We start from the raw sequence: 114,267 nt of genomic DNA on the forward strand, positions 1-114,267 counted from the left end.
GGTGCCTCCCTCGACGACGCGCTGGCACCGCACGGTAGCGACATTCCGGCGTTCGTCCTCTCGGCCGCGAGCATCGGGGCCAGCGACGTCTCCGCTCTTTCCACGCCCTCGATACAAAAGGTTCCGCCCGCGGCGTCGCTGGACGAAATCATGGCCGCGCGGATCGCCGCCGAACTCGACAATGACAGCTTCGCCAGCGCAGGCGCAGTTTCCCCCCTGGCCAATGTCGCCTACCGGTTGGCCAAGGCAACGCACGCGCCCGACATGATCATCGCCACGCTGAGCTGCGGCCATCTCGACATCGCGCCAAGTCCGATGATCCTGTCGCTGATCGAGAGCCTCGACGCCGAAACGGCAGTGGCCCATGCGGGCGGCGACGACACATATTCGACCTACTACCAGGCAGGCGCGGTCACGCATGAGATCGTTGGCGCCGCGCAAGTCGACCGCCGCGGCCGGGTCAACACCATCGCGTTGCGGAAGCGCGACGGCGGCGTCATCCGCCTCCCCGGCCAGGGAGGCATGGCCGATGTCGCCAACATGCATCGCGACTATCTGCTTTACGTTCCACGACATTCGCCGCAGTCGGTCGTGGACAAGGTCGAGATCGCAAGTTCGGCGCGCGGGCTGCTGACGCCGATCGAGCGCGAAGCGCTGGGCTACAGGACCGGCAAGGCACTGGTCTTTACCGACCTCTGTATCTTCCGACTGGATGCATCGACACGCGAACTGGTTGTCACCGAAATCATGCCCGGTGTCACACCCGACAAAGTTCGCGATGCCACCGGATTTGCCGTGACGTTCGATCCGGACTGCCACGAGATCCGGTCGCCAGATGCCGTGACGCTCGACATCCTGCGCAATCGGATCGATCCACTGGGGCTGCGCCGGCTGGAGTTCATCAATGCCAAGGAGCGCGGCGCCCTGATCGCCGAGATTCTGGCGGCGGATCGCGACATGGTGAAGCGTTGTCTTGATGCGCGAAACCCGTCGGTTGCCAGCAGCGCAAGTGTGGCAAGAGGCGGAGTTTGATGGTGACGCCGCTGCTCGAAATGTCCGCCGCCCGCGTCTTTTTCGACGGTATCTTCACCAATCCGCGCGTTGCGCATCCCGAAGGTGTCGCGATCCATCGAGACGGATCGATCTGGTGCGGTACCGAGACGGGAGAGCTCCTTCGCCTGGCAGCCGATGGAAGCAGCGTCGAACGGATGGGCGGCACCGGCGGTTTCCTGCTCGGCATCGCCTTCGACGGCGCCGGTAACTGCTTCGCCTGCGACCTTAAACACGCAGCTGTCTTCCGCTGGGATGCCGCCACCCGCGAAATGGCCCGTTTCGCATCGTCCGGCATCCGGGTGCCGAATTACCCTGTCGTCGATGAGGACAAAGGGTGGCTCTATGTGTCCGACAGCGACGGCGCACGCAGCGGTGCCGGCATTTTCCGCTATGACGTCGGAAACGGCGACGGCGGTCCGTGGTGCCGCGACCCGATGTCCTTTGCCAACGGGATGGCGATGGCACCGGACGGAAAGGCCCTCTATGTCGTCGAAAGCGACGCGGCCCGTGTCAGTCGTGTGGGCATTCGCGAAGACGGCTCGGCGGGAGAGAAGAGCATTGCGATCGAAAATGTCGCAAACGTCCCCGACGGCCTCGCCTTCGCCCCGGACGGCTCCCTGTTTGTCTCCTGCTACGAGCCAAGCCGCATCTATCGCTGGCGCGCTGGCGCCGGTCTCGAACTTCTGATCGAAGACCCGGCGGCCACGACGCTTGCCCATCCGACCAACATCGCCTTCAAGGGCGACAAACTGTACACGGCCAACCTCGGCCGCTGGCACATCACTGAGATCGATCTGACGCTGCTGGCTCGTTGAGCGCCTGTTTTGCAACGGTGCGAGACCAGCCGCGGCGCCACGCCACAGCCGCTTTCGACTGTATTGGGCGGCAAGCCCGCAACCAGGCTGGACAACCTTAGGGATAGACCGGCTTGGCCACTATAACCAACTTGATTTCGCATATAAAATCTGTTTGCATTATTGAAAATAGCTGCCTTGCAAGATGGCAGCATGCAGGGAGGGCCCAGTGACCATCGTTCTTTCCGCCTATCGGGCACTCTTGATGGGCCTTGTCGCGGTGATCGTCGCGATTGTCGCGATCGCCGTCGTATTCCGCTACGTGCTCAACACTCCGCTGATCTTCAGCTTTGATCTGGCGACGGTCCTGTTTGTCTGGCTGGTCTTTCTTGGCCTCGCCCAGGCAGCGCACGAAGGCTCGCATATGGCGGTGGACATGTTCACCGCAATGCTTCCTGCCCCTGTCGCCAAGGCGCTCGGCATCGCCGTCAAGTTGCTGATGATCGCGATCATGATCTTTCTCATCCGCCACTCGTGGGATCTTGCCATGCGCACGCGCATGGAGATCGCCTCGATGCGGATTTCAATGATGTGGGTCTACCTGGCGATGCCTGCGGGCTTCACGGTTTTCGCCCTCTACGAAGCCTGGGCGCTTGCGATGAGCGTCATGGGCCGCCCTGCCCTCGGGAGGCAAAGCGCATGAGCCCCACCGCTCTCCTTGGTGTCTTTCTGACCTTGACCGTCATCGGCCTGCCGATCGCCTTCGTGTTGCTCGGCACCGGCATCGCCATGACGTTGGCCGATCCGGCAATCCTCGAAGTCGCGTTCGTCCAGAACATCATTGTCGGCACGCAGTCCTTCCCGCTGATAGCCATCCCGCTGTTCATCCTCGCAGGCGAGTTGATGAACATTTCGGGCATCACGCGCAGGCTGATGGATTTCGCTTCGGCACTGACAGCAGGCATGGTCGGCGGCCTTGCGCAGGTGAACATCGTCCTGTCGACGCTCAAGGCCGGCATGATGGGCTCTGCGAACGCCGATGCCGCGATGGATGCCAAGACCCTGGTGCCCGAAATGATCAAGCGCGGCTACAGCCCGGCCTATGCATCCGTGGTGACGGCAGCTTCGGCGCTGATCGCGCCGATGATCCCGCCGGGCATTGGTCTGATCCTCTACGGTTTCGTCACCGATACGTCGATCGGCCGCCTGTTCATGGGTGGCATCTTGCCCGGCTTCATCATGACCGCGGCGATGATGGCCATGTCTCATTTCATCGCCAAGCAGCGCGGATATGGGCGCGACAGCCTGCCGGTGAACAAGGCTGGAATGGGCCATGCTTTTCTCGGTGCAGTGCCCGCATTGCTGATGCCGGTCATCATCGTGCTCGGCATTCGCGGCGGCATCTTCACCGCCTCGGAAGCCGGGGCCGTGGCGGTGGTCTATTCGCTTATCTTTTGCGTTGTTTATCGCGAGTGCGAGTGGAAGGACTTGTTCAGCGCCCTCCTCTCCACTGCCAGCACCACCAGCGTCATCATGATCGTATTGGCTGCTTCCGCCGCGCTGAGCTGGACGCTTTCATTCGAGCAGTTGCCGCAGCAGGTAGCGGAGATGCTCGTCGGCGCGTCGAGCACCCGGTGGATGCTCTTCGCAATCGTCGGTGTGCTTCTTCTGATCGCCGGCATGTTCGTGGAAGGGACCGCGCTGATCCTCATCCTGGCGCCGATGTTCGCGCCTGCCGCCATGAAACTCGGTATCGACCCCGTCCATTTCGGCATCTTCTTCGTCTACATGATCCACCTCGGCGGTATCACGCCTCCGGTCGGAACGATCATGTTCACGACCTGCGCGATTACCAAAACGCCGCTGCAGGACTTCATCAGGGAATCGCTGCCCTGGCTGGCGATGCTGCTCGCCATCGCAGCCTTCATCGCGGCCGTGCCGGGCACCGCGACATGGCTTGGTTATCTCTGACGACAAATCATTCGGGAGGAATGGAATGAAATACAAAACGCTCGCGGTGGCAGCCTTGCTGGCCGGTCTTGTTTCGGCGGCAATGCCCGCGCAAGCCGACCAGACGGTGCTGCGCTTCAGTCATATGAATTCGCCGACCCATATCGTGAATCTGGGGGCGGAACGTCTCAAGACGGCGATGGAAAAGACCGCCGGCGGCCAGGTTCAGATCGAGCTCTTCCCCAGCGCGCAGCTTGGAGAGAGTTCGGCCGTTCTGGAACAGCTGACGCTCGGCGCCAACATCATCACCCATGTCGGTCCCGGCGCGATTGCGCAATATGTTCCGAACTACTCCGTGATGGTTCACCCGTTCCTGTTCAAGAACTGGGACGAGGTGCGCAAGGTTGCGAATTCGGATCTGGTCAAGGGGTGGGAAAAGGATCTCGCCCAGTACAATATCAAATCGCTCTGTTTCTTCAACTTCGGCACCCGTGACCTCTATACGCGGAACAAGGCAGTCAGATCCCCGGCGGATTCGGCGGGCCTGAAAATGCGCGTGCAACCGGCGGCGATTTACACCGAGCTTGTCAAATCGATGGGCGGGCAGCCGACGCCGTTGCCATGGGCCGAGGTCTACAGCGCACTGTCGCAAGGCGTGATCGATGCAGCGGAAGCACCGCCGAACGCCGTGATCGACCAGAAGCACTATGAGAGCGCGAAATACTTCATGAAGACCAACCACATTCTCGACGCGTCGATCGTCGTCATGAGCCTGAGTGCCTTCGACGCACTCAACGCCGACCAGCAGGCAGCGCTCCAGACCGAAGCCGAGAAGGCCTGCGATTGGATGACCGAGGAGACGTCCAAAGGGTACGACGCTGCCGTTGCGGATTTGAAGGAACATGGCATGATCGTTGTCGACGACGTGGATCGCCAGGCCTTCGAGAACGCCGCGAACTCGATCCAGAATGCGTTCCCGGAATGGTCGCCCAATCTGGTCGCCGATATCCGCAAGCAACTCGGTCGCTAGACGCATCTCGGACTTGACGGGAGCGCGCCGCCCTGAGATGCGCTCCCGTGGTGCTGGAGAACCCATATGACAGAGGACAATGACGCAGCCAGTCGTTACCGGGCGCCAGCGCTCGAAAAGGGTCTCGACATCATCGAGCTACTTGCGAGTTCCCCCTCCCCGCTGTCACTGACAGCGATCGCAAGCACGCTGGGACGTTCGATGGGAGAAATCTACCGGATCGCTCTCGCGCTCGAGGCACGCGGTTACATCCGTCGGGATCGGGACTCGGATTACTTCGTGCTTACCCTCAGACTGTTCGAGCTTGCCCACGAGAACCCACCGACCAATCGACTGCTCTCCGTCGCACTGCCGCTGATGGAAGAGCTCGCGACCCTCTCACAGCAATCCTGTCACCTGGCGGTTCTGAGCGGTGCGCGCGTGCTGATCGTGGCCCAGGTCGATGCGCCGAGGCCGATGCATTATGCGGTGCGTCTCGGCGCTCAGTTCCCACTCGCCGAGACCAGCTCAGGCGCTGTGATGCTTGCCTATCAGCCGGAACATCACCGGCAGGCCCTGATCGACGCCTGTATCGCTTCGACGCCGGAAATGGCGGATACCTTGCCGGAACGCATCAAGACGATATTGGTCGATGGCGGGGAGCGTCGGCCAAGCCTGGTCGTCTCTGGGGTAACCAACCTCACCAGGCCTGTTTTCGACCACCGCGGCGGCGTCGCCGCTGCGCTGACCGTTCCGTTTCTGGATCAGACAGGCTTGTCTGTCGATGCGGATCAAGCCGAAACAGCGGTGGCCGCTACCGCGCTGAAGATTTCCGCCGCATTGGGCTGGCGCGAAGAGCGGCAGTCGAACCACTTGGCCGTCTGACCTCATCGCACCGCCGCGTCGGCGCATCTCAGCCGACGCTGTAGCGCGGAACGACCCAGTCTTTTGCCAAGGTGCTCAGTCCAGCCCGATCGATCAGGCTGGCCGTTGCCTGCAATGCGTCCGCAAGCACCTTCTCTTGATCGACCTTTGTCGATCTTCCCTCCCGCACGACCAGATCGCCATTGACGACGACATCCCGAACCGGGGGTAACCCAGCCATGACGACCGAGGTTGCGAGGCGGGTCGCGGGCTGATGCGCTAGCCCTGTCATGTCCAGCGCAACGAAATCGGCAAGTGCCCCGGCGCGCAGCTGCCCGATATCGCGACGCAGAAGTCTGCCGCCACGACGCGTTGCAAGCTCCAGCATCAGTTCGGCGCTGGTTGCGAGCGGATCGAGTTCGCGAATCCGTTGCAGGAGCAAACCGGCCTTCATCGCCTCGAAAATGCTCAAGCCGCCAACCGCGGTGCCATCGCTGCCAAGCGTCACATTGGCGCCGGCCTCGAGCAGCGGCCCGAGGCGAATGATCCCCGAAGCGAGATACTGGTTGCAGATTGGATTGTGGACGACATTCGCGCGAGCCTGGCCGAGCACTTCGACCTCGGCATCGTCGTACCAGATGCCATGTGCAAAGGATGCTCGATCCGAAAGCACCCCTTCCCGCTCCATCCAGATCGCCGGTCGCATGCCGTGGATGGACTCGAAGATTTCGACCTCGAACCTGGATTCGCTGCAATGGGCCTGCCAGCCAATATCGTGCTTGCGCGCCAGATCCGAGCAGGCCACGATCAGCTCAGGATCAAGGTAGACGATGTTTTCCGGCATCGGCCAGATTTCGACCAAGCCGCCTGTCGGATGGGCGGCGAGGCAGTCACGCATGATCTCGATCTCTTCCTGCGAGGAATACCGAAAGAGGCGTGGATCGCAGTTCATCCGACGCCCGCCCTCGACCATCGGGCCGAAGATGCCGCGGGCGACCACGCCGCGCACGCCGGTTGCGGCCATCTCGGTCGCGAGCGCAACCACGGTTTCAGCATCGACAGGCGCGTAGTGGTTGTCGATGATGGACGTCGTGCCGTTCAGAAGCGAGTTCAGTGCAGCAAGGCGAATGATGGCCACGGCATCCTCCGGGCGCACATGGGCCGCCAGCGGAAGCATGAATTTTTCGAGCCAGGGCAGCAGCGAGAGGCCGTCGCCAAGCGTGCGGCCGAGGCTTTGGAAAAGATGGCTGTGGCCGTCGACCAGCCCCGGCATCACGACGCGGCCGGACCAGTCGACGCGGCGCGAGGCGACACCGTGGAAGGCGAGATCGGCACTGGACCCGACGGCCAGTATCCTGTCGCCGGCAACTGCAATCGTGCCGTTACGGATCAGTGGCTGCCGGGAATCCAACGTTAGGATATCTGCCCCTTCATAGAAGGTGATTTCTGCAAAATCCCGGGTTTTGCTTGTTGCTGTCATGAAATGCCTTTGCGGATGTCGAGTGCGATTTCCCGAGACACGGAATGTGAGCTGTCAACGGCTGTGAACGGCCGAAGCGCGGCTGGCGTCGGGCCCGATGCCATTGAAGACGACATTGAGGATCACTGCCGATACGGCTGTCAGGATGACGCCGCTGCCGAGAAAAGGCTCGAGCGAGGCCGGTAGCTGATGAAAGATCTTGGCCGACATGTTGGGCATCATGCCGAGACCGAGGCTGATCGCAGCGACAAAACCGTTGTTGCGATTTCCCTGCCAATCAACGCGCGACAATATGCGGATGCCCGAACACGCGATCAGCCCAAACATGACCAGGGCAGCGCCGCCAAGCACGAAATTCGGGACCGAGGCGACGACACTCGCGACCTTGGGGAAGAAAGCCAGCACGATAAGAATGCCTCCGCCAGCAACGCAGATGAAGCGGCTGCGGGCGCCTGTGATGCCGACAAGGCCGATATTCTGGGCGTAGGAAGTATAGGGGAACGCATTGAAGACGCCGCCGATGAGCGCTCCGAGCGCATCGGCGCGCAAGCCGCGACGAAACTGGTCGCGTGTCAGGTCGCGCTGAAGAATCTCGCCCATCGAGAAGAATAGGCCGATGGATTCCACTATCGCGATAAGGACGACCAAGGTCATGGTCAGGACAGGGATCAGATGAAAAGTCGGCAGACCAAAATGGAAGGGGCGGACGACGCCTACCATGGGTGCTTCACGCACGCCGGCGAAGTCCATCAAACCGAGAAAATAAGCGAGGGCCGATCCCAAGACGATTCCAACCAATACCGAGATATTGGCGAAGAAACCGCGAGCAAAGCGCGCGACCAGGAGAATTGAGAGGACGACGAGTGCGCCTATCAGCAGATAAAGCGGCCTGCCGAAATCGGGCCTGCCGAAGCCGCCCCCGATCCAGGTCGTTGCGATACCGAGAAGCCCAACGCCGAGACTGACGAGGGTAGTGCCAGTCACTACCGGCGGAAACAGCACCAGCGCCCGCACGATCAACGGCGTCGCCACGTAGCAGATGGCGCCTGCTGCAATGATCGAGCCGTAGAGTCCCGTCATGCCCACGTCCGGCGTCAGCCCGATCGCGATCATCGGCGCAAAGCCTGCATAGGAAACGCCCATCATGATGGGCAGCCGGATTCCGATGCTTCGCCCAACACCGAGTGACTGTATGATCGAGATGATGCCACAGCATAGAAGGTCGGCGTTGATCAGGGTCGAAATGTCCTGCTTGCTTAGGCCGAGAGCGCCACCGACGATCAATGGAACCGTGATTGCGCCAGCGTACATGACCAGGACGTGTTGGAGGCCAAGCGTGGCAAGCTGCGAGAGTGGGGGTATTTCGTCGACCGGATCTACCGTTCCGGTTCTTCCGGTATGGGACGTCGTTTCGATGGCGTTCTGCATGGGGCTCCTCCCTAGGACCTAGCTGCCGCTTTTCAGTGATTTTTTTCCAAAGGACGGGGCGCCCTTTCAGGCGACACCGATGAAATCCGCAATCTCCTTTGCAAGCTGGCGGGGTTGTTCCAGAGGCACCAGATGGCCACTCGATGCGATCTCGGAAAAGCTCCATCCCTCCTTCAGGCGAGCCATGCGCTGGCAGATTTCATGCCGCACGAAACTCTGGTCACCACGGATGATTTTCACATTTTGGCAGAGGCCGCTGAGCTCCTCCCAGAGATTGTCCTTGCGAAAAGGCCAGTGCGTGAGAAAGAACGGATCGTGCCGGCGTAGCCACTGACCTTCCCCATTTTCGACCAGGGAGGCACGCGTGAAGGCCGTCAAATCCGTCTCGACGGCATAGCGGTTCGCGGCGCGCTCCCAAGCCAGAGCCTCGTTCAAGGAGGCGAAACGGTAGGGGCGTGGAAGGACATCTGCTTCGCTCGCCTGGAACGAAGGCTCGACATCGACGATGATCAACTGGTCAGCAATGTCGGGCCTGATGGCCAGCAATTGGATGGCAACGAGCGCTCCCCATGACGAACCGACTATCACCGGAGGCCTACGCCCGAGGTCGACCTGATCCAGCACCAGAAGGAGATCGGTAACGTGGTGGGCCGTCTCATACGCGCGATCCCGCGACCAATCGCTTCGGCCGTGTCCTCGGAAGTCGAGCGCGACCACTCTCCCTCGCCCTTCCAGCTCTCGCGCTACGCCGGACCAGAGAAACCCGCCGCCGGTCACGCCATGCAGTGCAAGAATGATGGGGCCAGGCCCGCCATGGTCGGTCAAATGGAGCCGGACGCCGGCTCCCTTGACATAGAAAGATCTTGGCTCATCAGGCATTCGCTAGCTCGTTCGTCAGTTCGAGCAGCCAGCGGCGATATTCGACGCTGACGATATCCGCATGACGGACCGGCATTTCCTGCCGCGCGAGCTCACCCGCCAGGTCCATCTGGATCGGCGTCTGGGACTCGATGATCGGCTTGTCCTCGGCGAGGACTTCGTCCTCGAAATCCATGAAGAAAGCGTCATGCTCTTCCTCCGTCCCGAAGTCACGAGCCTGCCACCAGAAGCTTCGGGTGGTGGTTGCATCGACCGGCGAGGCGGCCATGAAGAGGATGTATCGCTTGCCGTTCGGGAATACCCGCTTGAGGTGTACCGTGTGCGGCATGGTGACGTGATAGACGTTCGTAGGCTCGATCCAATCATCCGTCAGGCCCAGCAGTTCCTTCTTCTTGCCCACGCCAGGTTCTTTCACCCCGCTGCGGTCGAACCGCATGACATTGTTCTCGCGCCAGACCTTTACCGCCTCGACACGAGGGTTCTCGCGGCTGCCGATGGTGCCGTCATGGACAAAGGAGAAGTGCGCGAAATCGACAAAATTCTCGAGGCGACGCGGTGTCGAGGTGTTCCAGTCATAAGGCCTGCCGCGCAAAACTCGATATTCCGCTCCCTTCAGTTCCGGAAAAACCGGCGCTGGATATTTGGGCACATCCGCAAGACAGACCCAAACCATGCCAGCGGATTCGGTGACATGGTATCTGCGCACCTTGCGGTTCATGACAGTTGCCATTTCCTCCCGCGCAGGGATCCGCACGCAATCGCCCTTCTCATCGAATTGCCAGCCATGGTAGGGGCATTCGAGCTTGCAATCGACGATCTGACCCAGCGACAACGCTGCCCCCTTGTGCGGACAACGGTCCTGCATGGCGGCCAGTTCACCGCCGAGCCGGGCGAGCACGACGTTTTCGCCCATCAGTCTGACGCCGTGCGGCTTGTCCGTGACCTCATCGGAATAGCAGACCGGATGCCAGAAATGGCGAAGTGCCAGATAGGTCGGACTCTCGTGTGGCGGTGGTGATTTAAGTTCCATAACGGACATTGCTGTCTCCTAGTTGAAATGAGCGCCACCGTTGACCAGAAGGCTCTGGCCGGTGATGAAACCAGCGAGGTCACTGAAGAGGAACGCGGCCGCACCGACCATGTCCTCGGGAAACTGGGTACGCTTGAGACATCGCCCGGCGATGGTTCGTTCGTCGGCGGCACTCCCCTGACGCGCCACGATATCGCCGTCGGGAATGAGGTCGGGGCACAGCGTGTTGACGAGGATTCCGTCGCCCCCTACCTCCCGGGCCAGGGATCGCGAAAGTCCGACGATCGCAGCCTTGGAAGACACATAGTGCAGAAAATTCGGCACACCTTTGTAGGGGGTGTTCGACGAAATGTTGACGATGCTTCCCTGACCTTGCCGCTTCATCTGCGCATGAACCGCCTTGATGCTCTGCCAGGTGCCGCGCACGTTCACCTGGTAGCAAAGGTCCCATTCTTCCGGCGGAATATCGAGGAAGGAGCCAAAGCTTGCGGACTTGAAGAAACCGGCGTTGTTCAGGAGGCCGTCGATGCGGTGAAATCGCCTGACAGTTTCCTCGGCCACGCGATCGCAATCCGGCTGGCTAAGGACATTCGCCGCTATCGTCATAAGCCGGTCGGCGTGCCCCCACTTCGCCGCCTCCGTGCCAATGTCGTTAAGGTCGGCGGCCACGACGTTCGCGCCCATTTCGAGGAACCCCCGACAATAAGCCTGGCCGATGTTGCCGCCGGCTCCCGTGACGATGATGGTCTTGTTTCGTAAGAGGCTCATGCAGGCTTTCCTTCAGATATCGAGAGTGAGCGAGCGACTTTTTGCGCGAGAGACGCAAATCATCATGCTGGTGTTGCTGGCGCGTTCGTCCGGAGTCAGGACGAGGTCGCGATGATCGGGCGTGCCTTCAAGAACAGCCGTCTCGCAGGTGCCACATATCCCCTCCCGGCAGGAGCAGAGCGGGGTCAGGCCCATTGTCTCGAGTGTTTCGAGGATCGAATGCCCCACCGGTATCTTCACGGCCAAGCCGGAACGGGCACAGATCAATTCGAATTCCGTGCCCTCATGCTGGGCCTCGTCATTGGAAAAATACTCCACGTGAACGCGATGGGGCGGCAGACCGGCAGTGGCGCTTTCGAAGGCGGTCATCAGAGGTTTTGGCCCGCAGCAATAGAAATGCGTATCAGCGGATGCAGCCTGAACGACCGCGGTTACATCGAGCGGGCGGATGCCCGGAACCCCGTCATGAACGTGGATCACCGCACCCTGAGAGCGAGTGGCTAGATCGCGCAGTTCGACAGCGAAGGGCGTGCGATCCGGCGTTCGGGTGCAATGGAAAAGCATCCAGGAACGACCAAGTTCAGCCAACCGCTCCACCATAGCGAAGATCGGCGTGACCCCTATGCCGCCTGCGATGAAGACCGAATGCGCCGCCGTCTCGTTCAATGGGAAATGATTGCGCGGCTGGCCGATCTCGATCCGGTCGCCTTGTCTCAGGTCCTTGTGCACGCAGATGGATCCGCCTCGGCTTTGCGGGTCCAGGTTGACCGCCACCTCCAGCGTCTCGCTCGCACGGGAATTGATCAGGGAATATTGCCGGACAAGTCCATTTGGCAGGTGCAAATCGATATGCGCGCCGGGCGTGACGGTGATCGGTCGATCCTTTGCCTCAGGCTTCAGGCTCAGTTGAACGATGCCGGTCGCGACCGGGACAACGGCTTGTATGACAACCTGCATCACTCCGCTCTCCTCCGTTCCTCTTTGGGTATTCGAGAAGTTGTGTGAGCAGGCTATTTCGTATTAATGCTTATTTCGAAATAGGATTTTTTTATAAATCAAGGTGCCATAGGTGAAGATCTCAACCCGGCAGATCCTGGCCTTCGTGACCATTGCGCGGCAACAGAGCTTCTCACAGGCGGCGAATGTGTTGCGGGTGACGCAGCCCTCGCTCAGCGTGCTGATCCGGGATCTGGAGCAGACGCTCTCGGTTTCAGTTTTCGACCGCAATACTCGAGGCGTCCGATTGTCCCAGGCCGGCATGCAGCTTTTGCCGACTGCCGAGCGCATCCTATCGGACCTTCAACGCCTGGAAGAAACGTCCGGCGATCTCTCTGGCCTTGCGGATGGCGAGGTCCGCGTCGCCTGTTCCTCGGTGCTGGCTTCCGGCGCCCTTCCAATCGCGATACGAAAGTTCGGAGAGGACTTTCCTGGCGTTCGCATCGTCATCCGCGATACCGCCGAGCAGAATCTGGTGGAGCTGGTGCGCAACGACCTGGTCGATTTCGCGATTGCGACACGGGTCGAAACCGATCCGAGAATCGTCCAGCAGATGGTCCAGACCGATCAGATGGCCGCCTATGTCGCACCGGACCACCCTTTCGCCGCGACAGAAACCATCGCCTGGCGGCAACTGGGGGATACGCCATTGGCACTGCTCGACCGAAACAGCCCGCTTCGTCATATCGTCGACAAGACGGCGGGCCAGCTCGGCATATGGCTCAACACGCGCTATGAGGTCACTTTCGGCACGACTGCACTCGCCTTAGCGGAACAAGGGCTCGCGGTTGCAATTCTGCCGGCGAACGCCATGCGAAACGACCATTCCTTCCGCTGCGTACGCCGCATCATGGTCAAGCCTCAGACACAGCGCGGCATCATGTTGATCCGGCTTGCAAATCGTAAACCTGTAGCTGCTGCCGAAAAATTCTGGGCCTACTGCAAGCATCAATTGAGCGAAGAAAGTGCTTTCGATCTGCGTGCCAAGACAAGGCCGCAGGATCGAGCGGCTCAATAAGGTCGAGCTAACGGCAAGGGCGCGCGTACGACAGAAGCCATCGTGGAACTTCGAAACAACCTAGCCCGCACTCAGCTTGCCGAGCAAAGCAACAAGGTCATCCAGCTCATCATCCGTGAGCGTATCCAGATCTGACGGCGGCCGATAATATTCCGCCATCAGGTCGTGCTTTGTCTTTGCGCCTTTTTTGGTCAGCCGCACCAGCTTCTTGCGCCTGTCCTCGGTGGAGGCAATGCGGTTGACGAGGCCGGCGCGTTCGAGGCGGTCGACGAGCCAGGTCGCCGTGGACGGGTCGCAGTTCCATTCCTCGGCAAGCGCTCCGATCGGCTTCTCATTCCCGTCCTGCAAGGTGAAAAGCGCCCGCGTGTCGTTCGGCGTCAGCTTGCGCTTCTCCAGACTTTCCAGGCGCTGCGGCGATGAACGCATCAGGAAGTCGAACATCAGCCGCCATGCTTGAGCGGCGCGAGGATTGGCGGACATGTCTACCGGCTTGTTCTCTCAAAAAGACAGGGTCCATGCAGCCTTAGCATGAGCGACTTCGTTTGCCAGCGTGACGTCGGTGAAGTTTATCGCCTTCTTCACCCTGCCTGCCCGATCGCCGACAGGATCATCGGGACCAGCCAGTCGCCGCGGCTGATCACCCCGAGATGGGTCGTGCCCGGCAGCACGGCAAGCTCGGCGCCTGGAATGAGCGTTTTCATTTCGGCGGCATGGTCGATTCGCGTGAAATCCTTGTCGCCAATCGCCAGCAATGTCGGAACACGGATCGAAGCCAGCTCCTGCGGCGTCCAGCGGTCCCAGCGGTCGCGCATCTGGTTGATGCGGTTTGCCAGGTCGAACATCCCTGCCGACTTGCCGCCACTGCGGTCGAAACTCGCCGCCCACCCGGCAAAATCCTGGGGAGTCGGGAGCAGCGGCGCCAGTTCCGCCGACGGCTTGTGCGTCGGATCGCGTTGCAGTGCGATCAACTCGGGTAGTTGCCCATCGACGCTATAGACACCGCTGAGCGACGTCACCGATTTGACGCGATCCGGCTGGCGGATCGCCATTTCGACTGCTGTCAGCGCGCCGAGGCTGTGGCCGACCAGATGCGCGGCAGGCACGTCGAGATGATCGAGCACGCCGATCACATCGGCCACCAGTTGGTCGAGCTGCATCGGGCCCGAACGGTCGGGCGTATGGCCATGGCCCTGCGATTCAATCGCGATGGTCGGCGCAATTGTGGAAAGCCTGGGCAGCAGGTCGGGTGCGAAGGCGGTCTCGATGGTCATCAAGCCGCCGTGCATCAGCACGAACGGTGTCTTGCCGGCCGCCAGCGGGCCGCCATGGACTTCATAGTAGATGCCGCCAACGGGCGTTGTACCCGATATGGCCGGCGATCGATCGTTTGCCGCCATGAGCGGTTGCGCAGCGACCGTATGTGCGGCGATCATGCAGCCAGCGGCCGCGCCGCTGATGACGAGAGCTCGGCGGCTGAGGGATTGCTTCGAGAGCAGGTGTTGGGTGGTCATGACAGATTCTCCTGTATCGATGGCGAGGTTCATCGTTCCCGCGCAGGATCGGCGCCGGCTGCGGTGAGTGTGGATTTTGGGATGGTTCCTGATTCCGGCCGGCACCCCGACCGGTCAGGTGTCTCAGGCTTCGCGCCGGTAGTTGTAGTTCATGACGACGATGCCGTTGGGCAGCGCCCGCGAACCTGCCAGCTCCAGCGACGTCCGCGGGCAGGCAAGGAAATGCGGCGTCCGTGGTCCGCTCCGGCCGAGGATGAACGGATGCACCCACAGCCGTAGTTCATCCACCAGCCCGGCTTCCATGAGCGCGAAGGAGACCTCGCCGAGCCCATACTGCACGATGTCCTTGCCGGGCTGGTTCTTCAGCGCCCGCATCGTCTCGACGAGATCGGTGCTGATGATCTCGGTGTTGTTCCAGGCGGGATTCTGAAGCGTGGTCGACACCGCCAGCTTGCGCATGGCGTTGATGTAGTCCGCCATGGTATCGCCGGCCATGGTCGGCCATACCTGGGCGAAGCTCTCATAGGTGCTGCGCCCCAGCAGAAGCGTGTCGCAGGCCTGCAGCAATTCCATCTGGATGTCGTAGCTGGCCGCCTTGCCTGACGTGCCGAGGCTTGGCCATTCGTGCGGGTCTCCGACCGCCCCGTCCAGCGTGATGTAGGTCGAATTGATGATCTTTCTCATGATTGTCTCCGTCAAACTGCGTGGTTGATGGAGGGAAGCTACAATTCGAGGGGATTTCGGGTCTTGAAAGAAAACGACAGCGTCAGGACCTGCTCAGGCTGCCCGGTGTCTTGCCGAGGAACCTGCGCAGCGATCGCGTCATATGCGCCTGATCGGAATAGCCGGCGATGTCGACCGCATCGAGAATGGAGGTGCCGGCCATCAACAGGGCGGCGGTACGCTCGGCGCGCTCGATCTGACGCACCATGCCGTAGGACAGTCCGGTGGCGCGCAGGAAACGGCGCTGGACGGAGCGTTCGGTGACCTCCACCGGCTTGCGCGACAGCGTCTGGTCGACGATCGGATCGCGGACCAGCACATCAGCCTTTGCCAAATGCCGTATGAAGTCGGCAGCGTTTTCAAAGTCCGGGATTTCCCAACTCGATCCGGCCAGGTGGACCCGGCTCGGCGATGTCGAGGCGAGTTCCTTGCCGATGTCGACGAGCGTATCGGGAGCCAGATCGGGGATGAATGTGCCGATCTTGAGTTCGATGCCCAGGAACTCGGCATCCCGCGGGATACCCACGATGCTGGCCGCAGTCTCAGGCCCGCGCACCAACATGCTTGCCGGCCGGTCGGCCTGCTTGACGACGACGATCTGCCAATGCGGGACGGCAACGGAGATCATGGAATCCGCCGCGACACTGTGTGTGCGCCAGATCCGTTCCACGAAGTCCGATGGCTCGACGCGGCTCTCGATCGGGAAAATGGTTGTCGCCCATTCCATCCGCGCACCCTCCTGCGGGACCACAGTTCATCGGCTTCGTGCTCGACCGCAAAACCAGTCGAGAAACACAGCCAGTTTCGCCGGTTGCTGCCGTCGCGATGGGTAGTATGCGAAAAACTGAACCGGTGAAGGTTCATATCGAGGCATGATCTCGATGAGCTCGCCGCTATCGATCGCGTCCTCTTCGGTCTGTCGGTATCGCTGGGCGATACCGAGGCCCTCGCGAACAGCGGTTGAGATGTGATTGTCGTCGTCGAGCACGAGAAACGGATTTGGATCGACGAGTTTCAATTGGTCGTCGGCGCCGAATTCCAGCGGCGCAAGTCGCTCGCTCCCGGGAAACCGGTAGCGGATGAAGCGGTGATTGGCGAAATCATCGACTGTCGACGGCACTCCGTGCCGGCTGGCATAGGCCTTCGAGGCCAGAAGACTGCGGCGCAGGGGTATTCCGATTGGCCGGGCGATCATGTCGTTTTCCAGCGTCTCGCGCATCCTGATGCCAACATCGAAACCACCGGCCACGATATCGACCAAGCGGTCGTCCGTGGAGAGTTCAAGGGTGACGCCCGGGTAGGTTTGGACGAATTCCGCCATCCTGCCCAAAATACAGATCTTCGCGGCGAGCCGGGACAAGGTGACACGAAGCACACCGGCCGGTAAACCGGCACGGTTCGACAACATGTCGATTGCGCTTTCGATCTGGTCCAGCGGTTGCCCGACCGATTGCAGAAACTCTTCACCGCTATCGGTCAGGCGAAGACTGCGGCTTGTTCGCTCGAAGAGGCGCACGCCGATCAACTCTTCCAGCTTCTTGATGGTCTGCGAAACCGCTGACGCAGAGACGCCAAGACGTCCCGACGCGGCCGTGAACCCGCCGCACTGGGCGACAACGCGGAATGTCGGGATCAGGTGCAGAACCGCCGGGTCGATCATGAAGCAAAGCTTACAGAATCTGTAAGGCATCGCCAAGTCGAGCTTAAGGAAGACCCCACCTATAGTCGTTCGGTGATCATCTCGCCGAGGGAGCATGGAATGTCTGCCCGATACATGGCCGCCGCCGAGCAATTTCAACCCGGCGATTTCACCGCAATCGATGAAGCGATTGACCTGGCGCTTCTGGAACGGCGCATTGTGGGCGCCGTGGTGCTGGTCGCCAAGGACGGCACGTTGATCTACCAGCGCGCCGCCGGGCTGGCCAATCGCGAAACTCGAAGGCTGATGACCGTCGAAACGCCGTTCAGATTTGCCTCGCTGTCGAAGCTGTTCACCACGATGGCGGCGCTCAAGCTGCTTGAAGCCGGCGCCCTCTCGGCCGACGACCTGGTTTCGCGGTGGCTCCCCTGCTTCGCGCCCAGGACCGAAGAGGGCAACCTGGCCGGGATCACGGTCGGCCATCTTATGAGCCATGTTGCCGGGCTCGACTACGCTTTTCAGCAACCGGCGGACGGGCCCTACCATGTGATGGGTATATCCGATGGATTGGACGAAGCGACGCTGTCGCTCGATCAGAATCTTCGAAGGATAGCGTCGGTTCCGCTGGATCGTGCACCGGGCGTCACATGGCGCTATTCCGTGGCGACCGATGTCCTCGGCGCGGTGGTTTCGGCTGCTGCCGGGGCGCCGCTCCCGCAGGCAATGGACAGGCTGGTTTTGCGCCCGCTGAAACTCCGTGCCTCTTTCCACTGGGGCGGCGACGACCTGGCTGTTCCGTATCGCGACGGCGAGCACGGACCTTTGCTGGTCGACACGATCGTGGATGTTCCGCTTCCGGGCATACCGGGGGCCGGCATGCGTTTCGATCCTCACCGCATCTACCGACGCGAAGCCTTTCCTTCGGGCGGGGCAGGCATGGCCGGCCTCGCCATGGATATGCTGCGATTGCTCGAAGCTTACCGTGACGGCATGTTCTTGAGTTCCGCACTTCGGCATGCAGCCCGCCAGGAAAGGGTCGGCCCAGAGGCCAAGACGCAAGGACCGGGCTGGGGGTTTGGCTGGATGGGATCCGTGTTGATCGATCCGGCTTCGGCTCAATCGCCTTTGTCCAAGGGCTCCGTCAGTTGGGGTGGTGTTTATGGACATATGTGGGCGATCGATTTCGAACGGTCTTTGTCGGTGATTGCACTGACCAACACAGCCTTTGAAGGAATGCTGGGGCAGTTTCCCAAACACATTATCGCCGCAGCCACACAGCTCGACCCGAGATGAGGCTTCTCCCGGCTCGCCAGCAGATTGGCAGCGAGAATTCCATGACGTGCAGGAGTCTAGCAAAATAGTTTGATGAGTCAAATATCTTGACTAATCAAACAAACAAACCAAGTAAAGCCAGAAAACGAGGTGACCATGATGGACCTTTATCCGCTGATCGCAACGCTCACGATCCATGTACTGGCGGGCGTGTTCTGGGCAGGGTCGACCTCTGCCATGGCCAATCTCGGTGATGCCTCCGCCGCCAGACTGTTTCCATTCCAGATGGGGTCGGCGGCCATGACCCTGGCCACCGGCGCCGGCATGTGGTGGTTTCAGCTTGGCGGCAGCTTCGGCCTCCACGAGCAGATTCTGCTTGTCGGGCTGGTGGCAGCGGTCCTGGCGGCTGCTGTCCAGATCTTGTTCGTCGGCCGCACCCGAGGCGCACTGGCGGCCGCATCGCCCGAGAGCCAGTTGGCGCTCGTCGGCAGCATGACCACGGGCAATCGCGCCGCCGCCGGGCTGCTCATGCTCACTGTGGCTTCGATGATGATCGCCCGCTTCTGCTGAACCCCGTTTGGAGACATCGATGGAAAACGATCACCCGGTCCTCATCGTCGGCGGAGGCTTGAACGGCCTGACCGCAGCCTGTCTGCTGGCCCATCACGGTGTTGCCTGCGTTCTCGTCGAGCGCCATCCCGGCACCTCTATCCAGTACAAGTTCGCCGGCATCTCGCCACGCAGCATGGAGATATTCCGCAGTCTTGGCCTGGAAGACGAGATCCGCGCAAATCGGACCGGCGACCAGCAAGGCGGCGGTCTGGCAAGAGGCCGAAACCTGTCCGATCCGGCCATTCAGTGGGGCGGTCCTGCCTGGCCGGATGCCAGCGACTTCAGCCCGACGCAGCCGGCGACCTGCGATCAGCATGTGCTGGAGCCCATTCTCCGGCGTCATGCGGAACAGCTCGGAGCCGACATCCGCTTCGCGACCGAATGCGCCGCCGTCGAACAAAGTGAAGGCGGAGTCCGCGCCCGTCTGAGAGATCGGACCACGGGGACCGAACGGGAGATCACCGCCGACTATCTCGTCATTGCCGATGGCGCCAACGGACGGCTGCGTGAGATGCTTGGCATCGGCAGGAGCGGTGTCGGCGCACTGCAGCACTGGATGAACATCATCTTCGATGACGGACCTGCTGCCCACCATCGACGGCAAGCGCCTGACGTCATTCTTCGTGACGGACCTCAACGCTTCCGTCATCCCGCGCGAGGGCGGCCGCTGGCTGCTGGCGCTGCAGTATTTTCCGGACAAGGGTGAAAGCCCGCAGGATTTCGACCGGGACCGCTGCCGCGATCTCGTGGTTCGAGCGGCGGGGCGTGCCGACATCGAGGCGGAGCTTGTCGATGCGCGCGCCTGGGAAGTTTCTGCCTATGTAGCCGACCGCTTCGGGCAGGGACGCTCATTCCTGATCGGTGACGCTGCCCACCTCATGCCACCGCCGGGTGCTTTCGGCGGCAATTCCGGTATCCACGATGCGCACAATCTGGCCTGGAAACTCGCCATGGTCATTCGTGGCGAGGCGCCGGCGGAGCTTCTCAACACTTATGATGTCGAGCGCTGCCCGGTTATCGAAGCGACCGTGGCGCAGGCGCTCGCCCGTCTTCAGAAATGGTTTGACGATCCAGCAAAGCGCCTGCCGCCACCGGTCGAAATCGTCAATGACTATGACGTCGTGTTCGGGCAGCGCTATGACAGCGGCGCCCTGCTGGCCGAAGGACCGCCACCGCAGACGCCGCCATTCGAGCCGTTTGCGGCATTGGCCGGAAAACCGGGCACGCGCGCCCCGCACATGATGGTCGAGCGCGACGATACTGAAAGCTCGATACTCGATCTTTTCGGCCGCGGTTTCGTGTTGCTGGCCGGTCCCCGGGGCGAGGCCTGGTGCAGGGCCGCGCGCGGGATCTCGGAAAGGAAAAGCAGCGGCATCTCCTGTTACCGGCTCGGACACGATGTGCGGGACGTCGAAGGGAAATGGGAGGAAAAGTATGGCGTCACCGATACAGGCGCTGTCTTGGTTCGGCCGGATGGCGTCGTCGCCTGGCGCGCGCGAACCACCGTTGACAAACCCGAGGTAACGTTGAAGCGCGTTTGGGCCTCTATACTTCATGCGGACCAAGCCCTTGCCGACAGCAGCCCGTTCGAAGAGGGCTAGCGAGGATTGTCACCAACGGCTCGCGGAAAAGGTGGCGCTTTGACCCCCTGGCATGGGCAGCAGCGGCAGGCCACGTAGCGCGGTCATTTCACGACTGCCCGCTCTCGGTCATGGTTTAGTTCCCGCTTGAGCATCGGCGCGAATGATGGTCTTTTCTCCTCGCGAGAAGTATGCGGCAACAAACGAGGCAGGGATGCAATTCCACCAGAGAGGTGTCGATCTGCTGGTCACGGTGATGGATGCAATCGATCATCAAGACAAACTGCAGCCGGACGATCTAGATTGGTTGCTGCGGGAAACGGCACACGTCCTTGGTGAGTTGTTGAAGCGCGACGTTCCGGTTGAGCGTCGTGACGATACGTCCATAGCCAACGACATTTAAGCACCTTGAGGCTTGCGCCGGTCCGTCCCGGCGCATCGCCATAAGCACTTCGCCTATATGCCGGTCGCCTTATTTACACTTTTGTTCATCACGAGGGCCTGCTGGCACAGATCGAGCATGGCTGCTTGCGGCTGGGTTTCATCCAGCCCCCGGCACATGCGCACATGAAGCAATGCATCCTCGAAAGCAGGGAAGCGCTCGGCTCGAAACAGGTGCAGATAGAGCGCGATGGTGCCGGCGGAGCGGCTGCGCCCGCCCCGGCAATGCGCCAGCACGTTACCGGCGCGATGAGGCGGATAATGCGCCTTGCCCGGGCTTTGCTGGTTGATGATCCCGTGCAGCACGAGCACGGCGCCCAGGAGATGCTGGGCAATATTGCCAGGTCCGTCGATCAGGCCGATATGCGTGCGCCTGATGACCGTGCCGTCGCTTAAGGACAGCGGCGGCATTTCGACATTCACCGCCAGGTTCATCGTCGAGGTGATGCCATTCCGCAAAAGCAGGTCGGCATCGTTTGCCGCGACCGCGTTGCCGATGAAGAGCGTCTTTCCGGTGTCGTCGATATCCGGAAGGACCGGCAGCAAGACCGGAAGGCGATCTTCCTCTTCCTCGGTCATCGGACGGCTGTCATGGTGGTTCACGTTCATGCTTGCAGCCCTATTCCGCGGCTTTCAATGATTGGTCTCGATCGACAGGCAAGGAGATAATTCTTTCCAGATAAAGACGCGCTCCAAGCCACTGCCTTAGCCGAAGCATCTCTTCGGGCCGCACGAACGCCGCCACGACCTTCTCTGCACCAGTGCGCGTCACGAGGTCCATCGTGTCCTGCAGCCGTGGATGGACATTCCAGCGCAGCCATCGCGCCTCGTCGCGTTGCAGCATCTCCCAGGCCGGCGTCTGCGTCGGGACATGACCGGAGAACAGAAAACGGAAACCCTCTGCCCGGCGACGCAGAAGCTGTGCCGCCAGTCCGGTTTCAGCATTGGCCTCCGTCGCCACGATCACCTGAGTGGGGGACCACTCATTCCGTGTAGGCATCGACTGCAGCAACGCGGCGATCCCCGCACGGCTTTCGGCGTCGATCATGCCGCTGTCGTCGCCGGCGAGACGTTCCATTTCCTGGCGCACAACAGGACAAGGGGTCGCTTTCAGACCCAACCCACTCAAGGCCAGCATCATTTCCGGCCCCCTGCCGCCAGCCGGCACGCACAACACCGCGCCTGCTGCGGCGAAGGCAGCGATAGTCTCGACCTGGGAGGATAGCGATTCCTCGAAATCGCCATAGGACGCGTCGGTGACAAGACAGCCCGCGGCGGGCGGCCAGTCGAACGGCAACAGCAGCGACTCAGCGCTCCAGTCTCCCATGTACAGAACGCCGCCATGACCGGCGAAATGGAGCCAGATGCCGCCGGGCGCATGGCCATTTCGACCGACGATCACCGGCAGTCCGGCGATTTCGGCTTCTCCGCTGACCGGCAGCTCCCGGCGCCGTTCCAGCGGAAGCACCGCTTCGGAGATCTGGCTGAACGTCCGGTCTGTCGCGTAGACCGGCGGATTGCCGAGTTGGCCCGCAAGGTCGAGCGAGCCGACATGATCGATATGGGCATGGGAGAGGCAGATCGCGTCGACCGGCCCAACGTCCGACAGGGCTGGCTTCACCCCAGGCTGTGGTCCCTCCCCGAGATCGAGGAGAATGCGCCGGCCATGCATTTCCAGCAGGAAGGCGGCTGGAAGCTTGCCGCCCTGCCCGCTGACAACCGTCAGTTTTGCCAAGGCAGCACCCCTTTCGGCAGGTAGCGCGAAAAGCATGTCGCCATCAGCATCAGAATCAGCACCGCCGCGATCATCAGGCAGCCGACGGCTGCGGCAAGCGTCGACGATCCGCCCTCTTCCAGGAAGACCACCATTGGGCCGATGGTGCGGGCATTGGACGACACCAGCAGGATCGAAACCTGGATCTCGTTCAGGGCGCTCATGAAGACCATGACGCCACCGGCGACCGCCGCGGGCGCGACGAGCGGGATGATGACGTCACGCATGCGCGCCAGGAAACCGGCACCGGCAACCTGCGCTGCCTCTTCCATGGCACGGTCGATCTGCGCGAAACCGCCCAGGACGGGACGCAGCGCGAGAGCCAGGAAGCTCGACAGATAAGCAGCCAGAATGATCCAGACAGTTCCGTAGATGCTGAAACCGAGAACAGGCAACGGCCTCAGGAAGAACAGGATCATCGCCACGGCGAGAATGATGCCAGGCAACGCATAGGCGAGTTCGCTGAACAGATGCAGCACACGCACCAGCGGGCCACGCTTCCAGACGATGAAATAGCCCATGAACAGCGACACGATCATCAACATGGCGACCGTGATCGATGTCAGAAGCAGGCTGGTGAGGAACGCGTTGCGGATCGAAGCCTGATGCACGAGGGCATTGGCGTAGTTCACCAGCGTCAGCGTCTTCCAGCTCAGCTCCTGGCCGAAGCCGGTGACCACGGAAGTGGCCACCAGCGCCGACAGTGGCAGCGCCATGGTGAGCACGATGAACAACCAGCTAGCTGCCTCGACGATAGGACGCCATCGCCCCAGCCGTATCTCGAGCGAGCGGCCGATGCCGTCGACGCGGACATCGCCGCGCTGGCCGAGCCAGCCGCTGATGGCGACCCCAACAATGGTCAATGTCGACAGAAGCAGGGCGAGCACCGCCATGTCGGCGAGCGCCGAGGGACCATAGCTGTTCATCTGCTGATAGATCAGCGTGATCAGGGTCGGGTATCGCGCCGGAATGCCCAGCATGGCCTGAATGCCGAAATTGCTGATCGACGAGACGAAGGCCAGCGCGGCGCCGGCAAACAGACCCGCCCGCGCCAGCGGCAGGATAATGGTGAAGATCAGCTGCCAACTGGTGGCGCCGGCGGCGCGTGCAGCCTCGACCAGTTCGGCAGGCAGGCGTCGCAGTGCTGCCCTCACGGTCAGGAACACCAGCGGCGCGTGATAGAAGCCCAAAAGCAGGATGATGCCGCCCGGTGAATAGAGTGGATGCCGTCCGCCGTCATGCAGGGAGAGACCGAGGAGGCCAAGAACCGGACTCGACGGCGAGAAAGCCTGAACCCAGGCAAGCGCCGTCACCTGCGGCGGGATCATTAGCGGCAGCACGAATGCGAAGACCCATGCCGTCTTGAAGCGCATGTCGGTGAGAACGGTCAGTGCGGCTGCTACGGTGCCGAGCACCATGGCGAGCACGGTGGACAGCAAGGCGACGACCAGCGTGTTTGTCGACGCCGTCAGGACTTTTTTCTTCCAGAGCAATTCGGCGATATGGCCGAGATCGATCACACCGGCGGGAGCGATCGCGGTTATGGCAAGGCGCAGCAGCGGCGCGAAAGACAGGCCGGCGACGAAGATCACCAGCAGCCCCAGCACCACCCATTCAGCTTTGGGAAAGAGCGCCGGCAACCGCCGGCGCTCCTCGACCCTTTCCATGGCAATCAACGCCATTTTCTATCTTTCTATCAGCCGCCGAAGATCTTGGTGAACTTCTCGCGGGTCTCCTTGTCGGTCGCCACGGCATTGTCCGCGTCCGTCGGCAGGAGCTTGATGTCGGACAGTTTCGGGAAGCCAGCTGGCGGCGCGATCGACGGATCGATCGGCAGGTTGCCCTGGCTCACGACGAGTTCCTGGCCCTCCTTGGACAGCAGGAAGTCGATGAACTTCTTCGCGCCGTTGGCGTTCTTGGCGGTCGACATGATGGCGGCCGGCTCGGTGATGAAGGAGACGCCATCCTTCGGGAAGATCAGATCGACGGGCGAACCCTTGGCCTTGGCGCGGATCACATCGGCATCGGCGATGATGCCGTATTTGGCAAGACCGCTGGCGACGGCCTTGAGCGCGGGACCATTACCGCCTTCCGGCGCGATGTCGAGCTTGGCGAGGCCTTCGTAGAATTCCCAGCCGATGCCCGGGACGTTGACGACGCTGTGCAGATGGTTGAGCGCAGCGCCCGAATAGAGCGGGCTCGGCACTGCGATCTGGCCCTTGTTGTCTTCCGTCAGCAAGGCGCTCCAGGTTTCGACCGGCTTGGCCTTCTCGGTGTTGTAGGCGATGCCCGTCGAGATGATCTTGGTGCCGAAGAACGTCATGTCCTTGTCGTAGGTGCTCTTGTCGTAAGAGCCGACGGGCGCCTGCGGGTAGGCCATCAGGCGGCCTTCCTTCTTCAACTGGCCGAGGTTGATGGTGTCGGCGACCAGGAGCACGTCCGGCTTGACCTCGCCGGCTTCGATTTCGGCGCGCAGCACGTTGAGCAACTGGCTGGTGCCGTTGCGGGTCCATTCCACCTTGATGTCGGGATATTTGGCTTGAAAGGCGTCGACCGTCTGCTGGGCGATTTCCGGCGACTGCGAGGTGTAGAGCGTCAAGGTTTCGGCGTTGACGGCCGTCCCGCTCAATAAGACGAGCATGAGGGTAGTGGTGAGGCGCATAAAGAACTCCTGTTACTGTGAGAATAAGAAACGTCAGGCAGCGGCTGGGATGACCCAACCGTCGCTGATGCAGACCTGGATGGTGTCGTCCGCTGGAATGGCGACGTCCGCCGGGGCGTGCAGCGTCAGCTGCAGCTCCGGCTCGGCGGTGGCGATGAAATCGACCTGGCTGTGGTTGCCGCGATAGATCACCCGCTCGACCTTGCCGGCGAAGCCATCTTCGCCCGGCTGCGCCAAACGCATCGCTGAAGTGTGAACGGAGAGCCTGGCCGAAGAGCGAACCTGTTCGGTGGTGCGGGCGCGAACACGGTGGTCCTTGCCGAAGAGGCTGACGATCGCCGCCTCGGCTTCGGGGCGCACGTCCTGGACAGGCAGAACCTGGCCGTTGCCGATGAAACGGGCAACCATTTCGCTTTGTGGCTCGCGATAGAGATCGCGCGGCCGGTCGAACTGAACCAGGCGGCCGCGATCGATCACCGCGATGCGGTCCGCCAACGCCATCGCCTCGGACTGGTCGTGGGTGATGTAGACCATGGTTGCGCCGGTATGGCGGTGGAAGCGCACGAACTCGTTTTCCATCGCCGCGCGCAGATGCACGTCGAGATTGGCCAGCGGCTCGTCCAGCAGCATGACGGATGGCTTGGCGGCGAGGCAGCGTGCCAGGGCGACACGCTGGCGTTGGCCACCGGATAGGTCGGAAGGCGCTCGCTCCGCCAGATTTTCCATGCCGACAACCGCCAGGGCATCGCGGCTGCGCTGCAGACGTTCCTGCGAACTCGCGCCAGCGATCTTCAGCGCATAGCCGACATTGTCGGCCACGCTCATATGCGGCCAGAGCGCATAGTTCTGGAAGACGATGCCGATATGGCGCTTCTCCGGGGGCACATTGGCCTCCCTGGAAGAAACGATGCGATCGCCCAGCCGGATCGTGCCTTCATCCGGCGTTTCGAAGCCGGCCAGCAAGCGCAGCAAGGTCGTCTTTCCGCAACCCGAGGGCCCAAGAACCGCAACGAACTCACCGTCGGCGATATGCATTGCGACACGATCGAGCACGCGCTTTCCGCCATACATTTTCGACAGGTCATTGATGACGATATCGGCCAAGGAAGACTCCTCAACAACTTGAAACTAAAAGTTTTTTTGTGATTTCTCACTCTGGACAATCGCATTGCAACTTCATATCAATGCTCTTGCACACGTGTGCAATTTAGCGAGTTTGTGCTTCAGTTTTGTGACGGCAAAGACAAAAGTTCAGACCACCATTCGCCCAGCCTGCGACTCGCGAACTCGATGGAGCATGGACAATGAAGAGCGGTTTCATCACTGCCGCAGACGTCGCAAGAGAAGCAGGCGTTTCGCGGTCCGCCGTCTCGCGCACCTTCACCCCCGGCGCCAGCGTCTCCCGGGACGTGCGGGAGCGGATCCTGCGCGCCGCCGAAAAGCTCGGCTACCGCGTCAACAGGCTGGCCCAGGGATTGCAGATGGCGCAGTCAAATCTCGTCGGCGTGGTCGCTGCCAATCTGAACTCGCCATTCAACACCGCTCTGCTCGATCGCATCAGCGCCGCCCTGTTCAAGCGCGATCTCCAATGCATGTTGTTGAATGCGGAAGCCGCACGCGACGATATCGGCACCCTGGTCAACCAGGTTCTGGAATATCGCGTGCGTGCGGTGATCATCCTTTCGGGCGCACCGCCCGAAGAGATCATCGAAGCGTGCCTGCGCAACGATGTGCGCCTGATCCTGATCAATCGCGGCACGCTGCCGGGCAACGCCGACAAGATCGATACGGATGACCTGACCGGCGGACGACTGGCGGCCGAACGCATGCTGCAGGACAGCCGTCGCCATGTCGTGGCTGTCCGCAGCGGCAACGGAAGCATGAGCCAGAAGCGGCGCACGGAGAGCTTCGTCGCCTGCATGCATCAGGCCGGAGCCAAGGTTACATCCTGGATGGATGGCCCGAACAGTTTCGAGACGGGGTGCGAGGCCGCCCGCAAGCTCCTGGCCGACGCATCGATCGACGGCGCCTTCTGCGCGACGGACCTGATTGCCCTAGGCTTCCTCGACACCGCCCGCTTTGAACTGGCAAAGGAAGTGCCACGGCGCTTCTCCATCATCGGCTTCGACAACATCCCGGAAACCGCCTGGCCATCGTATGGACTGACCACGGTGAGCCACCCGGTCGAAGCTTTCACAGAAGCCATCCTGAAATGCCTGGACGATGAACGACAGCTATCCGAAGGCGCATTGAACTTCACGATCCCGGTCGAACTGATCGAGCGTGCGACCACCGGTCTCCCGACCCCCTAGGCTCGCGGCCAAAATGGCTTGCCTGGCACCGGAACGCGAAGTTTTTCCTTGTGGGAGAAGGAAGCGATCAATAAACATGAGTTAAATACGCAGGTTTTTGCAGCGACTGCGCTGGCAACCGGTCACTCGGGGCACGGCATGCAAACCTTTCCACAGTTGGCATGTCTACATTTCATGGAAAACGCATGACGGGAACGCCGGCCCAGCAACGAACCGCGACATTGCGAAGTGAGCGCGTGACATTCACGGGGCCGGATCAAACGGACCAAGTCTGCCACCCTTGCCTCGAAGGTCTCTGATCTTGTCCGCGCTCAATCTTTGGTTGGGAGACCTCTTCCGCCTCCACCATGATGATTTCGTTCGCTATGCCTCCAGGCTTGTCGGGGGGCGCGACAATGGCGAGGAAGTGGTGCAAAATGCTTACCTGCGCATTGCCGGCCGTTCGTCCGAGGCCGCAGCGATCGACCACCCCAAAGCCTATCTGATCACCGCCACGCGCAACGCCGCAGTCGACTATATCGTTCGCCAGCAGGCGGAATGGTCCAGAAGGGTCGATATCGAAGACGTCGCCGCGGCCGGCATCGGCGAAGATCCTACAATCACGCTGGATCATCGCCACCGCATTGCGCGCCTGGCGGTTCTGCTGAACGAATTGCCTGCAGCCTGCCGCGAAGCCTTCATCATGAACAAGGTGGAAGGCCGCACGCATCGCGAAATCGCCAAGCACCTTGGCGTTTCGGTCAGCATGGTGGAAAAGCATATTATTCGCGCGCTGTTCCACTGCCGTGACCTGATGCGAGACGACCGCTGCGTCTGACAGGTTTCTGTTGAGGATTGCCCGGCCCAATCCCGTCTAATCTTCCAGAAAGACCGCGGAACGAACCGGTGATACACGGACCATCGAGACAAGATCCCACCAAGGCGCTTTCCGACGAAGCGCTGGTGAGAATTGTGCGCCTTCATTCGGGAGAGGCTGGCGAGAGGGACTGGGCCGAATTCAGGCGCTGGCGGTCCATCAGCGCGGAGCACGAAGCTGCGGCGACGGAAGCCGAGCTTCTCTGGAGCGATGCCTCGAACCTGCATCGCGACCCTCGCACGGGGCTCGTCAAACCGGGGCGACGCAAGTCCGTGTCCCGGCGCGCCGTTCTTGGCGGGATCGGGGCGACAGCGTTGGCATTGGGTGGTCTGCGCGTGACCGGCGGCTTCCAGGGCATCCTGTCCGATCACACGACCGGAACCGGCCAAACCAGCGTCATTGATCTTCCCGATGGATCACGCGCTCATCTCAACGCGGCATCGGCGCTCAACGTCGACTTTTCGCCTCAGCGTCGATTGGCCGAACTGGTCGAGGGACAGGCTTATTTCGAAGTCGCCAGCGATCCGCTGCGCCGCCCGTTCGACGTCAAGGCCGGCGACGTCTCCGTCTCGGCGCTGGGAACGGCGTTCGACGTCAACCGCAACCTTCCCGATGGGGCGACGGAAATAACGGTTGCCGAGCACATGGTGCGCATTACCTCAAACGGCGCCTCGCAAGAGATTGTACTCAACGCCGGCGAAACCGTCACCGTTTCACAGGACGGCCTGGCCGGGCCGGTCACCGACACCGGGAGGTCGGCTGCTGCCGCCTGGCGCACGGGCCTCTATGTCGCAGAATCGCGCCCATTGGCCCAGGTGGTAGCGGCACTTCAGGCTTATCACGAAGGGTGGCTTGTCATTGAAGACGGCAAAGCCGGGTCGCTCAGGGTAAATGCCGTGCTCGATCTGCGCACGCCGGACTCGTCACTCGACGCGCTGGCGTCTGGCCTGCCAATTCGCATCCGTCGCCTCTCAAGATTTTTAACAGTGATTTCAAGCGCATAGTCGGAAATCGTCTTTTTCCCGATCTTTTTGTTGAGGATTCCAATCATGTTTCTTGTCTGAGTCCATGAGGGGCAATGCAAAATGTCGCCCCTCGCCTATCAGGAACGGAGACAGGGTAAATGCCGAGGGCATCGGGGCGTCGTTATTTTGTTCGTATGGTGCTTGCCGCATCGGTGGCGGCCCTTGCGCCTGGTCAACCCGCACAGGCGCAACAAGCATCCAGCGCCAGTGGGAACGTGGCTTTCAATCTTCCTGCCCAACCGCTGGCATCGGCACTGGCAGCCTACGCACAGCAGACCGGCATCAAGATGGCCTATCCGACCCCTCTGACAGCGGGAAAATCGGCGCCGGCACTGCGCGGCGCCTATTCCCGAACCGACGCGCTAGGGCGCCTGCTTGCAGGAAGCGGATTGAACTATCGCTTCACCGGTGCCGCATCGGCAACGATCTTCAATGCAGCCGTCCCCACGACCACCGGCTCGGTGCCGGAGGACAGCAGTGCTCTGCTCGACAAGATCACGCTCCAGGCGCGTATGGAGGGCGCATGGGGCCCGGTTGACGGCTACGTCGCCAGTCGCAGCGCCTCCGGAACCAAGACCGACACGCCACTGATCGAAACGCCGCAATCGGTGTCGGTCGTCACGACGGACCAGATCCGCAACCAGAAGGCAGTCTCGCTCTCCGAGGCCCTCACCTACACGCCAGGCATCAGCACGCAGTCCCAGACCTTCAGCCGAATGGTGGATGATCTGATGGTACGTGGATTCAACGCCGCCGGCCCGTCGGGAAACTTCCTTCGCGACGGCATGAAATCCCAGGCTGCCGTTTATGACCTCGCCCAGGAGCCCTACGGTTTCGAACGGCTGGAGGTGCTGCGTGGCGCCTCGTCCATGCTTTATGGGCAGTTGGCGCCGGGCGGTGCGATCAATGCCATTTCGAAGCGACCGACCGAAACGCCCCTGCATGAAGTCAATGTCGAATATGGCAGCTACGACCGCAAGCAGGTGTCGGCCGATTTCGGCGGCCCACTCAACGCGGATGGCACGCTGCTCTATCGCCTGACCGGGCTGTTCCGTGATGCCGACAACTGGGTGGATGAAACGCCCGACGACAAGATCTATGTCGCGCCGGCCCTGACCTGGAAGCCTGACGAAGCCACGCAGCTCACGCTGCTTGCCAGCTACCAGCACGTCAGCACCCGCTTCATGACACCGCTTTTCCTGCAGGACGTTTCGACGGGACGCATTCCGCGTGACCGGTTCCTCGGGGAACCGGACTTCGACAAGTACAAAGGCGATTCTTACGCGTTGGGGTACATCTTCGACCATGAGTTCGACAGCGGGCTGAAGCTCCACCATCAGGCGCGCTATCTCGCTTCCGATGTCGATTGGGACTACATGATCGCCAATCTGGCTCCGGTCACGGATGGGCAGTTGGCACGCATTGCCAGCAAGCGTTTCGAGAATTCCTTCGGCTTCACCACCGATACTTCGGTTGAAAAGACCTTCGAGGCGGTAGGCGCCGAGCATACCGTGCTTGCCGGCTTCGACACGTACCGGCGTGGCTATGACACCCATCGCTACAGAGGAACCGGGCCAGTCCTTCTAGACATCGATAACCCGGTCTACTCCGGCGCACCGGCCATCAACTACCGGGTGGATCGCGGCTCCGATACGGCCAGCGACCAGTACGGCTTCTATCTGCAAGACCAGATCAAGATCCGCGACAAATGGGTCCTGCTGCTTGGCGGACGCTATGACTGGAGCGACAGCACGACCAAGAACTACCAGAACGGCAGCGTGACCGAACAAAGCGACGACGCGTTCACCGGCAGGGCCGGGCTGGTCTATCTGTTCGACAATGGCATCGCTCCCTATGTCAGCGTCAGCCAGTCCTTCTCCCCGCAGGCTGGTCTCGATTACCGTACCAATACCGCCCTGAAGCCCAACGAAGGCCTTCAATACGAAGCCGGCGTCCGCTATCAGCCGGATGGGTCGGACCTCCTGCTGAGCGCCGCGGTCTACGACCTTACCCAGACAAATCTGGTGACCTACGATTCGAACGGCTTTTCATACCAGTTGGGTAAAGTCCGTTCGCGCGGCTTCGAGCTTGAGGCACGCGCGCAAATCGACGATCTCGGCATCGTGGGCGCCTATACTTATACCGACGCTCGCATCCTGGAGAGTGCCAACCCGCTGGAGGTGGGACAGCAGCAAACGCTCGTGCCCCGCAACACGCTTTCGCTGTGGGCAGACTATAAGCTTGATACGCTTGGCATATCCGGGCTGACGATTGGTGGCGGCCTGCGTTATGTCGGCAAGACCAACCTCATCGACAACAAGCAGGACGTTCCCAACTATCTGCTTGCCGACGCGATGGTTAAGTATGACTTCGCGGCCATCGATCACAAATATGAAGGAACGTCCTTCACGCTCAATGCCCGCAACCTTTTCGACAAGAAATACTACACCTGCGTAAGCGCGGATGGCTGCCGCTACGGCGAGCCCCTTACCGTCACCGCCACGATCTCGAAGAAGTGGTAGGGCACGGCGTGCCGCAGGGCATTCTGAACAGAAGAACCCTGCTCGGGGCGGCGATAGCCGCCCCCTTTGTCTTGTCTGTCTCCAGGCGGGCTGTTGCGGCCTCCCCAGCCCGTGTCGTTGCGCTCGATCTATTGGCCACTGAGGTTCTGTTGACGCTCGGCATAACACCGCCGGCAATCGCAAACCGTGCCCTCTACCAAAGGCTGGTGGCGGCACCTGAACTGCCGGGCACCGTCGAGGATCTGGGCCCGTTGACTGAGCCCAACGCAGAATATCTGCAGCTGCTTCGGCCCGACCTGATCGTACTTTCGGCGTGGCAGGCCGGAGCCCTTGGCCGCTTGAGCGAGATTGCCCCATTGCATGTCCTGCGCTCCCCTGCGCGCGACGTGCCAGCGGTTTCATACGCGGCAGATGTGATGCGAGAGCTCGGCAACGCGACTGGGCGTTCGACGGAAGCCAGCCAATGGATCGAGCGGACCGCATTGGCACTGGCCGACGCCAGGAAGGCGCTGGCCGACCGATCAGCCACCCCGCTCTATATCTGTCGCTTCGCCGCCAACGGCCGCAACGTCGCTGTCTTCGGCGGCAACGGCATGATCGGCGATGTGTTGCGGCAGGCCGGCCTGACCAATGCATGGCGGGGTCGTGTGAATACTTCCGGTGTCGTTTCCGTCGGCATCGAACAGCTTGCCGGCGATCCAGGTGCCCGCATCGTGCATTTCGACCGTGGCGCCGAAACGGCACAGGCGCTGAGCAGGCTTGCGCAGAGCCCGTTGTGGAACAGCTTGCCGGCCGTACGGGCCGGCAAGGTGACGGCAATGCCGGTCATCTACCCAAGCGGCGGTGTTTTCAGCGCGATCCGCTTTGCCAGTCAGTTGGTCACTTTCCTGCCCACGGAGGAAAGCCATGGCTGACCTCTCGATCGGAACAGGAAAGCGGTCTGCCGGCCTCGCCTATCACTGGGGTGCCGGCCTGCTGCTTCTGGCGCTTGCCGTCTTCGCAATCAATCTGCATGCGTTGCTGACACCGCCGGGAGATGCGCTCCGACAGGTCATGGCGGAAAACATGCTGCTGCCGCGCCTTGTGGTGGGTCTGCTTTCCGGCGCCGGACTTGGATTGGCCGGCGTGCTTTTCCAGCAGGTGCTGCGCAACCCATTGGCGGAACCGGGAACTTTGGGCGTGTTCGCGGGCGCCAAATTCGCGGTGGTCATGGCCACTCTGTGGCTACCGGGTTCCCTCGTGCTCGGCTGGGATGTCATCGCACTTGCCGGTGGCGGTGCTGCGACCGCGATCGTCCTGCTGATTGCCTGGCGTGGCGACTTCTCGCCGCTCTCGCTGATCCTGGCAGGCCTGGTGGTTTCGCTTTGTCTCGGCGCGCTGGGCTCGACGCTGATGATGGTGAATTTCGACGCCGTCAACGACCTCTATATCTGGGAAGCCGGATCGCTGGTGCAGAACAACTGGCATGTGGCGATCAACCTGGGAGCTCGGCTCGCGGTCGTCTTTGCCCTGGCGGTTTTGCTGGCTAGGCGGCTCGAGCTTCTCGATCTGGAGGATGCAGGCGCACGCAGTCTGGGCGTATCGCTGATGACCACGCGGCTTTTTGCGATAATCCTGGCCGTGGCGATCAGCGCGACAATCGCCGGCTTGGTGGGGCTTATCGGCTTCATCGGGCTCGCCGGGCCGGCAATCGCCCGCCAGGCCGGTGCGCGCAGATTGCGGGACAGACTGTGGGCCGGTCCGCTGGTCGCGGCCGCTTTGCTGACACTCACCGATCAGACACTGTTCCTCGTATCCGGCGGAATGGAAGTTCCCGCCGGCGCGGTTTGCGCTTTCCTCGCAACACCGCTGCTTTTGTGGCTCATGAGAGGCTTCAAGGGAGACCGGCACGGCGCGGTCGCCCAGACCATGACCGAGAGAACGCCCCTGGCCGACGCTGCCGTCTTTTCGCGCCTGGTATTGTGTCTCGTCCTTTTGGTTGCAGTGGCTGCAGCCGCATTAACACTCGGACGAACGCCGGACGGGTGGCATGTTGCCGTCGGCACGGACTTCACTGAACTGCTTCACTGGCGCTTGCCGCGTGTCGGGGCTGCTGCCGCCGCAGGCCTGATGTTCGCATTGGCTGGCGTGATCATGCAAAAGCTCACCGGCAACGCATTGGCCAGTCCGGAACTCCTGGGCGTCTCGTCAGGTGCCGGCCTGCTGTTGGTGGTGGCTTCCTTCCTCCTGCCTGCGGTGGACAGGGGAACGATGATGCTCCTGTCCTGCCTGGGCGCATTTGCAGCCCTGGTCATCCTGCTGTGGCTGGGGCGCCGGTCATCCTTCAAATCCGAGCACTTGCTGCTGTCCGGTGTCGCACTTGGGTCCATCATGGCGGCGATGCTCACCTATCTGACGTCGCTTGGCGATCCACGTGTCTTGCGGGTTCTGGCCTGGCTTTCCGGCTCGACGTCGTCGGTGACTCCGCGGGAAACAGCACTGATGTCGCTCGGCGCACTGGCCGCCCTGTGCATCGTGCCTTTGACGGCACGCTGGCTCTCGATCCTTCCGCTGGGCGGCCCGGTAAGCGGAAGCCTGGGCGTACCCGAGCGGCGCAGCCGGATCGCGCTTCTGTCCCTGACCGCGGTCCTGACCGGGACAGCAACCATCATAGCGGGACCATTGAGCTTCGTCGGATTGATGGCGCCGCATCTTGCGCGAATATCGGGTTTCAGGACACCGGTCGTCCAGGCGTTCGCTGCCGGCATCCTCGGTGCCATTCTGATGGTAAGCGCCGACTGGATCGGCCGCATGGTCGCCTTTCCGTGGCAGGTGCCGGCCGGGCTCGTTTCCACCATTCTTGGAGGAGCGTTCTACGCGGCGCTGCTTGGGCGCAGATGATCCCGGCACTCGCCTCCCTGTTACCGGCGAAGCTGGCCGGCATCGTCGACCCGCTCGTATTGGCAGACGATCCGAGCCCCGCGATTTCCGGTCGCGAACTCTTCGACCAGAGGCGCATCAAGCAGTGCCTCACCGCTTTCGGGCGCAACTACAAGGAGCCCGATGCACAGGCAGTGGCGACGCAATGGTCGAAATGGCACTTTTCCATTGTTCTCACACCTGTGCTGGCCCTGAACATCGTCGCCGACCGGCAGCTTCCGATCGCCCTTGACGAGATTGGTGTGCTGCTCTCACCCGACAGCCGGACACAAGGCCTCCGCCTGCCTGATTCAGGCAGCACGGTGCACTTCGACAATGCTCACCAAAGATTTGCCCGGATTGTCGAGGGCCACCTGGCACCAGTCGTCTCTGCCTTGTCTCAAGCCAGCACCCTGCCGAGCAAGGTGTTGTGGAGCAATGCCGGCAACGTCGTCGAAAATGTCGTCGCCGAATGCGCGTCATGGCTCGGAGACGAGCACCGCGGCGTTCGAGATGCGCGCGCGTTCCTGGCTTCCAGGACATGGCCCGATGGGCGCAAAAACGAACTGTTCGAGCCCATACGCTACAGCGGAACCGGCACACGCCGTCGAAGGATCTGCTGTCTGCGGTATCGAATGGACTCGCTCCCTCTTTGCAAAAGCTGCCCGCTCGATCGCATCCCGCAACGAGCCGTGAACCGTTCGTCAAACCAGGCACCGCCGGAAGTCCTGTCATGAATGCCATTTTACTCCCATCGGAGGAAACGCTCTTCACATTGGAAAGCGTGTCGTTCCGTGTCCCTGGCCGTACCTTGCTTGCGCCACTGACGACCCATTTTCAGCCTCGCTGCATCACTGGTTTGATCGGCCATAATGGCTCCGGCAAGTCGACGCTGCTGAAGCTCCTGGCCAGGCAATTGGATGCTTCCGAGGGGACTGTTCGTTTCGATGGCAAATCACTGCCTCAATGGGACGATCGCGCCTTCGCCCGGAAAGTGGCCTATCTGCCGCAGAGCACCCCTCCCGCATCGGGCATGCTGGTGCGTGAATTGGTGGCACTCGGTCGCTATCCCTGGCACGGCACGCTCGGACGTTTTGGGGCCGTCGACCGGCAGAAAGTCGACGAGGCGATGGAGTTGACCGGCGTCACGCCGCTGGCCGATCGCCTCGTCGAGACGTTGTCGGGCGGAGAGCGGCAGCGTGCCTGGCTTGCCATGCTGGTCGCGCAAGACAGCCAATGCCTGCTGCTCGATGAGCCCATCTCGGCACTCGACATCGCCCATCAGGTCGAGGTGCTCTCCATGGTGCGCAAGCTTGCGCAGACGAAGGGGCTCGGCGTCGTGGTCGTGCTCCACGACATCAATCTTGCCGCCCGCTTTTGCCACGAAATCCTGGCTCTGCATTCCGGTCGACTGCTGGCGCGCGGTACGCCCGAGACGATCATGACGCCATCTCAGCTCGAGGCGATATACGGCGTTCCGATGGACGTCATCCGACACCCGCGAACCGGGCAATTGGTAAGCGTGGCGAGTTAGAGAGATGTCCTTGGGCTTGCCGAGCGAGCTTTAAATTCAAGGCACATGACTTTCTATTCAAGTCACTTGACAATTGCTCATCATAGTTGAATCCTTCACGTGCTAAGTTTCTGACTTTGCACAAATGGGGGGAGATATGAAAACGACCAGGCGTATGTTCCTGGCCGGCGCGACCGCGCTCGGCGCAGGCTCACTCATTATTGGACCGACAGGCAAATTGGGCCGCGCTTTCGCGCAGGACGGCAAGACCTTGTCCTTCGCTGCCGCCGGTACCGTCACCAGCAGCTGGGACCCGAGCTCCCACACAGTAGCACCGCAGATCACCGCAGAAGGTTTCCTATTCGGCCATCTGACCAAATGCCCGATGACGCCCGAAAATCCGGGCGAAATCCTTCCCGACCTCGCGGTGGAATGGAAAGTGATCGACCCTTTCACCCTGGAGTACAAGCTGCGCCAGGGCGTCACCTTCCACGACGGCAAGGAATTCAAGGCCGAGGACGTCAAGGCGACCTACGAATATGCCTCGCAGCCGAGCCGGCCGGCATCGGCCTGGTATCCGGGTCAGGTCGAAGTCGAAATCGTCGACGACTACACGGTACGGCTGAAGACCGAGAAGTTCGGCTATCCTGCCCTGAACTTCTGGTACGTCTCTGCCTTCCTGCCGATCCTGTCGGCCAAGGATGTCGCCAATCCGGACGTGCTCAAGCAGCGGCCGAACGGAACCGGGGCCTTCCGCTATGAAGCGACCAAGGGCGACCAGATCATCTTCAAGGCGTTCGACAAATTCCACGAAGGCAAACCGCAGATCGAGACCGTTCTGTGGAACTACGTGCCCGACGCCAACACGCGCGTGCTTGGCCTGCTGAACGGCCAGTACCACCTGACCGAGCGTCTGGAGCCCGAGCAATATGCCTCGCTCTCCAAGGAAGCCAACATCACGACGCAGCGCGGCCTCTCCAGCGAAAACAAATATCTGCACTTCCGCTGCAACAAGCCGCCCTTCGACGATGTTCGCGTGCGCCTGGCGGCGGTCCATGCCATCGACCGCGAGCAGGTCCTGGCGGTGGTCGGCGACGCGGGACAGGCCTCGAACTGCCACATCTCGCCGGTGAAATTCGGTTACACCGACGTTGCCACCTATCCGAAATTCGATCCCGAACTCAGCCAGAAGCTTCTTGCCGAGGCCGGTTTCCCGAAAGGCCAGGGCCTGCCGGAGATCGAATACATCACCTCGGTCGGCTTCTACCCGAAGACCCGCGAATATGGCGAACTGATCACCGCGATGCTGCAGGAACAGGGCTTCCCGGTGAAGCTGACGACGCTGGAGCCGGCAGCCTGGGAAGAACAGCTCTACCGGCGCGCCGACGGCCAGGGCCCGGGCCACATCGTCGATGTCGGCTGGATCACCGGTTCGCCGGAGCCGGATCTGGTGCTGCGCCCGAACTATCTGTCGAAATTCGCGCTGATCAACGGCATCTCCGACCCCGAGATCGATGCCTCCCTCGACAAGGAGCGCAATGCCGCCTCGACCGACGAGCGGCTGAATATCCTGCAGACGGAAACCCTGCCGCTGATCGCCGCCAAGGTACCGAGCGTCTCGCTGTTCTCGTCGGTTTTCCTGCGGGCAATGTCGAAGAACCTGCAGGGCGTCTACTTCTATCCGAACGGCCCGATCGATCTCAGCAAGGCGACGCTCGCCTGAACCGACAGATGCATGCGGCACCGATGGTGCCGCACATCATCTTTGCGCGGCGCCGGAGCAATCCGGCCGCCGCCCGAGCATGATCCCGAACTGAAGGGAACAGCAAAAGCTGAGACTTTCGGATCGAGATCATGCGGCGAAACAAAGAGATAGCCTGCAATCTGAGAAAGAGTTCATGGCATTCGCGATCGAATTTTTCCTGCGGCGGATCGGCCAGGGCCTGGTCATCGTTCTTCTCGTCGCCTTCGTGATCTTCACGCTGCTGCGCATCGTCCCGGGCGATCCGATCAGAATCATCCTTGGCCCGATGACGCCGGCGAGCGTGCTCGAGGAAACGGCAAAGAACCTTGGCTTGCGTGATCCGATCCTCGTCCAGTTCGGCCGCTTCGTGACGCAGGTTGCGAGCGGCGATCTTGGACGGTCGTTCATCCGCGGCGTCCAGGGCGGCAGCACCGGCGGGTCGCAGGATAGTGCGGGTTTCGATCCCGAGAGCCGGGCCTCAGTCGCCGAACTCATCGGCACGGCCCTGCCCTACAGCCTGCAGCTTGCCGCGCTCGGCATCGCCTTCACCTTGCTGGTCTCGGTGCCGATAGGGCTTGCCGCCGGCCTGCGCAGCGGGCGCTGGCCGGATCGACTCGGCCTCTATGTCAGTTCTTTCCTGGTATCGCTGCCCAACATCTGGGTCGGCGTGGTGCTGATCTTCCTGCTCTCAGCCAAGACCGGCCTGCTGCCGGCGATCGGCTACAAGGGGTTTGCCTACACCATCATTCCGGCAATGGTTCTGGCCATCGAGCTGTCGCCCGTGCTGATCCGCGCCATCTCGGTTTCCGTCGCGGCCAATCTCGGCGAGACCTATTTCGATGTCGGTCTGGTGCGTGGACTGTCCCGACGCGCCATGATCGCCAAGCATGTGCTGCGCAATGCCGCGGTGCCACTGCTCAACCTGTTCGGCGCCCAGATGATCGGCATGTTGCTCGGCGGGCTATTCGTCGTGGAATACATCTTCAGCTATCCCGGGCTCGGCATGCTGACGATCAACGCCGTCTTCCAGCGCGATTTCCCGATCATCCAGGCCGTCGCAATCCTGGCCAGCGGCGCGCTGGTCGCCATCAACATGCTCGTCGATTTCGCTTCGACGACCATCGACCGTCGCTTGAAGTTCTGAGGCCGGCAGATGAACAGCACCACCGCACAAGCCGCCTTGCCGAAAAACCAACCTACCAGGAGCCGGGGCGTCGCCGCCCGCATCTTGCGCCGCGCTTGGAGCTATACCGAGATGCGCGTTGCCGCATCGGTGTTCCTGGCGCTTGCGCTGCTCACCTTGCTGGGTCCCTTCATCATCGATGCCTCGGCCACTAAGATGAACGTGACCGACAAGTTCCTGCCGCCGATCTTCATGGAAGGCGGCAAGCTGCCGCATTTCCTCGGCACCGACCAGCTCGGGCGTGACCTTTTGCTGCGTTCCCTGATCGGGCTGCGCAACGCCTTCACCATCGGCGTGGTCAGCGTCGTCGGCATGTTCATCATCGGCTGTGCCATCGGTATCTATGCCGGCTATCGCGGCGGCTGGGTCGACGTGATCCTGATGCGGCTGACCGACGTGCAGATGTCGATCCCGGTGGTCATCCTGGCCATCACCATCCTCGGCATGTCACGCCCCTCACCGGCATCGGTCATCGCGGTGCTGATCCTGGCGAGCTGGCCGGTCTATGCCCGCGTGTCGCGTGGCGTGACGCTGTCCGAACGGCAGAAGGAATATGTACGCGCCGCCAAGATTCTCGGTGCCAGCGACCTGCGTATCATGGTGCGCCACATCGCGCCGAACATCCTGCCACCGATCGCTTTCGTGGCGGTGCTCGACATCGCGCGCATGATGATCTTCGAAGCGATCTTCGGCTTCATCGGCATCGGCATCCAGCCGCCGACCCCGACCTTCGGCACCATCATCTCGTCCGGCACGCAATATCTGCTCAATGCGTGGTGGATCACCATCGTGCCCGGCGTGCTGCTGGCTCTTGCGCTCAGCAGCCTGAACCTGATGGGCGGCGTGCTGGAACGGGCGCGCAACCAAATCCTGCAGGGAGGCGCGTGATGGGCAAGATCATAACGCTCCCCGCGGCGACGTCCGCTGAACCGCTGATGGCGGTACGCGGCCTCTCGGTCGCCATCGACAGCGCGGTCGGCGAACGGCAGTTGCTTTCCGACATAGACCTGACGGTGAATGCCCGCTCGGTGCTGGGCATCATCGGTGAAAGCGGTTCGGGCAAGACCACCCTGTCGCGCGCGCTGGTCAACTGGATACGGCAACCGCTCAAGGTCACGGGTGGAACCGTGCACTATGGCGGCCGCGATCTTCTCGCCCTGCCGGAAGCCGAGATGGCGCGGCTAAAAGGACGCGAGATCGCCTATATCGGAGCCAATCCGACCAGCGCGCTCGATCCCACCGTACCGGTCGGCCACCAGATCCTGGAGAAGTTGCGCACCGTCTCGCCGCAGCTTTCGCGCGAGGCGGCGCGCAAGCGCGTGATCGACACGCTCGATGCCGTGCGCATTCCCTCGCCGGCTCAGCGCTTCGACGAATACCCGTTCCAGTTCAGCGGTGGCATGATGCAGCGCGCGTTGATCGTCGATGCACTGGTTTCCGACCCCAAGCTGCTCATCGCCGACAACATCACCCAGCCGCTCGACGTCACGGTGGCGGCGCAGATACTGCGCCTGCTGCGTGACCTGCAGAAGGATTTCGACACGGCGGTCGTATTCATCTCCTCGTCGCTCGGCATCGTTTCCGAGATCGCCGACGACCTGATCGTGCTCGACCGCGGGCGCATCGTCGAGCACAGCCCAGTCTCCGAGCTGCTGCAGAAGCCGCAGCACGCCTATTCCCGCGAGCTGATCGCCAAGGTGCCGAAGTTGTGGTCGATCGGCGCAACGATCCCCAAGCCGTCTTCCGCCGATGTCGTGCTCGACGTGCGCGATGTCGAAAAGACCTATGAGGTGCGCGACCGCAAGGCGATCTTTGCCCATCGCAAGGTCAAGGCCGTCCGCGGTGTGTCCTTCACCGTCCGGCGTGGCGAGAATTTCGGCATCATCGGGGAATCGGGCTGCGGCAAGTCCACGCTGTCGCGGCTGCTGAGCTGCCTCGAGGCGCCGAACAGCGGCCAGATCCTGTTCGAAGGCGAGGACATCGCCACGCTGCGCGGCATCGACCTGCTGGCGCTGCGGCGGCGCTTCCAGCTATTGCTGCAGGACCCCTATAACGCCATCGCTGCCCATTGTTCGATCGGCCGCACGATCGCCGAACCGCTGCTGATCCACGGGCTTGGCAGCCGCAGTGAGATCGAGGCCAAGGTCAAGGCGGTGATGGCCGAGGTCGGCCTGCCGGAAGCACTCTACGATCAATTGCCGGTCGGGCTCAGCGCCGGCCAGCGGCAGCGCGTCAACATCGCCCGCGCGCTGGTGCTGGAACCTGAACTGCTGATCCTCGACGAGACGCTGTCGGCACTCGACCAGGTCGAACAGGCGAAGCTGCTCGACCTGTTCGAAACGCTGCAGGCCAGACGCGGCATCACCTATGTCTACATCTCCCACGACCTCGCCATGGTACGGCGCGTCTGCGCCCGCATCGCGGTGATGTATCTCGGCCGCATCGTCGAACTGGCCGACAACGAAACCATGTTCGAACGTTCGGCTCACCCCTACACACGAGCGCTTCTCAGCGCCGTGCCGACCGTCGAGCACAAGCCGTACCGGATGCAGACCTACCTTTTGGAGGGCGAGCCGCCGGACCCGATCGACATCCCGCCGGGTTGCAGCTTCCGCACCCGCTGCCCGTTCGCCTTCGAACGCTGCGCCATCGACGATCCGGTTCGCGGTGCTGATGACATCGGCGTCAACACCAGCGCCTGCCACCTGCGCGCCGACAGCCTGCCGCCAGCAGAGGCAGCAGGCGCATCGAACGGAGCGCCTGCGTGACCCTCAGTGAAAATCAGAATGGAAACCTGCGCATGGGATCGGCAGAAGCATTTTTCCGCGACCGCCAGGCGATCTATGCCGGCTGGCGCCAGCATCTGCATCAGTTCCCGGAAGTGGCCTTCCAGGAACACAAGACCGCCGCCTATGTCGCGGAACGGCTGAGTGAAATGGGCCTCTCGGTCGAGGCTGGCCTTGCCGGAACCGGGCTTGTCGCGACGCTGGAGGGCGACGAACCCGGGCCCGTTCTCGGATTGCGCGCGGACATGGACGCGTTGCCGATCCTCGAAGAGAGCAAGCTCGCCTATCGCTCGCGCCACCAGGGCGTGAGCCACGCCTGCGGCCACGACGGCCACATGACCATGCTGCTTGCCGCGGCCGACTACCTTTCCCGCCACCGCCTCGCCGGCAGCGTGCATTTCATCTTCCAGCCGGCCGAGGAAGCCGAAGGCGGCGGCCGCAAGATGGTCGAGGAAGGGCTGTTCGAACGCTTCCCTGTCGACGCTGTGTTCGGACTGCACAACTGGCCGGGACTGCCGCTCGGCACCGTTGCGGTCAAGCCCGGCCCGATGATGGCGGCGATGGATCTTTTCACCGTCACCATCAAGGCTTCCGGCGTGCATGCGGCGCTGCCGCATCTCGGCACCGACGCCATCGTCGCGGCAGGCGCGCTGATCAGCAGCCTGCAAAGCATCACCAGTCGCGCCGTGGATGCCATGCAACCGGTCGTGGTCTCGCTGACGCAGATCCATGGCGGCAATTCGCTCAACGCCCTGCCAGGAGAAGTCGTGCTGCACGGCACCGTGAGGGCTTTCTCCGAACAAGCAAGGGCAACAGTACAGCAGCGGCTGGAACAGATCGTCAACGGCATGGCCATTGCGCATGACGTGAAGGCGGCACTCGCCTTCACGCCGAAATATCCCGCCACCATCAACGATCCCGCCGTGGCCGCAGCCGCCGCTGTCATTGCCGCCGAGACCTGGGGCGAGCAGTCTGTGATCACCGAGTTCGAGCCCAGCATGGCGTCGGAAGATTTCGCCTTCATGCTCGACGCCAAGATGGGTTGCTACGCCTGGATCGGCAACGGCAACCGCACCCCGCTGCACAATCCGGGCTTCGACTTCAACGACGCGCTCATTCCCTATGGCGCGCTCTATTGGGCCTCGCTCGTCAATTCCTGGCCAAGAACAACAATCGGAACAGCCGCGCAGGCGTGACCGCGCCTCGCGCAACAAGGAGAACAAACGGATGAGACTTGCTGGCAAAAGGGCTTTGCTGATCGGCGCCGCAACCGGCATCGGACGCGCCTGCGTCGAGGATTTCGCCCGCAATGGTGCAGCCGTCGTCGTGGCCGACATCAATGAGCCGGCGGCGGTGGAAGCGGCAGCATTGGCGCGCGCTCACGGCGCAACCGCTCACAGCGTGACCTGCGATGTGCGCGACGAGGACTCGGTGCGCAATGCAGTCGACTATGCCGAGCGCGAACTCGGCGGGCTCGACACGCTGGTCTTCCTGGCCGGATTGATGCGTACCGGCGCCATCGAAAGCGTCGAGGCGGCGACCTGGGACGCGATCTTCAACGTCAATGCGCGCGGCACCTTCCTGGCGGCCAAACATGCCGCACCGGCCATGAAGCGCGCGGGCGGCGGCAGCTTCATCACCACCTCGTCGCTCGCCGGCCTGCGCGGCGCGCCGGGCATGACCGCCTATGCAGCGGCCAAGGGTGCGGTGATTGCTTTCACCACCGCGCTCGCGCAGGAACTGGCTCCGGCCAACATCCGCGTCAACTCCGTCCTGCCGGGCTGGATCGACACCCCCTTCAACACGCCGGCTATTGATTATATGGGTGGCGTCGAGTCGCACGGAGAGGTTGTCCGCCGTATCGTGCCACTCGGAAGGCAGGGAACGCCGGCGGAAGTCTCGCCAATTTATGTGTTTCTTGCCTCCGAAGAGGCGCGCTACATTACCGCCAAATCGATGATGGTCGACGGCGGCATGGCGCACTGAGCCGGCGGCGATCTGGAGCATGACCCCGAAAAGTTGCAGACTTTTCGGAAAAGGATCATGCGACCAACAATGGAAGACCGGACCAAGGAGGTCCGATACATGATGGATGCGGCAGGGTCGGTGCTCGACCAGGAATTCGAGAACCTGTCCGACGCCCGGCGCCGGGTCGGCATCAAACTCAAGCTGGCGCGTCAGACCAAGGGCCTGACGCTGAAGGAGCTGGCCAAGCGCAGCCGCTGCTCGGAGAGCCTGCTCTCCAAAGCCGAGAATGGCAAGGCGCTGCCTTCACTGCCGCTGATCCATCGGCTGGTGCGGGTGCTGGAGACCAACATCAGCTGGCTCTTCGACGAAACCGAACCGGAAGACACGCCGGTCTTCCGCGCCGGCGAGCGGCCCGTGGTGACGCTCGACAACCGGCCGGGCGACGGTGCCGGCGTCTCGTTCGAACGCATCATCCCCTACAAGGGCGGTCACCTGCTGCAGAGCACGATCCACCACATCGATGTCGGCGGCAAAAGCGGCGAAGCCATCACCCATGAAGGCGAAGAGACCGGCTACGTGCTGCGCGGCAAGATCGACCTGAACCTCGACGGGGTCGTGCACAGCCTGCAGGCGGGCGATGCCTTCTGCTTCCGCTCGCATGTGCCGCATTCGTATCGCAACGCCGGCGACGAACCCGCCAGCATCCTGTGGACCTGTACGCCGCCGACGTTCTAAGCCCGGATCACGCGCCGACCATCAACCAGTCGAGATCGAGTTCTGGGGCGAAATCGCACAGAGCAGCCGGATCGGGAAGACCGGCACGGCCACCAGGACGGGTGCATTTCAATGCAGCAACCGTGTTCGAAAAGACGATCGCATCCGCGATCGGACGGCCATGGGCCAATGCCAGGGCGAACGCGCCGTGGAACGCATCCCCGGCGCCCGTCGTGTCGACGACATCGACGCTGGGTGGCGGTGCGTTGCGGAGCTCACCGTCTTCCAGCCAGAAGAGCCCATCCGCACCATCCGTCACCCCAACGAAGATATGGGATGGGCGACGCGCGATCCTCAACCCCTCTTCTATCGACTCTGTGCCCGTAAACTGCGTGAGGCCGGGGCGCGAAAAGATCACGTGACCAGCCGCATCCACGATCGCGGCAACTGTACCCGCAGCATGGCGCGAGATGTCGGCATCGAGCACCGAAGGGATGCCGGCAGCCTGGGCCGCGTTCAGGCCTCGCAGCGCACCTTCGGGCCAGGTCAAGTCGCACAGCACCGCGTCGCCCCAGTCCTCCGGCTCGAGCCAGTTCGCCGCCGAAGGCAATTCGGGATCCGCATAGGCGACGATCAGCCGTTCGCCGCTCGAGTCCACCAGCACGACGGCACCGGAAGATCGTATGCCCGGAAAGGCGCGCAGCCAGGCCGTGTCGACGCCGGCTGCCTCGAATTCATCCCGGATCGTGGCGCCGATATTGTCCTCGCCCGTCCGTGCCGCGATCGACGCATGCCCACCGAGCCGTGCCACCGTCACTGCCGCTGTCGCCGCAGGACCACCGCCGACTTCACGACGCCCCTTCGCATAGACCTTCGCCGCACGATCCGGGATCCGGTCGAGCGTGAGGATGGTGTCCTGCAGCGCAAGCCCGACGCAGAAGACGGAGCAGCCTTTGCGAGAACAGGTCATTGCCGATCCCTAGACAAGGCGCATACCCGTTTCGGGATGGAAAAGGTGGATCGCGTTGAGATCGACGGTGAAGCGGCGGGACGTCTCGCCGATACGGACGCTGCCGGGGCGTACGCGTGCCATGACCTCGTGTCCGCCCAGCCGAACCACGGCCATGGAGTCGGCGCCATGGTCCTCGACCAGGACGATGTCCGAGACGAAGGAGCCGGCATCCCCGGTGTCTCCAGCGAGGCTGATGTGCTCGGAACGCAGGCCGACATCGACCCGGTCGATGCCCGCGCGACGTGTCGCCTCAGCACGGCCCGCCCGCAGCGGCAGCCGATGGCCTTCGCCGAAATCCAGCACGGCGCCACTGGTATCCGTATCGATCTTCGCCGGGATAAGGCTCATGGGTGGGGAACCGATGAAGGTTGCCACGAAGCTGTTCACGGGACGCTGGTAGATCTCGTTCGGCGATCCGATCTGCTGCACCTCGCCAAGCCGCAGCACGACGATGCGGTCGGCCATGGTCATCGCCTCGGTCTGGTCGTGCGTGACGTAGATGCTTGTGGTGCCGAGCGCAGCCTGGAGCTTGCGGATCTCCATGCGCATGCCGACGCGCAGCTTGGCATCGAGATTGGATAGCGGCTCGTCGAAGAGAAAGACCTTGGGGTCGCGGATGAGCGCGCGGCCAAGCGCGACGCGCTGGCGCTGGCCGCCGGAAAGCGCCCTCGGCTTGCGGTTGAGATAGGGCTCCAGTTCGAGCATCTGAGCGACGTCGCGCACCTTGTCGTCGATCTGATCTGCCGGGAGATCGCGCATCTTGAGCGAGAAGCCCAGATTCTCCGAAACCGTCATGTGCGGATAGAGCGCATAATCCTGGAACACCATCGCCATGTCGCGGTCACGCGGCGCGACCGCGTTGAGGCTGCGGCCGTCGAGCATGATGTCGCCGCCGCTGATCTCCTCCAGCCCGGCTATCATGCGCAGCAGCGTGCTCTTGCCGCAGCCGGACGGGCCGACAAGCACGACGAACTCGCCGTCGGTGACATCCAGATCCACCGCCTTTACCGCGTCAACGGTACCGAAGCGCTTGTGCACACCTCGCAGCGTCAACTCAGTCACTTCTTCTCGCTCCCCGTTGACAACAGCCATTTTTAAAGCAGGATAATTACACTGTGTAAATATGTGATCCAGGAATGTCCGGTCGATTTGTCCCACGCAGCCGAAGAGAAACGCGAGCCAGCGTTCTCGAGAGCCTTTTGCGCTCAAAAGGCGCATTCCGAACCGGAATCGCTCGAGATTCCAACCTCACGGAAGCCAGCGTCTCGAGAATCCTCAACGAGTTGCGCAGAGAAAACCTCGTCGAGGAAAAACGCCAGCAGACCAGCAATGCAGGCGCGCCAACCGCTTTTGTTACACTAAGCAAAGATATAACCGTCCTTGGCATCGAATTGTCCAACAGCCGGCTTTCATTCGGCGTCGGCGACCTGAAGGGAACGCTGGATTACGTCGAACGCGTGCCGGCGTCGCCGCAGCTTTCCCAGCAGGACTTCGAGCGTCTCTTTGCCGAGAGTGCCGCAAATGTCCGCGAATGGGTCGGCGCGCGCGGCATCACGCTGCGCCAAGCGGCAATGTCCGTTCCGGGCTTCGGGCGCGAAGGCGGCAATCCGATCTATCCCTGGGACATGCGCCGCCTCGCGCTGTCGTTGGGCGAGGCCCTGCCGGGAGTACCACTTACATTCACCAATTCGGTGATCGCCCAGGCCGCCTTCCATCGCTACTCGCATCCGGCCGGCTATGACATTTCGGGCGACCACCTTTTTCTCTTCGCAGGACACGGCGTAGCCGGGGTCATCGTCAACGATGCAGCACCCGTCGATGCATTCTCGGCCTTCGAGATCGGCCACATGGTGATCGAGCGCGACGGGTTGCCCTGCCGCTGTGGCCACAAGGGCTGCCTGGAAGCCTATACGTCGCTGCGTGCCATTTCGCCGATCATCGGTTTGAGCGACGCGGACATCCTGACGAGGGGCGATCATTTCATGGAGGCGCTGAGTGTCGATCCGGCCGCTCGTGAAGTGCTCCGTGAGCGCCAGTTCCTGCTTGGGCTGGCGCTCGGCAACGCGCTCAACCTGCATTCCGTGCCCAAGGTCGTCATCAGCGGCTGGCCCTCGTTGATGCCAGAAGCCGATCGCGCGGCGATCGCCGACGGGCTGAACCAGAGCCTGCTCGGCGGCTATTCGCCGGAGCGTCTGGAATTGTCGTTCATCGAACCCTTGATCGGAAACGATCCGAAGGCCGCCCTGCACTATGCGGCCTACTGTTTCGTACGTGACGGTGCCCTGGACGAGAAGTCCGGCCAACGCGCCGCGCTGGAGGAGATCGCCTGAATGCAGACCCAGAAATCACCGGCCGCTGGTCGTGTCGGTGTTGTCTTCGTGGCTTCGCCACTTTTTCCGGAAGCAGCCGCGACTGAGCTGATAGAGCGCACCTCAGCACTTCTCGGCACGCAGGAGTTGGCCGGTCGATTTGTCGTCGCATCGAAACTGGCGCGCGATCGCGCAAGCTGCGCCGAAGCCTTTGCCGACCTCGACCTTGGTGAACTCGACGCCCTCGTCATCCAGCTCTCCACCTTCGCGACGGCAGAGCTGTTGCATGAAGTGCTTTCGCATCTGGGCGAGCGTCGTCTGCCGATCGCCTTGTGGGCGCTGGAAGAAACGGATCAGATCATCACCAACTCGCTGTGCGGCGCGCAGCTCTGGGCTTCGACCCTGAGCCGGTTCGGGCGCGACTTCACGCTTCTGCTCGGCAATCCCGGCGACGCCGAACTGACCAGGGATCTCGCCGCTTTTTCGGCAGCGTCCCGCGCCCACAGACGCATTCGCGGCGCCCGCATCGCCCTGATCGGCGCGCATGCCGACTGGTTCACCAATCTGGCGGTCGATCCCTGGACGATCCGCCAGCATCTGGACGTGACGATCGAGCAGATGACGCTCGTCAAATTCCTCGACGGCTGCAAGGCTGAGCCTGACGCAGAAGCAGCTGCCGGCAAGCGCTGGGCACAAGCAAGCTTCGACGGCGGTGACGACGAGACAAGCCGCACGATCCTCGGCCGCACCTATGCGCGGCTCGCGGCAGGACTGGACAAGGTCAAGGCCGATGCCATCGCGATCCGCGACTGGCCCGAGATCCTCTATGCCGAGAATTTCAAGGGAACATGGGGAGCGCTAGGCGAGCTTTCCGATCGCTCTGTACCGCTTGCACCAGAAGGCGACGTGATGGGCGCGGTGACCGCTCTGGTCGCGCGCGCTTTCGACGAAACCTCCTTGCCCTTCCTGACGGACATTTCCGGCATCGACCGCCACAACGACCGGCTGGTGCTGTGGCACTATGGCGTGAGTCCGCGCCTTGCCGACGGGCCGCGCTCACTCGACCCTGTGCTCAAGCAGGAGAGCTTCCCGCTGAAGGCTGGGCCGCTGACCTTGATACGCCTGTCGCTGCGTGCCGACGGGCAGCTGCGCATCTTCGTCAGCGAGGGTGAGATGCTGGCCCAGCAAACGCAAGCCAATCGCGCGGCAGGCTTCTTCAGGCCGGACGCCGCCGATTCCGAGACCCTGGTCCGCCACTTCATCGACGAAGGCTACGAACATCACGTCACCGCCGTTTATGGACGCTGGGCCGACGCGGTGCTGCATCTAGGCCGCCAGCTTGGCGTACAGGTCGACCATGTCTGAGCCGATGGACAGGGCAACCTTTCCGGCCGATGCGGCATACCGGCCCATCGGCCTCGGCTGGCGCGCCGCCGGTGGGTCATGGACGAATGCCGCTTTCGAACAGAGCGACGAACTCTCCGTCTCGACGACGCGCCGTGGCGACAGCTGGCACATCGTTGCAACGCATCCGCAGGCCGAGGCGATGGAGATCGTCTTCGCGCTGCCGAAGACATTCCAGGCTTTCGGCGGTGGCGAACGCTTCGAGACGTTGAACCTGCGCGGTCAGTCGGTGCGGTACTATCTCGAGAATTTCGGCCTCGGCAACGGCACCTACCTGCCGTCGCCCTGGATCGCCACCTCGCTCGGTTATGCGGTTTATCTGCCCGGCGAAGCGGCCGCGGTGTTCCATGTCGCGGCACCTTTCGACCCGAACGTACTGCGCATCCAGGTCGAGGCCAGCCGGCTCGAGCTCGAGATCGATCTCGGAACCCTGGACCAGCTCTATCTGGCGCTGATCGAACGGATCGGCCCGCCGACGATGCCGGAAGACTCCTTCTTCGGCCTATGGAAGGCAGGCGACTGGCGCATCGAAAACGCCAAGACGGTTGCAGCCGACATTGCAGGCTACCGGAACCTCTCACTGCCGATGGCCATCAAGCTAATCGATGCCTACTGGGCGAGTGAAGTCCATTCCTTCGAATTCGACACCGCGAAGTATCCCGATGCCTGGGACATGGTCGCCCGCATGGGCGCCGAGGGCACGGATATCTATCTGTGGCTTTGCCCGTGGGTGGTCGTCGGCACGAAGTCCTTCACCTATGCGAGCGCGAAAGGCTACACGATCAGGGACGCGGAAGGCACGGCCATTACCCGAAGGCCCGGCGCCAATCCCAACATCGTCGCCGCCTTGATCGACTTCTCCAATCCGGAAGCCAGCGACTGGTGGTCGGAGAATTTGCGGAAGCTGCTCAAGCGCGGCATCAAGGGTTTCAAGGCAGATTTCGGCGAGCAGCTTCCCGAACACGCGCTGCTGCATTCCGGGGAAACGGGCGGGCAGGCCCACAACGCCTTTGTCCGCTATTACCTCGAGGCGACCATCGCGGCCTTCGACGGCGCAACCCCGGCGATCATCAGCCGCTCGGGCTCTCCGCGCATTCGCGCACCGATCTGGAGCGGCGACCAGACCTCCGACTTCTGCAGCAAGACCGGCCTGCCCTCGGCAGTCCGCGCCGCGCAAAGCGCCGCCTTCGCGGGCTGGTCGTTTGTCGGCAGCGATCTCGGCGGCTATTTCGGCACGCCGACCGCACAGGTCTTCGCGCGGTGGGCGCAGTTTTCCTGTTTCACGCCGTTGATGATGCTGCATGGACTGGGCTGCCGTGAGCCTTGGGACATGGATGCCGCATCTGTCATGGTCTACGATGACTATGCCCGCCTGCACCTGGCATTGTTGCCGGTGTTCCAACGTGATGGGCACACGGCTGCGAGCGGTGGCCTGCCGCTGCTGCGCATGATGCCGCTGGCCTTCCCGGAGGTGGACTGGTCGGCGATCAACGACTGGGATCAGCAATACATGCTGGGCGACGACATCCTGGTGGCGCCGGTCGCCTTCTACGGCAATACGCGGGCGGTCTACCTGCCCGAAGGGGAATGGTTCGACGTGCTTTCCGGCACCTATGTCGACGGAGCGACCTGGCGTATCCACGACGTCCCTCTCGACAGGATGCCGATCTTCATACGCAAGGGTGCCCGCCTTTTGCTGGCGCTCGACACCCAGGCGCGGCATGCGGTCGAAATCGTGTTCGCCGCAGACGCATCGAACGCGCCACGGGGCCAGGATGGCTGGTCCGTTCAGGCGGTCGGCATCGTGAAAGGTGCCGACAAGGGTGCGGCATCGGCATCCGAACTGGCCGCATTCTCGAAGTGGTTCGGCGCGGAAATCGAATGGAAGAGCGTCATGACTTAATCCGGCACCGTGAAGCCTTGGGAGAAGGTTCGCGGGCGGACAAGTGGAGGAGAAAACATGAGGAATTTGCTGAAGAGCAGCGCCATGGCCGCCGCGATCATGGCCGGGACGGGAACGGCACCCGGCTGGGCTGACAATCTGGTGCTCTGGGTGAACGCTCCGCTGGCGTCCGGTCCGGATGCACCGCTCTATGCCGAACTCAAGAAGTTCGAAGCGGAAACCGGCAACAAGGTCGAAGTGCAGGCTGTTCCGCATATGGAAATGGAGCGTAACCTGTTCGTTGCCATGTCCGGCGGCGCCGGGCCCGACGTCATGGCCCTGGACATCGCCTGGGTGGCCGGCCTTGCCGACGCGGGACTGCTGATGGACATCACCGAGCAGTCCGCGCCGCTCGCTGCGCAGTACCAGCCCGGTCCTTTGGCCGGTGGTCGCTACCAGGGCAAGCAGTATGCCCTGCCGCTCTACACCAACAACACAGCCCTGATCGTCAATGACAAGATGCTGGCTCAGGCCGGTATCGACAAGGCTCCGGCCACCTGGGAAGAGTTGCACGCGGCAGCCGTGGCGATGACCAACGCTGAAAAAGGCACCTACGGCATCAGCTTCGGCTCGAATCGCATGGGGGCCTTCCAGCTCTATCCATTCATCTGGCAGGCCGGTGGCGAGATCATCGACGACAAAGGCAAATCGCATGTCACCGATCCGGAAGCGATCGCGGCGGTCGACTTCCTTGCCAAGCTCTACACCCAGGACAAGGCGATGCCTGAGTCTGTGCTGACAGCCGGCAACTGGGATGAGGTTCATGCCCCCTTCATTCAGGAGCGTGCTGGCATGGTGATCAGTGGCGACTGGGCGATCTCCGCCATCAGGAAGAACGCGCCGAACCTAACCTTCTCGATCCATCCCCTGCCCAAGGGCAAGCAAGCGGCCACCGTCATCGGCGGCTACAATCTCGCCATCCGCCAGGGTACCGCCTCGCCCAAGGCAGCGTTTCAACTGGTCGAATGGCTCACCGGGGAACGCAGCATCGAACTGATGGGCAAGTATGAGCGCCTGTCGGCAACCGCGGCGGCAACGACACCCGAAGCCATCGCCAAGCTGCCCAAGGAGATGCAACCCTTCATGGCACAGGCCGGTGCGGGCCATCCCCGTCCCGTCGTGGCGTCCTGGAGCGAGATGCACGGCGTGTTCGGCAATATGTGGGATGCCGTCATCCGCGGAAAGCCGGCGGCAGAAGCCCTGGCGGAGGCCAATGCCGAAGTCGAGAACCTGCTGGCCAAATAAATGACGACGCGCATCCGAGAAACGACGAGACTGAAACCGCACTGGTCCTCGATCTTCGAGAACGGCACGGGTGCGCGTCTCTACCCCTATCTTCTGGTCATGCCCGCCATCCTGATCGCGATCGGCGTGGTGGTGTATCCGGTGGTGTCCGGCATCAGCTCGGCCTTCTATGACGTGACCCTGCGCACCCTGAACAGCGGCGACATGCCTTTCGTCGGGATGCGCAACTTCGAACGGGTCTTCGCCGATCCGAATTTCATGCGCGCTTCGCTCAACACCATGATCTGGGTGGTGCTCAATGTCGTGGCGCAGCTCGGCCTCGGCCTCGCGCTGGCCCTGCTGCTGCACCGCATCGTGCCGGGCATCGGCTTCTTCCGCTCGGGCATACTGGTGCCATGGGTGGTGCCAAGCGTCGTCGCAGTTCTCACATGGCGCTGGATGTACGATCCGAGCGTCGGCATCGTGAACGAGATGCTGGTACGGCTTGGCGTGATCAATGACTACCACCCCTGGCTGGGCGACACGGCCACAGCGCTTTACGCAGTGACAGTGGAGAGCATCTGGAAAGGCACGCCGTTCGTGATGCTGCTCCTGCTGGCAGCCTTGCAACTCGTGCCCAAATCCATCCTGGAAGCGGCATCGATGGACGGCGCTTCCGGCTGGCGGATGCTGTGGCATGTCATCCTGCCGCAGATCCGCGTCTCCTTCGCCATCGCCGCGGTGCTGACCTTCATCCTCACGGTGAACAACTTCAACGCGATCTGGCTGATGACCGAAGGCGGGCCGCTCAATTCATCCGAGATCCTGTTCACGCTGGCCTACAAATACGGCTTCCAGCGTTTCGACCTCGGCAGGGCGTCAGCCGTCGCGACGATGCTGTTCGTCGGGCTGGTGATCGCCACCACGATCTACCTGAAACTCATCCAGGCCAAGGAAGCCGACTGAGATGTCGACATCCTCCCCAACACGCGAAACGATACGCGAGCGTTCCACTGCACCGCTCCGGCGCAGGCGCACGCCCAAACCCTTGCGCATGGCACTGCTCTATGCCGGCCTTTGGGCCGCCTTCATCTGGTGCGTGTTCCCCTTCTACTGGATGATCGCGACATCGTTGCGCGCAAAAGACGAGATCTTCGCGCGGCCACCGTCGATCGTGCCGCACGCCATCACCCTGCAGAACTATGTCGACCTGCTTGTTGGCGCGCAGTTCTGGCGCTTTGCGCTGAACAGCCTGTTCCTGACGCTCAGCGTCACCGTCATCAGCGTGCTGCTGTCGGTCACCGCCGGCTACGCCATGGCGCGCCACCGCTTCAAAGGCTCGGTGATGCTGCCGCTGTTCATGCTCTACGGCCAGATGTTCCCGCCGGTGCTGTTGCTGATCCCGTTCTACATCCAGCTCAAATTCCTGGGCTGGCTGGATAGCCTCTACGGCCTGATCCCGGTCTATCTGAGCTACATGTTGCCGCTGTGCGTCTGGCTCATGCGCGGGTTCTTCGCCCAGGTGCCGCATTCGCTGGAAGATGCCGCGCGGCTGGATGGCTGCACGCGCTGGCAGGCGTTCTGGCGCGTCATCCTGCCGATGGCACGGCCGGGCATCGTCGCTGTTGCCACCTGGGTGATGATCCACACCTGGAATGAGTTCCTCTACGCCTCCACCTTCATCCTTTCGGAAAAGAACCGCACGCTACCGCTGGGTCTCTCGGGGCTGATCGGCCAGTACACGACCGACTGGGGCATGCTGATGGCCGGCGGCGTGGTGACGGCGGCACCCATCCTGCTGATTTTCTTTTTCCTTCAAAAGCACCTCGTCGCCGGCGTCGGCGGCGGTGCGGTGAAGGGCTGATCCCGGAAAGGCACCGACCGATGATCACGATCAAAAGCGTGCAGGCTTTTGCGCTGTCCTGCCCGACACCGGGCGGAGCGACCTTCGCCGTCGGCCGTTCGGCCAAACGCGACATGGTGCTGGTGCGCATCGAGACTCGGGACGGCATTGTCGGTTACGGTGAGGCGCATCACGCCCAGACGCCCAGCACGATCGCGGCCTTCATCAACGATGCGCTCGGCCCCTCCATCGTCGGCCTGGACGCCCACGAGACCGAGGCGATCTGGGACAGGAGCTATCGCCGCTTCATCGCCACGCATGGCCCCGGTGCCGCCGCCGTGATCGGTCTCTCGGGCATCGACCTCGCGCTGTGGGACATCAAGGGCAAGGATCTCGGCCAGCCGGTCTACAGGCTGCTTGGCGGCACGCGGCGACCGATCCCGGCCTATGCCGGCGGGATCAGCCTCGGCTTCCAGCCGGTCGAGGAGCTTACAGCGGAAATCGAGCGTTACATCGCCCAGGGCTACAACTTCATGAAGCTGCGTGTCGGCGACACGCTGGAAAAGGATCTGGAGCGTGTCGCCAGCGTGCGCGCGGTATTCGGAGACAAGATCGTGCTGGCAGCCGATGCCGGCACCCGCTACCGCACAGCGGATGTCCACCGCATCGCCGAGATCTGCGAAGTCGGCAGGCTGGCATGGCTGGAGGAGCCCTTCACGCCCGACAACTTGCCCGGCTACCGCCGCCTGCGCGACGTCACCTCGACGCCACTCGCTGCCGGCGAAAACCATTTCACCCGGCACGAGTTGCGGGCGCTGATCAGCGAGCAGCTGATACAGTTCGTGCAGGCGGATTGCTGCAAGACCGGCGGCATCACCGAAATCCTCAAGATCGCCGCGCTCGCCGGCGCCTGGCACCTGCAGTTCGCGCCGCATACCAGCGCCTCGGTGCTGAGCACCGCAGCGTCGACCCATGTCCTGTCCGTTGCCCCCAACGCTTTCATCTACGAAGCCGACGTCTCGGCAATCAACGCGTTCAGGGATGAGCTCGGCAGCCCGATTGAAGTCATCGATGGCATGATCAGCGCACCGGAAGGCCCAGGACTCGGCGTCGAGATCGACGAGAGCCTGATCGGGAAATATCCGTTCATCCCCGGCGCGTCCTATCAATAGGGAGGCAGATGATGGCTCTGAACTTCCAAGCCGGAGCATCCGCATGACACGCCGCGCCTCGCGCTGGGCCGACCTTTCACGCCCGGATTTTGCAGCCTTGGACCGCGCACGCACGATCTGTGTCCTGCCTATCGGCGCCATCGAACAGCACGGTCCTCATCTGCCGGTTTCGGTCGACCGCGATCTCGCCGAGGCGGTGCTGGAACGGACCCTTGCCCGGATGGATGACGGCCCCTCGATCCTGACCCTGCCCGGTTTTGCCTACGGCAAGAGCAATGAGCATGGCACGATTGCCGGAACGCTTTCGCTGTCGGCCGCAACCTTGCTCGCGATATTGGGCGATCTCGCCCACAGTCTGGCGAAAACGGGGTTCCGCAGGCTTGTCCTGCTCAACGCTCATGGCGGCAACACGCCGGTACTCGAAATTGCTGCGCGCGACCTCAAGATCGTCCATGGGCTCAGGATCGCCACCTGCCACTGGTACAATTTCAACGAGGCCGAACGGCACGGCGATGCGCGCGAAAACGCCTTCGGTATCCATGCCGGCCTCATCGAGACAAGTGCCATGCTGGCACTGAAACCGGCGCTCGTCGCAATGGATCAGGCGGACGACTTCGCCAACCAGGCGGAGACCTGGCAGCAGGACTTTACGCATATCGGCTTTTCGCCGGGCCGCGCCCGGCCTGCCTGGACGATCGACGATCTCAGCGCTTCCGGCGCGTGCGGCAACGCCGCCGCGGCGACGCCGGAGATCGGACAGCAACTCCTGGAAACGGCGGCCCGCAACTTCGCGCGTTTCCTCGGTGAATTCGAGCGCTTCTGCGACCAGCAAGATCAACGGGACCGCGCGCACTGAAAAGCAGCGGGAAGAAACATGTCCATCTCGGGAAAGAACGACATCGACTGGAAAGCCTTTGCCAAGGCGCTGGGCGATGTCGAAACCATCGACACGCCGTCGGTGGTGAAGAAGCGCTCGCGCGACTTCTTCTGGTACAGCCCGATCCTCAGCCGCGAGCTGTCGTCGTGCTTCGGCGATCTGGTGGCGGTGCCCAAATCGATGGAAGAGCTGTCGAAATGCCTCGCCACCGCCTTCGACTGGAACGTACCGATCGTGCTGAGAGGCGGCGGCACCGGCAACTATGGCCAGGCCGTCCCGATGCAAGGCGGGCTCATCATTGACATGACCAGCCTGAACCGCATCTTCGAAATCGGAAGCGACACAGTTCACGTGGAAGCCGGTGCCAGGATCGGCGCCATCAACGAGGCACTGGCCGAGAAAAGCCAGGAGCTGCCGCTATTCCCTTCGACCGAAGCGATCGCGACGATCGGCGGCTTCATAGCCGGCGGCTCGGGCGGGATCGGCTCGATCCGTCACGGCATGCTGCGCGACGGCAAGAACATCGAGCGCATCGCGGCTCTCTCCGTCGAGCGAGAGCCAAAGCGTCACGAATTCACCGGCAAGGACATCTCGGCGATCCACCATGCTTGGGGCCTGAACGGCGTCATCACCGACCTCGTTCTGGGCACGGTGCCTTCCGCACGGTGGATCAACATCATCGCCTCATTCGACACTTACAGGCACGCCTTCGAGGCCGGGATCGCATTGGGTTCGGCGCGGCAGATCGACCTGAAGCTGCTGACCACGATCGACAGGCGGATCGCCGCATCGATCACGAAACTCGGCGATATCGCGACACGCCGACGCGACCTGCTGCTCGTCATGGTGGCCGAGGCGCATGCCGGCGAGGCGTTGCGCCTGATATCGCAGCATGGCGGTATCAAGGAGATCGAACTCGACAATGCGGCGTTGAAAGCTTCGGATCTGCCGGCGCTTTCTGAATTCTCCTACAACCATACGACTCTGCAGGTGCTGAAGCAGGATCGCAGCGTTACCAATCTGCAGGTGACCTTCCGGCCTCCGCTCGACGGCGCCAAGATCGACGAGTTGCAGCCTATACTGGGTGACGAGGTGCTCATGCATCACGAGTTCGCCCTGCTCAACGACCAGCTCGTGGCCTTCGATCTACCGGTGGTGCGCTACACGACCGACGAGCGCCTGTTCGAGCTTGCAAAGATCTACGACGACCACGGCTGCCCGACCTCCAACCCGCACGTTCCCTATGTTGAAGGCGGGTCCATGAAACCGGATTTTCGCCACCTCGCCTGGAAGAAGCGGCTCGACCCTCAGGGGCTACTGAACTCGGCGAAATCACGGCTCTGGGATAAGGTGAAGCATCTCCCGGTCGACGAGATCGAACATTTGTCGAGCCACGAACTGGCACGGAAGGCATCTTGAGATAGGTCTCGCCACCCGAGACCGGCCGCATCTGCACCTCGGCGCGAAGCCCTTCTCAGCCAGAAGCAAACGCGGTGCTTTGCGAGCGAATGAACCTTGAAGGATCGCGCCTTTCCTCACACCCTTTCGAGTGCGATGGCGATGCCTTGGCCGACGCCGATGCACATGGTGGCGAGTGCGAGGCGGGCGTTGCGTTCCTTCAGTTCCAGCGCCGCCGTGCCGGTGATGCGGGCACCTGACATGCCGAGCGGATGACCGAGCGCGATGGCGCCGCCGTTCGGGTTGATGTGGGAAGCATCCTCGGCAAGGCCAAGTTCGCGCAGCACGGCGATGCCCTGCGCGGCGAAGGCCTCGTTGAGCTCGATGACATCGAAGTCCTGCGGTGTCAGGTTGAGCCTGGCGCAGAGCTTTTTGGTCGCCGGCACCGGGCCGATGCCCATGATGCGTGGCTCGACGCCGGCCGTGGCCGCGCCCAGCACGCGCGCGATCGGGGTGAGGCCATATTTGGCGACAGCGGCTTCCGAAGCCACGATCAGGGCGGCCGCGCCATCATTGACGCCCGATGCATTGCCCGCCGTCACCGTGCCGCCCTCCTTGCGGAACGGTGTTCCGAGCTTCGCCAGCGTCTCCACCGTGGTGCCGGCACGCGGGTGCTCGTCCTTGGAAACCACGATCGCATCGCCCTTCCTCTGCGGGATGGTGACGGCAACGATCTCTTTGGCCAGCCGGCCATTGGCCTGTGCCGCCACCGCCTTCTCCTGGCTGCGCACCGCAAAGGCGTCCTGGTCTGCCCGGCTGACGGCGAACTGTTCGGCGACGTTCTCGCCCGTCTCCGGCATGGAATCGATGCCGTACTGCTTCTTCATCAGCGGATTGACGAAACGCCAGCCGATGGTGGTGTCGTGGATTTCGGCATGGCGCGAAAAGGCGGTCTCGGCCTTGGGCATGACGAAGGGAGCGCGGCTCATCGATTCCACGCCGCCGGCAATCATCAGTTCGGCCTCGCCTGCCTTGATGGCACGCGCGGCAATCGCCACCGCATCCATGCCCGAACCGCACAGCCGGTTGACTGTCGAGCCCGGCACCGAGACCGGCAGGCCGGCCAGAAGCAGCGCCATGCGGGCGACGTTGCGGTTGTCCTCCCCAGCCTGGTTGGCGCAGCCATAATAGACATCGTCGACCGCATCCCAGTCGACACCGGCATTGCGGGCCACCAGCGCCCTGATCGGCTCCGCGCCGAGATCGTCCGCACGCACCGAGGCAAGCACCCCGCCGAACCGGCCGATCGGCGTGCGAACGTAGTCGCAGATATAGGCTTCGCTCATGTCAGATCTCCGGAACGTTCAAATTGGCGATTTCGCCTTCGACCAGCAATTCGGCGCCGGTGAGATCCTGCAATTCGCCAAGACTGAGAACGGATAGTTTTTCCCGCAGCACGAAGCGGGAATTCACGATGTCGATGACCGCAAGGCTGGTGTAGATACGCGTCACGCAACCGACCCCGGTGAGCGGCAGGCTGCAGCGCTTGACCAGCTTGGGCTTGCCGTCCTTGGTGACATGGTCCGTGATGACCGCGACACGCTTGGCGCCATGCACCAGATCCATGGCGCCGCCCACCGCCGGAACCCCTTTCGGCCCTGTGCTCCAATTGGCAAGATCGCCTGTCTCGGCGACCTCATAGGCACCGAGGATCGCCACATCGAGATGACCGCCCCGCACCATGGCGAAGCTGTCAGCGTGATGGAAGAACGCGGCCCCCGGCTTCAATGTCACCGCCTTCTTGCCGGCGTTGATCAGATCCCAATCCTCTTCTCCCGCCACCGGCGCTTCGCCGAAATTGAGGATGCCATTTTCGGTGTGGAAGATCGCCGCGCGGCCGGAGGGCTGGAACTGTGCCACCATCTCGGGAAAGCCGATGCCGAGATTGACATAGGCACCGTCTTCGATGTCCTGCGCCGCCCGCCAGGCGATCTGGGCGTTGGTGAGTTTCATGCGTATTCCTGCCTGATCAGCGCCTCTTCCTGCGCGGCGTCGCTGACCTCGACGACGCGATCAACGAATATCCCGGGTGTCACCACCTGTTCGGGATCGATGGCACCGGGCTCGACGATGGCATGCGCCTGCACCACGGTGGCGCGCGCGGCCATTGCCATCAACGGCGAAAAATTTCGCGCCGCCTTGCGGTAGGTGAGATTGCCGTGGCGGTCGGCCAGTTCAGCCTTGATCAACGCCACATCGGCCTTCAGCCAGCGCTCCTGCACATAGCTGCGTCCTTCGAATTCCGCGACCGGCTTGCCGGCGGCAAGGTCGGTGCCGTAGCTGGTGGGTGTGAAGAAGGCCGGGATGCCGGCGCCCCCGGCGCGTATGCGCTCGGCAAGCGTTCCTTGCGGCACCAGTTCCAGCTCGATCTCGCCGGCCAGATATTTCTCGGTGAAGGCGCGCGGATCGGACGAGCGTGGGAACGAACACACCATCTTCGCCACCATGCCCTCGTCGATCATGGCGGCGATACCGATGCGGCCGTTGCCGGCGTTGTTGTTGACCACGGTCAGTCGTCCCGGGCTTCCTGTCGCACGGAAACGATCGATGAGCGCGTGGATAAGCTCGATCGGCGCACCTGCGCCGCCAAAGCCACCGATCATTACGGTTGCGCCATCCTCGACGACGGCTATCGCGTTGGCAAGATCGGCCACTGTCTTGTCCATGCTGTCCTCCCGGTAGGGCGACCGCAGTATGCGACAATGGAGGGTTCCTTCAATGCAATTTGTGCGATATCGTTACTTTGTTGACTATTCGCACAAATCGAAGCGCATAGGGTGAAGCAATGTCTCTGGCGGAACGCGACATCATGGGCGGACTGGCCAAGGGTTTATCCGTCATCGAGACCTTCACGGCCGAGCGGCCTCGGCAGTCGATATCGGAAGTCTCCGCGGCCTGCGGGCTTGATCGCGCGACCGCGCGACGTTGCCTGCTGACGCTCGCCCACCTTGGCTATGCCGACTATGATGGCAAGTTCTTCACCCTGACACCCCGGGTGCTGCGCCTGGGTACGGCCTGCCTCGCCACCATGCCGCTTCCACAACTGGTGCAGCCGCTGCTTGACCGCCTGTCCGAACAGCTTGGCGAGAGCTCTTCGGTGTCGATCCTCGACGGGACCGACATCGTCTATGTGGCGCGCGCGGCGCAAAGAAAGGTGATGTCGATCGGCCTGATGCCGGGCTCTCGCCTGCCCGCCTATTGCACCTCGATGGGCCGAGTGTTGCTTGCCGCCTTGTCTGAAACAATGGCGAGAGAGATCCTCTCTCAGACGCCTCTGCTCGCGCGAACACCTCGTACGTTAACCGATCCAAAAGCCCTCTTCGCGGAATTCGCGCAGGTCAAGCTGCAAGGACACGCGATCGTCGATCAGGAGGTCGAGCTGGGTCTGCGCTCGATCGCCGTTCCGCTCTACAACTCGCGTGGCCAGACGGTAGCGGCAATGAATGTCGGTGTGGCGGCCTCGCGTACGGAAGCCGAAGAAATGGCACGGCTCTATCTTCCGGGCATGATCGGCGTCCAGGCGGAATTGCGCAAACTGATGCGCTGAGATCGCGGCGGGTCCGCATGAGCGGCCCGCCACGACATTCTACGGATCTCAGACGGAACCCGCGGAAGGGAAAGAGCCCTATTTCGGCAAATCGTGCGCCCATTTCGAGATGGCTTCGGCAACAGCAGCAGGCTGCTCCGGCATCAGCGCATGCGAGGCGTTGGGCACGGTGACCGTGGTGACGCGCTCGCCCAACTGCTTGCGTAATTCGTCCCAACGGTCGCGTGGCTTGAACGGATCTTCCTCGGGAATGATCTCCAGGATGGGTGCGGTGCCCGCTGCCCACCAGACCTTCCTCGGCACCGGCTTTTCCGACTGCATCGCGGTGACCTCCGGATACCAGCCTTTCAGCCAGCCGGTCGCGTCGTGGCCTTTCGCGAAGAAAGCGCCCTTCAGCGCAGCCAGGCGTTGCTCGTCCGGCAGGCTGAGGTTGCCGGCGAAATCGGGGGCCCACCAGACAAGCGGATTGCGCTCTGCCGTGTCGCTGGCGGAACCCGCGGCAACGACAACACCGCGCACCTTTTCGGGGTAGCGGGTGGCGGTCATGCGGGCAACGAAATGGCCATAGGCATGACCGGCGACGACGGCACGTTTATCGCCCAGAGCATCGATGACATTGGCAACGTCCTCAGCGAAATCATAGAGATCCACCCCCTTCATCGGGCCGACCGACTTGCCGATTCCGCGTGGCTGGGGCCGGAGAACCTTGAAGCCATCGGCAGCCAGTGTCTTCGAGAGCTGGTCATAATCGCCATAACTGTCCCTGCCTTGCGACGGCAGCAGGACGACAGCCGGCCCCTTGCCTTCGACAAGCACTTCGATGGCGACGTTCTTGGTGGTGACGATTTCGGTCTTGGCCTGTGCCGGCTTGCTTTCCTCGGCCATGGCGATACCCGACAGGGCTGATAACAACACGGCCGATAGGGCCATGGAAAGAAAACCAGTTCGCGACATTCCCCTCATCTGCTTTCTCCTGGTCTGGGTGAAAATTAAGGCATGGCAGCGTGCCGGCGTTGCCGAATGGTCATCGCCGGGCAACAGCTGCCCTTCGACCGAACGGGACCTTCCATGGCCCTGTTCGCGTCAGAAGCACGCTCTTGCGGTCTGCTGAAGGCTCCAGCTCCTCGCAATATTTTGGTTGATAATGTGAACTATATCGTTCACACTATCAACTATATGTCAACTGCTGCGGCAGTGCCCCACGACCCGAACCGTCTCAGCCATGCCCCGCATCCAGCTCATCGCACGAGGACAACTTGTGCCCCGGACACACCGGGACACCGGCCGAATCCTCGGCTTGACATCCAGCGCATCGAGAGTCATTCAAACAGGTGCTAGGAGACTTCCTGGCACCGCGCTCGAAAAGGCTGCGGTGCGATTTTCAAGGATTTCAAACCGGCGGATGTCATGGCGCTTTGCCACGGCAGCCGCCGGTTTTTCGTTTTGGAGGACTGGTCAGTGACCCAGATGCAGAACCGGCAACCGTCGGGCTCTCCCGATATCCCAGCCACCATCTGCGAGGCGCTCGATCGAGCTGCACTAAAGCGGCCACTGACGGAAGCCCTGGTCGGCAATGGTGACCGGATTGGTTTTGAGCGTTTGCGAACCGAAAGCCTCAAGGTCGCCCGTGGCCTTGTCGCATCGGGCATTCGCAGCGGCGACCACGTCGCGATCTGCGCAGGCAACAGCGTCGAATGGGCAATCCTGTTCCACGGCGTCGTGCGGGTCGGCGCGGTCTGCGTGCCCGTCAACACACGGTTGATGCCTGGCGAGATCCGCATGCAGCTCGAACGTGCCGATGCGCGGATGCTGCTCACGGTCGACAGCCTGCTGAGGATCGACTTCATCGCGGTATTGCGCGAGGTCTGCTCAACGGTAGACACGGCGCTTCCTTCGCCGGAGCTGCCGCTTCTGACCGATATCGTCGTCCTCGGCGATACGGCGCCGCGGACTTGCAGCCTGTATGCCGACTTCCTCGCCAAGGGTGAAGGCGTCGAACTCCCGCCCTTGCCCGAGCCGGACAATGTCGCGCTGATCCAGTTCACATCCGGCTCGACGTCTTTCCCGAAGGCGGTGCTGCTCTCCCATGCCAACATGGTGACCGACGCCCATTTCCTCGGCAAGCGCATGGGCGCTCGCGAAGGCGATCGTTATCTTTCGGCCCGCCCCTTCTTCCACGTTGCCGGCTCGACGCTCGCGGTCGTGCTGTCCGCCGTGCATGCCATCACGCTGGTGACGATGCACCGCTTCACCGGCGAGGAAGCGCTCCGGCTGATCCGGGAAGAGGCCTGCACCCTCACCTCCGGTAACGACACCATGTATCTGATGATGCTGGGCAGCCCGGATTTCGAACCGCGCTCCTATACGCTCCGCGGCGGATGGGCAGCGATAAGCCCGGCGATCATGCGCCGCGCGGTCGAGGAATTCGGCGCCGACCAGACTGTCACCGGCTACGGCCTCTCCGAGGCTTCGCCCAATATCATGGCCTCCGACCATGGCGATCCGGTCGAGGAACGCATCGCCGGCTGGATGCGTCCCCATCCCGGACTGGAAGTCCGCATCTGCGATCCGGCAAGCGGTGCCGAACTGGCCCAAGGCCAGAAGGGCGAAATTCGCGTACGCGGCTGGTGCGTCATGAAAGGCTACTACCGCGACGAACAGGCAACGCGCGAAACCATGACTGCGGACGGTTTTCTCAAGACCGGCGACATGGGCGTCATGCGCGAAGACGGCCGCGTCACCTTTGTTGGCCGGCTGAAGGAGATCATCCGTGTCGGCGGCGAGAATGTCGCGCCGGCCGATGTCGAAGATGTGCTGATCGGCCATCCGAAGATCCGCCAGGCACAGGTCTTCGCATTGCCCGATCCAAGGCTCATCGAAGTGCCCGGCGCCTATGTCGTGCCGCGCGAGGGTGAAACCGTCACCGCCGACGAGCTCCTTGCCTGGGCCAAGCCGAGGCTCGCCGGCTTCAAGCTGCCGAAATATCTCGCCGTCATCGAAAGCTTCGACATCGTCGGGCTGACCGCCAGCTCGAAGGTACCCAAGCGCCTGCTGATCGAGCACGCCAAACGGCATTTCGGCCTCGACGAAAGGGAGAAGGCTTCGTGACCACCCGCTTCACCAGGACGTTCGGCGTCGCTCACCCGATCGTCCAGGCAGGGATGAGCTGGGCTTCGTCGAACCCGGTGCTGCCCGCCGCCGTTTCCAATGCCGGCGGGCTCGGCGTACTTGCCGCCGGCCCGATGTTCGTCGAAGACTTCCGCAAGGCGCTGCGGACATTGAAAGCTGCAACCGACAAGCCCTTCGCCGTCAACGTACCGCTTTATCGGCCGCAGGCCGACGAAATCCTCGACATTGTCATCGAGGAAGAGGCGCCTATCCTCATCGCCTCGCAGGGAGGTCCGAAGAAATACCTCGCCCGCTTCCAAGGCGCCGGCATCAAATGCATCCACGTTGTCGCTTCAGAGACTCACGCACTCAAGGCACTTGAAGCGGGTGTCGACGCCATCGTCGCCGTCGGCGGCGAAGCCGGCGGTCATCCGCCACCGGAGCAGGTCTCGACGCTGGTGCTGGTCCGCGCCATCGCCAAGGCAGCGCCGGAAGCGATCCTGATCGCTGGCGGCGGCGTCGCCGATGGTGCGGGCATCGTCGCCATGCTCGCTCTCGGCGCGGACGCGGTGCAACTCGGCACACGCTATCTCGCCACCAAGGAGGCGAGCGTGCACGAGGCCTACAAGCAGAAGGTCCTCGCCGCAGGAATAGCCGACACGGCGCTGGTCGGCAGCGGCATGAGCCCGATCCGCATGGTCTGCAATGAATTCTCCGCGCGGTTCCTCGAGGCCGAAGCCGCCGGAACCGATATCGAGGCACGCCGAGCGATCTTTGCCGCCAGCTCGCTCAAGCTCGCAGCTCTCGACGGCGATGTCGCCAACGGCAAGATCGAGGCCGGGCAGAGTGCCGGGCTGATCGACGACCTCCCCGGGGCGGAGGACCTGACGCTGCGCCTGATCGCGGAATACCGCTCAACCCTTGCCCGCCTGGCGGGCCTCGACATAGCGCTGGAAAGCCGCCTGGAGCGCAGTCTGCAGGGAGTTCTTTGACGGCGTATGGATACGGTTTTCGATCATCGCGGCCAGCCCTTCGAGCCCGTCGGTCAGGCGATAGCCCAGCACCGTGCGGCGGAAGAAATCGCGCGCCAGATCCGTTACGAATGTCGCGTCGGCAGCGACGATCTCGTGGGTCCGCAAGTCGATCTCCAGCACGACACCGATCCAGGTCATGGTTTCCGACATGCCGGTACCGCGCGGCGCCTGGGCGTAGCCGCTGACGAGCACCGTGCGGTTCTCGCTCATGTCATCTCCCTCCCGGTTCGTTTGTCGCGAAAAGAAACAATCCCACCCGGCATGTCAACGCATTCGCCAGCGCTGCGACATGCCGCCGACGCGGCGGCCACATGAATGACTTCCGTGCCAGATCAGGAGCTTGAGCATGCTGGAAAGCAGATCACGACAATCCGCGGAACGCAGCACGGAAGCAGGCAGCATCCTGACTGCCCGTGTTCCCCGGCTTGCCACGGGTGAACTCACGCGCCTGCTCGGCATCTACGGGTTGTCCGGCACGTTCAAGCCTCTGTCCGGCGAGCGCGACCAGAACCTGAAGGTAACGGCCGCAGACGGGCGCCAATATGTGCTGAAGATCGCCAATGCGGCCGAGCCCGCGCAGGCGCTCGCCTTCCAGAATGCCGCGCTCGACCATTTCGCAACGGCTGATCCGTCCCTGCCGGTACCTCGTATTGTCACTTCACTGGAGGGAGCGACGATCGTGCCCGTGCACCATGACGGCGCGGTCTTCATGGCCCGGCTCGTCACGCATCTGCCGGGCGAACCGGCGCTCGATTTTCGTGCCACACCCGGCTTCCGGCACGATGCGGGTCGGCTCACCGGTCGGCTCGATCGCGCGCTCTCCGGCTTCCGGCATTCCGGCGGCCCTGCGGACATGATCTGGGACCTGCGCCACGCCGCAGCACTCGAAGATCGCATCCACCACATCGCCGATCCGAAGCGTCGTGCGATCGCCGAGACCGTCATGGCCAGTTTCAAGGCCCGTGTCGTCCCGGCCTTCGCCGGGCTGCGCAGGCAGGTGATCCACAACGACATCCACCAGAACAACATCATGCGCGACCCGGGTTCGGGCGCGATCACCGGCATCATCGACTTCGGCGACATGGTGGAAACCTGCCTCGTCAACGAGGCGGCGATCGCGATCGCACACCAGCTCTACCGTGCGCCGGATCTTCTCGGCGTCGCTTCCGAATTCCTGTCCGCCTATGCCACCGCGATGCCGCTTGAACACGCCGAAGTCGCCGTTCTCTTCGACCTCGTGAAGATGCGGCTTCTGTCCCGCGAAATCATCGCGGCCTGGCGCAGCGCCACGTCAGGCGGACCATCGCCCTACCGGGCCGACATTTCCGAAATGGGATGGGAGGCGCTGTCGCGTGCCCTGTCGATCCGTCCCGAACACGCCACAGAACATCTGGAGAAAGCCATGACCGCGCCCGCACCACGTCCAACCTCGACTGATCAAGCCTATGAAGACTTGATGACACGGCGACGGAAGGCCATGGGGCCGATGTACAAGGAGTTCTACCAGCAGCCCTTCATGCCCGTGAAAGGCGAAGGCGTCTGGGTAATCGATGCGCACGGAAAGCGATACCTCGACGCCTACAACAACGTGCCGCATGTCGGTCACTGTCACCCGCATGTCGCCGACGCGGTGGCAAGGCAGGTGCAGGTCTTCAATTCCAACACTCGCTATCCGAGCGAGCTGATCGTCGACTATGCCGAGCGGCTGACGACCACCCTGCCGGACCATCTCGACACGGCGATGTTCGTCTGCTCGGGAACCGAAGCCAACGAACTCGCCTGGCGCATCGCCACCACCAACACCGGCGGCACGGGTGCCATCGTCACCGACGCCGCCTTCCATGGCAATTCCACCATCATCGGCGCGCTCGACACGGCAACGCTTCCGCATGAACGGCTCGAACCCTGGATCGGCACCGTGACCGCGCCACGTTTCGCAGGAGCTGCCGGAGGCAACGGCAAGGCGCTGTCCTCAAGCGATTATGCCGCGACCTATGCCGAAACCATCACCGGTCTGGCGAAGCGCGGGCATTATCCGGCCGCCTTCTTCGTCTGCCCGGTCTTCGCATCCGACGGTCTCTATTCCGTGCCGGCCGGCTATCTCGATCCGGCCATCGCCGAAATCCGTCGCGCCGGCGGCCTCGTCATCGCCGATGAGGTGCAGACCGCGCTCGGCCGCACCGGTACCGATTTCTGGGGCTTCCAGCACGCCGGTATCGTTCCAGACATCGTCACCATGGGCAAGCCGATGGGCAACGGCATTCCATTGGGTGTCGTCGTCGCCCGCCGCTCGCTGGTCGAGGGCTTCCTGCGGACACAGCGCTATTTCAACACTTTCGGCGGCAATCAGGTCGCAGCCGCCGCCGGCCTCGCCGTGCTCGATGTCATCGAGAAGGAAAAACTGCAGGAGAACGCGCTCCGCGTTGGCACCTATCTGCGCGAAAACCTCGCCGGCCTGATGGCCCGCCATGCTGCGATCGGCGACGTGCGCGGCACCGGTCTTTTCGCCGGCGTGGAAATTGTCGACAGGGACAAACCAGCGCCGGCGAAAGCGCGCGCCGTCATCGAAGACCTGCTCAAACGCGGCGTGCTGGTCGGTCTTACCGGCGCCGGCAAGAACCTCCTGAAGATCCGCCCGCCGATGGTGTTTTCACGCGAGAATGCCGACCTGCTTGTCGACGCGCTCGACCAGGCGCTGGCCAAGGTCGGCTGAAGCGGACGCAGGGCAGTCCCGGGTTCGTCCCGGGACTAGAGCGTTTCCGTTTTTACGTTTTGTTTTCGCCGCATTTTTGTAACGCCAAGTGATCCCACTTGGCTACAAAATGCTCCGGGAACGGGCCAATCAAAACCCGCCGGATGGACTCCGGCGGGTTTTTGATTTGTGCAGCAGTCCCAACTGCCCGATTCAGACGGCGTAGACTTCCCTGCCTTCGAAGAAGGTCTTCAGTACCCTCGTATCGGCAATGGCGCGCGGCTCCACGGCGTGGAGATCGCGGTCGAGCACGATGAAGTCAGCCGAGAAGCCTGGCGCCAATTGACCCGTCCGGTCGCCAAGGCCCATTCCTTGCGCGCCGTTGCGCGTCATCAATGGCAGCGCCTGGTCGAGCGTGATGGCCTCGTGCGGCGAATGCGCACCCGGCAACCGGCCCGAGGGATCCGCGCGGGTGAGCAGCCCGGCCAGCGATTGCCATGGGTTCAGCTCCGGGAAGACTGTCATCCAGTCGGACCCGACCGCCATCGTCACGCCGGCCTCCAGCATGGTGCGGATCGGCCAGACCGTGGCGTAGCGCTCCTTGCCGACGACACGTTCATGCGCGAGGCTGGCGTGGTTGACGAACCACATCGGCGGATTGAGATCGGCGATGACCCGCAGCCGCTTCATGCGCGGGATATCCTCATGCGGGATGTATTGGCCATGTGCGATGTGGTGCCACGGGCCATTGTCACCGTTTTCGGCGCGGACCCGTTCGACGGCGTCGAGCACACGGCAGATGGCGGCATCGCCCACTGCATGGACCTTCACGCCGATGCCTTGCCGGTCATGCGCGGCGATCTCGGCGAAGAGTTCATCCGGCGACAGATACATTTCGCCATGTTCGTTCGTGCCGGGATAGGCCGCGATCATCGCCGCGGTCTTGAGCGACGGCACGCCGTCGAGGAAGATCTTGGCATTGCCAGCCACCATGTGCGGGCCGCATGCGGTTTCATGGCGTGTGAGGAAATCTTCCGCCTCCTTCGACCAGGTCGAACAGGTGCGGCTGGCGGACAGGTGGAATCCGGCCCATGTCGAAAGCTCGCCGGCATCGTCGAGGGCGCGGAAGGCAGCGACCATTTCCGGCGTCGACTGCGCATCGGAAAAGCCGGTGACGCCGACCGAATTGAAATAACCGACAGCCGCGCGCGCCACATCGACGATCTCGCCATCACCGAGCGCCGGGACGGCGCCACCGACGATCCACATCGCGCTTTCCTCGAGCAGGCCTGTCGCCTCGCCGTCGACGCGCACGATACGCCCGCCGGCAGGATCCGCCGTGGAAGCGTCAATGCCCGCTGCGACGAGTGCCGCTCCATTGGCAAAAGCACCGTGCAGGCTGCCATGCGTAAGAAGCACCGGACGCCCGTCGCTCGCCTCGTCGAGCAGCCGCTTCGCCTCAGTGCCGAGCTTCTCGATTTCGGCCAGCGCCGTCGCGCCATAGGCGCTGCCGGTGAGCCAAGCGCCTTCCGGCTTGCCTTCGGCTGCCTTGCGTACACGCGCAAGCACGGTCTCGAAGTCGTCGCCGGCGTCGATGGCGAAGGAGCGCAGCCGCGTCGTCATGCCGGAAATGACATGCATGTGGAAGTCGACGATGCCGGGCATGGCGAAGTGCCCACCGAGATCGACGACCGTCGTATCGGGACCGGCAAGGTCCCGAAGCTCGGCTGTCGTGCCGAGGGCGAGAATGCGACCGGAGGCATCGGTCGCGATCGCCTCGGCTGTCGGACGTTCCGGATCCATCGTCCGGATCGCGCCGTTGATGAAAAGCGTGTTGACGTTCATGTGCTCTGGCCGATCGATCAGGCTGCGGCCTTGGCATTGGCCCATGCAAGCGTCTGGTCGAGCGCTTCCCGGAATGTGTCGACGATGATGTCGATCTCCTTCGTCGTCACGATCAAGGGCGGTGAAAACGACATGGTCTCGCCGAGATTGCGGGTGACGAGGCCACGCTCCAGCGCAAAGCGCGAGCAAGCGGCAGCCGCGCCCACCGAGGCATCGAACGGCGCCTTGGTTTTCTTGTCGCGGACCAGCTCGACACCGGCCATCAGCCCGATGCCACGCACCTCGCCGACGATCGGATGGTCCTTCAGTTCGGCAAGCCGTTTCTGGAAATAGGCCCCGGTCTCGCGCGCGTTGCGGGTGGTGTCGAGTTCCTCGTAGCGGTTGAGCGAAGCGAGCGCCGCAGCCGCGCAGACCGGATGGCCGCCATAGGTGTAGCCGTGACCGAAGACGCCGACCTTGTCGGACTGCTCGCGCATGGCATCGACGATCTTTTCCGACACGATGACGGCCGAGATCGGCAGGTAGGCGGAGGACAGCGCCTTGGCGCAGGTGATCATGTCGGGCTTGTAGCCAACCGCTTCCGCACCCCAGTAGGTGCCGGTGCGTCCGAAACCGCAGATGACCTCGTCCGAAACCGTTAGCACTTCGTATTTGTCGAGCACGGCCTGGATGGCTTCGAAGTAACCTTCAGGCGGCATGACGACGCCGCCGGTGCCCATCACCGGTTCGGCGAAGAAGCCGCCGACGGTTTCCGGGCCTTCCGCAAGGATCAGCTGCTCGAGTTCATCCGCCATCCGCCTGACGAAATCGGCTTCGCTCTCGCCGGGCAGCCCCTCGCGGTAATAATGCGGGCAGGTCACATGCAGGAAGCGGTCGATCGGCAGATCGAACTCGCGATGGATGTTCGGCAAGAAGGTGAGGCTGCCGGACGCAATGCCGGTGCCGTGATAGGCGCGCTTGCGGGCAATGATCTTCTTCTTCTCCGGCCGGCCGAGCGCGTTCCAGTAATACCAGATCAGCTTGACGGCGGTGTCGTTCGCTTCCGAACCCGAGCACTGGAAGACGACACGGGACATGCCGGGCGAATTCTGGATCAGCTTCTCGGCGAGATCGATCGACGGGTTGTTGGAGCGGTGCGCGAACAGATGAAAATAGGGCAGTTCGTCGATCTGCGCCTTCACCGCCTCCTTGATAGAGGTGTCGGAATAGCCAAGCGACACGCACCACAGGCCCGACATGGCATCCAGGTAACGGTTGCCGCTGTCGTCATAGATGTAGGCGCCCTCGCCGCGCGTGATGATCAGCGGACCATCCTTCTCGTGCTGGCGGATGTTGGTCTGCGAATGTATCTGATAGCGGATGTCGCGAGCGGCAGCGGAATTGGCGAGCATGGTCATGTCTCCTGATGTTTAGCTGGCGTCGGCGGTGCCGTTGCCGACATTCTGCAGGAAGCGGTCGACGCCATTCTTCCAGCCATTGTCGGCAAGCACGCGTTCGATCGCGGCGAGTTCGATGCGGATGCCTGAATCGAGGTCTGTCCGCGAACCGAGATCGACGGACTGTTTGGTCAGTGCGATCGAGAGCGGCGGTGCCTCGGCGATCTTGAGCGCGATCGTTATGCCTTCTTCCGCAAGCTTCGACGGCTCCGCCAACCGCGCCACCATGCCAAGTGCATAAGCTTCTTCGGCCGGCATCTCGCGGCCGGTGTAGAGCAGTTCCTTGGCGCGCGACACGCCGACGACGCGCTGCAGTCGCTGCGTGGCGCCGACTGTTCCCCAATGCGCTTCCGGGAAACGGAAGCTCGCATCGCTTGCCGCGACGATGAAATCGCAGCTCATGGCGATCTCGCCGCCCGAACCGACTGTTGGCCCCTGGACCAGCGCGATCACCGGGCGGGTGCAACGCTCGATCATCGAATAGGCTTCGAAGGATGCAAGCCGGCGCTGGCGGATCCAGGCCGCATCGCGTCCCTTGCGCTCCTTGAGGTCGGCACCGGCACAGAACACCGGCCCCTCTCCCTCGACGATGACGACGCGAATATCGTGGTCGCGGTCGATTGCCCTGAAAGCCTCGGTCAAGCCTTGGCACATCGGCAGATTGAGCGCGTTGCGCGCCTCCGATCGCGAAAGAACGACGCGGGCGACCGCTCCCTCACGCTTGACCTTGACCGGTCCCGACATCAGATCACTCCTTCGCCACGCAATCTGTCTATTTCCTCGGCCTGCAAGCCGAGCATCTCGCCGAGTACAATCTCCGTGTCGGCGCCGAGTACCGGTGGCACACCGACCGAGATCTCGTCGTAGCCGGACAGCCTGACCGGAGTACGCAGCGCGCCAACCTTGCCAGCCCTGGGATGTTCGAAAGCCGCGACCATGCCCCTTGCGCCGACATGGCTATCGGCAAGGATCTCGGCGACGCTGTTGACCTCGCCAGCCGGCACGTTGGCGGCCCGCAGCGCTTCGGCAAGGTCATCGCGTTCACGCCCGGCGATTGCCGCCGTCATCGCCGCCATGACCCGCTCGCGCTGGGCGACACGTTCGGAATTGCTGTCCAGTGCCCGGTCCGCTGCGAGCGCATCGAGGCCGAGCACCGCACAGATCGCCGCCCAATGCTGATCGGAGCCCGAGATGTGCAGCCAGCGTCCGTCCGCGCATTCGAAGGCGGCGGAGGGAACACGACCGGGATGTTCGGTGCCGGTGCGCCTGGGATCCTCGCCGAGCAGGAACCAGCGGGCAGCGGCGATGGTCAGCATCGAGACCTGCACGTCGAGCATCGACAGATCGACATGGGTGCCGCGTCCCGACTGCGCACGCCCGGCAATGCCCGCCAGGACGGAGATCGCGATCCACAGACCGGATGAGAGATCGGCGAAAGGCACGCCGACCTTTGCAGGTGCCCCATCCGGATGGCCGGTCAGTGCCATGACGCCCGAAAGCGCCTGGAAGATGGTGTCGTAACCATTGCGCTCGCTGTAGGGTCCAGTCTGCCCGAAGCCGGTGCAGGACACGTAGACGAGCCTGGGATTGTCACCCGAAAGCTGTTCGTAGCCGAGCCCGAACCGCGTCATCTCTCCCGGCAGGAAGTTTTCGACGACAACGTCCGCCTTCTGCGCCAGCGAACGGGCGATCGACTGACCGTGTGGCGACTTGAGGTTGAGCGTCACCGATTTCTTGCCCCGGTTGAAGGCGAAGAAATAGCCGCTGTCGCCGCTGTCCACGCGCGGCTCGAACGAGCGCGTCTCGTCGCCGCTGCCCGGCCGCTCGATCTTGATCACCTCAGCGCCAAGTTCCGCCAGGATCTGCGTTGCCATCGGCCCCGCGAGCACGCGGCTGAAATCCAGGATGCGGATGCCATCGAGCGGTTTCACTTTTCCGTCCTCCGGAAGCCGCGCATCAGCGCGTTGACATCGCGTCCGGCGGCCATGGCGGCATCGAAAGGCAGATCGGCGACGCGATAGAACAGTGCTTTGGCCGCGGCCATCGCCATCGGATTTGCCTTCGCCCACTGGTTCGCGATCTCGAGCGCGGTGTCGATCACCGCGTCCACCGCGACGATACGGTTGGCGAGGCCGAGCGCCTGTGCCTCCTCGGCGCCGATCAGCCGGCCAAGGCTCACCATCTCGAAGGCAGCCTTGCGTCCGAGCTGCCGCTGCAGCCCGGTCATGACGAGGGCCGGCACGATATCGTGCTTGAGTTCGGGATAGCCGAATTTGAGGTCAGCTCCGGCCACCATCATGTCGCAACCGATCGCCAGGCCGGCACCACCGCCCACTGCTGCCCCCTGTACCGCCGAGACGACAGGCTTCTTCATCTCCTGCAGCCTGGATTGGAGCCGGCAGGTCAGATCGGCACGGGTTAACACACGATGCTGCTGGTCCGGCGTCAGGTCCTTGAACTCGGAGAGATCGGCGCCGGCGCAGAATCCCTTGCCTTCACCGGCAAGCACGACCGCGCGTACCGTGTCTTCACCATCCGCCGCGTTCAATGCATCGAGCAGTCCCTGGGTCAGCTCCGTATTGAGGGCATTGAGCTTGTCGGGCCGGTTCATGCGGATGATCCGCACGGCATCCCGGTCCTCGACAATGATGCAGTCCGGCATATCAATCCTTTCACGCATTCTCATGGACCCCGGCATCCGATGTCGCGAACCCTGCCCGCGCCACCTTGCTGTCGAGCTGGCGCCCAAGCACCTGCTCGCAAAGGCGCGAGGCGACCATCACCTTGTCGAGATCGAGCCCGGTCGAAATGCCGTCCATCTCGAACAGGTTGACCAGATCTTCAGTGGCCACATTGCCGGCACGGCCCGAGCCGTAGCGGATCTTCGTCGGATGGCCGCCGACACCGCCGAAGGATGAATCGAAATGGCGACAGCCGGCGTCGTAGGCCGCGACGCAGTTGGCGATGCCAACACCACGCGTATCGTGGAAATGACCGACGCAGATCACATTGGGGGCCGCTTCAGCCAGAAGACGAAAGAGCTGCCCGACCTTGACTGGTGTACCGAGCCCGGTGGTGTCGCCGATCGTCACGATCCCGACGCCATGCTTTGCAAAGCGCAGCACATCCTCGACGACACGCTCCGGTGGGACCGCGCCCTCGAACGGACAGCCAAGCGCCACTGAGATGACGCCGACGAGCCGAAACCGGTCGCCGGCCGCCTCTACCATCTCGGCGATGCGCGCCCACTGGCCGTCGCGCGATGTGCCGAGGTTGCGCTGCGTGTGAGATTCGGTGGCCGAGGCGAGCAGGCTCACTTCGTTGGCGCCATGTCCGGCCGCGAGATCGGCCACCGCCCGTTCGACGCCGGTCAGGTTCGGCACTGTTGCCTTGTAATAGACGCCGGGACGCCGCCTGATGCCGGCGAGCACGTCTCCCGCATCGCCAAAGGCCGGCACCTTGCCGGGATGCGAATAGCTCGTCGCTTCGATGCGCGGGAAACCTGCTTCGGTGAACGCGTCGATCAGCGTGACCTTGTCGGCAGTGGCCACAAAAGCAGGCTCGTGCTGCAGGCCGTCGCGCGCGAAGCACTCGCAAATGACGACGTCGGTGCTCATTTGCGATCCTCTCGGCCGCGCAGCAAGTGCGAGCCGACGAGCAGGACGATCGAGAGCCCGATCAGCAGCGAGGAAATCGCCGCGACGGTCGGATCGATCTGATCGCGGATGTTGGCGAACATCAGCCGGGTCAGCGTCGCGTTCTGCCCGCCGGAGATGAACAGCGCGATCACGACCTCGTCGAAGGAGGTGACGAAGGCGAAAAGCGCACCCGACATCACCGAAAGACGAATCTGCGGTAGCGTCACGGTGAGAAACGCCCAGGGACGGGAAGCGCCGAGGCTTTGGGCGACACGCTCCTGGTTCATGTCATAGCTGGCAAGGCCGCTCAGCACCGCGATGACCACAAAGGGCAACGCCAGAACCGTGTGCGCCATGACCAGGCCGGTCGTCGTGCCGTTCAGACCGATCTTGGCGTAGACGAGGAAGCAGCCTATGGCGACGAGGATCAGCGGTACCAGCATCGGCAGCATGAAGACGCCGCGGGCCAGCGACGAGGCCGCCCCATAGGCCCGTGAAATCCCATAGGCCGCCAGCGTGCCGAAGGTCGTTGCAAAGATGGTCGTCAGCAGCGCTGCGCGCAGCGACACGAAGGTGGCTGCGCGCCACTCGGACGAGCCGAGATAGGCCTCATACCACTGCAGGCTCCAGCTTCTGGGCGGAAACTCCAGATATTTGCTGCCTGAGAAGGACATCGGGATGACGATCAGGCAGGGAATGATCAGGAAGGCGAAGACCAGCGCCACCAGCATGTAGAGCCAAAGCCTTTGGAAATGCGTGATCTGGGTCTCTGTCGCGGGGCGGTCGAGCATCAGCGTACGCCCTCGAAACTGTCGACCCTGAACAGCCGTTTGAAGACGTAGAGGATGATGCCTGTGACCACCAGGAGCACGACGCCGAGCGCGCTCGCCGCACCCCAATTGCCGTAGACGGAGATGTTGTTGGCGATCTGCATCGCCCACATCGCGACGCGTCCGCCACCGAGCAGCGCCGGCGTGACGAAGAAGCCGAGGCAGAGCACGAAGACAAGGGCGACGCCGGCTGCAAGCCCGGGCAGCGACATCGGCAGGAAGACCTGGCGGAAAGCTTGCGAAGGCGTGGCCCCGCAATTGGCTGCAGCGCGCATATAGACCGAGTCGATCGCCCGCATCGAAGCATAGAGCGGCAGGATCAGGAACGGCAGCATGACATGCACCATGCCGATCACGGTGCCGAGCATGTTGTGGACCAGCGGCAGCGGTGTGGAGATCACCCCGGCATCGATCAGCCACGTGTTCACCAGTCCGGTGCGCTGGAGGAGCACGAGCCAGGCATAGGTGCGCACCAGCACCGAAGTCCAGAATGGCAGCACCACGAAGATCATCAGCAGTCCCGCGGTACGCTCGGAAAGCTGTGACAGGAGATAGGCAACGGGATAGCCGAGGAGCACGCAGACCAGCGTCACCAGGCCCGCCACCTCGAAGGTTGAGATAAAGGTACGCACATAGATGGGCTTCAGCATGCGCATATAGTTTTCCAGCGTCGGCTCCCCGGAAGGTCCGAAGAAGGAAAGCCAGAACAGCCAGCCGATTGGCAGGATCAGGACAAGGAAGATCAGGATCGCGCCCGGCAGCGTCAGCGAAGCCAGCGCACGACGTTCGCGGCTGCCCTGTCGCCTCAAGGCATCGGCATTGGGGTCGGCATCGGTGATGCCCGGGTGATTGAGCACCATCGTCATGACTTGTCCGCCACCAGGATCGTGTGTTCGCGGTCGAGCCACAGCTGAATCGGCTGCCCGCGTTCCGGCAGGTCCTTGCCGCCGATATCCGGGCTGCGGCGCAGATCGAGTTCGATGCCATCGGGCATCCGAACCGTGATCAGATAGCTGTCGCCCTGATAGATGACGTCGGTCGCCTCGGCTTCGATCCTGTTCGCGGTCTCGGTCTCGTCGCCCTTCCAGCGCAGTCGCTCCGGGCGGATGATGAGCCAGGGCTTGTCGCTGTCGCCGCCCTTCCAGTCGTCACGCGTCCGCAGCGGACGGCCGTAGAGGAGCGCGCCAGAGGCACCCGTCTCGACCGGCAGGAAACGGGTCTCGCCGATGAAATCCGCCACGAACTTGTTCTTCGGTCGATCGTAGATCTCGTCTGGCGTTCCGAGTTGCACGATCTTGCCGCCGTTGACCACCGCGATGCGATCCGAGAGCGTCAACGCCTCGCGCTGGTCGTGCGTGACATAGACCGTGGTCGTTCCCAACCGGTCGTGCAGCCGCTTCAGTTCGAGCTGCATGTGCTCGCGCAGTTTCTTGTCGAGTGCCGAAAGCGGCTCGTCCATCAGCAGGATCGAGGGTTCGAAGACGATGGCGCGCGCCAGCGCCACGCGCTGGCGTTGACCGCCCGAGAGCGCGTTGACGCCGCGGTCGGCGAGATGCGCCATCTGGACAAGGCCGAGCGCTTCCTCGACACGCCGGTCGAGTTCGGCGCCGGACACGCCACGCAAACGCAGCGGATAGCCGACATTGCGGCGCACGCTCATATGGGGGAACAGCGCATAGTTCTGGAACACCATGCCCAGATTGCGCTTGTGCGGCGGCAGCAGCAGGAATTCGGCACCGTCCAGGGTGATAGAGCCGGAATCCGGACGTACAAAACCCGCAAGCACATTGAGAAGCGTCGTCTTGCCGGATCCTGAAGGACCGAGCAGGGTCAGGAACTCGCCCGGCGCGATATCGAGCGACACGTCATCGAGTGCGAGAAAGCTGCCATAGGCTTTTCGGATGTTTCGGATTTCGACCCTGCCGGGCATCGCGGCCTCCTTGTAAACGGTCGGCATTCGCTACGCGCTCAAGCGTGAACGCAGCCAAAACGCATCTTGCGACCGACGACGGAACGCGTCGAGCACTTCGGTCCGGCTCGGCTGTTGGCTGGCTTTCCCTACAAAGGTCGTTGGCAACATCATTGACAATCCACCGATACAAAGACGTTCAGAGATCGCCGCACCGCTGGTGCAGCGTTAGGGTCGGTGGAAGGCGGATCACCGAAGATCCACCTTCCGGACTTCTAGGATGCGAGACCTACTGGACGATCAGGTTCTTGAAGTCTTCCTGGACATCCTGGATGTTTTCGGACCACCAGGTCGGCTGCATGGTGACCTGTTTTGCCGCGTTTTCCGGCGAGGCGTTCGACTGGGTGAGCACATCGGCGGAAAACTGCTTTGCCTCGAAGGCTTTCTTGTTCGAGGGTCCGTAGTAACCCATCATCGTCGGAATGCGCGCCTGGATCTCGGGCGAGACGATGTTGGCGACGAGTTTCTGTGCAGCCGCCACGTTCTTCGAGCCCTTCAGGATCGCGACACAGCCAAAGCCGATGACGCCGTCCTGATAGGTGAATTTGACAGGCGCGCCATCAGCGATGACGCCGGCGATGCGGCTGCCCCAGATCGCCTCCATGTCGACTTCGCCGTCCTTGAGGAGTTGCGCGGACTGGGCACCCGAGGTCCACCACACCGAGACGCTGGGTTTGATCTTCTCGAGCGCCGCCAGCGAACGTTTGGTGTCGAGCGGATAGACCTTGTCACGCTCGACGCCGTCACCGAGCAACGCGATTTCCATCATCTCCTGCGGGTAGACGCTGAGTGCGCGGCGACCGGGGAATTTCTCGACATCCCAGAAGTCCTTCCAGTCCTTCGGCGGATTGTCGCCATACTTGTCCGTGCGCCAGGCGAGAACGACGGAATAGGTATTCGTGGCGATCCAGTCCTTGGCGCGGACGCCTTCCGGAATACCGTCTCCATTGACCACCGAGTAGTCGATCGGCTCGAACAGGCCTTCGGCGGCACCGATGGCGCAGTCTTCTGCGCCGAGATGCGCGACATCCCAGCCCGGCGCGCCGGACTGCACCTGGACACGCACGGCAGCGATGCCGTCATGCGATTCCGTTCTGAGTTCGGCACCGATTTTCTCAGCCGATGGCTTGAACAGCGTTGCCGTCAGGTCTTCCTGAACCTTGCCGCCAAGCCCGGCAAGCGTCAGCGTATCCGCGGCCATTGCCGCGGTCGAGAATACGGCCCAGGCCGTTGCTGTGATAAGTCCGCGTTTGACAGACTTGTGCATCTTCATCTCTCCCATTGATGACACACAATTGACGTTGATCGGCGGTCACATCTTTCTGTTAAGGCTCAGGCCGCCGCGTCCTTGAGCCCCAGTTCACTGATGAACTTCGTCTGGAAGAAGGCTTCGAGGCCTTCACTCCCGCCTTCGCTGCCATAGCCACTCTCCTTGACGCCGCCGAACGGCGTCTCCGGCGCGGCAATGCCGAAGTGATTGATCGAGACCATGCCGGACTCCAACCGTTCGCCGAGCAGCGTCGACGTGCGCTCCGAGCGTGTGAAAGCGAAAGCGGCGAGGCCGTAGGGAAGGCTGTTCGAACGCGCGATCGCATCGTCCAGACTGGAAAAGGAAGCAATTGGCGCGAGCGGACCAAACGGCTCGTCGACCATCAGGCGCGCATCGTCCGGCGTATCGACAAGCACGGTCGGCGCGAAGAAATTGCCCTGGTTGCCGATACGCTTGCCGCCGGCAAGCACCTTGGCGCCGCGGCTCTCGGCATCCGTGACGAAAGCCTGCATCGCGTCGAGGCGACGGGAATTGGCAAGCGGCCCCATCTGCACGCCCGTCTCCGTACCCGGACCAACCTTCAGGTTTTCCGAACCGGCGACGAAGGCATCGACGAAACGCTTGTAGTGCCGCTCATGCACGTAATAGCGGGACGGCGCGGCGCAGACCTGACCGGCGTTGCGGTATTTCAGGAACAGGCCGAGTTTGACGGCTTCTTCCGGATCGGCGTCCTCACACACGATGAAAGGCGAGTGTCCGCCGAGTTCGAGCGTCGCCCGCTTGACGTGAGCGGCCGCCAGCTGGCCGAGATGCTTGCCGACCGGAATGGAGCCGGTGAACGAGATCTTGCGGATCTGCGAGGCAGGAATGAGGTATTCCGAGATCTCGGCCGGCACCCCGAAGACGAGGTTGACGACGCCGGCCGGAATGCCGGCATCCTCAAAGCAGCGGACCAGCTCGATCGGCGAGAACGGCGTCTCCTCCGGGCATTTGATGATGATCGTGCACCCCGCAGCCACCGCGCCTGCGATTTTGCGCACGGCCTGGCTTACGGGGAAATTCCAGGGCGAGAAGCCGGCGACGGGACCAACCGGCTCCTTGACCACGATCTGGCGTACGCCAGGTGCACGCGCCGGAATAAGCCGGCCATAGGCGCGGCGCCCTTCTTCGGCGTACCAGTCGATATGATCGGCCGAGCCGATGGTCTCGCCAAGCGCCTCGGCAAGCGGCTTGCCCTGCTCGCGCGTCATCAGGGCGGCAATGGCCGGCGCACGCTCGCGCAACAAGTTGGCAGCCTTGCGCAGCAGCTTCGAACGGTCATAGGGCGAAACCAGCCGCCATTCGAGAAAGGCGCGCCGGGCGGCGGATAGCGCTCGGTCGAGATCGGCCGCGCTGGCATGCGTCACCGAAGCAAAGGCTTCACCGGTCGCCGGATCGATGACCTTGCCGGATCGTCCCGAACTCCCCTCGCACCATGCGCCATCGATGAACAGCTTCGCCAGTTCCATCCGTATTCCTCAATTCCAATTTAGTTGATTTCGTAAACTATGTAGTTCACATCGTCAACTATCTTGAGTGAAAATATCTCAACCCCGCCGCATATTCTGTGAGGCTGCGATCAGGCCGGTGATTTGTCAGGAAACTTGGAGAGGCGGCAGGGACAGGTGACTAGAGCGTTTCCGTTTTCACGGAAACGCGGAAACGCTCTAGGTTTTGTTTTCGCCGCATTTTTGTAACGCCAAGTGATCCCACTTGGCTACAAAATGCTCTAGCGCACGACCCCGAAATCAAAAACAGACTTTGGAAGGAACGCTGCTGCGTCACTCTTCGTCACCAAGATCGCCGCCCGCGGCAACGACTTCCCGGCGAAGCTGGTCGTAATAGGTGATCGAGCTCTTGAAGACGGCCTGCAGCGACTTCTGGAGCTGCGTGCGCTCCTCCGACGAGAGGTTCGAAAGCATCATCTCGTTGCGGTGTTCGGAATCGGCGAGGATCTTCGCCACGATCTCCCTGCCCTCACCGGTGAGACGCAGCAGGATGCTGCGGCCATCCTCTGGATTTTCCGAACGGCTGATCAGGCCGCGGTCGATGAGGCCGGACACGACCCGGCTCATCTGGCTTTTCAAAAGACCGCTGTGGTTGGCCAGGAGCTGCAACGGCGCTTCCTTGAGGTAGTCGAGCACGGCAAGCGCGCGCCATTCCCGAACCGTCAGCTTGTAGCGTGGGCTGATCGACAGGAAGGCAATACGGCTCGAAAGCGATGCGAGGCGCTGCAACTGGAATGAAAACAGATCGCGCGCGTCATGCGCTTCGATCAGATGCGCCATGTTGTCGGCATCGTCGACGCCGCTGTCCGATCCACTCATTTTCTCGTCCCCTGCAGGCGCCCGTCCGCATTCGCCCAAAACGGGAAGCGCACTTTCACCTCAACCCGAAACATCATCGGAAATCCACTCCTTTGTCACGTTACACGCAACATGAATTGGTTGACAAAGTGAACTATATAGTTCATCTCGGCAACCAATCCACCATCTCAAATGCTTCGGGCTTTGCCGCGCAACGCGACGAATTGCAGACGTTCAAGGGAGAATGAAATGACCAACAGCAACACGTTGCACAATCCGGCGACCATCGCGCCGCCTGCGCGCAACCTCTATGCGCACGCCGTCGAAGTGCCGGCCGCCAGCCGCCATCTCTACGTCGCCGGTCAGGTCGGCGTGCGGCCAGATGGCACCGTGCCGGAGAGCCTTGAAGAGCAGACCGAGCAGATGATGGAAAACATCCGCGCCATCCTCGCATCCGCGGGCATGACCTTCGCCGACATCGTGAAATTCAACGCCTATTGCATGTCGGCCGAAGACATCATCACCTATGCTGGCATCCGCAACCGGGTCTTTGCCGGTGTCCAGACCGCAACGACGGCTGTTGTGGTCACGGGGCTCGCCAACCCGGCCTGGAAAGTGGAGGCGGATCTCGTCGCGGCACGTCAGGACTGACCCTTATGTTCTACCGTCCATCCGATGGCCACGGCCTGCCGCACGACCCGTTCAAAGCGATCGTTTCGCCGCGGCCGATCGGCTGGATTTCGACCCGCAGCAGCTCGGGCGCGATCAACCTCGCGCCCTACTCCTTCTTCAACGCACTGTCGGTCGATCCCTACCTTGTCTGGTTCTCGGCGGATGCCGAAAAGGACAGCGTCGTCTTCGCCCGGGAGACAGGCGAGTTCGCCGTCAACCTGGTGGGTGAAAAACTTGCGCGCCAGATGAACGCAACCTCCGTCGATGCACCGCGCGGGATCAGCGAGTTCGGTTATGCCGGGCTGGAAACCGCGAGTTCAAGGCTGATCGCCGTCCCGCATGTCGCCGGCGCCCCTGCCGTGTTGGAATGCCGGTTGACCGAGATCGTGGAACCCAAGGGCCTCGACGGTCGCTGGGCCGGGGTCTTCGTGGTCATCGGCGAGGTCGTCGGCATCCATATCGACGACGCCATGCTGACGGCCGGGCTTTTCGACCAGAAGAAAGCCGGCAATGTCGCCCGGCTCGGCTATATGGATTATCTCTCGACCAGCGAGACGTTCCAGATGCGCCGGCCGCGCTGGAAAGAAGAAACCTGATGGCAGAGGGACACGGTGGTGGCCTCGCAAACATACCGGGAAACAGTCATCGCCAGCGGCTGGTCGCGGCGATGACTGATTGACCACCGTAAAGGCTAGACCTTCGCCTTGTAGGTCGGGTCCAGCGACAACGCATGGAACAGGAAGGGCCGATTCACATAGTGGAAGCCGAGCGGGCAGTGCCTGACGCCCGCCGGGATGTAGATCGAGCCGGATTTGTTGATGATGCGGCGCTCGCCCTCGATGTCGATATAAAGCTCAGCGCCCAGATCCTGCGGGTTCTCGGGATCGTTGCCGGTCCAGATCAGGACTTCGTCGTAGTCGTGGACATGCTCCGACACCCAATGCAGATGGCGATTGAACGGCGTGATCCAGATATGGGTCATGTGGATCTTCGCGTTGGGCTGCACCAGCGTGCCGACCAGCTCGAAGCCACCCGTATTCGGTGGATTCTCAAGGTCGGCCAGCGCCCCCTCGGCGGTAAAGTCTACCTGCAGCAACGGCAGTGTGTCGTTGAGCAGACCGTCAAAATGGCTCATCATCTTCTCCTCTTGATGAACGGAAATCCTCAAATTCACCGCGAACCGGCCGCGGATTGCCTTGGTGCGATCACCGGCATGTCCAGATCGGCGGCTTCGGTTGGCAGTTGCAGCGTGTTGGCGAGCAGCGATTGTGTGTAGGGATGGCTGGGCGTGCCCAGGACCTTGTGAGCTTCACCCTGTTCGACGACCCGACCGGCGCTGAGCACGGCAACCGTGTCTGCGATGTTGCGCACCACGGCGAGGTCATGCGTGACAAAGAGCATACCGAGGCCGTCCGCGAGCAGGCTGCGCAGCAATTCGATCACCGAAGCCTGTACCGACACGTCGAGCGAAGACGTCACCTCGTCGCACAGGAGCACCGCGGGATTGGCGACCAGTGCGCGGGCAATGGCCACGCGCTGGCGCTGGCCGCCCGAAAGCTCGGCCGGATAGCGCGTGGCGAGGTCGGGCGAGATGCCGACCCGTTCGAGCGCCTCAGCGATGACGGCGCCAGGCCGGCTGTCTGACCCCGGCCTGTTGGCGAGTGCAGCAGTCAGGCTCGCGCCGATCGTGCGGCGTGGATTGAGCGAAGCGTTGGGATTCTGGAAGATGTATTGCAGCCGCTGGCGGGCATGCTGGTCGCGCTGGCCGACGGTGAGCGGCAACGGCTTGCCGTCAAGGCGGAATTCACCCATGACGTTGCCGTGCAATCCGATCAGGCAGCGCGAAAGCGTCGACTTGCCGCTGCCTGACTCACCCACCACCGCCAGGCACCGGCCCGGTTCCACCTTGAGGCTGACATCGAACAGGATCTGGCGATAGCCGTAGAATGCATTGACCCCGTTCGCCTGAAGCACCGCCGAGCTGTTCGCGACCTGCCTGTCGGAATGGCCTACGGCTTGCGGGCGCACCCCGAATGTCTCACCCAGTTCGGAACGAACGCACCGCACCTGGGTGCCTCCCACCAGTCTCAGCGCTGGCCGGGTGTTGCAGGCCTCGACGGCGTAGTCGCAGCGATCGGAGAAGATGCAGCCGTCAGGCGCTTCGCCCACCGCCGGCACGCGGCCACGGATCGGCCTCAGCGCTTGCCTGGCCTGCAGTGAAGGAACAGCGTCCAGCAAGGCGCGCGTATAAGGATGGCGCGGCGTCGCCAGAATCTCCTGCATGGGGCCCTGTTCGACAACCTGGCCGCCATACATCACCGTGACGTGGTCGGCGACATTGGCGATCACCGCAAGATCATGGCTGACATAGATCGCGGTCAGATCGTCCGAGATGCAGAGCTGGCGGATCAGATCCAGCACCTTGGCGCGGGTCGAGACATCGAGCCCGGTCGTCGGCTCGTCGAGGATGATCAGCTTGGGTTGCGCGATCACCGCCATGGCGATCGCGATACGCTGTTGCTGCCCACCCGAAAGCTGGCGCGGACGGCGCTGCAGGAAGGCCTCGTCGTCGGGCAGGCCGACCTTGCGCAGGATTTCGCGCGCGCGGGTCACCTTTTCGGCCTTGCCGCCAGCCAAGCCCTCGGTCAGCAGGGTGCCGAGCGTGAGCATCGGGTTCAGCGCAGCGCCGGGGTCCTGCGCGACATAGGCCACGATTTCGCGTCGCGCCTTGCGCAGGCCTGCCGTGTCGAGTTCCAGCATGTCGGTGCCGGCCACCCGGACCGCACCGCCCGCGATGCGCACGCCGTGCCGCGCATAGGCAAGCAGCGCCAGCGCCAGCGTGGATTTTCCGGAGCCGGATTCACCGACGATGCCCATCACCTCGCCTTTGTCGAGGCTCAGCGAAACATCCTCGATGATCGGCGCGCCGTCTGTGCGTTCGACGGTCAGCCCCGATGCTTTCAATACCGTCATCATGCCTTGCCTTCCGTCCGGGCCATCACCCGCGCGGCGCCTTCGGCAATCAACCCACCGCCGATCGTGTAAAGGATGATCATCAGGATCGGCGCGAGCACGGCAAAGGGCTGGGTGCCGAGGCCGGTGCCGTTCTCACTGACCATCAGGCCCCAATCGGCCGCCGGCGGCTGGATGCCGTAACCGATGAAGCTCATCGAGGAGAGAATGCCGACTGACCAGCTCAGCCTAAGACCCAGTTCGACCAGCAGCGGCGAAGAGACGTTCGGCAGCAGTTCGCGCAGGATGATCACCGGTCCCGGTGTGCCGACAGCCTTGGCCCACAGCACATATTCCCGGTCGAGGAGCGGCAGGGCCGCGCCACGGATCACGCGGGCGACACCTGGCATCAGGGTCAGCACAACCAGGCCCACCAGCAGGACAGGCTGCGGCCCGAACACCGAAACGCACAGAAGCGTCAGAAGAATGCCGGGGAAGGCAAGCAGGACATCCAGCGACCGCATCAGCACAAGGTCGGTCCAGCCGCGATAATAGGCGGTCACCAAAGCGACGGCGGCGCCGATCACGACGCTGAGCAGCGCTGAAACCGGAGCCATCCAGGCCAGATAGACTCCGCCTGAAAGTACGCGGGACAGAACATCGCGGCCAAGATTGTCGGTGCCGAGCCAGGCTGAGGCCGACGGCGCGTCATAGGGTTTGCCCACGGGCGCGGCCGGATCATAGGGCGCCAGGAAAGGGCCGACGACGACCAGCGCGGTCATGGCGACCAGCAGGATCACACCCCAGCGAACCTGGGTGGACGCCCAGAGCCGCCACCAGCCGCTGGCTGGGCGTGGGTGACCCCGTTGATGTGTGATCAGCGTCATTTCCACGTCGGTACTCACGCCTTGGACTGCCTCTGGCCCGCCGAAGCCTCATCCCGTTGGGCAAGCGAGTCGGCGATGAGGTTGAAGATGAAATAGGCTGAGGCGATCACCAGGACATTGGCCTGGATAACCGGCAGGTCGCGGTTGGTGACGGCGTCGACCAGGGCGCTGCCGACGCCGGGATAGGCGAACAGATATTCCACCACGACCACGCCGCCGACGGTGAAGGCCGCCACAAGGCTGGCGGCCGGGATGATCGGGGCCACCGCATTCGGCAAGGCGTGCCGAAACAGGATCCGGCTCGGCGAGAGGCCTTTCAACTCCGCGGTCTGAATATACTCGGTCGCCATCACGTCGATGACGGCGACCCGCACCAGCCTGGCGAGATACATCACGCCCGGAATGATCACCGTCGTCGCCGGCAACACCAGCGCATCGGGGTAGGAAAACGGCGAATCTCCGGGCGGAATGAACGAGACTGCCGGCAGCACGTGCAGCACCGTTGTTGCGAAAAGTGCTACCAGCACAGTCCCCGTGACGAAGTCGGGAACGGCATTGGCGACCATCGACATGCCGAGAAAAACCTTGTCGACGAACCCGTCGCGAAACTGGGCGGCTATCACTCCGACAAGCAGCGACAACGGCAGCATGACGGCGAGCGCGACCCCGCTCAGCGTCGCGGAATTGCGAACCCCGAGCGCAAGCAGGTCCGCCACCGGCTGCCCGTTGGAAAGCGACGTTCCCCAGTCGCCGCGCAGAATGCCCCCCAGCCAGACGAGGTATTGCCACCATAGCGGCTGGTCGAGACCAAGCTGGGTACGCAGCAGGTCCAATTGCTCCTGCGTCGCGCTTTGACCGAGGATCATGTTGGCGACATCGCCGGGCAAGGCCCGCGCAGCGAGGAAGATCAGCAATGACACGGCAAGCAGGGTCATAGCGCCTTGCAATACCCTTGCAAGCAACGGCTGCAGCCGGGAGAAAACCCCGATTGTTGCATTGTCGCTTTGGTTTTCGACTGTCATCGAACGCTCTTCCCCGCAGTACGATCGCGTCACTTGTTGACGGTGACGCCACCGAACCGGATCGCGGTACGGCCGTAGATATCCGGCTTCAGCCCGCTGACCGTATCCCGGTAGACGGTGATGTTCTCGGGATAGGCAGCGACGATGTGGCCGCTGCGCTTGTATTCGATCGCCTGCAACTGCGTGATCAGCTTGCATTGCTCGGCCAGATCGCTGGTGCTCTGCAGCTTCTTGGCGAGGTCGTTGTATTCGGCGTCGTCGAAATGCGTGGCATTCTCGCCCTGCTCCGGCAACAGCGCCGCGAGCGTGGCGGTTTCATACGGCCCACTGGTCAGGCTGATCAGAAACGGCCATTCGCGCCAGCGATTGAGGAAGGTGGCCGGATCCAGCCGGCGTACCTTGATGGCAATGCCCGCCTGCGCGGCCTGCTGCGCATAGAGCTGCGCCATTTCCATCATGCCCGCATATGCGCCGTCGGTCACCATCTCGAGCTTGAGGTTGCTTTTGCCGGCGTCTGCCAGCAACTGCTTCGCCTTGGCGATGTCCTGCGTGCGCTGCGGCTCGGGAGGCGCCGGGCAAGCCGTGTTGTTGCCGAGATAGTCGTTGGCAATCGTGCCAAACCCGCCGAATGCATTGTCGACGATCTGCTGGCGGTCGACCACCAGCTTGAGCGCTTCCAGAACCTTCTCGTCGTTGAATGGCGGCGTGTCCACCCGCACGGCCAGCATCGGATAGGTTGTCGTACCGCTGACTACGGTCTTCAGTTTGGGGTCCTTGGTCAGCGCGGGGACATCGGTGTAGGGCACGGAATAGGCGACGTCGATCTGGCCGCCACGCAAGGCGTTGGTGACCGCCTGCTGGTCCCGGAAGCCGATGATGCGGAGCTTGTCGAAGCCGGGCTTCTCACCCCAATAGTCGTCGAACCGGGTCAGCCTGGCTTCCTGGCCAGGCGTGAAGGAGTCCAGCTTGAACGGTCCCGTGCCGGTCACCGAACCGTCGGCGGCGATGGCGCGCATCTTGAAATCATTATCGGCGAAGGCATTGGCGAAGAGGCCGAACGGACGCTTGAGGGTGAACTCCATCGTCAGGTCATCGACCTTGCGTATCTTGGCCGGATCGACGAAGTCGATCTGGCTGGAAACAACAAAGTTATTCGCCGGGTCCATCATGTATTTGATGCTGGCGATCGCGTCGTCGGCAGTGAACGGCTTGCCGTCATGGCGCTTGACGTTGGGGCGAAGCTTGACGGTCCAGACATCCAGGGCGGCGTTCGGCGTCATGGACTCGGCGAGTTGCATCACCACAGCGCCCTTGGAATCATAGCCAGTCAACCCTTCATAGAGCTGGCCATACAGAGAGCCGGCGGATGCCGAGCTGGTCGGCGTATAGGGCTGCACCTGGTCCTTGCTGTTGCCGATGACGCCGAGCACGAGTTCCTGCGCCTGTGCAATGGTGTGGGTCGTCAGAGCTGTCGTGGCGGTCAGCAGAGCGACCGCGAAAACGCGACTGAATTTCAACGGAATCATAGCCGTGGTTTCTCCTCCAGATGTAACGGCACGCGCCCCTGCCTCGACCTTCGTGCGGGTTCTTCTTTGGCGGCCGTACCCGCACAACCAACACCCGTCGCGAGGCCCTGTCTTGGAGCGAAACGAAATCCGGAATGGGCTCGGGCGTAAAATCGCCATCAAGGGTTTCGGACGGCGAGATCCGCCGGACCTCACCTATCCAATTGAAAAACTTGCTGGAAAATCAAATGATGGCACCACAGCCATCTCGCTGCGGCTCAAGCTGCACTTATGCAGCTCGACGAACACGCATTGCGCGAGCCGGTGTTAATGTACTCTTTTTCTATGCGGCGCAGACTTCAAAAGCTCGCTGGGCGCGTAGGCAAACAGCTCTTTGAAGCAGCGGTTGAAGTAGGAAAGATCGTTGAAGCCCACGGAATAGGCCACATCCGCGATGGTCTGCGAGCCGTGCTGATAGTGCAGTTGCTTGATCTTCTCGCGCGCGAAGCGCAGGCGTTTGTCGCGGATGAAGGTCGTACAGGTCATGCCCAGATCGCGAAAGTGCAGCTGCAGCACCCGCATCGATACGCCCACGCGTCTTGCCAGCCATTGCGCGGAAAGATGGGGGCTGGTCAGATGCTGGTCGATAAGGACATCGATCATCTGCAGCCGCCTCGAGGCCAGTTCGCCGAGCGAATCGAACGAGAGCGCGTTGTGCACATCGGACACGAAGGCTTGCCGGGTCGCGTCGAGCATCAATTGGCGCAGGTTCGCCGCATGGACATCGCTGTCGGATATCGTAAGCACCTTGGCCAACAGCGCTCGCAGCGTGATAGCCATCGGATCGGCGGCTTCCAGCGTACGCGCCACATCGAGCTTGTCGCCGCCGTGGAAATAGATGAGCTGCCGGGGCAGGTTGAGCGACAGGTGGTTGCTGAACTTGCCACCAAAATGGAACGTCGTCGGCTTGGTGGAATCGACCAGAATGCAATCGCCCACATTCAAGGCGCTTTGCCGGCCGTCGTGTTCCACGCCGCAGGAGCCTTCGAGCTGCACGAGCAGGAAAAGCTGTTCGATGGCGTCGCGCCGGACATCGTCCCAATCGTGGTCGACACGATCGAGGTCGTTGGAGATGTGCGAAAACTCCATGCCGCAGGCATTGATACGCCGGGCCTCGCCGCGGATGTCGAGGCTCGTATCCATCGCACGAGGACGGAAACTGCCGCAGGTGGAGTGGAGATCATCGACCCAGCGACTGAACGGCGTCCGTATCCGGTCCTTGTGGAGCAAACCCGCAGAGCTCAACAGTTCCAACGCTGCCTCACGCCAATGTCGACAGATAACTTAGCATGTTAAGTAACATATTTTGAAACGGGCAACAAGCGCGGAGCTCGCTTGGGGCATGTATCGAAACGGCGCTATCCATGACAGGGCAGTGATGGATTACGGCGCCCGTGAACGCTCCAAATCCACCGGCTATTGGCCCTGAAGCGACAGATGTTTTCGAACTACATCAGCGTGGAATAACTGCCCCTGCTGCCTTAGCCTTTATGCGACGCCGCTCCGATGGACCGCCATTTTGCAGCCGACACGACCCGGCGCACGCCCGCAAGCATCAGCCTCCGTTGATGGGGCGGCGTCAGCCATCGCTCGATTTGTTGCAGGATGAAGATCAGCACCATGTTGATGATCAGGTAGATGAGCGCCACCATGCAGAACACTTCGATCACCGCGAAAGTCTGGCTCATCAGATCCTTGGCGACGCCGGTCAGTTCCATCACTGTAATCGTGCAGGCGAGCGAGGTCGACTTCAACGTGACGACGATCTCGTTGCTGTAGGCCGGAAGAGCGCGGCGTATCGCGATCGGCATCGTCACGAGCAGGAAGGTCTTGAACCGCGACAGGCCGAGCGCCCGGGCTGCTTCGATTGCTCCCTGGGGCACGGCAGCAAGGCCACCGCGCATCACCTCCGCCGTATAGGCGCCCGCGCAAACGCTCATCGCGATCACCGCGCAGGCAAATGGGTCCTTGAGCACGATCCATACCGGGCTGGCGCGCAGCCAGGCGAACTGGCTGAGGCCATAATAGAGAACGAATATCTGCACGAGCAGCGGTATGGAACGGAACGCCAGCACATAGGCCGATGCGGCGCCTCGGAGAGCACGATGGCGCGAACGCCTTGCCCAGGTGGCCAGGCCGGCGAAGATCAGGCCCAGGGGAAGGGTCACGGCCGCAAGCGCCAGAGTGACCCAGATCGCCCCGGCGAACTCACTTGCGACATGGAGAGCGGTTTCGAGGTCCATGATCAGGCCCAGCGCATTCTGGCTTCGACGGCGTGGAATGCCCGCGAGGAAATCGCCACCAGCACGAGATAGGTAAGCGCCGCCACGCCGTAGAAGATGAAGGGCTGCCCGGTCGTGCGTCCTGCAACGCCCACAACCCGCATCAGTTCGGCGAGCGAAATCACCGAAAGCAGGGTCGTTTCCTTGATCGCCATGATCCAGACATTGCCGAGGCCCGGCAGCGCCAGCCGGAACATCTGCGGGATGATAACGGTCCAAAGCCCGGCGAGCGGACGCAGGCCAAGCGCCGTATAGGCTTCGAACTGCCCGACCGGGATCGCGGCATGAGCGCCGCGAAACACCTCCGAACTGTAGGCGGCCGAAACGAACGCCACAGCCATCACGCCGACGGTGAAGGCATCCACTTCGATGTAGCCGGTATAGCCGAACCCGCGCGCCACCCACATCAGTGCGCCGTTCGTGCCGAAGAAGAGCAGGAAGATCACCAGCAGCGGCGGCACACCACGCAGCAGCGTCGTGTAGAGCGTTGCAGCAGCCGAAAGCCACCTGTTGCGCCCCAGCTTTGCAAACGCGACACCAAACCCGAGGATCACGCCCAGGACATAGCCGATGCATGCGCATGCCATCGTCACGCCCAGGCCGGTCAGCAGCGGCTTGGTCCAACCGTCGCCGCCCCAGGCGAACAGATCAATGACGGTCGAGTTCATGCAAGGTCAGGCCCCGCAGACCTTGGTGTCCGGCTTGGTGGAAACGTCGAAGCCGAACCACTTCTCCGAAATGCTCTTCAGCTCGCCCGATGCTTTCAGATCGCACAGAGCCGCGTCCCACGCCTTGCGCAGATCCTCCTTATCCTTGCGCATCAGCCCGCCCACTCCAACACCGAGATAGTTGAACTCTTCGAAGTCGATATTGGGAGACAGGATTTCGATCGGCTCGCCCTGCTGCGAGCGCGTCAGCGCGATCCAGGGGGAACGCCCGGCAACGGCCGCATCGACCCGGCCAGCCAGCAGGTCGAGGTTGAGACTGTCCTGGTTGTCGTAGAGCCGAACCGTCACCTCTCCCTTCAGTTCGTTGTCCACGAACTTCTGGCTTTGCGTGCCGGATTGCACGCCGATCGTCTTGCCTGCCAGAGCGGCCTTCAACTCCTGCCAGTTTGCCTTGCCGTTCAGGCTGGACGTTTTTGCCGCGGCGAAGTTGATCGGCAGATTGGCGTAGCTCTGGGTGAAGGCCAGCCGCTTCTGCCGTTCCGGCGTGATGGCGATGCCGCCGACGAGGATGTCGTACTTGCCCTGTTCCAGCGCCGGAATCTGTCCTTCCCAGGGCTGGGCGGTGAAACGGCAGCTGCGCTTCATCCGATCGCAGACCTGCTTGGCAAGGTCGATTTCGAAACCCGTGAGCTCGCCGGACGGCGTCGTCGACGTCCAAGGCAGATAACCACCGTCGGTGCCGATCCGCACCTCAGCCTGGTCTTGAGCGACGGCCGGTCCGCACAGGATTGCACCCAAGGCGAGAACCGATACCAAGCCCGTAATTTTCCTCTGCATGACTGAATTCCCTCCCTATTTTTGTTCTTATTCGATCAGCGAGGATCCGGTCGCCCTTCGGCACCAAGGTCCCAGAACAACCCAGCCATGATGGCGAGCCCTTCCTTGACCAGAGGCTGCAGCAGGTGCTCATCCGGAGCGTGCTGCGAGCACCCTGAATAGGAATGCGGCACCCAGATCGTCGGCATGCCGAGTATGTCGGCGAAACAGTCGTTCGGCAGCGAACCGCCTGCATTCGGCAGGATGGTCGGCTCGATCCCGGTCGTTTTCTCAACCGAGGCCGCGGCCCAGAGCATCAACGGATGTTCCGGATCGAGGCGGGTCGCGCCCCATTCCGATTCCTGTGCCATAGGCTCGATCGCTACATTGTGGAAGCCGTTTTCGTCCAGGAAGGCACGAATGGCGGGAAAGAAGGCGGCAGGATCGACATCGACCGTGTAGCGGATCTGCATGCGGGCTCGCGCATGCGGCGGGATCGCGTTGATGGGCTGTTCGGGTCTTCCCGACGTCATCGCAAGGACCTCGAGCGCCGTCCAGCCGAACACCCGCTCGGACGGCGTCAGGCCCGGTTCGCCCCACCAGGGATTGAGTTCTGGACCATTCTCTTCGGTCTCGAGCTCGATCTTGGCCAAAGCGGTTCGAACGCTCTGCGGGATTTCGCTGGGCAGGATGCCGCGAACATTGATGCGGCCATTGGCTGAGACGAGAGCCGCGATCGCGTTGGCGAGGATGACTGCCGGGTTGGCGATCAGGCCGCCCCAATTGCCGGAGTGATGCGCACCGGCTCGCAGGTCACAGACCAGGTCGAAGTCGGCGGTTCCGCGCGTTCCACCGTCCAGCGTCGGGCGATGCTGTGCAAGGCGTGGGCCGTCGGACGCAATCAGCCAGTCGGCCTGCAGTTTGGAACGGTGCTCGGCACAGATCTCGCGAAGCCCCGCCGAACCCGTTTCCTCGGAAGTCTCGATCAGCGCGACAGTGTTGAAACCCAGCTTCCCACGGGTTGCCAGCACGGCTTCCAGCGCGAGCATGACGATGGTGTGCTGGCCCTTGTTGTCCGCGGTGCCACGGCCATAGATACGCTCGCCCTCGACCTTCACCTGCCAGGGGTCGCGGTTATTCGACCACGAACCTTCCATGCCCGCAACGACGTCGCCATGACCATAGACAAGGAGTGTCGGCAGATCAGCGGATTCGATGCGCCGCGCAATCAGCAGCGGACCGCCGGCCGGATCCGGATTGTCGACCACCTCACCGGTAAAGCCGAGCCGGTCGAAATCAGCGTTGATTTCATTGAGGTAGCGATAGCATTCGGGACGCCGCTCTGGATTCTGGCTTTCGGTGGCGATGGCAACGCGACGCTGCAGATCTGACAGGAAACGGCCGTCGGAGGCAAAGGACGTGGCAAGGGCGATGGTTTGATTCCGAGACATAATCCTGCTCATTCGAATTCTTGACAGAACGATGTCATGCCAAAGATTATGCGAGCAAACCAAAATATCTCTCGGTTAGCCTCAATTGGATTAAGCCTCTGTCGTGTCTCGGCATCTGCCACCGCTCCCTGCCCTGCGTGCGTTCGAGGCCGCGGCGCGTCATTTGAGTTTCGCGCGCGCCGGCGGAGAACTCGGCGTCACGCCAGGCGCAATCAGCCACCAGATGAAGCAGCTGGAGGACTGGGTCGGCGACCCGCTGTTCGAACGGCGGGCGAATGGCGTTCGCCTTACCGAGACAGGCCGAGTCTTTGCGACCCGGCTGGGCGCGATCTTCGACCAGATCACATCCGCGGCTGTTGCCGCCCGCGCGCCGGGCGGAACGAGCAGCGTCACGATACGCTGCCAGTTCTCACTGGCCTCCAAGTGGCTGGCACCGCGCATTGGCAAATTCCGCGCTTTGCATCCCGACATCCAGATCACCGTGCAGGCGCTGCCGCATCGATGGAATGCCAATGAGCGCGACCCCGATCTCGCGATCTACCATGGCCGGGGCACCATCCCCGGCGTCCGGCAGGACACGCTGATCGGCGGGCGATTGGTTGTCGTCGCCTCCCCCCAACTTATCGTCACCTTGCCGCCGGCCCCGACACCTGCCGATCTGCTGTCGCGCCCATTGATCAAGGTGGATTTTGCCGAACCGGGCTGGCACGACGAAGGCTGGGAGGCCTGGTTTGCCGCCACCGGCTTCGGTCATCTCGAATTGCGCTCGACGCTTTCCTTCAACCTGGTGCATCTGGCGATCGAAGCCTGCAACGCAGGCGCTGGATTTGCGCTTGTGCCGGATTTCATGGTCGAGCAGGAATTGGAAGGCGGGCGCCTGGTCGACGCTTTCGGCATCTCGCTGCCGATCCGCCAGCCCTATGTGATGATGACCCCGGAAGCCAGCCTGGCGCGACCGGAGGTGGCCATGCTCCGGAACTGGTTGCTGGACGAAGGGATCAAATCCGCCGCATAAGAAACTGATATCTTGTATCGATCATACGAAGAGGACGCGGCGATGCACACGGAACAGAGCGTTCTCCGGATATCGATCATCGTCACCTTCGTCCTTGCCGTGATCGGCATCGTGTTCGGCCTTCTGTCCGGTTCCTTCGCGATCGTCTTCGATGGCGTCTATGCGTTGACCGACGCAACGATGACGATCGTTGCCCTGCTCGTCGCCAATTTGATCGCCTCTTCGACCGCGGTCGGACCGGCCAGGAGCAAACTGGTGAAACACTTCACCATGGGGTTCTGGCATCTCGAGCCGATGGTGCTCGGCCTCAACGGCATCATGCTCTCGGGCGCGGCGATCTATGCCTTGATCAATGCGGTCGGCAGCATCATGTCGGGCGGACGCGAACTGAACTTCGATCGGGCCATCATCTATGCAGTGGTGACCCTCGCCGTCACCATCGGCATGGCGATCTACGGTCAGCGGGCAAACCGTACCATCCAGTCGGATTTTGTCGCCCTCGACGCCAAGGCGTGGGTCATGTCCGCGTCCCTGACGGCTGCCCTGTTCATCGCCTTCGTCTTTGGCTATCTCGTGCAAGGCACCAGCCTGGAATGGACATCGCCCTATGTGGATCCGGTCGTGCTTGCCGTGGTCTGCGTCATCATCATTCCGATCCCTCTGGGTACGATCAAGCAGGCGCTGGCGGACATTCTTCTGGTTACCCCCGCAGACCTCAAGCGGCATGTCGATCAGGTTGCCGAGGGAACCGTGAAGCGTCATGGCTTCCTGGACTATCGTGCCTATGTCGCCAGGGTCGGTCGTGGCAGGCAGATCGAACTGTTCTTCATCGTGCCATCGGATTGGCCAGCCAGTAGATTACAGGAATGGGACCTCATTCGCGATGAAGTCGGCGAAGCTCTCGGCGACGAAGGACCGGACCGCTGGCTCACCATCGCCTTCACCACCGATCCGGAATGGGCAAACTAGAAGGGACTTCCCCGCTAGCGCAGGAGCGGTGCAACGGTATTTTCGACAAGACGCACGAGGCTGAGCGCGGTCATTTCGGACGATTTGGGGTTGGTGGCCAGCGGTTCGTTTTCGAGTGTCAGATCGAGCCTGCCGAAGGCACCGGAGGCCTCGACCCGATGAGCATTGCGGCGCGCTGCCGGATCGGCCACGAGCACCACACGGGTTCTGTCGAGACCGATGCCCGACAACGCTGAAATCACCGCGACATTAGCGTTCTGAGGGAAACGGCCGGCGGCTTCACGCGCGCTGCCGTCGAAGAACGGTGAAGCGACCGCAAGCGCCTCCAGGTCGAGCATGGTTTCGGCCGGCGTTCCGCGCCAGGCGCGAGGCGGCTTGACGATGGTATGGACAACCTCATCCAGCGGTAGAATGCTGGCGGCTGCCAGCGCACCGAGATCGCCCAGGGCGCCCGAAGGAATGACGATGCGGCTGCCTGTCTCCTTTGCCACGGAGACGAGCCGCTCAAGCAGCGCGTCGTCACAGAACGCGCTGGTCGATGAGACGACGAAGCTGGCCGCATTGCGCAGTGCCGCCTCGCCCCAGACCGCGACGGCGTCGCGACCGGCTGCCTCGATCACCATGTCGAGATCGAGCCCGGCCAGTTCGGCTGGCTCGGAGATCAGCCGCACGCCAACTGGGAGATCGCCACGATGACGATGCTGGTCACGCACGGCCACAGCAATGATGTTGACGCCTTGCGGATGACGTTCTGCGAGCAACGCGCCGACGCGCTGGGCAATCGCACCCCAGCCAATAAAACACAAATTGAGGCGTCGCCGGTCAGAGCCCGACATAACCGTGCACCAGTTCGGCGTCACGCGTCAGATCCTGGCTGCTACCGGACCAGACCGTGCGGCCTTTTTCGAGGATGTAGTGGCGATCGGCCAACCGCTTGAGGACATGCAGGTTCTTGTCGATCAGCAGGATCGATTGTCCTTCCGCCTTCAAGGCTTCGATGCATCCCCATATCTCGGCACGGATCACCGGTGCCAGCCCTTCCGTTGCCTCGTCGAGAATGAGCAGTTTTGGATTGGTCATCAGCGCGCGACCGACAACCAGCATCTGCTGCTCGCCACCCGACAAGGTGCCGGCAGCCTGGCTGGCCCGCTCGCGCAGGCGCGGAAACAGCGTGTAGATGCGCTCCAGCGTCCACGGATTCTTGCGCCCGAGCCGGTTGGCCGCCGTTGCGACGAGGTTCTCGCGAACCGTCAGCGTCGGGAAGGTGTGACGCCCTTCGGGCACCAACCCGACACCAAGCCGCGCTACCCTTTCCGGTGCGGCGCCCAGAACATTTTGACCGCTGAAATGCAGTTCGCCCGAAAGCGGCTTCACCAGCCCCATGATGGATTTGACGGTCGTGGTCTTGCCCATGCCGTTGCGGCCCAGAAGCGTGACGACCTCGCCGTCGTCGATCTCCAGCGCCACGTCGAACAGAACCTGGCTCGGCCCATAGGCTGACTGCAGCTTTGCAACCTTCAGCACAGCTCGTCCCCCTCTCCCAGATAGGCCGTGCGCACTTCCGGGTTCTGCCGGATCTCGTCGACGCTGCCGCTGGCGATGACGCGTCCGTAGACGAGGACCGATATGCGATCCGCAAGTGCGAAAACGGCATCCATGTCGTGCTCGACGAGAAGCATCGAGACCTGGTTCTTCAGCCCACGCAGGGTTTCGATCATCTGCTGGCTTTCGACATGGCCGAGACCGGCCATCGGCTCGTCGAGCAACAGGAGCCGAGGCTGTGTTGCCAGCGCGATGGTCAGCTCCAGCTGTTTCTGCTCGCCATGCGACAGATTGGCGACCAGCTCGTTCGCGCGCGGCTCCAGGCCGGTGCCGGTCAGCAAGGTGGAGGCCTCGTCCCGCAGCGAGTGATCGGCGCGGACGTTTTCCCAGAAGCGGAAGGAGTGTCCCTGCCGCACCTGCACCGCCAGCGCGACATTGTCGATCACGGTGTAGTCGGGAAGCAGGCAGGTGATCTGGAATGTGCGGGCGAGGCCAAGACCAACGCGCCGCGCGGTGGGCAAGGCGTCCAGCGACTGCCCCGCGAGTTCGACGGTCCCCTCATTGGGCTTCAACTCACCCATAAGTTGGGAAATCAGCGTGGTCTTGCCAGCGCCGTTCGGCCCGATCAGCGCGTGGATTTCACCCGGCTGGACCGTCAGGTCGACATGGTCGGTCGCAAGCAATCCGCCGAAGCGTTTTACCAGTCCGCGAACGTTGAGGATGGGCTGGATCATCAGCGCTTCCCCACAAGGCGCAGGACGAGAGCCTGCACGCCGCCATGCGTATAGAGCACCACGAACAGCAGGATGAAGCCGAGGGCCAGCTGCCAGTTTTCCGTCCACGAGGCCAGGGTGGTTTCCAGGACGATGAAGACCGCGGCGCCGATCAACGGGCCGAACAAGGTGCCAACCCCGCCGAGGATGACCATGACCATCAGCTCGCCCGATTTGGTCCAGTGCATCATGTCCGGGCTGGCGAACCGCAGGAAATTGGCCATCAACGCGCCGGCAAGCCCGCAGCCCATGCCGGAAATGATGAACGCCATCAGCCTGTAGCGATAGGCCGGCAGGCCGATCGCCGCCATGCGTTTCTCGCTCTGACGCAGGCCGACCAGCACGTTGCCGAAGCGCGAGTTCACGATGCGCCACAGCAGCGCGAAGAACGCCGCCGTTATGACCAGGCAGACATAGTAGACCGTCTGCTTGTCTCGCATGTTCAGGCCCGGCAATTCGTTGGTTCGGCGAATGATCAGGCCGTCGTCGCCGCCATAGGTCTTCAGCGATACGAACAGGAAGAACAGCATCTGGGCGAAGGCGAGCGTGATCATGATGAACTGCACGCCGCCGGTGCGCAGCGACAGCGCGCCGATTGCGGCAGCGGCAAGACCGGAGATCAGGATCGCCGCCGGCAGTGTGATCAGCATCTGGTTGGTGCCGGGAATGAAGCCGAACAGAGGCTCCTCGAGCGAATAGTGCTGATAGAGGATGCCAACGACATAGCCGCCGATGCCGAAGAAGGCGGCATGACCGAAGCTGACCAGCCCGCCATAGCCGAGCACCAGATTGAGGCTGGCGGCAGCGATGCCATAGATCAGGATGCGCGTCGCAAGCGAAGTCAGTGCCGAATAGCCTGTCGCGTCTGCGATTGTCGGCAAGGCGATCAGCACGATGAGAACGGCTGCGAGCAGTGCCGGGCGCTTGAAGGACGTTTCGCTGTTCACAATCAAGCCCAATCAGGAATTGCGGATGAACAGGCCCTTGGGCCGGATCAACAGGACTATGGCCATCAGCAGGTAGATGCCCATGGAGGAGATGCCGGCGCCCAGCGCGTCGGCTTCCGGACCGACCATCACTTGCCGCAGCAGCCCGGGCAGATAGGCGCGCAGGCCGGTATCGACGATGCCGAGGATCAGGCTGGCGAAAAAGGCACCGCGAATGGATCCGACACCGCCGATCACCACGACCACGAAGGTCGTGATCAGGATCTGCTCGCCCATGCCGATCTGCACGGCCAGGATTGGCCCAGCCATGAAACCGGCGAGCCCGGCAAGCAAGGCGCCGAGGCCGAACACCAGCGTGTAGAGCAGCCGCACGTCGACGCCGAGTGCCCGCACCATCTCGCGATTCGTGGAGCCCGCGCGCACCAGCATGCCGATGCGCGTGCGGTTGATCAGCAGGTAGAGGCCGAACGCGACCAGGAGCCCGACCAGGATGATGGTGAGCCGATAGATCGGATAAGAAAGACCCGGCAGCAACTCAACCGATCCGTCCAGAATGGACGGCATCTGCACGAACAGCGGCTGGCGGCCGAATAGCATGGTGACCGCCTGGTTGAAGATCAGGATGAGACCGAAGGTGGCAAGAACCTGGTCAAGATGATCGCGCCCGTAAAGCCGGCGCACGACCAGGAACTCGATCGCCACGCCGGCAAGTGCTGCTGCCGCGAGCGCTGCAGGAATGCCCAGCCAGAACGAGCCGGTTTCCGTCGCGACGAACGTCCCGGCATAGGCACCGATCATGTAGATGGAGCCGTGCGCCAGGTTGATGACGCCCATAATGCCGAAGATCAGGGTCAGGCCTGCGGCCATCAGGAACAGCATCACGCCGAACTGCACACCGTTCAGCAATTGTTCGAGGAAGAGCGTCATACGCGGTCACTTCGGGCAAACAGGAAAACGTGGAGAGACGGCACAGGCCGCCTCTCTTCTCAATTCGACAATGCTGCGGCTACATCTTGCAGTCGGCCGAATAGGCGTCGCCGTGATCCTTGAACACCTCCCCGACGGTCTTGATGACCGGCTTGCCGTCGGCACCCTTCTCGACCTTCAGTGCGTACCAATCCTGGATGGGATGCTGGTTTGGACCGAAAGCGAACTTGCCGCGCACCGACTGGAAATCGGCCTTGCGCAAGGCATCGCGGAAGGAGTCGTCCAGCTTACCGCCGGATGCCTTGAGCGCCGAGGCGATCAGCTGGCCGGTGTCGTAGCCCTGGCTGGAATAGTAGGTGGCCGGACGGTTATAAGCCTTGTTCCAGGCTTCCATGAACTTCTTGTTGGCCGGATTGTCGAAGTCCGTATTCCAGTGCGCCGAAACATTGACGCCGACTGCCGCCTCGCCGACTGCCGCAAGCGTCACGCCGTCCATCGACGGTTCGGCCAGAACCATCGGAATCTCCTTGCCGAGGCCTGCCTGCTCATACTGGCGAAGGAATGTAATGCCGAGACCGCCAGGATGAAATTGGAACACGACATCCGGCTTTGCAGCACGGATCTGCGCCATCTCGGCGGCAAAATCGGTCTGGTCGAGGCGCGTGTAGACTTCGCCGGCGATCTCTCCTTTGAAGAAGCGCTTGAAGCCGGCGAGAGCATCCTTGCCGGCCTGGTAGTTCGGCGCCAGGATGAACGCCTTCTTGTAGCCGAGATTGGTGGCGAGCTGGCCGGCGCTCTCATGCAGGCTGTCATTCTGCCACGAGACGACGAAGTAGTTTTCGCTGCATTCCTTGCCGGCAAGATTGGACGGACCGGCATTGGGGCTGATGTAGAAAGCTTCGTTGTCGACGATGTCCGGCACGGTTGCGCCGGCCACGTTGGAGAAGACGATGCCGGTGAAGAGCTTCACGCCGCTTTCACTTAAGAAACGCTCCGCGATCTGCTTGCCTTGCCCCGGTTTCAAGCCGTCGTCCTCGACCAGCAGTTCGACCGGAACGCCACCCAGCTTGTTGTCTTCCATTGCGAGCTTGAAACCGTCGCGAACATCTTGGCCGAGATAACCAGCCGGGCCGGACAGGGTCGTGATCATGCCGATCTTGACCGGATCCTCTGCCCATGCCGCAAATGTCGTGGCCAGAAGCGCCGAGGCGGCAAGCAGTGTCTTTCGCGTAAGCATTCATTCTCCTCCATTGTCGCCGTCTCGGCGTTTTTCTTGGCCGGCAGGTTAGACAGGACCTATCCGTATGTGAATAGGCCCCGATGCGTCTTCCCCGTCAGAGCTTCACCCAGCCTTCCGGCGGTGTCTTGCCGGGATGCATCGAACCGCAATTCGGACAGGTGCGCGCTTTCTCGTCGGCATAGAAGGCCTGGTAGATCGGCGGCAGGTCGCGCACGATGCTCTTCAGCGAGACCTCGACCCGCTTGACCAGTGCGTTGCACTCGAAGCAATACCATTCGAAGGCATCGAGAAGACCATCGTTTCGCTTCGGCTCGACGACAAGCCCGATTGATCCCTCCTGCGGACGCTGCGGCGAGTGGCGCACATGCGGCGGCAGCAGGAATATCTCGCCTTCGCGGATCGGCACGTCGTAGAAATTGCCGTTGTCGACGACCTTGAGCATCATGTCGCCCTTGAGCTGGTAGAAGAACTCTTCGACCGGATCGTCGTGATAGTCGGTGCGTTTGTTCGGCCCGCCCACCACCGTCACCATCAGGTCGGCATCCTCCCAGATCTGCTGGTTACCAACTGGAGGCTTGAGAAGATGGGCGTGCTCGTCGATCCATTTCGAGAAGCTGAAAGCAGACAGGCGTCTGGTCATGGTCATTCCTCCCAGTAATAGCGCTGCCGCGCCGGTTCCAATCAATCGGTCTTCAGGCCGCACGCTTCGAAGGCGACGCGGGTTGCCCGTTTCTCTTCCTCGGTGAGTTCGAGCAGCGGCGGACGAACCCGTCCACCGCTCTGGCCAAGTAGGTCCTGCCAGTATTTCTGATGCGAATGCGGCTTCTCCGCCGGCCGGGTGTTCTTCAGTGCGGCGCGAACCGGATCCAGGCTGTCGCGTACCGCACGCGCCTTTTCGACCTCTCCGGCAAAGGCAAGGTCGGTGTACTGGCGCATCCGCGTGTCGTTTCTGGTCTGGATGAGATAGGGCGGCGAGGAGCAGAGATAGAGCTGCCAGCCGAGTTCGACGATGTTGTCCAGCCACTCTTCCTCCGAAGCGGTGCTGACCAAGATCCTGTCGCCGGCAAGGCGGGTCAGATCCTTGTACATCGGGCGAGGCACGCTGTATTTGATGGCGACGACATTCTCGATATCGGCCAGTTGGCTGCACAGTTGAGGGCTCATCAGATAGCCGCTGTCGGGGTGGCTCCACAACGCGATGCCGATATCCACCTTGTCGGCGATGGTGCGATAATAGTTGAGCAGCGTTTCGTCCTGCTCCTTGAAGAAATGCAGCACCGGCGCGTGCACGACGATGTAGTCCGCGCCGACCTTCTGAGCGTGTTTCGCCAGTTCGATCACCACATCCATGTTCTGGTCCGAGCAGGACATGATGGTCTGGGCACGCCCGGCACAGGCATCGACCGCCAGTTCGAAGCTGCGTTTGCGTTCATCGAGCGACATCGAGAAGAACTCGCCCTGCTTGCCGGCGATGAAGAAGCCATCGATCTTCAGGTCGTCGATCCAGTGATCGACATTGCGGCGAAAACCGTCCTCGTCGATCGACAGATCGTCCTTGAAAGGCATCAGCGCCGCGGCCCAGATGCCTTTCATCGTCGCCCGCGAATGGGCCTTGGCGGTCTTCTTGTCGTATTTCATCGGCTTGTGACCCTTCAGATCGCCATGCGGTGCGAGACGGTTTTCACCACCATGTAGTGCATGATGCCCTCGGCCCCGCCCTCGCGCCCGAAGCCGCTCTCCTTGATACCGCCGAACGGCGTTTCAGCGACGGAAGCCTCGAGCGTGTTGATGGAGACGTTGCCGGCTTCCAGATCGTCGGTGATCTGGTCGACATTGGCGGCCGAATTGGTGAAGGCATAAGCAGCGAGACCGAAGGGCACGCCATTCGCCTTCTCGATTGCGTCTTGCAGGGACGGCACCGGATTGATCACCGCCAGCGGCCCAAACGGCTCCTCGCGCATTACCCGGGCATTGGCAGGCACATCGGCCAGAACCGTTGGTGGATAGAAGTAGCCCCGATTGCCGGGGCGTTCGCCGCCGATCAAAAGCTTTGCGCCTTTTGACACGGCATCGGCGACCAGAGCTTCGAGGGCTTCGACGCGACGATGGTTCGCCACCGGCCCCATTTCCGTCCCTTCATCGAGACCATTGCCGGCCTTCACCGCACGGGCACGCTCGACGAACGCATCTGTGAAGGGCTTGTAGATCTTTTCGTGCACGAAGAAACGGGTGGGAGAGGTGCAGACCTGGCCGGCATTGCGCACCTTGCGAATGGCCGACGCGATGCCTGCCTTCACCGGGTCGGCATCATCGCAGACGATGACGGGAGCATGGCCACCAAGCTCCATCAAAGCAGGTTTCACATATTGCGCGGCGAGGCCGGTCAACCGCTTTCCAACCGTCGTCGAACCGGTGAAAGCGATCAGCCGCACCTGCTCGTGCGGGATGAGGTATTCCGAGATCTGCGCGGGCACCCCGAAGACGAGATTAAGCACACCTGCTGGAAGACCGGCATCGTGGAAGGCACGAGCGATGTGGAGACACCCCGCAGGTGTCTCTTCCGATGCCTTGATGATGATCGAACAGCCGGCGGCAAGCGCGCCGGCAATCTTGCGGGCCGGCTGGCTGAGCGGAAAGTTCCAGGGCGAAAACGCTGCCACCGTCCCGATCGGCTGGTGATGCACGACGTAGCGGATACCTGGCTCGCTCGGAATGACCCGCCCATAGGTGCGCTGCGCCTCGCCAGCATCCCATTCGAAGAACTCCGCGCCACGGATAACTTCAAGACGTGCCTGCTGAAACGGCTTGCCGTGTTCGCGGGTGATATCGAGCGCGATTTCGTCGATGCGCTCGCGCAAGAGCGAGGCGGTCTTGCGGAGAATCTCCGCACGGCGCGCCGGTGATGTCTTGCGCCAGACGGCAAAGCCACGCTCGGCCGCCTCGAGTGCCGCGTCGAGGTCGTTCGTCGATGCCACCGGCACCGCGCCGATCACACTTTCATCGGCTGGATTGATGACCGGCAATGTCTCTGCCGTCTTGCGCCAGGCGCCTCCGATATAGAGCTGAAGATCGGGGTAGTTCGACATAGGGGCGTCTCAGCTCCGTACTGGCATGAATTCCCAAAAGCGTCGCACAGCCTCGGCTCGCAACGTCCTCAACGCCAAGATCAATGGATTTCGATATATCGACAAGATGGATTTATCTGATAAATTAATACTGATTTCCATATGAATGGATTTCTACCGACAGGCGTGGTCACCAGCATCAAAAACGTCTCCGCATGAAGATCACCATCAAGCAGATCCAGCAGTTCCTGGCGGTCGCTGAACTCGGCAATTTCTCGCGCGCTTCGAAACGCCTGGGTACCGCGCAGCCGGCGCTCTCGCAGGCAATCCGCGATCTTGAGGACGAGTTGTCGGTGCGCCTGTTCGATCGCACCACCCGCCGCGTCGAGCTGACCGATGCCGGCCGCGAGTTCCAGAATTCCACGACGAAGGTGATGGAAGAGCTGGAACATGCTGTGGAGGGCGTTCACATGCTGGCGGAGCGAAGACGCGGGCGCTTGCGCATCGCAGCGCCGCCTCTCCTGGCTTCCGTCGTGCTGCCGCAGGCGATCGCCGAATTCCAGCAGAGCTATCCGAGTATCGCCGTGCAGCTTGCCGATGTTGGCACCGAACAGATCGTCGAAGCCGTGCGCAGCGGCAAGGCCGACTGCGGGCTCGGAACCTTCTCACCCGCCGAGGAAGGCATCGAGCGTGTCGCCTTGGTACGCGACAGTCTGATGCTGTTCTGCGATGACCGATCGCCCTTTGCGAATGCCGCCACCGCCAGATGGCGCGATCTTGCGGATCAGCCGCTGATCACCTTGACGCGTGACAGTGGCATTCGCCTACTGGTTGAAGTCGGCTTCGAAACAAGCGAGATTCCGTTGAAACCCGCCTTCGAGGTCAGCCAGGTGACGACTGCCTTGGCACTCGTCGAAGCAGGGTTGGGGGTGGCCGTGCTGCCGGCCTATGCCTTGGCGGCGGCGCGCCACCGCAAGGTGGTCGGCAAGCCGCTTGTCGATCCCAACATCGCGCGTGAGGTCGCCATGATCCACGCCACCGGGCGATCCGTCTCGCCGGCCACACAGGCGTTCGTCGCGGTCGTCAGGCGCTATGCACAGCGCCTCATTCCACGCGAACACAATTGAACAAAGCTATCAATCGCCATTGATCAGGCGCAGCAACGCCTTGGAGAGCATTGCTTGGCTGTCCTCCAAATCAAGAACCACATCAAAATGGTTGCGGTTGTCGATTTCCATCAGCGTGGAAGGAAAACCCGCTTCCCGCCACAGCCGGTGATATTCCACCGACTGGCGTTTGAACCCGTCAGGCTCGCCCGCCGCATAGGCCGTCACGATGGGGCAGCCGACGCGCGGCAGGTTCTCGGCGGGGCTCAACTGCATGACCGACTGATCGTCGAGCTTGATCCAATCCTGCACGAAAGACTTCGAAATCGGCGCCAGATGGAACAGGCCGCTGATCGGCATGGCTCCCTTGATGACATCCTCCGGCACGTCGAACGCGCCGTGCCAGCCGCCGGACAGCACCGCACCGGTCAGATGGCCGCCGGCGGAACTGCCGCCGACGAAGATACGGTTGGGATCGATGCCGAAGCGGGACCCGCTGTGCCACAGGAAGTTGATGGCAGCGCGAACCTCTCGCACGATCTCGGCCAGATCCACCTCGGGTGCCAGCCTGTAGTCCACCACGGCCGTGGCGATGCCGTGTCTTGCCAGCATCGCAGCCATGAAGGCGGAATCGTGCTTTGAAAGCATCCGCCAATACCCGCCATGGATGAACACGAAAACCGGTCGCGGCTCCTTGCCGGTTCCGTAGATATCGAAGGTTTGACCGCTTTCGGCATCGTAGACGACGTCCGGATGCGAGGCGATGTCTTTCACCGCCTCCGATCGGCTTCGATAGTTCCGCATCTCCGCCTCGAACACCTCGGACGAAACCGAAGCACGGGCACTGTAGTCGCGATCCAGGGTCTCACGCGGCCAATCGGCCTCGGCGGCTAGTCCGGTCATGCGAGGCAGCTCCTAGCCAACAAAAGCCCGAATGGTCTCGGCAACCACCTTGGGCTGCTCGAGCGTTGGGAAGTGGGTGCGGCCGGGCAACTTGTTCGGCTTGTACCAGCCATGTCCGGCGGCGAAATCGAGTTGCGCCTGCGCATATTCCGGCTCGAACGGTTGCGAATAGATATGCGTGATCGGCCGGTGTTCCGCCATGACCGCCATGCGCTGCATCGGATTGCCCCATTTGCGATAGGCCCTTCCGATCTCGCGGCCGGAGCGGGCCCACATCTCGAAGCTGTATTTGGCCATCTCTTCGTTAACATGGTCGATGATGTCCTGGTTGTCGGTGTCGCCGATCCAGTAGTTGAAGAAATCGCCGCGGCCATTCTCCCAGTTGGTGCGGTCCTGGATGTGATCGATCATCGAGAAGAAGGCTTCGTTGGGCGTGGTCTGGATCCAGTCGATGACGACGGAGCGCGGCACGCGCGCGCTACCGAACCGATCGGTCACTTCCATATTCGCCCAGCCGCCATGCGAGGTCGAAACCAGCACCACTTTCTCGACCTCCATCCGGTCGAGAAAGGCGATGACATCGGAAGCCTGGTCGTCGGTGACGAAATCGCCATCATGGTCGCGATGCAGGCCGTGGCCGCGCCAGTCGAGCCTGATGACGCGATGGCTGCGCGCGAGTTCCGGCGCCAGGGTCTTGAACAGACGATGGTCCTGGCACCAGCCCGACAGCAGCAGGAGAACATCCCCCTCTCCTGCTTCGTCATAGGACAGCGTGTTGGCTCCGATCTGAATGGACTGCATGCAAGGAACTCCGAAAATGCGAGACGAAGGGCAAGGCCCCTTCGATGAAAGCGATCAGGCGAGGGTTTCGGTAGCCGTCGGGATATGGCGCGCAGTTTTCATGCGCACCGCGCCGATCTCGGCGGATTTGCCGGTGATCTTCAGAACCTGTGAGCGGATGTCGTCGGGCCAGAAATTCATGTCGCCCAGCCTTTCGGCCGTGTCCTGGGTGTGCTCGGTCAGCGGACGTTCGCGCTCCTCCCATTCTGCGAGGGCCGCCGCGACGTCAGGGGCGTCGGTCACGGCTGCCGCGAGCGCCAGACCGTTCATCAGCGCGCAGCCACCACCCTGCCCGAGGTAAGGCGGCATCGCATGGGCGGCGTCGCCCAGGATCGCGACCCGTCCCTTGCTCCATTGCTTGAGTTTCACGACCTCGAAGGCATCCCAGCGGCCGGCATCGCCGAAGCGTGAAACCAGCTTGGCGAGATGCGGGAAGGACAGCGTCCACAATTTGCGATCAGCCGGCACCTTGAGAGCTTCCGCGTCATCGGCAGCACAGCACAAGGCGACATAGAGTTCGGAGGCACTGGCCGGCGTATAGAGAATGCGGCGCGAACCGGTGAAATATTCGATATAGCGGTCGCGGTCCTCAGGCGGGACATCGTTGTCGTCACGCGGGATCAGCATCCGGATCGCACCATAGCCGAGATGCTTGCGGTACATCATCAGATCGAGCGAATCCCGCACGTTTGAATTGATGCCATCGGCGCCGACGACCAGATCGGCCTTGCGCCGACCTCCGCCCTCGAGCAGCAATTCGCCTTCCGGCGTGGCACCAATGGCTGCCGACCCGGTCAGGATCTCGACACCGGCTTTACGGCAGGTGTCGACCAGCGTGTTGATCAGCTGTTCGCGCAGGATGGTGATAAGCCGAGCATCGCTCGGCCCGTTGATGGGGATTTCCTCCATCGTCGTGTCGTTTTGGTCCCGCGTATGGAACTGCGGACCGATATGCGCGCCGACAGTCGCCTCTTCATAGGCGCCGATCGCCTTGAGCACGCGCAGCCCGTTGCTCCAGATATAGATGCCGGCGCCAAAGGTACGCAGGTTCGGGGCGCGTTCGTGCACGGTCACCGACCAACCACGCTGCGCCAGCGCCGCTGCTGCGGTCAGCCCGCCAATTCCCGCGCCTGCGATCTCGGCACGGCGCCCGGCGCCTGTTCGCTGCATCATCCCGGATTTCCTCCCACCGGTGCTGATCGCACCTGTTCTTGACCTGGCCCCGCCGCAAGCGGTCGCGCCAATATCTCCCCATCGGCGAAAGCTTGCGCCCGGCCGGTTCATGACAAATTTCCAGTGATCGGCAATTCACACAAATGAATTCTGTGGAATTTTCTATGACACTTTGGAATATCAGAGGCGAACCAGCCAACGAACCGGCAATGCGCTCATGAAACTCGTCACCAGCCGCCTCACCATCCGCCATTTGAGAATGGTCGTGGCCATCGTCGAGGAGGGCAATCTGGTGCGTGCTGCGAAACGGCTTAACATGACGCAGTCTGCCGTCACCAAGGCGCTTCAGGAAGTGGAAGCCCTGACCAAGGCCCGCCTGTTCGACCGCAACAACCGCGGCGTTGTCCCGACCATGTTCGGAGAAACGCTTGCCGAACATGCCCGCCTGGTCATCACCCAGCTTGCGCATGCCGAAGAGCATCTCGCCGACCTGCGCGACGGCACCGGCGGGCGCGTCGCCATCGGCACGCTTTTGTCGGCGGCCGCGGAGCTTTTGCCGACGGCCATCGCCCGCCTGCGCAAGGATCGCCCGAAGCTGGTGGTGAAGATCGTCGAAGGCACCAACGATGTGCTGATCCCGGCGCTGCGTGCCGGTGAACTGGACATGGTGGTCGGGCGGCTGTCGGAGCTCCGCGACAGGCTCAACGTCGTGCAGGAAGTCTTGATGGACGACATCGCCTGCGTCGTCGCGCGCCGTGGCCATCCCTTGGCCGACCGCAACGATCTGGGCCTTGCCGACCTTGTCGGCTGGGAGTGGATCCTGCCGCCCCAGGAAACCAGCCTGAGACGGCAGATCGACATTGCTTTTCGTGAAGAAGGTCTGGAACCGCCGGTCCACGCGGTCGACTCCGTCTCCCTGCTTACCAACCGCGCCCTGCTCGTCGACGCCGATTATCTTGGCGTCTTTCCGGCCCAGGTCGCCCGCAGGGAAGCGGCCGCCGGCGCGATCACCATCCTGCCTGTCACCTTGCGCGCAACCGCCATACCGATCGGGATCACGACCCGCACCAACGCAAGGCTCTCCCCCGCTGCCGAACTGCTTGCGGAAACGCTCAGGAGAACGGCTGTCGATCTGACGGCCTAACCCTCAGCCACGAAATCCTGGCTATTCCCAGCTTTCATAACTGGGAGATGAGTTTTCCATTTACCGCAAGACCGATTGGCCCAAGCTGGGCCGTGCAGACGACCTGCCGGTAACGGCGGGACGACTACACGCAAGGGCAAGGCGCACAACCGCGACCCGGGATCGCGGAAGCCATCCCTGCATTTGAGAGAACAAACGGGAGGGACTTCTATGTCTTGCAAGGGAATATTGGCGGCCGCCACCTTGGCGCTGCTGGCGGGTACGGCTCATGCCGCCGATCCGCTCAAGATCGGCATGATCACCACGCTTTCAGGACCGGCAGGTTATCTGGGCCAAGACATCCGCGACGGCTTCCAGCTGGCGATCGACCAGAACAAGGGCCAGCTCGGCGGCGCGCCGGTGGAACTGGTGGTCGAGGACGACAGTCTGAAGCCCGGCAACGCCCGGCAGATCGCCGACAAGATGCTTTCCGAACAGGGCATCAAGGTCTTCACCGGCATGGTCTTCGCCAACGTCGCCTTCGCCGCAGTTCCCGAGATCCTCGACAACGACGCGCTTTATGTCAGCGCCAATACGGCATCCGCGACGTTCGCCGGCAAGGATTGTCACCCGAACTATTTCGTCAGCTCCTGGCAGGACGACAGCCAGGGCGAAAGCGCCGGCGCCCTCGCCCAGTCGCTCGGCTACAAGAAGGCATTCCTGATCGCGCCGAACTACCAGGCCGGCAAAGAAACCATGGGCGCCTTCAAGCGCTTCTACAAAGGCGAGGTCGTGGGCGAAACCTACACCAGCCTCGACCAGACCGATTTTGCCAGCGAGATGGCGCAGATCCGCGCCGCGAAGCCGGACGTTGTCTACGAATTCGAGCCGGGCGGGCTCGGCATCGCATTCATGCGCCAATATCAGCAATCCGGCCTGCTCAAGGAAATCCCGATGGTGGTGCATCCGGCTTCGCTCGACCAGGTCATCGTTCAGGCCGTCGGTGATGCCGCCGCTGGCGTCAAGGTGACCAGCCATTGGAACGACGACTTCGACAATCCCATCAACAAGGCTTTCGTCGCCGCCTGGCGTACAAAATACGGCGATCGTCCGATCACCTATTACGCGGCCCAGGGCTATGACGCGGCCCTGCTGATCGGCGCCGGTCTCGAGAAGGATCCTGCCGGCGCCAGCGACGTCGAAGCCCTGCGCAAGGGCTTGCTTAGTGCGGAGATCCCTTCCGTGCGTGGCTCCTTCAAATTCGGCCCTAACCAGCATCCGATCCAGGATTGGTATTCGTTGAAGGCCGAGAAAGGCGCCGACGGCAAGATGGTCCTGAAGACCGACAGCAAGGTGCTGACAGCGCACAGCGACAGCTACGCCGCCGACTGCAAGATGCCCGCCGAATAGTAAGGCGCGTCGGTCCGACCAGTTCTGACGAACCAAAAGAAAAGCCCGGCATAAGCCGGGCTTTTCCTTTTAGAGAGCCTGATGAACCGTCAGTGATCCATCGCCTTGACGATTTCCTCGGTCATCTTCTTGGCGTCGCCGAGCAGCATCATCGTGCCGTCCTTGTAGAACAGCGTGTTGTCGATGCCGGCATAGCCCGAGCCAAGCGAACGCTTGACGAACAGGCAGGTGCGCGCCTTGTCGACGTCGAGGATCGGCATGCCGAAGATCGGTGAGGACTTGTCGTCGCGCGCGGACGGGTTGGTGACGTCATTGGCGCCGATGACATAGGCGACGTCGGCCTGCGCGAACTCGGAGTTGATGTCCTCCAGTTCGAACACCTCGTCGTAAGGCACGTTGGCTTCCGCGAGCAGCACGTTCATGTGACCGGGCATGCGGCCGGCAACCGGATGGATGGCATACTTTACCTCGACGCCATTCGCCTTCAGCTTGTCGGCCATTTCGCGCAATGCATGCTGCGCCTGGGCAACCGCCATGCCGTAGCCCGGCACGATGATGACCTTCTGCGCGTTCATCATCAGGTAGGCTGCGTCGTCGGCGGCACCGGTCTTCACCGTGCGCTGGATGCCGTCATCCGCCGCCGCGGCCGTCTCGCCGCCGAAGCCGCCGAGGATGACCGAGATGAAGGAACGGTTCATGCCCTTGCACATGATGTAGGACAGGATCGCGCCCGACGAACCGACCAGTGCGCCGGTGATGATCAGTGCGAGATTGCCGAGGGTGAAGCCGAGGGCGGCAGCAGCCCAGCCCGAATAGGAATTGAGCATCGACACCACCACCGGCATGTCGGCGCCGCCGATCGGGACGATGAGCAGGACGCCCAGCGCCAGCGAGGCGAGAACGATCAGCCAGAAGACGGCATAACTCTGGGTGGTGACGAGCAGGATGATCAGCACGACCAGTGCTGCGCCAAGCACGATGTTGATGAGATGGCGCCCCGGCAGCATGATCGGCTTGCCGGACATGCGTCCATCCAGCTTCAGGAAGGCGATCACCGAACCGGTGAAGGTGATGGCGCCGATCGCCACGCCCAGGCTCATTTCCACCAGCGCCTGGCCGTGGATCGCGCCCACTTCGCCGATGCCGAAGGAAGCCGGCGCGTACATGGCGGCTGCCGCCACCATCACGGCCGCCATGCCGACGAGTGAGTGGAAGGCCGCCACCAATTGCGGCATCGAGGTCATGGCGATGCGGCGGGCCGTGTAGGCGCCAACGCCACCGCCAATGGCCAGTCCGACCACGATCAGCGCAAAGCCGCCGAAGGAGGGCTTGGCCAGCAACAGCGTGGTGACGATTGCGATCGCCATGCCGATCATGCCGTAAAGATTGCCCTGCCGGCTTGTGGTCGGATGCGACAGGCCTCGCAGCGCCAGAATGAAGAGGATACCCGAGACGAGATACAGGAAAGAGGCGAGATTGACGGACATCATGGCTTCTTCAACGCCTCCATCGAGCCGGCTGGAAATTCCACCTCGGCGAATTCAGGGTAAACCTGGCGCATGACCGTCACCTGCTGGTCTTCGTTGATACGCAGCAGGTACCAGGCGCCGCTGTCGAGCAGCGCCAGCGTCTGGGACTTCGCCAGGATCTTGTCGGCGCCACCCGCGTCCATCACGACCTCGGTCGGGATCAGGGCGTAAGGCTCGCCGTTCGGCAATTCCTTGTATTCCACCTTCGACACATCCATGGCGAAGGATTCGATTTTCACAGTGGCCAGCGCCGCCTGCATCTGCTCGATGACGATCCCGCGCAACGCATCGACCGTCATGCCGGATGACTTGGCCATATGCTCGAGCACACGCGGCGGGATGGTCTTGACGACCGTGGCATAGTCGTTGCCGCGCATGGCAGCGTCGAAATCCGTCACGGCTTGAACCAGCGCCTTGCTCTCGGCCTCGGTCGCCTGCCGGGCCACCGCGTGGCTGGCAACGATCGACAGAAATGCTGCGGCGAGGAAAAGCTTGACGAGCTTCATCACCGGCCCGCGCTGTCCTTCTTCTTGTACATCGCCAGCATGCGCTGGGTGACAAGGAAGCCGCCGAAGATGTTGACCGAGACCAGCACCAGCGCAATGAAGCCGAAGCCCGTCGCCGCGCCGGCAGCCGAAACGCCAACGGCCAGCAGCGCGCCGACCACGATCACCGAGGAAATCGCGTTGGTGACGGCCATCAGCGGCGTGTGCAGGGCCGGCGTCACCGACCAGACCACGTAGTAGCCGACGAAGATCGCCAGCACGAAGATGGCGAAGCGGAATACGAACGGGTCAATCGCGCCACCGGAAAGCGCATGCGCCGCACCACCGGCTGCGTCAGCCACGCCAGGTTGATTGGCGGCCTCCTGCAGCGCAAGGCGAACGGCCGCGCTGGCCTGGTCAAGTTGATCGAGTGCTTTCTGCAAGGCTTCCATCAGGCAGTCCCCTTCGACTTGGTCGCAGTGGGCTTTTTAGCTGCGGCTGGTTTCTTAGCGGCGTCGGATTTCTTGACAGCCGGCTTGGCCGGTTTGGCGGCCGGTTCAGCCGAAGCGATCATCGTCGCCGGCTTGTCGGCAAAGTTGGGATGGACGACCTTGCCGCCATCGGTCAGAAGCGTCGCCTTCACCAGTTCGTCTTCACGATTGATGGTGAGCGCCTTGGTGTCCTTGCTGACCAGCGTCTCCAGGAAAGCGAACAGGTTCTTGGCATAAAGCAGGGACGCCGATGCCGCGACACGACCCGGCACATTGAGATGGCCGACAATCTTGACGCCGTTTTCGGTGGTGACGGTTTTGCCCGCTTCAGCGCCAGCGACGTTGCCGCCACGCTCCACCGCAAGATCGATCAGGACCGAGCCCGGGCGCATGGACGCGACCATTTCGGCCGAGACCAGCCGAGGAGCGGGACGGCCGGGGATCAGAGCCGTGGT

Annotated in this window: 108 protein-coding genes (2 of these 108 cut by a window edge); 47 read left to right on the forward strand and 61 right to left on the reverse strand. The window is 62.4% G+C overall.

Features of this window, described 5'->3' with window-relative positions; genetic code table 11:
• From ACFWXH_RS27595 to ACFWXH_RS27620, 6 genes are all read left to right on the forward strand, one after another.
• Positions 1-1,032, forward strand: partial view of a CoA-transferase gene (locus ACFWXH_RS27595; protein ID WP_379124626.1) — the 3' portion only. 774 nt of this gene lie to the left of the window's left edge; the window shows 1,032 of its 1,806 coding nt (coding positions 775-1,806); its start codon lies off the left edge, out of view; its stop codon occupies positions 1,030-1,032.
• Positions 1,032-1,868: an SMP-30/gluconolactonase/LRE family protein gene (locus ACFWXH_RS27600; RefSeq protein WP_379124627.1), complete on the forward strand. Its 837-nt coding sequence runs from the start codon at positions 1,032-1,034 to the stop codon at positions 1,866-1,868. The genes ACFWXH_RS27595 and ACFWXH_RS27600 overlap by 1 nt, the downstream gene beginning before the upstream one ends.
• A gap of 208 nt (positions 1,869-2,076) precedes the next feature.
• Complete coding sequence (locus tag ACFWXH_RS27605) at positions 2,077-2,550, forward strand: TRAP transporter small permease (protein WP_379124629.1); 474 nt, start codon at positions 2,077-2,079, stop codon at positions 2,548-2,550.
• A complete protein-coding gene (locus tag ACFWXH_RS27610; RefSeq protein ID WP_379124630.1) occupies positions 2,547-3,818 on the forward strand; it encodes a TRAP transporter large permease in 1,272 nt (423 codons plus the stop codon). Before ACFWXH_RS27605 ends, ACFWXH_RS27610 begins: the two co-directional genes overlap by 4 nt.
• A 25-nt stretch (positions 3,819-3,843) precedes the next feature.
• Positions 3,844-4,827 carry a TRAP transporter substrate-binding protein DctP gene (gene dctP / locus ACFWXH_RS27615; protein WP_379124631.1) on the forward strand — a complete coding sequence of 328 codons (984 nt, stop codon included), beginning with the start codon at positions 3,844-3,846 and terminating at the stop codon, positions 4,825-4,827.
• A 66-nt stretch (positions 4,828-4,893) separates the two neighbouring features.
• Positions 4,894-5,691, forward strand: a complete 798-nt coding sequence (locus ACFWXH_RS27620; RefSeq protein WP_379124632.1) for an IclR family transcriptional regulator — start codon at positions 4,894-4,896, stop codon at positions 5,689-5,691.
• Between the two features lie 28 nt (positions 5,692-5,719).
• Here ACFWXH_RS27620 and ACFWXH_RS27625 read toward each other — a convergent pair whose 3' ends face one another.
• From ACFWXH_RS27625 to ACFWXH_RS27650, 6 genes are all read right to left on the reverse strand, one after another.
• Positions 5,720-7,150: an amidohydrolase family protein gene (locus ACFWXH_RS27625; RefSeq protein ID WP_379124633.1), complete on the reverse strand. Its 1,431-nt coding sequence runs from the start codon at positions 7,148-7,150 to the stop codon at positions 5,720-5,722.
• 54 nt (positions 7,151-7,204) lie between these two features.
• Positions 7,205-8,578 (reverse strand): nucleobase:cation symporter-2 family protein, encoded by a 1,374-nt coding sequence (locus ACFWXH_RS27630; RefSeq protein ID WP_379124634.1) that lies wholly within the window; start codon positions 8,576-8,578, stop codon positions 7,205-7,207.
• Positions 8,579-8,644: 66 nt separating this feature from the next.
• Positions 8,645-9,457, reverse strand: coding sequence for an alpha/beta fold hydrolase (locus tag ACFWXH_RS27635; protein WP_379124635.1), 813 nt, complete (start codon positions 9,455-9,457; stop codon positions 8,645-8,647).
• Positions 9,450-10,496, reverse strand: coding sequence for a Rieske 2Fe-2S domain-containing protein (locus ACFWXH_RS27640; RefSeq protein WP_379124636.1), 1,047 nt, complete (start codon positions 10,494-10,496; stop codon positions 9,450-9,452). Before ACFWXH_RS27640 ends, ACFWXH_RS27635 begins: the two co-directional genes overlap by 8 nt.
• Positions 10,497-10,505: 9 nt before the next feature.
• Entirely contained in the window at positions 10,506-11,255 is a 750-nt protein-coding gene (locus ACFWXH_RS27645; RefSeq protein ID WP_379124637.1) for an SDR family NAD(P)-dependent oxidoreductase, read from the reverse strand.
• Positions 11,256-11,267: 12 nt separating this feature from the next.
• Positions 11,268-12,212 (reverse strand): PDR/VanB family oxidoreductase, encoded by a 945-nt coding sequence (locus ACFWXH_RS27650; protein ID WP_379124638.1) that lies wholly within the window; start codon positions 12,210-12,212, stop codon positions 11,268-11,270.
• Between the two features lie 112 nt (positions 12,213-12,324).
• On the opposite strand from ACFWXH_RS27650, the gene ACFWXH_RS27655 reads away from it, so the two are divergent.
• Positions 12,325-13,269 carry a LysR family transcriptional regulator gene (locus tag ACFWXH_RS27655; protein WP_379124639.1) on the forward strand — a complete coding sequence of 315 codons (945 nt, stop codon included), beginning with the start codon at positions 12,325-12,327 and terminating at the stop codon, positions 13,267-13,269.
• A 60-nt stretch (positions 13,270-13,329) separates the two neighbouring features.
• Here ACFWXH_RS27655 and ACFWXH_RS27660 read toward each other — a convergent pair whose 3' ends face one another.
• From ACFWXH_RS27660 to ACFWXH_RS27680, 5 genes are all read right to left on the reverse strand, one after another.
• Positions 13,330-13,749, reverse strand: coding sequence for a MarR family transcriptional regulator (locus tag ACFWXH_RS27660; RefSeq protein WP_379124640.1), 420 nt, complete (start codon positions 13,747-13,749; stop codon positions 13,330-13,332).
• 98 nt (positions 13,750-13,847) lie between these two features.
• On the reverse strand, positions 13,848-14,780 hold the full coding sequence (locus ACFWXH_RS27665) for an alpha/beta fold hydrolase (protein ID WP_379124641.1): 933 nt from the start codon (positions 14,778-14,780) through the stop codon (positions 13,848-13,850).
• Positions 14,781-14,903: 123 nt separating this feature from the next.
• On the reverse strand, positions 14,904-15,464 hold the full coding sequence (locus tag ACFWXH_RS27670; protein ID WP_379124642.1) for a dihydrofolate reductase family protein: 561 nt from the start codon (positions 15,462-15,464) through the stop codon (positions 14,904-14,906).
• 82 nt (positions 15,465-15,546) lie between these two features.
• Positions 15,547-16,230: a helix-turn-helix domain-containing protein gene (locus ACFWXH_RS27675; protein WP_379124643.1), complete on the reverse strand. Its 684-nt coding sequence runs from the start codon at positions 16,228-16,230 to the stop codon at positions 15,547-15,549.
• 27 nt (positions 16,231-16,257) lie between these two features.
• Complete coding sequence (locus ACFWXH_RS27680) at positions 16,258-17,301, reverse strand: LysR family transcriptional regulator (RefSeq protein ID WP_379124644.1); 1,044 nt, start codon at positions 17,299-17,301, stop codon at positions 16,258-16,260.
• Here ACFWXH_RS27680 and ACFWXH_RS27685 point away from each other — a divergent pair.
• From ACFWXH_RS27685 to ACFWXH_RS27705, 5 genes are all read left to right on the forward strand, one after another.
• Entirely contained in the window at positions 17,263-18,435 is a 1,173-nt protein-coding gene (locus ACFWXH_RS27685) for a serine hydrolase domain-containing protein (RefSeq protein ID WP_379124645.1), read from the forward strand. The genes ACFWXH_RS27680 and ACFWXH_RS27685 overlap by 39 nt on opposite strands.
• Positions 18,436-18,570: 135 nt before the next feature.
• Positions 18,571-18,984: a hypothetical protein gene (locus ACFWXH_RS27690; protein ID WP_379124646.1), complete on the forward strand. Its 414-nt coding sequence runs from the start codon at positions 18,571-18,573 to the stop codon at positions 18,982-18,984.
• 19 nt (positions 18,985-19,003) lie between these two features.
• Positions 19,004-19,732, forward strand: coding sequence for an FAD-dependent monooxygenase (locus ACFWXH_RS27695; protein ID WP_379124647.1), 729 nt, complete (start codon positions 19,004-19,006; stop codon positions 19,730-19,732).
• Entirely contained in the window at positions 19,650-20,627 is a 978-nt protein-coding gene (locus ACFWXH_RS27700; protein ID WP_379124766.1) for an FAD-dependent monooxygenase, read from the forward strand. The genes ACFWXH_RS27695 and ACFWXH_RS27700 overlap by 83 nt, the downstream gene beginning before the upstream one ends.
• Before the next feature lie 142 nt (positions 20,628-20,769).
• Positions 20,770-21,009 (forward strand): hypothetical protein, encoded by a 240-nt coding sequence (locus ACFWXH_RS27705; protein WP_054311650.1) that lies wholly within the window; start codon positions 20,770-20,772, stop codon positions 21,007-21,009.
• A 53-nt stretch (positions 21,010-21,062) separates the two neighbouring features.
• Here ACFWXH_RS27705 and ACFWXH_RS27710 read toward each other — a convergent pair whose 3' ends face one another.
• Genes ACFWXH_RS27710 through ACFWXH_RS27730 form a run of 5 tightly spaced genes read right to left on the reverse strand, consistent with a single transcriptional unit; the run spans position 21,063 to position 26,587 of the window.
• Entirely contained in the window at positions 21,063-21,656 is a 594-nt protein-coding gene (locus ACFWXH_RS27710) for a dual specificity protein phosphatase family protein (protein ID WP_379124648.1), read from the reverse strand.
• A 10-nt stretch (positions 21,657-21,666) separates the two neighbouring features.
• Positions 21,667-22,782, reverse strand: coding sequence for an MBL fold metallo-hydrolase (locus ACFWXH_RS27715; RefSeq protein WP_379124649.1), 1,116 nt, complete (start codon positions 22,780-22,782; stop codon positions 21,667-21,669).
• A complete protein-coding gene (locus ACFWXH_RS27720; RefSeq protein ID WP_379124650.1) occupies positions 22,770-24,503 on the reverse strand; it encodes an ABC transporter permease in 1,734 nt (577 codons plus the stop codon). The genes ACFWXH_RS27715 and ACFWXH_RS27720 overlap by 13 nt, the downstream gene beginning before the upstream one ends.
• A 14-nt stretch (positions 24,504-24,517) precedes the next feature.
• On the reverse strand, positions 24,518-25,483 hold the full coding sequence (locus ACFWXH_RS27725; RefSeq protein WP_379124651.1) for an ABC transporter substrate-binding protein: 966 nt from the start codon (positions 25,481-25,483) through the stop codon (positions 24,518-24,520).
• Positions 25,484-25,516: 33 nt separating this feature from the next.
• Complete coding sequence (locus ACFWXH_RS27730) at positions 25,517-26,587, reverse strand: ABC transporter ATP-binding protein (protein WP_379124652.1); 1,071 nt, start codon at positions 26,585-26,587, stop codon at positions 25,517-25,519.
• A gap of 200 nt (positions 26,588-26,787) precedes the next feature.
• On the opposite strand from ACFWXH_RS27730, the gene ACFWXH_RS27735 reads away from it, so the two are divergent.
• From ACFWXH_RS27735 to ACFWXH_RS27805, 15 genes are all read left to right on the forward strand, one after another.
• On the forward strand, positions 26,788-27,795 hold the full coding sequence (locus tag ACFWXH_RS27735; protein ID WP_379124654.1) for a LacI family DNA-binding transcriptional regulator: 1,008 nt from the start codon (positions 26,788-26,790) through the stop codon (positions 27,793-27,795).
• Between the two features lie 301 nt (positions 27,796-28,096).
• The gene (locus ACFWXH_RS27740) at positions 28,097-28,612 is read left to right on the forward strand and encodes a sigma-70 family RNA polymerase sigma factor (protein ID WP_379124655.1); all 516 of its coding nucleotides are present in this window, start codon (positions 28,097-28,099) and stop codon (positions 28,610-28,612) included.
• Positions 28,613-28,680: 68 nt separating this feature from the next.
• Entirely contained in the window at positions 28,681-29,655 is a 975-nt protein-coding gene (locus ACFWXH_RS27745; protein WP_379124656.1) for a FecR family protein, read from the forward strand.
• Between the two features lie 236 nt (positions 29,656-29,891).
• On the forward strand, positions 29,892-32,198 hold the full coding sequence (locus ACFWXH_RS27750; protein WP_379124657.1) for a TonB-dependent siderophore receptor: 2,307 nt from the start codon (positions 29,892-29,894) through the stop codon (positions 32,196-32,198).
• An 8-nt stretch (positions 32,199-32,206) separates the two neighbouring features.
• A complete protein-coding gene (locus ACFWXH_RS27755; protein ID WP_379124658.1) occupies positions 32,207-33,112 on the forward strand; it encodes an ABC transporter substrate-binding protein in 906 nt (301 codons plus the stop codon).
• Positions 33,105-35,078: a Fe(3+)-hydroxamate ABC transporter permease FhuB gene (gene fhuB, locus ACFWXH_RS27760; RefSeq protein WP_379124659.1), complete on the forward strand. Its 1,974-nt coding sequence runs from the start codon at positions 33,105-33,107 to the stop codon at positions 35,076-35,078. Before ACFWXH_RS27755 ends, fhuB begins: the two co-directional genes overlap by 8 nt.
• The gene (gene fhuF, locus ACFWXH_RS27765) at positions 35,075-35,833 is read left to right on the forward strand and encodes a siderophore-iron reductase FhuF (protein ID WP_379124660.1); all 759 of its coding nucleotides are present in this window, start codon (positions 35,075-35,077) and stop codon (positions 35,831-35,833) included. The genes fhuB and fhuF overlap by 4 nt, the downstream gene beginning before the upstream one ends.
• Positions 35,830-36,630, forward strand: coding sequence for an ATP-binding cassette domain-containing protein (locus ACFWXH_RS27770; protein ID WP_379124661.1), 801 nt, complete (start codon positions 35,830-35,832; stop codon positions 36,628-36,630). Before fhuF ends, ACFWXH_RS27770 begins: the two co-directional genes overlap by 4 nt.
• Positions 36,631-36,766: 136 nt before the next feature.
• The gene (locus tag ACFWXH_RS27775) at positions 36,767-38,332 is read left to right on the forward strand and encodes an ABC transporter substrate-binding protein (protein WP_379124663.1); all 1,566 of its coding nucleotides are present in this window, start codon (positions 36,767-36,769) and stop codon (positions 38,330-38,332) included.
• A gap of 175 nt (positions 38,333-38,507) precedes the next feature.
• On the forward strand, positions 38,508-39,497 hold the full coding sequence (locus ACFWXH_RS27780) for an ABC transporter permease (protein WP_379124664.1): 990 nt from the start codon (positions 38,508-38,510) through the stop codon (positions 39,495-39,497).
• A gap of 9 nt (positions 39,498-39,506) precedes the next feature.
• On the forward strand, positions 39,507-40,424 hold the full coding sequence (locus tag ACFWXH_RS27785) for an ABC transporter permease (RefSeq protein WP_379124665.1): 918 nt from the start codon (positions 39,507-39,509) through the stop codon (positions 40,422-40,424).
• The gene (locus tag ACFWXH_RS27790) at positions 40,424-42,304 is read left to right on the forward strand and encodes a dipeptide ABC transporter ATP-binding protein (RefSeq protein WP_379124666.1); all 1,881 of its coding nucleotides are present in this window, start codon (positions 40,424-40,426) and stop codon (positions 42,302-42,304) included. The genes ACFWXH_RS27785 and ACFWXH_RS27790 overlap by 1 nt, the downstream gene beginning before the upstream one ends.
• Positions 42,305-42,336: 32 nt before the next feature.
• The gene (locus tag ACFWXH_RS27795) at positions 42,337-43,518 is read left to right on the forward strand and encodes a M20 aminoacylase family protein (RefSeq protein ID WP_379124667.1); all 1,182 of its coding nucleotides are present in this window, start codon (positions 42,337-42,339) and stop codon (positions 43,516-43,518) included.
• A 31-nt stretch (positions 43,519-43,549) separates the two neighbouring features.
• Positions 43,550-44,308, forward strand: a complete 759-nt coding sequence (locus tag ACFWXH_RS27800; protein WP_379124668.1) for an SDR family NAD(P)-dependent oxidoreductase — start codon at positions 43,550-43,552, stop codon at positions 44,306-44,308.
• A 57-nt stretch (positions 44,309-44,365) separates the two neighbouring features.
• On the forward strand, positions 44,366-45,025 hold the full coding sequence (locus tag ACFWXH_RS27805; protein WP_379124669.1) for a cupin domain-containing protein: 660 nt from the start codon (positions 44,366-44,368) through the stop codon (positions 45,023-45,025).
• A gap of 7 nt (positions 45,026-45,032) precedes the next feature.
• On the opposite strand, the gene ACFWXH_RS27810 is transcribed toward ACFWXH_RS27805, so the two are convergent.
• Entirely contained in the window at positions 45,033-45,974 is a 942-nt protein-coding gene (locus ACFWXH_RS27810; protein ID WP_379124670.1) for a PfkB family carbohydrate kinase, read from the reverse strand.
• A gap of 9 nt (positions 45,975-45,983) precedes the next feature.
• On the reverse strand, positions 45,984-47,078 hold the full coding sequence (locus ACFWXH_RS27815; RefSeq protein WP_379124671.1) for an ABC transporter ATP-binding protein: 1,095 nt from the start codon (positions 47,076-47,078) through the stop codon (positions 45,984-45,986).
• 221 nt (positions 47,079-47,299) lie between these two features.
• Between ACFWXH_RS27815 and ACFWXH_RS27820 the strand changes: the two genes are divergently transcribed.
• From ACFWXH_RS27820 to ACFWXH_RS27860, 9 genes are read left to right on the forward strand one after another with little or no spacing between them, the layout of a single operon-like run.
• Positions 47,300-48,346, forward strand: a complete 1,047-nt coding sequence (locus ACFWXH_RS27820) for an ROK family protein (RefSeq protein WP_379124672.1) — start codon at positions 47,300-47,302, stop codon at positions 48,344-48,346.
• Entirely contained in the window at positions 48,347-49,690 is a 1,344-nt protein-coding gene (locus ACFWXH_RS27825) for a hypothetical protein (protein WP_379124673.1), read from the forward strand.
• Positions 49,683-51,632 carry a TIM-barrel domain-containing protein gene (locus ACFWXH_RS27830; RefSeq protein WP_379124674.1) on the forward strand — a complete coding sequence of 650 codons (1,950 nt, stop codon included), beginning with the start codon at positions 49,683-49,685 and terminating at the stop codon, positions 51,630-51,632. Before ACFWXH_RS27825 ends, ACFWXH_RS27830 begins: the two co-directional genes overlap by 8 nt.
• Positions 51,633-51,689: 57 nt before the next feature.
• Positions 51,690-52,916 (forward strand): ABC transporter substrate-binding protein, encoded by a 1,227-nt coding sequence (locus ACFWXH_RS27835; RefSeq protein ID WP_379124675.1) that lies wholly within the window; start codon positions 51,690-51,692, stop codon positions 52,914-52,916.
• Positions 52,917-53,861: a carbohydrate ABC transporter permease gene (locus ACFWXH_RS27840; RefSeq protein WP_379124676.1), complete on the forward strand. Its 945-nt coding sequence runs from the start codon at positions 52,917-52,919 to the stop codon at positions 53,859-53,861.
• A gap of 1 nt (position 53,862) precedes the next feature.
• The gene (locus ACFWXH_RS27845) at positions 53,863-54,759 is read left to right on the forward strand and encodes a carbohydrate ABC transporter permease (RefSeq protein WP_379124677.1); all 897 of its coding nucleotides are present in this window, start codon (positions 53,863-53,865) and stop codon (positions 54,757-54,759) included.
• Between the two features lie 20 nt (positions 54,760-54,779).
• A complete protein-coding gene (locus tag ACFWXH_RS27850; protein ID WP_379124678.1) occupies positions 54,780-55,910 on the forward strand; it encodes a mandelate racemase/muconate lactonizing enzyme family protein in 1,131 nt (376 codons plus the stop codon).
• Between the two features lie 43 nt (positions 55,911-55,953).
• Complete coding sequence (locus tag ACFWXH_RS27855) at positions 55,954-56,766, forward strand: creatininase family protein (RefSeq protein WP_379124679.1); 813 nt, start codon at positions 55,954-55,956, stop codon at positions 56,764-56,766.
• A gap of 18 nt (positions 56,767-56,784) precedes the next feature.
• Positions 56,785-58,206, forward strand: a complete 1,422-nt coding sequence (locus ACFWXH_RS27860) for an FAD-binding oxidoreductase (protein WP_379124680.1) — start codon at positions 56,785-56,787, stop codon at positions 58,204-58,206.
• A 116-nt stretch (positions 58,207-58,322) separates the two neighbouring features.
• On the opposite strand, the gene pcaF is transcribed toward ACFWXH_RS27860, so the two are convergent.
• From pcaF to ACFWXH_RS27875, 3 genes are read right to left on the reverse strand one after another with little or no spacing between them, the layout of a single operon-like run.
• Complete coding sequence (gene pcaF, locus ACFWXH_RS27865) at positions 58,323-59,531, reverse strand: 3-oxoadipyl-CoA thiolase (RefSeq protein WP_379124681.1); 1,209 nt, start codon at positions 59,529-59,531, stop codon at positions 58,323-58,325.
• Position 59,532: 1 nt separating this feature from the next.
• The gene (locus ACFWXH_RS27870; RefSeq protein WP_379124682.1) at positions 59,533-60,198 is read right to left on the reverse strand and encodes a 3-oxoacid CoA-transferase subunit B; all 666 of its coding nucleotides are present in this window, start codon (positions 60,196-60,198) and stop codon (positions 59,533-59,535) included.
• Complete coding sequence (locus tag ACFWXH_RS27875) at positions 60,195-60,911, reverse strand: 3-oxoacid CoA-transferase subunit A (RefSeq protein ID WP_379124683.1); 717 nt, start codon at positions 60,909-60,911, stop codon at positions 60,195-60,197. Before ACFWXH_RS27875 ends, ACFWXH_RS27870 begins: the two co-directional genes overlap by 4 nt.
• Before the next feature lie 119 nt (positions 60,912-61,030).
• Between ACFWXH_RS27875 and ACFWXH_RS27880 the strand changes: the two genes are divergently transcribed.
• Positions 61,031-61,792: an IclR family transcriptional regulator gene (locus tag ACFWXH_RS27880; protein ID WP_379124684.1), complete on the forward strand. Its 762-nt coding sequence runs from the start codon at positions 61,031-61,033 to the stop codon at positions 61,790-61,792.
• Positions 61,793-61,870: 78 nt separating this feature from the next.
• Here the strand turns inward: ACFWXH_RS27880 and ACFWXH_RS27885 are convergent, their stop codons facing one another.
• A complete protein-coding gene (locus ACFWXH_RS27885; RefSeq protein WP_379124685.1) occupies positions 61,871-62,755 on the reverse strand; it encodes an alpha/beta fold hydrolase in 885 nt (294 codons plus the stop codon).
• A gap of 504 nt (positions 62,756-63,259) precedes the next feature.
• Here ACFWXH_RS27885 and ACFWXH_RS27890 point away from each other — a divergent pair.
• Entirely contained in the window at positions 63,260-64,900 is a 1,641-nt protein-coding gene (locus ACFWXH_RS27890; protein WP_379124767.1) for a class I adenylate-forming enzyme family protein, read from the forward strand.
• Entirely contained in the window at positions 64,897-65,892 is a 996-nt protein-coding gene (locus ACFWXH_RS27895) for an NAD(P)H-dependent flavin oxidoreductase (protein ID WP_379124686.1), read from the forward strand. Before ACFWXH_RS27890 ends, ACFWXH_RS27895 begins: the two co-directional genes overlap by 4 nt.
• Here ACFWXH_RS27895 and ACFWXH_RS27900 read toward each other — a convergent pair.
• Positions 65,815-66,144: a DUF3870 domain-containing protein gene (locus ACFWXH_RS27900; RefSeq protein ID WP_379124687.1), complete on the reverse strand. Its 330-nt coding sequence runs from the start codon at positions 66,142-66,144 to the stop codon at positions 65,815-65,817. The genes ACFWXH_RS27895 and ACFWXH_RS27900 overlap by 78 nt on opposite strands.
• 136 nt (positions 66,145-66,280) lie before the next feature.
• On the opposite strand from ACFWXH_RS27900, the gene ACFWXH_RS27905 reads away from it, so the two are divergent.
• Complete coding sequence (locus ACFWXH_RS27905; protein ID WP_379124688.1) at positions 66,281-68,647, forward strand: aminotransferase class III-fold pyridoxal phosphate-dependent enzyme; 2,367 nt, start codon at positions 66,281-66,283, stop codon at positions 68,645-68,647.
• A gap of 192 nt (positions 68,648-68,839) precedes the next feature.
• On the opposite strand, the gene ACFWXH_RS27910 is transcribed toward ACFWXH_RS27905, so the two are convergent.
• The 12 genes from ACFWXH_RS27910 to ACFWXH_RS27965 form a co-directional block, all read right to left on the reverse strand.
• Positions 68,840-70,516: an amidohydrolase gene (locus ACFWXH_RS27910; RefSeq protein WP_379124689.1), complete on the reverse strand. Its 1,677-nt coding sequence runs from the start codon at positions 70,514-70,516 to the stop codon at positions 68,840-68,842.
• On the reverse strand, positions 70,489-71,868 hold the full coding sequence (locus ACFWXH_RS27915; protein ID WP_379124690.1) for an aminotransferase: 1,380 nt from the start codon (positions 71,866-71,868) through the stop codon (positions 70,489-70,491). Before ACFWXH_RS27915 ends, ACFWXH_RS27910 begins: the two co-directional genes overlap by 28 nt.
• Before the next feature lie 12 nt (positions 71,869-71,880).
• The gene (locus ACFWXH_RS27920; protein ID WP_379124691.1) at positions 71,881-72,651 is read right to left on the reverse strand and encodes an enoyl-CoA hydratase/isomerase family protein; all 771 of its coding nucleotides are present in this window, start codon (positions 72,649-72,651) and stop codon (positions 71,881-71,883) included.
• Entirely contained in the window at positions 72,651-73,838 is a 1,188-nt protein-coding gene (locus ACFWXH_RS27925) for a CaiB/BaiF CoA transferase family protein (protein ID WP_379124692.1), read from the reverse strand. Before ACFWXH_RS27925 ends, ACFWXH_RS27920 begins: the two co-directional genes overlap by 1 nt.
• Positions 73,835-74,587, reverse strand: coding sequence for an enoyl-CoA hydratase/isomerase family protein (locus ACFWXH_RS27930; RefSeq protein WP_379124693.1), 753 nt, complete (start codon positions 74,585-74,587; stop codon positions 73,835-73,837). Before ACFWXH_RS27930 ends, ACFWXH_RS27925 begins: the two co-directional genes overlap by 4 nt.
• The gene (locus tag ACFWXH_RS27935; protein WP_379124694.1) at positions 74,580-75,524 is read right to left on the reverse strand and encodes a hydroxymethylglutaryl-CoA lyase; all 945 of its coding nucleotides are present in this window, start codon (positions 75,522-75,524) and stop codon (positions 74,580-74,582) included. Before ACFWXH_RS27935 ends, ACFWXH_RS27930 begins: the two co-directional genes overlap by 8 nt.
• Positions 75,521-76,336 (reverse strand): ABC transporter permease, encoded by an 816-nt coding sequence (locus ACFWXH_RS27940; protein ID WP_379124695.1) that lies wholly within the window; start codon positions 76,334-76,336, stop codon positions 75,521-75,523. Before ACFWXH_RS27940 ends, ACFWXH_RS27935 begins: the two co-directional genes overlap by 4 nt.
• Positions 76,336-77,241 carry an ABC transporter permease gene (locus tag ACFWXH_RS27945; protein WP_379124696.1) on the reverse strand — a complete coding sequence of 302 codons (906 nt, stop codon included), beginning with the start codon at positions 77,239-77,241 and terminating at the stop codon, positions 76,336-76,338. Before ACFWXH_RS27945 ends, ACFWXH_RS27940 begins: the two co-directional genes overlap by 1 nt.
• Positions 77,238-78,305 carry an ABC transporter ATP-binding protein gene (locus ACFWXH_RS27950; RefSeq protein WP_379124698.1) on the reverse strand — a complete coding sequence of 356 codons (1,068 nt, stop codon included), beginning with the start codon at positions 78,303-78,305 and terminating at the stop codon, positions 77,238-77,240. The genes ACFWXH_RS27945 and ACFWXH_RS27950 overlap by 4 nt, the downstream gene beginning before the upstream one ends.
• Before the next feature lie 268 nt (positions 78,306-78,573).
• Positions 78,574-79,611 (reverse strand): ABC transporter substrate-binding protein, encoded by a 1,038-nt coding sequence (locus tag ACFWXH_RS27955; protein WP_379124700.1) that lies wholly within the window; start codon positions 79,609-79,611, stop codon positions 78,574-78,576.
• A 65-nt stretch (positions 79,612-79,676) separates the two neighbouring features.
• Positions 79,677-81,122 carry an NAD-dependent succinate-semialdehyde dehydrogenase gene (locus ACFWXH_RS27960; protein WP_379124701.1) on the reverse strand — a complete coding sequence of 482 codons (1,446 nt, stop codon included), beginning with the start codon at positions 81,120-81,122 and terminating at the stop codon, positions 79,677-79,679.
• Positions 81,123-81,434: 312 nt separating this feature from the next.
• Entirely contained in the window at positions 81,435-81,980 is a 546-nt protein-coding gene (locus ACFWXH_RS27965) for a MarR family winged helix-turn-helix transcriptional regulator (protein ID WP_379124702.1), read from the reverse strand.
• Between the two features lie 228 nt (positions 81,981-82,208).
• Between ACFWXH_RS27965 and ACFWXH_RS27970 the strand changes: the two genes are divergently transcribed.
• A complete protein-coding gene (locus tag ACFWXH_RS27970; RefSeq protein WP_379124703.1) occupies positions 82,209-82,610 on the forward strand; it encodes a RidA family protein in 402 nt (133 codons plus the stop codon).
• Positions 82,611-82,615: 5 nt separating this feature from the next.
• On the forward strand, positions 82,616-83,227 hold the full coding sequence (locus tag ACFWXH_RS27975; protein WP_379124704.1) for a flavin reductase family protein: 612 nt from the start codon (positions 82,616-82,618) through the stop codon (positions 83,225-83,227).
• Positions 83,228-83,322: 95 nt separating this feature from the next.
• On the opposite strand, the gene ACFWXH_RS27980 is transcribed toward ACFWXH_RS27975, so the two are convergent.
• From ACFWXH_RS27980 to ACFWXH_RS28025, 10 genes are all read right to left on the reverse strand, one after another.
• Positions 83,323-83,766 carry a hypothetical protein gene (locus ACFWXH_RS27980; RefSeq protein ID WP_152979875.1) on the reverse strand — a complete coding sequence of 148 codons (444 nt, stop codon included), beginning with the start codon at positions 83,764-83,766 and terminating at the stop codon, positions 83,323-83,325.
• A gap of 35 nt (positions 83,767-83,801) precedes the next feature.
• Positions 83,802-85,607 (reverse strand): ABC transporter ATP-binding protein, encoded by a 1,806-nt coding sequence (locus ACFWXH_RS27985; RefSeq protein ID WP_379124705.1) that lies wholly within the window; start codon positions 85,605-85,607, stop codon positions 83,802-83,804.
• Positions 85,604-86,488: an ABC transporter permease gene (locus ACFWXH_RS27990; protein ID WP_379124706.1), complete on the reverse strand. Its 885-nt coding sequence runs from the start codon at positions 86,486-86,488 to the stop codon at positions 85,604-85,606. Before ACFWXH_RS27990 ends, ACFWXH_RS27985 begins: the two co-directional genes overlap by 4 nt.
• On the reverse strand, positions 86,485-87,492 hold the full coding sequence (locus ACFWXH_RS27995; RefSeq protein WP_379124707.1) for an ABC transporter permease: 1,008 nt from the start codon (positions 87,490-87,492) through the stop codon (positions 86,485-86,487). Before ACFWXH_RS27995 ends, ACFWXH_RS27990 begins: the two co-directional genes overlap by 4 nt.
• A 29-nt stretch (positions 87,493-87,521) precedes the next feature.
• Positions 87,522-89,018: an ABC transporter substrate-binding protein gene (locus ACFWXH_RS28000; protein ID WP_379124708.1), complete on the reverse strand. Its 1,497-nt coding sequence runs from the start codon at positions 89,016-89,018 to the stop codon at positions 87,522-87,524.
• Positions 89,019-89,324: 306 nt separating this feature from the next.
• A complete protein-coding gene (locus ACFWXH_RS28005) occupies positions 89,325-90,311 on the reverse strand; it encodes a helix-turn-helix domain-containing protein (RefSeq protein ID WP_379124709.1) in 987 nt (328 codons plus the stop codon).
• Between the two features lie 227 nt (positions 90,312-90,538).
• Positions 90,539-91,300 (reverse strand): ABC transporter permease, encoded by a 762-nt coding sequence (locus tag ACFWXH_RS28010; RefSeq protein WP_379124710.1) that lies wholly within the window; start codon positions 91,298-91,300, stop codon positions 90,539-90,541.
• 2 nt (positions 91,301-91,302) lie between these two features.
• Positions 91,303-92,007 carry an ABC transporter permease gene (locus ACFWXH_RS28015; RefSeq protein ID WP_379124711.1) on the reverse strand — a complete coding sequence of 235 codons (705 nt, stop codon included), beginning with the start codon at positions 92,005-92,007 and terminating at the stop codon, positions 91,303-91,305.
• Positions 92,008-92,013: 6 nt separating this feature from the next.
• Complete coding sequence (locus tag ACFWXH_RS28020) at positions 92,014-92,844, reverse strand: transporter substrate-binding domain-containing protein (protein ID WP_379124712.1); 831 nt, start codon at positions 92,842-92,844, stop codon at positions 92,014-92,016.
• 35 nt (positions 92,845-92,879) lie between these two features.
• Complete coding sequence (locus tag ACFWXH_RS28025; RefSeq protein WP_379124713.1) at positions 92,880-94,274, reverse strand: M20 family metallopeptidase; 1,395 nt, start codon at positions 94,272-94,274, stop codon at positions 92,880-92,882.
• Between the two features lie 103 nt (positions 94,275-94,377).
• On the opposite strand from ACFWXH_RS28025, the gene ACFWXH_RS28030 reads away from it, so the two are divergent.
• A complete protein-coding gene (locus ACFWXH_RS28030) occupies positions 94,378-95,289 on the forward strand; it encodes a LysR substrate-binding domain-containing protein (RefSeq protein ID WP_379124714.1) in 912 nt (303 codons plus the stop codon).
• Between the two features lie 42 nt (positions 95,290-95,331).
• On the forward strand, positions 95,332-96,258 hold the full coding sequence (locus ACFWXH_RS28035; RefSeq protein ID WP_379124715.1) for a cation diffusion facilitator family transporter: 927 nt from the start codon (positions 95,332-95,334) through the stop codon (positions 96,256-96,258).
• Positions 96,259-96,272: 14 nt separating this feature from the next.
• On the opposite strand, the gene ACFWXH_RS28040 is transcribed toward ACFWXH_RS28035, so the two are convergent.
• The 9 genes from ACFWXH_RS28040 to ACFWXH_RS28080 form a co-directional block, all read right to left on the reverse strand.
• Positions 96,273-97,094 carry an aspartate dehydrogenase gene (locus ACFWXH_RS28040; protein WP_379124716.1) on the reverse strand — a complete coding sequence of 274 codons (822 nt, stop codon included), beginning with the start codon at positions 97,092-97,094 and terminating at the stop codon, positions 96,273-96,275.
• Positions 97,081-97,782 (reverse strand): ABC transporter ATP-binding protein, encoded by a 702-nt coding sequence (locus ACFWXH_RS28045; RefSeq protein WP_379124717.1) that lies wholly within the window; start codon positions 97,780-97,782, stop codon positions 97,081-97,083. Before ACFWXH_RS28045 ends, ACFWXH_RS28040 begins: the two co-directional genes overlap by 14 nt.
• The gene (locus ACFWXH_RS28050; protein ID WP_379124718.1) at positions 97,776-98,534 is read right to left on the reverse strand and encodes an ABC transporter ATP-binding protein; all 759 of its coding nucleotides are present in this window, start codon (positions 98,532-98,534) and stop codon (positions 97,776-97,778) included. The genes ACFWXH_RS28045 and ACFWXH_RS28050 overlap by 7 nt, the downstream gene beginning before the upstream one ends.
• Positions 98,534-99,520: a branched-chain amino acid ABC transporter permease gene (locus tag ACFWXH_RS28055; protein ID WP_379124719.1), complete on the reverse strand. Its 987-nt coding sequence runs from the start codon at positions 99,518-99,520 to the stop codon at positions 98,534-98,536. The genes ACFWXH_RS28050 and ACFWXH_RS28055 overlap by 1 nt, the downstream gene beginning before the upstream one ends.
• 12 nt (positions 99,521-99,532) lie before the next feature.
• Positions 99,533-100,447 (reverse strand): branched-chain amino acid ABC transporter permease, encoded by a 915-nt coding sequence (locus ACFWXH_RS28060; protein ID WP_379124720.1) that lies wholly within the window; start codon positions 100,445-100,447, stop codon positions 99,533-99,535.
• Positions 100,448-100,526: 79 nt separating this feature from the next.
• The gene (locus ACFWXH_RS28065) at positions 100,527-101,684 is read right to left on the reverse strand and encodes an ABC transporter substrate-binding protein (protein WP_054311378.1); all 1,158 of its coding nucleotides are present in this window, start codon (positions 101,682-101,684) and stop codon (positions 100,527-100,529) included.
• 97 nt (positions 101,685-101,781) lie between these two features.
• The gene (locus ACFWXH_RS28070; protein WP_054311412.1) at positions 101,782-102,327 is read right to left on the reverse strand and encodes a 3-hydroxyanthranilate 3,4-dioxygenase; all 546 of its coding nucleotides are present in this window, start codon (positions 102,325-102,327) and stop codon (positions 101,782-101,784) included.
• A 41-nt stretch (positions 102,328-102,368) separates the two neighbouring features.
• Positions 102,369-103,325, reverse strand: coding sequence for a dihydrodipicolinate synthase family protein (locus ACFWXH_RS28075; RefSeq protein WP_379124721.1), 957 nt, complete (start codon positions 103,323-103,325; stop codon positions 102,369-102,371).
• Positions 103,326-103,339: 14 nt separating this feature from the next.
• A complete protein-coding gene (locus ACFWXH_RS28080) occupies positions 103,340-104,773 on the reverse strand; it encodes an NAD-dependent succinate-semialdehyde dehydrogenase (RefSeq protein ID WP_379124722.1) in 1,434 nt (477 codons plus the stop codon).
• 194 nt (positions 104,774-104,967) lie between these two features.
• Here ACFWXH_RS28080 and ACFWXH_RS28085 point away from each other — a divergent pair, with 194 nt between their 5' ends.
• The gene (locus tag ACFWXH_RS28085; RefSeq protein ID WP_379124723.1) at positions 104,968-105,879 is read left to right on the forward strand and encodes a LysR family transcriptional regulator; all 912 of its coding nucleotides are present in this window, start codon (positions 104,968-104,970) and stop codon (positions 105,877-105,879) included.
• Between the two features lie 9 nt (positions 105,880-105,888).
• Here ACFWXH_RS28085 and ACFWXH_RS28090 read toward each other — a convergent pair whose 3' ends face one another.
• Genes ACFWXH_RS28090 through ACFWXH_RS28100 form a run of 3 tightly spaced genes read right to left on the reverse strand, consistent with a single transcriptional unit; the run spans position 105,889 to position 108,774 of the window.
• A complete protein-coding gene (locus tag ACFWXH_RS28090) occupies positions 105,889-106,761 on the reverse strand; it encodes an alpha/beta hydrolase (RefSeq protein ID WP_379124724.1) in 873 nt (290 codons plus the stop codon).
• A gap of 12 nt (positions 106,762-106,773) precedes the next feature.
• The gene (locus tag ACFWXH_RS28095) at positions 106,774-107,562 is read right to left on the reverse strand and encodes an alpha/beta fold hydrolase (protein ID WP_379124725.1); all 789 of its coding nucleotides are present in this window, start codon (positions 107,560-107,562) and stop codon (positions 106,774-106,776) included.
• Between the two features lie 54 nt (positions 107,563-107,616).
• Positions 107,617-108,774, reverse strand: coding sequence for an FAD-dependent oxidoreductase (locus tag ACFWXH_RS28100; RefSeq protein ID WP_379124727.1), 1,158 nt, complete (start codon positions 108,772-108,774; stop codon positions 107,617-107,619).
• Between the two features lie 217 nt (positions 108,775-108,991).
• On the opposite strand from ACFWXH_RS28100, the gene ACFWXH_RS28105 reads away from it, so the two are divergent.
• Positions 108,992-109,918 (forward strand): LysR family transcriptional regulator, encoded by a 927-nt coding sequence (locus ACFWXH_RS28105; protein WP_379124728.1) that lies wholly within the window; start codon positions 108,992-108,994, stop codon positions 109,916-109,918.
• 210 nt (positions 109,919-110,128) lie between these two features.
• On the forward strand, positions 110,129-111,307 hold the full coding sequence (locus ACFWXH_RS28110) for an ABC transporter substrate-binding protein (RefSeq protein WP_379124729.1): 1,179 nt from the start codon (positions 110,129-110,131) through the stop codon (positions 111,305-111,307).
• A gap of 89 nt (positions 111,308-111,396) precedes the next feature.
• On the opposite strand, the gene ACFWXH_RS28115 is transcribed toward ACFWXH_RS28110, so the two are convergent.
• The 4 genes in view from ACFWXH_RS28115 to ACFWXH_RS28130 are tightly spaced (each overlapping or abutting the next) and all read right to left on the reverse strand, a layout consistent with a single transcriptional unit that may run on beyond the window.
• The gene (locus ACFWXH_RS28115; protein ID WP_379124768.1) at positions 111,397-112,794 is read right to left on the reverse strand and encodes an NAD(P)(+) transhydrogenase (Re/Si-specific) subunit beta; all 1,398 of its coding nucleotides are present in this window, start codon (positions 112,792-112,794) and stop codon (positions 111,397-111,399) included.
• A complete protein-coding gene (locus ACFWXH_RS28120; protein WP_379124769.1) occupies positions 112,794-113,342 on the reverse strand; it encodes a hypothetical protein in 549 nt (182 codons plus the stop codon). Before ACFWXH_RS28120 ends, ACFWXH_RS28115 begins: the two co-directional genes overlap by 1 nt.
• Positions 113,342-113,773 carry an NAD(P) transhydrogenase subunit alpha gene (locus ACFWXH_RS28125; protein ID WP_054311368.1) on the reverse strand — a complete coding sequence of 144 codons (432 nt, stop codon included), beginning with the start codon at positions 113,771-113,773 and terminating at the stop codon, positions 113,342-113,344. Before ACFWXH_RS28125 ends, ACFWXH_RS28120 begins: the two co-directional genes overlap by 1 nt.
• Positions 113,773-114,267, reverse strand: partial view of a Re/Si-specific NAD(P)(+) transhydrogenase subunit alpha gene (locus ACFWXH_RS28130; protein ID WP_379124730.1) — the 3' end only. It continues 771 nt past the right edge of the window; only the last 495 of its 1,266 coding nucleotides appear in the window; its start codon lies beyond the right edge, outside the window — the gene reads right to left on this strand; it ends in the stop codon at positions 113,773-113,775. Before ACFWXH_RS28130 ends, ACFWXH_RS28125 begins: the two co-directional genes overlap by 1 nt.

Origin of the sequence: Mesorhizobium sp. NPDC059054 (genome assembly GCF_042739215.1) — a bacterium.
In the GTDB taxonomy this organism is placed as follows: domain Bacteria; phylum Pseudomonadota; class Alphaproteobacteria; order Rhizobiales; family Rhizobiaceae; genus Mesorhizobium.

Excerpts from the sequence above, each read along its gene's own strand:
- ACFWXH_RS27600 (WP_379124627.1), top strand. The coding sequence starts at position 1,032 with ATGGTGACGCCGCTGCTCGAAATGTCCGCCGCCCGCGTCTTTTTCGAC.
- ACFWXH_RS27610 (WP_379124630.1), top strand. The coding sequence starts at position 2,547 with ATGAGCCCCACCGCTCTCCTTGGTGTCTTTCTGACCTTGACCGTCATC.
- dctP (WP_379124631.1), top strand. The coding sequence starts at position 3,844 with ATGAAATACAAAACGCTCGCGGTGGCAGCCTTGCTGGCCGGTCTTGTT.
- ACFWXH_RS27620 (WP_379124632.1), top strand. The coding sequence starts at position 4,894 with ATGACAGAGGACAATGACGCAGCCAGTCGTTACCGGGCGCCAGCGCTC.
- ACFWXH_RS27625 (WP_379124633.1), bottom strand. The coding sequence starts at position 7,150 with ATGACAGCAACAAGCAAAACCCGGGATTTTGCAGAAATCACCTTCTAT.
- ACFWXH_RS27630 (WP_379124634.1), bottom strand. The coding sequence starts at position 8,578 with ATGCAGAACGCCATCGAAACGACGTCCCATACCGGAAGAACCGGAACG.
- ACFWXH_RS27635 (WP_379124635.1), bottom strand. The coding sequence starts at position 9,457 with ATGCCTGATGAGCCAAGATCTTTCTATGTCAAGGGAGCCGGCGTCCGG.
- ACFWXH_RS27640 (WP_379124636.1), bottom strand. The coding sequence starts at position 10,496 with ATGTCCGTTATGGAACTTAAATCACCACCGCCACACGAGAGTCCGACC.
- ACFWXH_RS27645 (WP_379124637.1), bottom strand. The coding sequence starts at position 11,255 with ATGAGCCTCTTACGAAACAAGACCATCATCGTCACGGGAGCCGGCGGC.
- ACFWXH_RS27650 (WP_379124638.1), bottom strand. The coding sequence starts at position 12,212 with ATGCAGGTTGTCATACAAGCCGTTGTCCCGGTCGCGACCGGCATCGTT.
- ACFWXH_RS27660 (WP_379124640.1), bottom strand. The coding sequence starts at position 13,749 with ATGTCCGCCAATCCTCGCGCCGCTCAAGCATGGCGGCTGATGTTCGAC.
- ACFWXH_RS27665 (WP_379124641.1), bottom strand. The coding sequence starts at position 14,780 with ATGACCACCCAACACCTGCTCTCGAAGCAATCCCTCAGCCGCCGAGCT.
- ACFWXH_RS27670 (WP_379124642.1), bottom strand. The coding sequence starts at position 15,464 with ATGAGAAAGATCATCAATTCGACCTACATCACGCTGGACGGGGCGGTC.
- ACFWXH_RS27675 (WP_379124643.1), bottom strand. The coding sequence starts at position 16,230 with ATGGAATGGGCGACAACCATTTTCCCGATCGAGAGCCGCGTCGAGCCA.
- ACFWXH_RS27685 (WP_379124645.1), top strand. The coding sequence starts at position 17,263 with ATGTCTGCCCGATACATGGCCGCCGCCGAGCAATTTCAACCCGGCGAT.
- ACFWXH_RS27690 (WP_379124646.1), top strand. The coding sequence starts at position 18,571 with ATGATGGACCTTTATCCGCTGATCGCAACGCTCACGATCCATGTACTG.
- ACFWXH_RS27695 (WP_379124647.1), top strand. The coding sequence starts at position 19,004 with ATGGAAAACGATCACCCGGTCCTCATCGTCGGCGGAGGCTTGAACGGC.
- ACFWXH_RS27705 (WP_054311650.1), top strand. The coding sequence starts at position 20,770 with ATGATGGTCTTTTCTCCTCGCGAGAAGTATGCGGCAACAAACGAGGCA.
- ACFWXH_RS27710 (WP_379124648.1), bottom strand. The coding sequence starts at position 21,656 with ATGAACGTGAACCACCATGACAGCCGTCCGATGACCGAGGAAGAGGAA.
- ACFWXH_RS27720 (WP_379124650.1), bottom strand. The coding sequence starts at position 24,503 with ATGGCGTTGATTGCCATGGAAAGGGTCGAGGAGCGCCGGCGGTTGCCG.
- ACFWXH_RS27725 (WP_379124651.1), bottom strand. The coding sequence starts at position 25,483 with ATGCGCCTCACCACTACCCTCATGCTCGTCTTATTGAGCGGGACGGCC.
- ACFWXH_RS27735 (WP_379124654.1), top strand. The coding sequence starts at position 26,788 with ATGAAGAGCGGTTTCATCACTGCCGCAGACGTCGCAAGAGAAGCAGGC.
- fhuB (WP_379124659.1), top strand. The coding sequence starts at position 33,105 with ATGGCTGACCTCTCGATCGGAACAGGAAAGCGGTCTGCCGGCCTCGCC.
- fhuF (WP_379124660.1), top strand. The coding sequence starts at position 35,075 with ATGATCCCGGCACTCGCCTCCCTGTTACCGGCGAAGCTGGCCGGCATC.
- ACFWXH_RS27770 (WP_379124661.1), top strand. The coding sequence starts at position 35,830 with ATGAATGCCATTTTACTCCCATCGGAGGAAACGCTCTTCACATTGGAA.
- ACFWXH_RS27775 (WP_379124663.1), top strand. The coding sequence starts at position 36,767 with ATGAAAACGACCAGGCGTATGTTCCTGGCCGGCGCGACCGCGCTCGGC.
- ACFWXH_RS27780 (WP_379124664.1), top strand. The coding sequence starts at position 38,508 with ATGGCATTCGCGATCGAATTTTTCCTGCGGCGGATCGGCCAGGGCCTG.
- ACFWXH_RS27785 (WP_379124665.1), top strand. The coding sequence starts at position 39,507 with ATGAACAGCACCACCGCACAAGCCGCCTTGCCGAAAAACCAACCTACC.
- ACFWXH_RS27790 (WP_379124666.1), top strand. The coding sequence starts at position 40,424 with ATGGGCAAGATCATAACGCTCCCCGCGGCGACGTCCGCTGAACCGCTG.
- ACFWXH_RS27795 (WP_379124667.1), top strand. The coding sequence starts at position 42,337 with ATGGGATCGGCAGAAGCATTTTTCCGCGACCGCCAGGCGATCTATGCC.
- ACFWXH_RS27800 (WP_379124668.1), top strand. The coding sequence starts at position 43,550 with ATGAGACTTGCTGGCAAAAGGGCTTTGCTGATCGGCGCCGCAACCGGC.
- ACFWXH_RS27805 (WP_379124669.1), top strand. The coding sequence starts at position 44,366 with ATGCGACCAACAATGGAAGACCGGACCAAGGAGGTCCGATACATGATG.
- ACFWXH_RS27810 (WP_379124670.1), bottom strand. The coding sequence starts at position 45,974 with ATGACCTGTTCTCGCAAAGGCTGCTCCGTCTTCTGCGTCGGGCTTGCG.
- ACFWXH_RS27825 (WP_379124673.1), top strand. The coding sequence starts at position 48,347 with ATGCAGACCCAGAAATCACCGGCCGCTGGTCGTGTCGGTGTTGTCTTC.
- ACFWXH_RS27830 (WP_379124674.1), top strand. The coding sequence starts at position 49,683 with ATGTCTGAGCCGATGGACAGGGCAACCTTTCCGGCCGATGCGGCATAC.
- ACFWXH_RS27835 (WP_379124675.1), top strand. The coding sequence starts at position 51,690 with ATGAGGAATTTGCTGAAGAGCAGCGCCATGGCCGCCGCGATCATGGCC.
- ACFWXH_RS27840 (WP_379124676.1), top strand. The coding sequence starts at position 52,917 with ATGACGACGCGCATCCGAGAAACGACGAGACTGAAACCGCACTGGTCC.
- ACFWXH_RS27845 (WP_379124677.1), top strand. The coding sequence starts at position 53,863 with ATGTCGACATCCTCCCCAACACGCGAAACGATACGCGAGCGTTCCACT.
- ACFWXH_RS27850 (WP_379124678.1), top strand. The coding sequence starts at position 54,780 with ATGATCACGATCAAAAGCGTGCAGGCTTTTGCGCTGTCCTGCCCGACA.
- ACFWXH_RS27855 (WP_379124679.1), top strand. The coding sequence starts at position 55,954 with ATGACACGCCGCGCCTCGCGCTGGGCCGACCTTTCACGCCCGGATTTT.
- ACFWXH_RS27860 (WP_379124680.1), top strand. The coding sequence starts at position 56,785 with ATGTCCATCTCGGGAAAGAACGACATCGACTGGAAAGCCTTTGCCAAG.
- pcaF (WP_379124681.1), bottom strand. The coding sequence starts at position 59,531 with ATGAGCGAAGCCTATATCTGCGACTACGTTCGCACGCCGATCGGCCGG.
- ACFWXH_RS27870 (WP_379124682.1), bottom strand. The coding sequence starts at position 60,198 with ATGAAACTCACCAACGCCCAGATCGCCTGGCGGGCGGCGCAGGACATC.
- ACFWXH_RS27875 (WP_379124683.1), bottom strand. The coding sequence starts at position 60,911 with ATGGACAAGACAGTGGCCGATCTTGCCAACGCGATAGCCGTCGTCGAG.
- ACFWXH_RS27880 (WP_379124684.1), top strand. The coding sequence starts at position 61,031 with ATGTCTCTGGCGGAACGCGACATCATGGGCGGACTGGCCAAGGGTTTA.
- ACFWXH_RS27885 (WP_379124685.1), bottom strand. The coding sequence starts at position 62,755 with ATGAGGGGAATGTCGCGAACTGGTTTTCTTTCCATGGCCCTATCGGCC.
- ACFWXH_RS27890 (WP_379124767.1), top strand. The coding sequence starts at position 63,260 with ATGCAGAACCGGCAACCGTCGGGCTCTCCCGATATCCCAGCCACCATC.
- ACFWXH_RS27900 (WP_379124687.1), bottom strand. The coding sequence starts at position 66,144 with ATGAGCGAGAACCGCACGGTGCTCGTCAGCGGCTACGCCCAGGCGCCG.
- ACFWXH_RS27905 (WP_379124688.1), top strand. The coding sequence starts at position 66,281 with ATGCTGGAAAGCAGATCACGACAATCCGCGGAACGCAGCACGGAAGCA.
- ACFWXH_RS27910 (WP_379124689.1), bottom strand. The coding sequence starts at position 70,516 with ATGGGCCAATGCCAAGGCCGCAGCCTGATCGATCGGCCAGAGCACATG.
- ACFWXH_RS27915 (WP_379124690.1), bottom strand. The coding sequence starts at position 71,868 with ATGACCATGCTCGCCAATTCCGCTGCCGCTCGCGACATCCGCTATCAG.
- ACFWXH_RS27920 (WP_379124691.1), bottom strand. The coding sequence starts at position 72,651 with ATGTCGGGACCGGTCAAGGTCAAGCGTGAGGGAGCGGTCGCCCGCGTC.
- ACFWXH_RS27930 (WP_379124693.1), bottom strand. The coding sequence starts at position 74,587 with ATGCGTGAAAGGATTGATATGCCGGACTGCATCATTGTCGAGGACCGG.
- ACFWXH_RS27935 (WP_379124694.1), bottom strand. The coding sequence starts at position 75,524 with ATGAGCACCGACGTCGTCATTTGCGAGTGCTTCGCGCGCGACGGCCTG.
- ACFWXH_RS27940 (WP_379124695.1), bottom strand. The coding sequence starts at position 76,336 with ATGCTCGACCGCCCCGCGACAGAGACCCAGATCACGCATTTCCAAAGG.
- ACFWXH_RS27945 (WP_379124696.1), bottom strand. The coding sequence starts at position 77,241 with ATGACGATGGTGCTCAATCACCCGGGCATCACCGATGCCGACCCCAAT.
- ACFWXH_RS27950 (WP_379124698.1), bottom strand. The coding sequence starts at position 78,305 with ATGCCCGGCAGGGTCGAAATCCGAAACATCCGAAAAGCCTATGGCAGC.
- ACFWXH_RS27955 (WP_379124700.1), bottom strand. The coding sequence starts at position 79,611 with ATGCACAAGTCTGTCAAACGCGGACTTATCACAGCAACGGCCTGGGCC.
- ACFWXH_RS27960 (WP_379124701.1), bottom strand. The coding sequence starts at position 81,122 with ATGGAACTGGCGAAGCTGTTCATCGATGGCGCATGGTGCGAGGGGAGT.
- ACFWXH_RS27965 (WP_379124702.1), bottom strand. The coding sequence starts at position 81,980 with ATGAGTGGATCGGACAGCGGCGTCGACGATGCCGACAACATGGCGCAT.
- ACFWXH_RS27970 (WP_379124703.1), top strand. The coding sequence starts at position 82,209 with ATGACCAACAGCAACACGTTGCACAATCCGGCGACCATCGCGCCGCCT.
- ACFWXH_RS27975 (WP_379124704.1), top strand. The coding sequence starts at position 82,616 with ATGTTCTACCGTCCATCCGATGGCCACGGCCTGCCGCACGACCCGTTC.
- ACFWXH_RS27980 (WP_152979875.1), bottom strand. The coding sequence starts at position 83,766 with ATGAGCCATTTTGACGGTCTGCTCAACGACACACTGCCGTTGCTGCAG.
- ACFWXH_RS27985 (WP_379124705.1), bottom strand. The coding sequence starts at position 85,607 with ATGATGACGGTATTGAAAGCATCGGGGCTGACCGTCGAACGCACAGAC.
- ACFWXH_RS27995 (WP_379124707.1), bottom strand. The coding sequence starts at position 87,492 with ATGACAGTCGAAAACCAAAGCGACAATGCAACAATCGGGGTTTTCTCC.
- ACFWXH_RS28000 (WP_379124708.1), bottom strand. The coding sequence starts at position 89,018 with ATGATTCCGTTGAAATTCAGTCGCGTTTTCGCGGTCGCTCTGCTGACC.
- ACFWXH_RS28010 (WP_379124710.1), bottom strand. The coding sequence starts at position 91,300 with ATGGACCTCGAAACCGCTCTCCATGTCGCAAGTGAGTTCGCCGGGGCG.
- ACFWXH_RS28015 (WP_379124711.1), bottom strand. The coding sequence starts at position 92,007 with ATGAACTCGACCGTCATTGATCTGTTCGCCTGGGGCGGCGACGGTTGG.
- ACFWXH_RS28020 (WP_379124712.1), bottom strand. The coding sequence starts at position 92,844 with ATGCAGAGGAAAATTACGGGCTTGGTATCGGTTCTCGCCTTGGGTGCA.
- ACFWXH_RS28025 (WP_379124713.1), bottom strand. The coding sequence starts at position 94,274 with ATGTCTCGGAATCAAACCATCGCCCTTGCCACGTCCTTTGCCTCCGAC.
- ACFWXH_RS28035 (WP_379124715.1), top strand. The coding sequence starts at position 95,332 with ATGCACACGGAACAGAGCGTTCTCCGGATATCGATCATCGTCACCTTC.
- ACFWXH_RS28040 (WP_379124716.1), bottom strand. The coding sequence starts at position 97,094 with ATGTCGGGCTCTGACCGGCGACGCCTCAATTTGTGTTTTATTGGCTGG.
- ACFWXH_RS28050 (WP_379124718.1), bottom strand. The coding sequence starts at position 98,534 with ATGATCCAGCCCATCCTCAACGTTCGCGGACTGGTAAAACGCTTCGGC.
- ACFWXH_RS28060 (WP_379124720.1), bottom strand. The coding sequence starts at position 100,447 with ATGACGCTCTTCCTCGAACAATTGCTGAACGGTGTGCAGTTCGGCGTG.
- ACFWXH_RS28065 (WP_054311378.1), bottom strand. The coding sequence starts at position 101,684 with ATGCTTACGCGAAAGACACTGCTTGCCGCCTCGGCGCTTCTGGCCACG.
- ACFWXH_RS28070 (WP_054311412.1), bottom strand. The coding sequence starts at position 102,327 with ATGACCAGACGCCTGTCTGCTTTCAGCTTCTCGAAATGGATCGACGAG.
- ACFWXH_RS28075 (WP_379124721.1), bottom strand. The coding sequence starts at position 103,325 with ATGAAATACGACAAGAAGACCGCCAAGGCCCATTCGCGGGCGACGATG.
- ACFWXH_RS28080 (WP_379124722.1), bottom strand. The coding sequence starts at position 104,773 with ATGTCGAACTACCCCGATCTTCAGCTCTATATCGGAGGCGCCTGGCGC.
- ACFWXH_RS28085 (WP_379124723.1), top strand. The coding sequence starts at position 104,968 with ATGAAGATCACCATCAAGCAGATCCAGCAGTTCCTGGCGGTCGCTGAA.
- ACFWXH_RS28090 (WP_379124724.1), bottom strand. The coding sequence starts at position 106,761 with ATGACCGGACTAGCCGCCGAGGCCGATTGGCCGCGTGAGACCCTGGAT.
- ACFWXH_RS28095 (WP_379124725.1), bottom strand. The coding sequence starts at position 107,562 with ATGCAGTCCATTCAGATCGGAGCCAACACGCTGTCCTATGACGAAGCA.
- ACFWXH_RS28100 (WP_379124727.1), bottom strand. The coding sequence starts at position 108,774 with ATGATGCAGCGAACAGGCGCCGGGCGCCGTGCCGAGATCGCAGGCGCG.
- ACFWXH_RS28105 (WP_379124728.1), top strand. The coding sequence starts at position 108,992 with ATGAAACTCGTCACCAGCCGCCTCACCATCCGCCATTTGAGAATGGTC.
- ACFWXH_RS28110 (WP_379124729.1), top strand. The coding sequence starts at position 110,129 with ATGTCTTGCAAGGGAATATTGGCGGCCGCCACCTTGGCGCTGCTGGCG.
- ACFWXH_RS28115 (WP_379124768.1), bottom strand. The coding sequence starts at position 112,794 with ATGTCCGTCAATCTCGCCTCTTTCCTGTATCTCGTCTCGGGTATCCTC.
- ACFWXH_RS28120 (WP_379124769.1), bottom strand. The coding sequence starts at position 113,342 with ATGAAGCTCGTCAAGCTTTTCCTCGCCGCAGCATTTCTGTCGATCGTT.
- ACFWXH_RS28125 (WP_054311368.1), bottom strand. The coding sequence starts at position 113,773 with ATGGAAGCCTTGCAGAAAGCACTCGATCAACTTGACCAGGCCAGCGCG.